The following is a 114,780-nucleotide window of genomic DNA, read 5'->3' on the forward strand; positions in this document are numbered from 1 at the left end:
TCTTTCAATTTTACACAGCCCGGTTCGGGCTCGGCCTGGCATCCGGTAACGCTGAATTTGACCAATTGTCCAATAGGCACTTCGAGAGTCACGGCCAAGTTCACGGGGACAACGGACAGCACGGGATATTACAAAAACCAGGGTGGGGCAACCAATCTTCAATTGGAGCTGCAGGACACCAGTGGCAATAACCTGAACAACGGCAAAACCAAGGCGGTTCAGGTTGATGATTCCACACAGTCAGCGAGTCTGCCATTACAGGTTCGTGCGTTATCAGTTAAAGGTAACCCGAAACAAGGCAGCATTCAGGCCGTGATTAATGTCACGTACACCTACGCCTAAATTGAGGAGTCATGTCATGACACTGGTTTCAAAACTAAAGAAAGTGTTGAAGAAAAAAGAAGTTGCTGCCCTCGTGGCTTCTGTATGCCTAATGGCATACTCATCCGGCGCTGATGCATTTACTTGTAGAGATTCACGCGGAAACACTTTGAACAGTGCAGCGGGAACTGGCTCGCTAAACGTTTACGCTAATCTAACGCCCAGCGTACAACCTGGGCAAGTTCTGGTAGTAGATCTTTCTCAATCTATCACCTGCAGAAATGACCAACCTAATATCAGAAACGATTTGGTTAGCTTATTATCAGGTTCTGCTTATGGTGGGGTTTTGCAGAATTTTAATGGCACAGTTAAGTATTATGGAAGTAGTTATCCTTTTCCTACAACATATGAAACAAAACAAGTAAACAATAGGTCTGGTTCATTTGTTCCATGGGATACGCAATTATTTCTCTCCCCCGTATCTACAGCGGGTGGGGTCGTGGTGAATCAGGGAACCCTTATAGCAAGGTTAGTTATGAGACAAGTCGGTTCAAATATTTCTAATGGAGGGAATGTCCATACAGCAACTTTCACATGGAATGTTTATGCTAATAACACAGTGGTGGTTCCCACTGGTGGTTGCGACGTGTCATCGCGCAATGTGACGGTTACCTTGCCGGACTACCCCGGCACGGCTGCTGTGCCGCTGACTGTCCATTGCGGACAAAACCAACAGCTGTCTTATTATCTGACCGGCACAACTGCTGATACGGCAAGCACCATATTTACCAATACGTCATCTTCAAACCCGGCTACTGGCGTTGGCGTACAACTGTCTAACCGTAATGGCATTGTAGCCACCAATAAGAATGTCTCTCTCGGTACGGTCGGTACCAGCCCCCAAAGCTTGGGACTAACGGCTTCCTATGCACGAACCACTGGGCAGGTTGTGGCAGGCAATGTACAGTCTATCATCGGAGTGACGTTCGTTTACGAGTAGTGCCATCCGTTCCACGGTTGGTGAATTATCCAAATACGTGTTTACCCTTTCCATCATGCAGTGCCCAATTAATCCGATGGGCTTTGCGTGATGGTCATTAGCGCCTGTTATTACCTGGACATTACAATCTTGAAAAAATATAAAAAAAAGATAGACGTTGTAGTGATGGATCCGGTGATGCTTCATCGAGAAAGCATGGTTCACATTTTGCGAGAGAGCCTGGCCGACAGAGTCAACATAACTGATGCTGTCTCCAGCCTTTCCGAGATAATTCGCCTGATTGTGCTGAAAGGCCCCGCCGATATTTATATAATGGAAGCCTATGGCCCGACTGAAAATTATAAAAGCTGGAATGACTTCACACATTTTATGGCCACGCATTACCCGTCCGTCACCTGCCTGGTTTGGTCTTCAAAACCAACCATGTTTTTAAGAAAACTCAACGCTTTTGAGGGAGGGCAGCCATGTTGGCAGATCCCCAAAAGAATAGACATTGATTCATTTGTACACTTTTTCACGCGAATTTTAGATGGCGAGATGCCTTCACCCAGCACTCGCACTTGCATAGGTCCCCCGATGTCTAACCTCACGCTCAGTGAAATCGTCATCATTACCGGTATTATAGAGGGGCACAGCATCAAGAGCCTGGCCAGAAAATATGATGTTGCATATAAAACAGTTAGCACTCACAAGCGAAACGCCATGATCAAGATGCGTATATCATCGACCGCGCAGCTACGCAGTCTTTTCATCGAGGGGTACATTTTGCGGGGTGATAAGGCTCGATGCCTTCCAATTGAAACAAACGCCAATCAACCCTTTTTATTATAAGCAAGGTAGGGTGATGACAGCGGTTGTTTAGAATAACGCCATGAGAAGGTGAACAGGTTACGGTGCCCATGATGACTTATACTGACTAACGAGGGAATGATGACGAAAAGCGAACGTCGATGGAGAGCATTCTCTATCGTTATACTGTCTGTAGCGATAGTGTTGTTATACCTAATGATTGAGTACGCCTGATTATCGGTTTTCCTTTGACGCGAGAGGTCGCAGGCCGGCCGTAGGCAATACCTGAACTGTCACGTTCACGTCACGCGTGATTACAGAATAGAGTGGCGTTCAATGTTCACTGTATATCAGGGATTAATTTAATGAACAGACGTAAATTTATTTTCTCTTCAGTGTGCCTGGGGGCGGGGATGGGCATGACCCGTGCAAGTTTTTCCCAGGAAAGCACTCAGCCAATGCCGCCTGTTAACTACCGGCCTCAGGTCCACTATGCACCGATAACGGGCTTCATGAACGATCCGAACGGCCTGGTTTTCTATCGCGGAGAGTATCATCTTTTTTATCAGCATAATCCCGTTGCAGCAGCCATGGGCAACGTCCACTGGGGACACGCAGTCAGCAATGACCTGCTGAATTGGCGCACGTTGCCGACAGCCCTGGTGAACTCCGCTGCCGGGCAGGCATTCAGTGGCAGTGCCGTCAATGACGCGCAAAATTCAAGCGGGCTCTTTGATAACCTTTCTGGCGGCTTGGTACTGGTCTATACACGTGCGGGTGCAACGGTTCAGACACAGGAAATTGCGTTTAGCCATGACGAGGGTAAAACATTTACCGGTTACAGCCGTAATCCGGTTTTGGATATCGATTCCGATCAGTTCCGTGACCCGAAAGTCTTTTGGTACTCTGCAGAGAAGTGCTGGATCATGACGGTCGTTGATGCACGAAAACATCGCGTGCTTTTTTATCGTTCGGATGATCTAAAAGCGTGGATAAAACTGAGTGAATTCGCTGATGCAGGGCTGCTGGGTGTGGATTATGAGTGCCCGGATCTTCTTTGCGTGCCTGTTGAGGGTGGCGGCGAAAAATGGGTTTTATTCCTGTCCATCAATCCAGGAGCGCCTCAGGGGGGAAGCACGGTCCAGTATTTTGTGGGAGACTTTGATGGCCAGCGATTCATACCCGTCGACAGGGCGACTCGACTGATGGACTTCGGGAAGGATTACTATGCTTTCCAGAGTTTTTCCGGTACGAGCGGTGTTCCTATCGGGCTGGCCTGGCTCTCCAACTGGCAATATGCCAATTTCGTTCCGTTTACCTCGTCGCGTGGAATGATGACGCTCCCCAGGAGGATTGGGCTTCGGCAAATCAAGGGTGATTGGCGTATCACTCAGCAGTTTGTTGATCTGTCCCCCCTTGTGCAACGTGTTCTGGTTGAGAAACCGCATCTGACAGGAAGTGATATCTTGTTGAGCCATCCCGTCCCCGCAGGAGAGGCTCTTGATATTGAACTGGATATTAATCTTTCGGCGGGTGCCGTATTCACCCTGAGATTTTCCAACTCGCAGGGAGAATCCCTGGACGTCGGATTTGATGGTGGAGACTTTGGCGGATTGTTTATTGAACGAGGCAAGACAGCTGGATTCTCGCACCGGTACTTTGTGAACAGTTTTTCGTACGCACTGGCACCGGGAACCCGCAACACAGATATGCGACTGATTTTGGACCGTACATCATTAGAGCTTCTGGGTGATAAGGGCGCCGCGTCGGGGACCGCATTGTATTTCAGTACGTGTCATTTCGACCGGTTGACGTTACTGGTTGAAGGCGGAGAAGCAACCGTTAATCAGCTGAAAGTGCGAACATTACGCGCCATAACAAGTGAAAGTGAGGCTGCTCAAGGGAACTTATAGCGGGCCTGGCAGACACCAATCTAGCCCTGGCGCATTAAAAACACAGGCCGGTTTACGGGTGTATCAATATTGCTGACTTAAAATGATGAGTAGACAATTATGGAGAAGTTATTCGCAAAGATAATGTTTTCAGCCAGATGGATCATGGCACCGGTCTATCTGGGGTTGGCTGCCGGCCTGTTCATTCTGGCATACAAGTTTTTCCTGGAGTTTATGGTGCTCTTTAAAGAGGCGCCATATATCAACAATGAGCAGCTTATTCTCCATCTTCTATCACTGGTTGATTTTGTTCTGATAGGGGGGCTGCTTGTTATGGTTGTTTTCTCTGGCTATGAGAACTTCGTTTCCCGTTTGAACGTGGAGGGCGCAAGCAGCGAGCTGTCATGGATAGGCAGGATGGACGTTGAGTCACTCAAGAACAAGGTGTTTGTCTCGGTGGTCTCCATATCAACCATACATTTACTCGGTGTGTTCATGGAATCAAAGAGCATCCCCGATGGCAAAATTTTGATGTATATGGGCTTACACCTGTGCTTTGTCTTCACGGCGCTACTGATGCAAGTACTTGAGAAAATTTCTAAGAAGAGCGATGACGCCGACTGACCTTGTACATGGTCAGTGGCGGGAGGTTTTCAGGATAACCTCCCTGTTGATGTAAACGCGTGAGCCACTGTACTCATTGCGCAATCGCGTAAGGCGGATGTTTGTGTTTGTACAAAAGATTTAAGTCTTTCACCGTGGCCAGCCGAACTGATATTTGGTTGGCTTGTTGTCGGTTGGCGGTTGTCTAGATGTACAACCCGTATTGGAGGTTATGATGGATGCGCCTGAAGTATCGCGTACAACAGCATGGATGCGAGTGGGGATCCTCACGCTATCAGCCTTTATATTCAACACCACTGAATTTGCACCTATCGGTTTACTGAGCGATATTGCCAATAGTTTTTCCATTCCGAGTGAACGGGTCGGCCTGATCATCACGCTCTATGCATGGATTGTCACGATTGCTTCGCTGACGTGCATATTTGCGATAGGCCAGGTTGAACGTCGTAGGTTACTCACAGGTATTTTTATCCTGTTCATCGCGAGCCATGTTCTCACTGCAATCGCATGGAACTTTAGCCTTCTGGTGCTTTCACGTGCGGGCGTTGCACTTTCCCATGCCATTTTTTGGTCGATAACGGCGTCATTGGCGATAAGGGTAGCACCGCCAGGTAAAAGGGCACAGGCATTAAGCTTACTGGCAGGGGGAACCGCTTTAGCCATGGTGCTTGGCCTCCCAGTGGGGCGCATCATTGGCCAATGGTTTGGTTGGCGAATGACTTTTGCCGGGATCGCGGCGAGCGCTGCCTTTGCATTAATCATGGTACTGAAGTTTATGCCGGAACTAAAGAGCGAGAATGCGGGATCACTCACTATGGTGCCTGAGCTGCTTAGGCGATGGCCTCTGGTATTTGTTTATATTATCACTGTCATTGTTGTTACGGCCCACTTCTCGACGTACAGCTATATTGAGCCGTTTATACAAAATTTGGCGGGCATGTCCGAGAATGTCACGACGTTAATATTACTAATCTTCGGTGTATCAGGAATTGCAGGCAGTTTACTGTTTGGTCGATATGGCGAACGCTACCCCATAGCATTTTTGAATGCTGCGCTGACGTTGTTACTGATAAGTCTCGTTTTTCTTTTCCCTTCATCGAATAGCCAGGTTAGCCTGACTCTGTTATGTGCGTTATGGGGTATGGCCATAATGGCGTTTGGGCTCTCGATGCAGGCAAAAGTCTTGAATCTCGCGCCCGATGCGACAGATGTTGCAATGGGTTTTTTTTCCGGGCTTTATAATTTTGGTATAGGTAGCGGTGCCTTATTGGGTAACCTGGTTATTCAAGGGTGGGGAATTGGCGCTATAGGCTTTGTCGCTGCATCAATCGTCTTTTTGGCCATGAGCCTTAGCTTTTTGCTAAGACGTTTTCATTGATGAAGAATCTGTTCACGAAAATAGACACTATAGGAGGAAGTCGTAATGGAATATTACATGTTAGTCTTGGTGAAATTTCTTATCGGATTTCTTATCGTGATGACGCACTTTAATCTTTCGGGAAAAACTCAACTTTCGCAAATGACTCCCATAGATTTTATCGGAAACTTCGTTATTGGCGGGATCATTGGCGGTGTTATCTACAGTGATGCGATCCCATTGTATCAGTACATTGCCGTACTCATTATGGGGGTCATCTTGATATCAATGCTTAACTCTGTAAGCAAGCGGATACAGTTTTTTAGATCAATTACGATTGGTGAGCCGATTACAATCATTAAGGATCATCGATTTTTGATGGAAAATATACGTAACAAAAGAAACAAAATAGATATATTAGGGGTGTTATCACACATACATGCACAGGGTATACACTCGTTGCTGGCCATCAAGTATGCTCAGATCGAACCGGGTGGCCAGATAACTCTGGCTTGTGATGAGGATAAGGTGCCATCGTGTATTGTTATGAAAGAAGGCGAGGTGCAGGAGGAAGCCCTTGAAAAAATCGGAAAGACTCCAGAGTGGTTACTGCATAAGATAACAACATGTCAGGTAGCAGTTGAAGACATTTACCTGGCTGAGTATTGGGAAGGAAATGTGAGCTTTATTCTTATGGATGGTGAGGTGGTGAATAATGTTTGATTTACGCTTGCAGGGATGCCTGTACCAAGCTCGACATTATCTCTGATCATAATAGGAAAAACCAATGATATCTCATTGTAAATTTTAGCGATTTAGGGTTACACTCTTTTCACTGTGGTGAAACCCCCTGTGCGGTGGGGCGTATCAGCTATTTAGGTTATGGGCTTGGGCGGTTTGCGCGAATTGTGGTGCTGATACACAATTCTCCGGGAGGCACCCGGCACCGCAGTTTTTAAATCAGACAGTGGGCAAAAATAGTGGTTTGATAGATTTTTTGGAACATCTTGCTAATATGTTGGTCAACAGTGCTTTAAATTTCAATAAAGATTATGTGTTATTTTCGGTAATAAGAACTAGCGCATCCATCAATTGGAATTAACGCTGCTTACTATTGCATTTTTAACAGAATGCCTATACTCTATCCTTTAGGGGCGGTAGAGGTATTCAATTAATGTTAAGGTTGTGTTTTGCATTGAGTAAGGCGTTCTCTATCGTCCCTGCATGATTTAAAAAAACGAAAAAAAGCCGGCTATATTCCGGCTTTTTCTGTTACATCTTATAGCTTAAAGTTATTTGTGTGCGTCTATCGGTATGATTTGGCGCTGATGATGGGGGAGAGGAGTTCCAGGTCATCATGTATCCTGCTTTCAATGCAAATCTTTCGCTAATAGCAACTTCCAGGGCAGTTTCAGAGTTAACGGTAGTATCTTTGCTCCCAAGAGCAGACAGGCCTTGAATGAACTTGGCATTTTCGGTGAGTTGCCAGTTGTAAGTTGCAGATACATAACCCAGTGCGTTAGTCTTGCTACCTCCACCTGTATACACATCATGACGTATACCGGGACCTGCCTCGACGCGTAAGCTGTGAACAGGCCCATTCAGTAATTGGCGTCCATAGCCAGTGGTGAATGTATCGCGTGCTCGGTAGCCGTTATATCTGTCGCTTAACCAGCCGGCTTGGCCGAAAATATAGTCGCGATCGGTTAAGTTGTAGCGGCTTCGTCCGCCAGCAGAGTACTTTTCTGAGGAGCGAACGTCATTGGAAGAGGCGTTACTGGCATTACCCCAAATGGACCAGGCAGTTGAAGAATCGTACCAGGTCATATTACTGCTCATCGTCAGGTTGGTACTTTTCGAATTACCAGATTGCGCAAGATAACCTGCATTGATATTGCCTTCGAAAGGTTTTTTTGCAGATGTTGGGTCATCCATAATTGTAAATATGGAATCATCTGAAATGGCGCGTTTGCTAAAAAGCGCGCCAGTAGCGATAAGAAGAATGACGGGTACTATATTGCGATATTTCATGATTTTTGCCAAAATTGTCTTAGTCTGTTTATGGGGATCTCATTGGTAATGAGATAGCTGTCTTAGCAAGACAGTTTTTAATTGTAAAAAATATAACTCAATATGGCAATACACAAGGCTTACCTTTTGCCTATCCTCCAAGCTCGTCGAGTTGAATGGCAAAGTTTGTAAACAGCTTATTGCTGCTTATCAAGCCATGGTATCAAAGTAGACTAATTGAGGGTGGGGTGAAATTATGGGCCTGTGACGGCCCGTGTGAAATGAATACCATAAAGCTAGGTGAGTTGCGTATGATTGAAAGAGTAAGATGACCTGCTACATGTTATATACGCACGCATAAACAGAACTGTGAAAAAGCTAGCTTCATTCGGACTGTTACTGACGGGCTGGATTTGCCGATAATTTATGCTATCATTAATGAGTAAAATGACGTTTATTTAACATAAGTACATGTCATATTTATAGTAAACATAATAAAAATTAGTTAGATGTAATTCCTGCGCGGCATGTTCACCAACCATGTCGCTTTTTTTATTGCTTATTGTCAAACTCAATTGACCCTTGGGAGGGGAGCTCGGGGTTAACTTTAGTTCATGACTGCTACTTGTTAAATAGACTCTAATAGTGCTGGTTGATTTACTATTAATTATTTAAAATCGATGGTGATATCGAGAATCATCCAATGAATAAACAAAAATAAAAGCAGCCCCAATAGCATCGAGATTACGATAAAGGGAATTGGTGAAGTCGTAAATACACTTTTTATTTTGCTTAACATTTCATAACTTCTCAAAAGTCGAACTCATCACTAACTATTGTAACTCATTGAAATGAATTTGTGAAAAATTTTCTTTGGGTGGTCGTGGCTGGCGACTATCTCTGTCGTTTCTGAGCCCTCATGGATAATCTAAGCTGTGCTGCCTCTTTAATTACGTAATCTTTTGTAAACAGTAGGGGGGAACCCAGCCTTGCCATCGCTAGATAATAAGTCGCCGTTTTGTCGTAAAGTGTGTCGATGCGATAATATTCTTTTAGGCGACCAAGGAAATGTTCAAAAACGTTGCGATTGTGTTAGGCATCACGATCGAGCTTTAAACGACCATGCGACGCCATTTCCTCATTTGATTTAGTGGAATGACGTTTTTCATACTTTTTTCAGCTGGTTACTTAACGCATGTCTTGAGTAAGCTTTATCAGCCCGTACGGCTTGATTACACCGCTTCATGCTGCCGTTATGACGAGTCACACCAATGACGTCCAGCAGACGTTGTACGAACTAGCTTTAATGGGCTTGTCCGGGACTCAGCAGAATGTTCAACGGCAGACGCTTCGTACTGTCGCCATAAAGTCATCTGATATTTGTTATTCTTGGCACTAGGGAAAACCTGAAAAATAGATTGTTAGCATTGGGTTGCCTTCGGAGGTATAGGCTTCCCCACAGTTTTTGCCCTAATAGACTTCAGGAATGAGGATGTGATAGCCGTCTATCAAACTGAAAACTGCTGACTATGGGAATCTATTTCTTTTGGGAAAAGGTTTTTCTATGGTGGTAGCCATACTGCTCTGCGCAGGATAAATGCCGGTCAAGTTTTACGGAGCGCTGCTTATGTCTCATTGTAATACACCTGAACAAACCGCAATCATTGGTTGGTCCGGCCATCGCCTGGTGTTCACGGCGTTAGCCGGCCCCGGTAAAACGTCAACATTGTTCCGTTTTGCGCAGGCAAGCTCGAACTGCACAATGCTTTATCTCGCCTGTAACCGTGCAGTCAGGGATGAGGCTGAGGGAAAATTCCCGTTTATCGTCGAATGTAGGCCGCTGGCTCGCACATCTATCACGACCTTTAACGGTTTATTCTGTAATGGGGATAGCGAATTGGGTCTGCAACACTTTCTTGATAAAGATTCACGCTGTGGTTTGTCGCCCGACAAAATCCTGGTATTGGCGCAATTGCTCTGGTGCGAGTCTGCACGCCAGGGCGCTACTTCTCTTGTGTCCCATGACGTTTACCTCAATCTGTATCAGCTCTCTCGGCCTGACCTTTTCAAACGCTGGAAGACGCTCATGTTTAACGAGGAACAAGGCGCGAGCGCGGTGACTCAGTCACTGGTACTGGCGCAGTGCTGTGATGTGGTGTTGGTCGACGATGGCCATCAACAAATCTACCAGTTTAGTGGCGAGGAAAATGTCCTCGATGCTCCCGAGTTGGTCGATGCGGTTCAACTTTATCTGAATCACAGTTTCCGTTTTGATCCTACTATAACTCAGGTGGTCAATATGCTGCTTTCCCGGCAAGAAGAAACGATACAGCTGGTCGGGGAAGGGAGAAATGCCAAGGTTATGACGTGTACACCTGATGACGTGAAGGGACAGCCTGTTGCCATATTGAGCCAAACGGTGGCCGGAGTCATCGGCGCTGCGCTGGATGCCAGTCTGGCTGGCAAGACGGTGTATTGGGTCGGCGGTATCGCCGGCTACAAGACCAAGGAGCTGGAAGACCTCTACTGGTTTTCGGCTGACATGACTGAGCGGATGCAGTCCCCGCGGCTGGCGCGAGAATACCGCAACTTTGAGGAATTTGAGTCGGTTGCCAGAGCAACCAGGGATGTTGAGATGAACCAGGGGCTTCGGTTGCTTGAGCAGTACTTCCCGCTGCCACAAAAGCTGCAGGTGATGCGTGAACATGCTGTTACTGACGAAAGCCAGGCGCAGGTGATTGTGTCGACGGCGCACCGCAGCAAGGGACTGGAGTGGCCGGTGGTTATACTGAACGAGGATTTTGCCGATATTACGGATTCCCTGATGGCCGAAAGCGAACGTACTGATGAAACCAATCTGCTGTATGTCGCGGTGACTCGTGCCCGGCAAATGTTAATACTGAATGAATTGCTCCAGATGTTGATGGACAGCGAGAGTAATGACCTCGCCGGAGGTCTGGCATGCTGAAGGCTATCAAAGAACTGCTGGTTGGAACCCGGGCTATGTCGGCAAATCCAACGACAAGCATTCCAGGCTCTCAATGTCCTGTAGGTTATTTTATGCCGGCATCCGCAGAGCAGCTTTTGAGCACGGCCTCTCGTCAGCAGTGTTTACAACAGCTGTGGGAGAACAGCGCGCTGCCCAAAGATCTCTATGAACATTTCTATCTGCAACCCTTGAAGCAGCTTGTTAAGCTGATGCAGGTACTTCCGGCCGCGTCCCAAGGGGAGCATGCCAGGGAAGGAGGGCTGGTCGATGTTACCCTGCAGACGATGACTTATGCGGTTCGACTGGCCAAGGGGCACATGTTGCCCCCGGGGGCCGCGCCCGAAGAACAATCCGCCCAGAATGTGCAGTGGAATGTCGTGGTGTTTTATGCAGCGCTATGGCACTACCTGCCGCTGTTGAGTCAGATGCAAGGCGAGTTCCAAAGTGGCCGCACCTGGTTACCTGGCTTGACGGTGCCGGGTGAACCTTACCGTTTCCGCTTCAGGGTAGCCCCGTCAGCCCCGACCCTGGCCACAAGTCAGAGCGCAATGATTGCGGCACGGCTGCTGCCTGAAGAGCTTATCGAATGGCTGTCAACACTACCAGCAGCGATACATTCGTTGATGACGATAGCGTCCAGGCAACCGAGCACATTACCTGCAATTGACGATATTATTCTGGAGGCGACCAAACTGGCTCGTGGCGATGGTTTGGCCGTATCGCTTTTGCCGATATCCAACTCCGACACATTGGCAACAGTCTTACCATCCTTGGCGCCAACGACAGAAAATACCACTACTTCAGTACCCGAGACTGATTTGCAAAGCGCAGTCAGCAGTACCCATCCTCCTCTTGCTCAGGAGCAACTGCCGGCAGAGACATTAGATCAGCTTAACGAAAATACACCGTTAGTCACAGAAGTGTTACTTAGCTCGGCCCTGGATGCGCCGGTCAACGATAAGCCTTTGGCTGAGATGGTCCTGGCACCAGAAACGGTGGGGGGTGTAGAAGAAGATACGCAGGCTTTGTTGTCATTAATGGCGGTAGAGGTGTCAGTACCGACTTGCCTGGATAACCAAGAAGAGGGAAACGCCCCTCAGAAAGAGAGCCTCCTTCCTGAAGAAAAGCAGGGGTCGGTACATGACATAACTACTGTAATTGAAGATGACTGTGTTTTACCAGGCGTAATAGAACCTGAGCTACTAAAGAGCACGGACACAAAGGCTATTTTAGAGACTCAACATTTATCAAAGGTTCCACGGTTAGAAGAGAATAATGTGGAAGGTATTTTGAATGCAGAGAGCAATGTTGGGAGCGAATTTCTACAGTGGTTGAGTTTTGGGGTAAAAAAAGGGGACATATCCGTTAATACCATAGGTTCCAGAGCACATATTGTCAGTGGGTTCGTGTTTCTCTGCGTTCCAGATATTTTTCATCTGTATATCAAAGAAAATAATTTCGAGCGTACTGACCGAAATGCTATCCAAAAAGCGTTTGAAAAACTAGGAAGACATCGGATCCGTAAGGGGCAGCGATTCTTTATTGGCCATCTTTATGAAAAGCCTGAGGGGGTGGGCACATATCGTCGTATCAATGGTTACCTGATTAAGGCAAATAGTTTGTACGGCGGGACACGCGTGCCAGAGGACAGTCAGTTACTCGTGATCCCGTAGTCTTTTGATGCAGGGAGAATCTCATAAATGTTAGGTAAATCTGACGGATTGTGAGTGGATAAATAAACCTATTCGAGGTTATGAAATGAAAAGTGAAGAAAAAATGCACGATGAGTGGGAGTTCTTGCTCGAGGAATATTTTTTCACCAAACAACTACGTGCAGCAACGGAATGGAGTTATAGGAAAGTAACACTAACATTTACGCGTTTTATTGGCGGAACTATAACACCCGCTATGGTGACGCAAAGGGATGTGTTGCTTTGGCGTCGGCATCTGTTAAAGGAGAAAAACCTTTCGGTACATACCTGGAACAATAAGGTGGCCCATCTGCGGGCAATATTTAATTTGGGTATTAAAAAAGCGTTGGTTCAGCACGGTGAGAACCCTTTTAATGGAACGGTAGTTCGATCTGACACTAAGAAAAAACGAATATTGACGAAGTCTCAATTGACCCGTCTTTACCTCGTGATGCAACAGTATGAACAGCGGGAGAAGGAGAGAAAACCAGTGAAGGGTGGAAAGTGTGCACTCTATCCTACCTGGTTCTGGATGACGGTATTAGACACATTTCGATATACCGGTATGCGTAACAATCAGATGATCCACATCCGCCTGAGAGATGTGAACATTGAGCAAGGTTGGATCGAACTTCGACTTGAAGGCAGCAAAACACATCGGGAGTGGAAAGTACCGGTGGTTCGTCAATTAAGGGAGCGAATAGAGCTGCTCATGATGCGTGCAATCGAGCGAGGTGCGGATCAGCATGACCTGCTTTTTGATGTCAAACGGTTCACCAGTCCACGGAATACTCATTACATCTATGACGAGAAAAACGTTCTGCAGTCATTTCGTAGCTTCTATCGTCGGTTGTCCAGGGAGAGTGGCTTCGATATTTCCTCACACCGTTTCCGTCACACACTTGCCACGGAGTTGATGAAATCCCCGGACAGAAATCTAAAACTGGTGAAGGATCTACTGGGTCACCGTAATGTCAGTACCACAATGGAGTATATCGAATTGGATATGGAAGTCGCAGGAAAAGCACTTGAACAGGAGCTTGTTTTACATACGGATATCACTGCTACGAGAAGCTTACAAAGCTTGACACAGGTATGATTTGCTGTGAATATCACCAGTGATCGAGAAAAGGACGCCTGTGCTGTCACACAGGCACCCTTCTTGAGGAATTCAACTTACAACGTCGCGGTAGTAAACAGTTACTCTGTTATCACTTTGACAAGTCGATTCCGTATTAATCACCCGTTAAAGTTATCATCTTTTAACCAGTGTGCATTGATGCAGAATTAGTGGTGCCCGGACTCGGAATCGAACCAAGGACACGGGGATTTTCAATCCCCTGCTCTACCGACTGAGCTATCCGGGCAACGGGGCGCATTAAACCGTATTGGCCGGGTGGCGTCAATCGCTTTCTGTCACAAAGCCGATCGGTTGCTCTATTTTCAGGCAGCCAACCCGGAGGAGTGGGGGATGGGAGGGTATTGCCACTCAATAAATATGCATATAAAACGTGTATTTATACCGCTGCTTAGATGGGTTTTTATTATTTTTTAATTAAATAACAATGCGTTATTGTAAAATCAATGCGCGTTAAACCAAGACGATTCTTGCTTGAACCCCGTAACGAATCATGCAATCATTGCGCAAATTTTAGCACTCTCCGTTCCCTGACGGTGTTCCCGCTTCTTATAAGCCAGAGGGTTATTGGCATGACTGGTTTTGTTGCTCAAGCGCTGCTGCGCACCAGACATCTGACGCCGCCACCGTTCCGCCGTTGTCTCCTTCGCACGTCATCCGCCCGAATACGCCTGCCGGCCATGCGGTAAGGCCGCCGATGCTCGCTGTTAGGCATGCGTAAAGCCAGCGCTGCGGCCCTGATTTTACTGATGCCTGTCGGACGCTGCCAAGACCAGTTCCCCCGATAGCCGCCTGATGATCCCCGATCATGAGCCGGTCACGCACGCCGCTTATGCTGCCGTGCCCGGGTATCGCTTTACCGGGATAACCGCGTTATCTCATTACCGTGCCGGTGGCACACCCTCATCCTTCACCGTTTGAGAGTCAGCATGATGAAAGAATTGAAAATCGCGACCAGCGCCAGCCTGGTCGCCACCATTGAGACGCTGCGCCAAATCGTGCGCGTAGAGCAGACGGACTACACCGACGTGGCGGCGGTGGTGGTGTCGGTCGCCGACGTTAACGCCGGCATTCTGGCGCGCTTGCAGGCGACGGGGTTCGACATTCCGACCTTCGTGGCGGTGGAAGGGGATGAGCATCTCTCGCCGGACTATCTGCCGTTCGTCAGTGGGGTTTTCGCGCTGCTGGCCGGCGCCAGCAAGCCGTTCTACATGGCGCAGCTGGAGGCCGCCGCCGATGCCTACGAGCAGGCGCTGCTGCCGCCGTTCTTCAAAACGCTGAAGACCTACGTCGAGATGGAAAATTCGACCTTCGCCTGCCCGGGGCATCAGGGCGGCGAGTTCTTCCGCAAACACCCGGCCGGCCGGCAGTTCTTCGATTTCTACGGTGAGACCCTGTTCCGTTCCGATATGTGCAACGCCGACGTCAAGCTGGGCGATCTGCTGATCCACGAAGGGTCAGCCAAGGATGCGCAAAAGCACGCGGCGCGGGTGTTCAACGCCGATAAAACCTACTTCGTGCTCAACGGCACCTCGGCGGCCAACAAAGTGGTGACCAACGCGCTGCTGACCCGTGGCGATCTGGTGCTGTTCGATCGCAACAACCATAAATCCAACCACCACGGGGCGCTGATCCAGGCCGGGGCCACGCCGGTCTATCTGGAAACCGCCCGTAACCCGTTCGGCTTTATCGGCGGCATCGATGCGCACTGCTTCGACGAACGCTACCTGCGTGAGCAGATCCGCGAAGTGGCGCCGGAGAAAGCCGCGGCGGCGCGGCCGTTCCGGCTGGCGATCATCCAGCTCGGCACCTACGACGGCACGATTTACAATGCTCGCCAGGTGATCGACACCATCGGTCATCTGTGCGACTACATCCTGTTCGACTCCGCCTGGGTGGGCTACGAAGGTTTTATTCCGATGCTGAAAGAGTGTTCGCCGTTGCTGCTGGAGCTGGACGAGCACGATCCGGGCATTTTCGTCACCCAGTCGGTGCATAAACAGCAAGCGGGGTTCTCGCAGACCTCGCAGATCCACAAGAAAGACGACCATATCAAAGGGCAAAAGCGCCACTGTAACCACAAGCACCTGAACAACGCGTTCATGCTGCATGCGTCGACCAGCCCGTTCTATCCGCTGTTCGCCGCGCTGGACGTCAACGCCAAGATGCACGCCGGCCCGGCCGGGCGCCGCATGTGGATGGACTGCGTCAAGCTGGGCATCGAGACCCGCAAACAGCTGCTCAAGTGCTGCTCGCAGCTGAAGCCGTTTATTCCGCAGCAGGTGGCGGGCAAAGACTGGCAGGATCACGATACTGACCTTATCGCCAACGACGCGCGCTTCTTCACCTTCGTGCCGGGGGAAACGTGGCACGGCTTCGAAGGCTATGCCCAGGATCAGTATTTGGTGGATCCGTGCAAGCTGCTGCTGACCACGCCGGGCATCGACGCCGCGACCGGGCAATACACCGAGTTCGGCGTGCCGGCCACCATTTTGGCCAACTTCCTGCGCGAGAACGGCATCGTGCCGGAGAAGTGCGATCTCAACTCGATCCTGTTCCTGCTGACCCCGGCGGAAAACCCGGCCAAGATGGAGCACCTGGTGGAGATGCTGGCGCAGTTCGAGCGCTATGTTGCAGAGGACGCACCGCTGAGCGTGGTGCTGCCGACGGTATACCGCAAGAACGAGCAGCGTTACCGCGGCTACAGCATTCGCCGGCTGTGCCAGGAGATGCACGATCTGTACGTCAGCTTCGACGTCAAACAGCTGCAAAAGGAGATGTTCCGCCAAGATCATTTCCCGCCGGTGGTGATGAACCCGCAGGACGCCAACGTGGAGTTTATCCGCGATAACGTCGAGCTGGTGCCCATCGGCCAGGCGGAAGGGCGCATCGCGGCGGAAGGGGCCTTGCCGTACCCGCCGGGCGTGCTGTGCGTGGTGCCGGGCGAAGTGTGGGGCGGCGCGGTGCAGCGCTACTTCCTGGCGCTGGAAGAGGGCATCAATCGCCTGCCGGGCTTCTCGCCGGAGCTGCAGGGGGTCTACATCGAGAAAAAAGATCACGGCTGGAAGCGCATCTTCGGCTATATGATCAAGCCATAGAAAAAGGGCCGGTTCGCACCGGCCCTTCTCATTTATCCACGCGGAACGCGTTACTTTCTGCGGTAGCTCTTCTGCGCGGTATTCACTTTCACCAGATAGCGGCGCGACTCGGCGGCCGGGTGCTTGGTGGTCAGCGTCTGGTACACGTCGCCCGGCTGCATGCCGTTGATGATGCCCACCGCGCGCGTTCTGTCGCTGGAGAACACCCGCAGCACGCTGCCTGCGCCGCCGTTGTAGGCGGTGATCACCGCATAGCGGCGCGAGGTCGGGTTCTGAATGCCGCCCAGGTAGTTGTTCTGCAAGATAGCCAGGTAGGCGGTGCCGGTGTCGATGTTGTTCTCCGGATCGAACAGGTAGCTGCGGCTCGGGGTGCCCCATTTGCCGCGCATCTGGAACACATCCTTACCGGCGGTATGCTGCACCACCTGCATCAGGCCCAGTGCGTCCGAACCGCTCACCGCATACGGGTTGAAGCTCGATTCGGTCTGCATGATCGCCAGGATCAGCGACTCGTCCACGCCGTATTTTTCCGACGCCTTGCGCACCATCGGCAGGTATTTGTGCGCACGTTTGTCCAGGTGGTTCGGCACCAGCTGGATGGTGACCGAGTAGATCACGTGCAGGCCGGAGGTGCGTTTTTGCAGCTTGGTCTGCAGCAGGTAATCGGCGAAGTGCGCCGCGCGCCATTCCCAGCGGATCGGCGCGCCCTTGTTATCCAGCACCTGGCCGTACAGGAACGGTTCTTTGCTGATCTGGATATCGTTGGCGTCGGAATAGAGATCGATGGACCCCGGATCGTCACCCATCAGCAGCGTGCTGATGATCGCCTGGCGCAGGTGTGCGGCCGGATCGGTGGTGGCGATGGTCTCGATGGTAATGGCGCCGGTGTCGAAGTTGATGTGGCTGCGGGTTTGGTATTGGTCGGTATATTTGACGTAGTCTTTCGGCCCGGCGATCAGAACTTCGTTCAGACCCCAGATGTTCTCGATGTTGTGGGCGAATTGGCCCATCAGAATGTCGAAGCCGTTGGTATCTTTAATCCAGGCTTCGTTGATTTCTTCACTTTTTTTGCCGGAACAGGAGATCAGCAAAGGCGCTATTACGAGCAAAGCTAAAATTTTCTTCATCTTAAAGCCGTTTGGAAGAAGTATAAGAGGATTGAAGCGGGCCAGCGCCTGGCCCCAACAGCGTTATTCGCTCGGCGGCGTATAGCCTTCGATGTGCACGTCGTGCCCTTCGAACAGGAACTTGATCATTTCCTCTTCCAGCAGCTTGCGGTCGTCCACGTTCATCATGTTCAGCTTCTTCTCGTTGATCAGCATGGTCTGCTTCTTCATCCACTCGCCCCAGGCTTCCTTGGAGATCTCGTTGTAGATGCGCTTGCCGACGTCACCGGGATAAAGCTGGAAGTCCTGGCCTTCGGCGTCGCGCTGCAGGAAAGTACAAAAAATGGTGCGGCTCATGCTAATTCCTCATCGATGGCGCTATCGCCATATAAGTTTTGTTGGATCGGGGGCTGCTTCGCCAGCTGTTGCAACAGGCGATCCACCGGCGCTGCCAGCCCGACCGACGGCGGCTGCGCTAAGTTATACCAGAGACCTGCGCCCTCATCCATGCCGCTGCCCGCCGCGTCGAGCGACAGCCACATCGGCACGATATCGAGATGGAAATGGCTGAACGTGTGGCGAAACGCGGTCAGCTGCTCCAGGCACTTGCCTTTCAGACCGCGCTGCTGCAGCCAGAGTTCCAAATCCACGCGCGCGCTGAACTGCGGGAAGCAGAACAGGCCGCCCCACAGGCCCACCGCCGGGCGCTGCTCCAGCCACACCCGGTCGCCGTGCTGCAGCAATAAGAAGTAGGCGGTTTTTTCCGGCAGGGTCTGCTTGGGTTTCTTGCCGGGGTAGTTGGCCCAGCTGTGGTTGGCGTAAGACAGGCAGCCGACGTTGAGCGGGCAGAGTTCGCACTTGGGCTTGGAGCGGGTGCAGACCATGGCGCCCAGATCCATCATTGCCTGGTTGAACTGGCCGACGCCCTGCGCCGGGGTGACCTCTTCGCTGATTTTCCACAGCCGGTTTTCGACTTCTTTCTTGCCCGGCCAACCCTCCACCGCGTAGCAGCGGGCCAGCACGCGCTTCACGTTGCCGTCGAGGATCGGATAGTGTTGGCCCAGCGCCAACGACAGCACCGCGCCGGCGGTAGAGCGGCCGACGCCCGGTAAATCGGCGATTTCTGCGAAGGTTGTCGGGAACTCGCCGCCGTGCTGTGCGACAATGGTCTGCGCCGCCTTGTGCAGGTTACGGGCGCGGGCGTAATAGCCGAGGCCGGTCCACAGATGCAGCACTTCATCGAGTGGGGCTTCCGCCAGCGCGCGCACGTTGGGAAAACGGGCCATAAAGCGCTGAAAATAAGGAATGACGGTGGCAACCTGGGTCTGTTGCAACATCACCTCGGAGAGCCATACTTGATAGGCGGTTTTTTCCAGCTGCCACGGCAGGGTCTTGCGACCGTAGCGCTGATACCAGTCAAGCACCACCTGTGCGAATTGTTGTGCTTGCATCATGAGCAGCGTCGTTATCCGGCAGAAAATGAAGCGAGATTGCAGCATAGAGTCATGGTGCTGTAAACCGGAACTTTCCGACGCCGCACGGCGGGTACAGAAGATGAACACTTGCTAAACCAATGTATCTTTGCATAATGCGCGTTTCCCTAATTGGCAGCCAAACAGACAGAAAGCACTATGATTAATGACGTCATCTCCCCGGAATTTGATGAGAACGGCCGCGCGATGCGCCGTATCCGCAGTTTTGTCCGCCGCCAGGGGCGGCTGACCAAAGGCCAGCAGCACGCGCTGGAGAACTATTGGCCGGTGATGGGCGTGGAGTATCAGGCTGACGCTGTCGATCTCGCCGCGCTGTTCGGCCGCGACGCGCCGACGGTGCTGGAGATCGGTTTTGGCATGGGCGCCTCGCTGGTGACCATGGCGGGCAACAACCCGCAGCAGAACTTTTTAGGGATCGAAGTGCACTCGCCGGGCGTGGGCGCCTGCCTGGCCGACGCCCACGAGGCGAAGCTGAGCAACCTGCGCGTGATGTGCCACGACGCGGTTGAGGTGTTGGAAAACATGATCCCGGACGGCTCGCTGGATATGGTGCAGCTGTTCTTCCCCGATCCGTGGCACAAGGCGCGGCATAACAAGCGCCGCATCGTGCAAACGCCGTTTGTCGAACTGGTGCTGCGCAAGCTGAAGACCGGCGGCGTCTTCCACATGGCCACCGATTGGCAACCTTATGCGGAACATATGTTAGAGGTTATGAACGGGGTCGCAGGCTACCGTAATCTTTCCAGCGATAATGATTACGTGCCGCGTCCGGATTCGCGCCCACTGACGAAATTTGAATTACGCGGCCAGCGCCTGGGACATGGCGTTTGGGACTTGATGTTTGAGAGGAAAGAATAATGGCTAAGAACCGCAGTCGTCGTTTACGTAAAAAGTTGCACATTGAAGAATTTCAGGAGCTGGGTTTCTCCGTAGCCTGGCGCTTCGCCGAAGGCACGTCGGTGGAAGACATCGACAGCACGCTGGATACCTTCATCGATGAAGTGATCGAGCCGAACGGCCTGGCGTTTGACGGCAGCGGCTACCTGCAGTGGGAAGGTCTGATCTGCCTGCAGAAGATCGGCCACTGCACCGACGAGCAGCGCGAGCTGGTGAAAAACTGGCTGGAAGCGCGCAAACTGACCGACGTTAAGGTCAGCGATCTGTTCGATATCTGGTGGGATTGATCGCGCTTGCCCGATGAGCGCGGCTTCGCGCCGCGCCGTTTTATTGATCTAAGGTGCCTTAACGGCGCCTTTGTTTTGCCCGGAGTGTGACCGAGGTGGTAACAACATTGGATAACGCGTTGCTGGAGGAGATCCTGCAACAGGTGCGCCCGCTGATTGGTCAGGGGAAAGTGGCCGATTACATCCCGGCGTTGGCGGAAGTGCCCGCCGATCGGCTGGCGATCGCCGTCTGCACGGTGGACGGCGAACTGTTCCAGGCCGGCGACGCCGCGGAGCGCTTCTCCATTCAGTCGATCTCCAAAGTGCTGAGCCTGACGCTGGCGCTGACGCGCTATCAGGAGCCTGAGATCTGGCGGCGCGTCGGCAAAGAGCCTTCCGGCCTGCCGTTCAACTCGCTGCTGCAGCTGGAGATGGAGCAGGGCAAACCGCGCAATCCGTTTATCAACCCCGGCGCGCTGGTGGTGTGCGACATGCTGCAAACCCGGCTCAGCGCCCCCAAACAGCGCATGCTGGAGGTGGTGCGCCAGCTGGCCGGCGAAGACGACCTGGCCTATGACCTGCGGGTGGCGCGCTCCGAGTTCGAACACTCCGATCGCAATGCGGCCATCGCCTATCTGATGAAGTCGTTCGGCAACTTCGAGAACGACGTGATCACCGTGCTGCAAACCTATTTCCACTACTGTGCGCTGCGCATGAGCTGCGTGGAGCTGGCGCGCAGCTTCGTCTATCTGGCCAATCACGGCCGCGATCTCAACGGCGAGACGGTGATCAGCCCGCTGCAGGCCCGGCAGATCAACGCCCTGATGATGACCAGCGGCATGTACGACGGCGCCGGCGAATTCGCCTATCGGGTGGGGATGCCGGGCAAGTCCGGCGTGGGCGGCGGCATCGTGGCCATTGTGCCGGGCGAGCTGTCGATCGTCGTCTGGTCGCCGGAGCTGGATGCTTCCGGCAACTCGCTGGCGGGAACTGCGGCGCTGGAACTGTTGTCTCAACGTATCGGTCGTTCGATTTTTTAATCCCAATCTGGATGGGAGTCAGGAGAAGCTATGTTGAAGAAAACCGGGTTAGCCTTACTGCTGCTGGCGGCGACTGCCGCGCAGGCCCACGCCGAGTACCAATGCAGCGTTAAACCCCAGGACGATGTGATCATCAGCCCGCAGAGCGTGCAGGTGAAAGGCGCCAGCGGCGACCTGCAAATTTCGCCGGATGGCGACGTTATCCGCAACGGTCAGGCGCTGAGCCTGAACGACAGCCAGCGGCAGAAAGCCTTCAGTTACCAGAGCGCGCTGCGCAAGCAGCTGCCGTGGATCGACGACGGCGCGCAGAAACACCTGGAGAAAGCCCGCTCGGCGCTGGATAAGGTGATCGTCAAAGAGCTGGGCAGCAACAGCAACGTGCGCAACCGGCTGACCACCCTCAACGGCCAGCTGAAACAGCAGATGAACCGCATCATCGAGCACCGCAGCGACGGCCTGACCTTCCACCACAAGGCGATTGACCAGGTGGAACAGGATGGCCGCAACATCGTGCAGCAGAGCATGGGCGGCGTGCTGCAGGACAGCCTGAACGAGATGGGCGTCAAACAGGCTGCCAACAGCGGCGGCAACCCGCTGCAGGCGATCATGGGCAACCTGGGCGGCTTGCAGAAGGCGATCCAGAACGAGTGGAACAACCAGGAGCAGGACTTCCAGAACTTCGGTCACGACGTTTGCAACCGCGTCACCGCACTGGAAACCCAGCGCAAGGATCTGCTGAAGGCGTTGAAGTGATTTAAGAATCTTCTCGGCAGTATGTTTTTTGACCTTCTTAAGCTTATCTGACAGACTGGTCAAACTACGTACAGATTTATGGATGTTTACGGAGGACGCTATGAGCCATACACGTTACGAAACCGATGTTGTTGCCTGGGCAAATGAACAGGCCGCTCTTTTGCGCTCCGGAAAATTGTCTGAGATCGATATTGAAAAGATCGCCGAGGAGATTGAGGACGTGGGGAAGAGCGAGCAAAGGGAACTTGCTAGCCGGATGACGGTGCTGATTGCACATTTGCTTAAATGGAAATATCAGCCGGCCAGGCGCGGAACAAGTTGGGAGAGAACGATTAAAGCGCAGCGCAAAGAGGTGCTTTACAGCTTGAAAGAGTCTCCCAGCCTAAAAGGTAAACTGGGCGATGCTGATTGGCTGGATGTCGTCTGGTCGAAGGCCGTTGCGCTCGCCACGGCCGAAACTGGGCTGGATGTGTATCCGGAAAACGGCATCTGGGAAACTCGGCAGATTCTGTCTCAGACGTTTTACCCAGATTAACACCAATAAAAAAGCGCTGATTATTCAGCGCTTTTTTTTACTCGTCGTCCGCCAGGAACAGTTCCAGCAGCGAGTTGAGGAACAGTTTGCCCTTCTCGGTGATTTGCCAGTGCTCCGCGGTTTCTTCCAGATAGCCTTTGGCCAGCGCTTCGTCCAGCTGCGGGCGAATGACGCTTTCCGCCAGCCCGGTGTAGTTGACGAAGTCGGCGCGCGGCGCAGCTTCCAGCAGGCGGAAGCGGTTCATGAAGAATTCGAACGGCCGATCCGCCGCCGCCACCTCATGCTGCCTGTCCATGTAGTCGCCGCGCATAAAGCCGCGCGGGTGCTTGGTCTTGGCGGTGCGCAGGATGCGCCCGTCGCTGAAGGTCACCTTGCCGTGCGCGCCGCAGCCGATCCCCAGATAGTCGCCGAAGCGCCAGTAGTTGAGGTTGTGCTGGCATTGGTAGCCCGGTTTGGCATAGGCCGAAGTTTCATACTGCTGATAGCCGGCGGCGCTCAGCAGCTGGTGGCCGCGTTCGAAGATATCCCACAGCGCGTCGTCGTCCGGCAAAACCGGCGGGCGCGAGCTGAACAGGGTGTTCGGCTCGATGGTCAGCTGATACCACGACAGGTGCGGCGGGTTCAGGGCGATAGCCTGGCGCAGATCGTCCAGCGCCTCTTCCAGCGACTGATCCGGCAGGCCGTGCATCAGATCGAGGTTGAAGCTGCGCAGGCCGAGGCCGGTCGCCAGCGTTGCCGCGCGCTTGGCCTCTTCCGGGCCGTGGATGCGCCCTAAGCGGGTCAGCTTCTCGGCGCTGAAGCTTTGCACCCCGATGGAGATGCGGTTGACGCCGGCGCGCTGGTAGCCGCTGAAGCGATCGGCCTCCACGGTGCCGGGGTTGGCCTCCATGGTGATTTCGGCGTCGTCGGCGACGCGAATGCGCGCCCGCACGCCGTCCAGCAAGGCTTGCATCGCCTCTGCGCTCAGCAGGCTGGGGGTGCCGCCGCCGATGAAGATGGTGCTTATCTCCCGGCCGCCGGCCAGCGGCAGATCGGCATCCAGATCCGCCAACAGATGATCGACGTACTCCTGATGCGGCACGTCACCCTTCAGCGCATGGGAGTTGAAGTCGCAGTACGGGCATTTCTGCACGCACCACGGGATGTGAATGTAGAGACTCAGCGGGGGCAGCTTAAGCATTGCGCATGGCTTCCAACATCAGCGTCAGCGCCTTGCCGCGGTGCGAAATCGCCCGCTTCTCGTCGCGGCTCAGCTCGGCGGCGGTGCGGCCCAGCTCCGGCACGTAGAAGACAGGATCGTAACCGAAGCCGCCTTCGCCGGCGGCCTGCTCGGTGATCTCACCGGCCCAGCTGCCGTGGAACACCAGCGGCGTCGGATCTTCTGCATGGCGCAGATAGACCAGCACGCAGTGGAATTGCGCGCCGCGCCGGCCCGGCGCTACGTCTTTCAGCGCCGCCAGCAGCTTATCGAGGTTCTGCCGATCGTCGGCATCTTCACCGGCATAGCGTGCGGAGTAGATGCCCGGCGCGCCGCCCAGCGCGTCGACTGCCAGGCCGGAGTCGTCGGCGATCGCCGGCAGGCCGGTGACCTGTGCCGCATGGCGCGCTTTCAGAATGGCGTTTTCGATAAACGTCAGCCCGGTCTCTTCGGCGGATTCCACGCCGAGATCGGTTTGCGCGACCACGTCCAGGCCGAAATCGGCCAACAGGTCGGCAAGTTCGCGCACTTTGCCCGGGTTACCGGTGGCAAGAACGACTTTTTGCATAATGACTACCTTGAAAATTATTCGATGAGCGCCGCGACCACGGCGGGGATCTGTTGCGGATTCACGATGCGTAACTGTTTATGCCGCCCCAGTTCGCCTTTCTCGATGGTGACGCTGCTTTTCGCCACTTTGAACTGCTTGGCGATAAACTTGATCAAATGGGCGTTGGCTTGGCCGTCGACCGGCGGGGCGGTGATGGCGACTTTCAGTTCGTCGCCATGCAAGCCGATAATTTGGTCGCGGCTGGCTTTCGGCTGAATATATAGCCTGATCGCCAGCCCGTCCAGCACCGGAGTGACTGCACTCACAGCAGGAACCAAAGTTGGGGGAACAGATCCATGCCCAGGTAGTTGAGCAGATAGAGGATCAGGATTACCACCATGGCGGAAAAGTCGATGCCGCCCATCGCCGGGATGATGCGACGGATCGGCGCCATCAAGGGTTCGGTCAGCTGGTACATCACGTAGTCGATCGGGCTGCGGCCCTGGCTTACCCAGCTCATCAGCGCACGAATGATCATTACCCAGAAGATCAGGTAGCCGACGGACTTCACCAGCGAGATCAGGCCGAACAGCAGGTTATAGGGGCTGAGCGATATCGCGCCGTCCTGGATCAGCAGCAGCAACGGGTACTTGATAGTCATCAGCAGGAACGCCAGCAGCAGCGAAGCGCTGTCGATAGGCCCCAGCGACGGGAGGATGCGGCGCAGCGGGCCGACCACGGGTTGGGTGATCTTCACCACAAACTGCGAGAACGGGTTGTAAAAATCGGTGCGCGCCCACTGCATCCAAATGCGCAGCAACAGCACCATCACGTACAGATCAACAACGGTCTTGACCAGGAAAGTCAGCGTTAGCATGAAGTGGTCCTTCTCCTTAACTCGCGGTTATTTAAAATAATTTTTCCATCTCTTGCGCACGGGAAACGGCGGCCTGCATCGCTTGCGCCACGGTTTCCGGCAGTTGGCGTTCGTTGAACACCCGCAGCGCTTCGGCGGTGGTGCCGCCTTTGGAGGTCACCTGCTCGCGCAGCGTGCCCAGCGGCGTATCCGGGTTGGCTTCAACCAGCGCGGCGGCGCCGGAAGCGGCCTGTTGCACCAGATCGCGCGCGGTCTGGCTGTCGAAGCCCATGCGTTCGGCCTCTTTCTGCATCGCCTCCATAAACAGGAAGAAATAGGCCGGGGCGCTGCCCGCGGCGGCGATCACGCCGTTGATGCCATTTTCGTCATCGACCCAGCAAACTTTACCGACCGACGCCATTAAATCGCCGGTGTAGTCGCGATCCTGCCGGCTGACCTGCTCCGGTGCGTACAACCCGCTCATGCCCTTGCCGACCAGCGACGGGGTGTTGGGCATGATGCGCACGATGTTCAGCTTGTCGCCGAGCAGCTGATAGAAACGGCTGACCTGAATACCGGCGGCGATCGACAGCACCAGCTTGCCGCTGAAATCGACCTGCTCGCGCAGCGGCTGGCAAACGTCGGCCATCAGCTGCGGTTTGACCGCCAGCACCACCACGTCGGCCGCGCGCGCACAGGCGACGTTGTCGCCGCTGCTGACGATGCCGTAGTCCGCCGCCAGCGCGTCACGGTTTTTCGCCGAAGGGGCGCAGACGCTGATGGATTTGGCTGGATAGCCGCCCGCCACCAGGCCGGCGATGATTGCACGCGCCATGTTGCCGGCGCCGATAAAGGTAATCTTGCGATGTTGCATCAAATCCCTCGTCTGTTTGTCAGGCCTGCGAGTAGTCGCGGGCGCCAAAAATTGCGGTGCCGATGCGCACCAGGGTGCTGCCAGCGGCGATCGCCGCCGCCATGTCGTCCGTCATGCCCATCGACAGCGTATCGGCCTGCGGATAACGCTGACGCAGGGCGAGAAAGGCATCGTTCATCCGGCTGAATACCGCCAGCTGCCGCTGATAATCCGCTTCCGGCGCCGGGATGGCCATCAGGCCGCGCAGCGTCAGGTTCGGCAGTGCGGCGATCGCTTCGGCCAACGCCGGCAGCTCGGCCAGCGCGATGCCGGATTTACTCTGCTCATCGCTGATGTTGATTTGAATCAGCACGTTGAGTGGCGGCATACCGGCCGGGCGCTGATCGCTCAGGCGCTGGGCGATACGCAGCCGATCCACGGTATGACACCAGGCGAAGTGTTCCGCCACCAGCCGACTCTTATTGGATTGCAGCGGGCCGATAAAGTGCCACACCAACTCGCCGCTCTGCGGCGACTCGGCGAAATGCCGGATCTTGTCTACCCCTTCCTGCACGTAGTTCTCGCCGAAGGCGCGCTGGCCGGCGGCGATGGCTTCTTCGATCGCCGCCACAGGTTTGGTTTTGCTGACTGCAAGCAGAGCAACTTCTTCTGGCGCCCGCGCGCAGTTTTGCGCGGCGGCCGCGATGCGGTTTCTGACATCCTGCAGGTTCTGTTGGATAGTGCTCATTATTGACCCGGGAGAGTGATATGGATATCGATGAATTCGTGGCCCTTAGTGTAAAGCATAATGCTTCCGATCTGCACCTTTGTGCCGGTCATCCGCCGATGTTGCGCATCGACGGTGAACTGCAGCCGCTGGCGGCGGCGCCAACGCTGACGGCGCAAGGCGTGCAGGCCCTCTGCGACGGATTGCTGAATGCGCAGCAGCGCGAGAGCCTGCGGCGGCTGGGGCAGATCGATCTGGCGCTGCACAGGCCGGGTGGGGAGCGGCTGCGGGCCAACGTTTTTCAGCAACGCGCGGGGATGTCTCTCGCATTGCGGCGCATCGCCGGGCAGGCGCCTTCGCTTGCCGAGCTGGCGGCCCCGGCCATCGTCCCGGCACTGCTGCGGCGCGACGACGGGCTTCTCCTGGTCACCGGCGCCACCGGCAGCGGCAAGTCCACCACGCTGGCGGCGATGATCGACGAGATCAACCGGCACCAGCCGCGGCACATTTTAACGCTGGAGGATCCGATCGAATTCCTGCACCGCAGCCGGCGATCGCTGATTCAGCAGCGAGAGATCGGCCGCGACAGTCACAGCTTCGATACGGCGTTGCGCGCTGCGCTGCGCGAAGATCCGGATGTGATCCTGCTGGGCGAGCTGCGCGATGTCGCCACCATTCGGCTGGCGCTCACCGCGGCGGAGACCGGCCATCTGGTGCTGGCGACGCTGCACACCCGCAGCGCGCCGCAGGCGGTGGAACGGCTGGTGGACGTGTTTCCGGCGGAAGAGAAACCCTATGTGCGCGCCCAGCTGGCCGGCAGCCTGCAGGCGGTGATCGCGCAAAAGCTGATTCGGCGGCCCGGCGGCGGGCGAGTGGCGATCTTTGAGGTGCTGACGGCGACGGCGGCGGTCAGCAACCTGATCCGCGAAGGGAAAACCCATCAGTTGGCGAGCGTGTTGCAAACCGGCGCGCAGTCCGGCATGCAAACCTTTGAGCAAGGTTTGCAGCAGCGGATCGACGCCGGCGTGTTGGGGGATTGTGTTGGCGAAGGGGCGGGGAGTTAACCCAGCTGCCGTTCGAACCAGCTTTCGAGGATCACCACCGCAGAGGCGGAATCCACGCTGCCTTTGTCGAGCGCGCGGAAGCCGCCGCGATCGAACAGGTTGGCGCGCGCTTCCACGGTGCTCAGGCGCTCGTCATGCAGATCGATCTGGATGCCGAAGCGGCCGTGCAGGCGGTTGGCGAACTTGCGCGCCTGGGCGGTCACCGGTTGTTCGGTGCCATCCATGTTCAGAGGCAGGCCGACCACCACCAGATCCGGCTGCCACTCCTTCAGCAGCTTTTCGATTTTCAGCCAGTCCGGCGAGCCGTCCTGCGCTTTGAAGGCCGGCAGGGCGCGGGCGCTGCCGGTCAACTCCTGGCCGACGGCCGCGCCGATGCTTTTGGTGCCGAAGTCGAAGGCGATAATGGTGCGGTTGCTCATCAGGCGTGTCCTGCGTGGTTGGCGATGCTGCGAATGTCGATACCCAGAAGGTTCCCCGCCTCGCGCCAACGGCTGGCGATCGGCGTGCGGAACAGAATGTCGGTGTTGGCCTCGATGGTCAGCCAGGCATTTTCCAACACCTCCTGCTCCAGCTGGCCCTTTTCCCAACCCGCATAACCCAGCGCCACCAGCACGTCGTCCGGCTGTTCTGGGGTGCCGAGCGTTTCCAGCACGTCTTTCGAGGTGGTGATCATGGTGTTGGGGGAAATTTGAATGCTGGCACCGAAGCCGTGGCGCGGCGTATGCAGGATAAACCCGCGATCGTCCGCCAGCGGGCCGCCGGCGAACACCGGCTTGTCCAGGCTGATGGCCGGATCGCGCGCAGGCGGCATGATCTTCAGCTTGCTCAGTACCGTGGCTACCGTGAACTGCTCCACCGGTTTATTGATCACCAAACCCATGGCGCCTTCTTCGTTGTGCTCGCAGACGTAAATCACCGAGCGCTTGAAGCGAGGATCCTGCAGGGTGGGCATGGCGATCAGAAAATGGTGCTGTAAATTCATGGCGTTAGTATAAGGTAATCAATGGGTGAGAAAATAAACAGCCGCCAGTATGCGGCTATACCCGCCGCCTTTCAAGCCGCGTACAAAGGCGTGCTTTGGCGGGCGCGATGCAGGATAGCGGGCGGCAGGCCGCCCGCATGACGCATTACTTCGCCGCCAGGCGCTTTTCAATCGCGTCCATCAGCATGCCGGTAATCGAGATCGGGAATGCCGCCTCAATTTCGCGCGCGCAGGTTGGGCTGGTCACGTTGATTTCGGTCAGGCGATCGCCGATCACGTCCAGGCCGACGAAGATCAGCCCTTTCTCTTTCAGCGTCGGCGCGACAGCGCGGGCGATTTTCCAGTCGCTCTCGCTCAGCGGACGCGCTTCGCCGCGGCCGCCGGCCGCCAGGTTGCCACGGGTTTCGCCCTGCGCCGGAATGCGCGCCAGGCAGTAAGGCACCGGCTCGCCGTCGACGACCAGAATGCGTTTGTCGCCGTCCTTGATCGCCGGCAGGAAGTTCTGCGCCATGCAGAAACGGCTGCCGTGTTCGGTCAGGGTTTCGATGATCACCGACAGGTTAGGATCGTCCTGCTTCACGCGGAAGATAGACGCGCCGCCCATGCCGTCCAGCGGCTTCAGGATGACGTCGCCGTGCTGCTGGTGGAATTTGCGGATGTGCGCGGCGCTGCGGCTGACCAGCGTGTCCGGCGTCAGTTCCGGGAACCAGGCGGTGAACAGCTTCTCGTTGCAGTCGCGCAGGCTTTGCGGCTTGTTGACCACCAGCGTGCCTTTGACTTCGGCGCGCTCCAGAATGTAGGTCGCGTAGATGTATTCGGTATCGAACGGCGGATCCTTGCGCATCAGGATCACGTCCAGATCGTGCAGCGCCAGATCCTGCTCGCTGCCGAAGCTGAACCAGTTCTCCTTGTCTTCCTTCACGCTCAGCAGGCGGGTGCGGGCGCGCCCGTCACCGGCGTGCAGATAGAGATCGTTCATCTCCATGTAGTGCAATTCGTAACCGCGGCGCTGCGCTTCGAGCAGCATGGCGAAGCTGGTGTCTTTCTTGATGTTGATGGAGTCGATAGGGTCCATCACGATGCCGAGCTTAATCATCTTTTCTCCTTTAACCCAGGTCGCCGAAGCGGACCTGCAGAGCGGTAATGGCGGTGAGCGCTGTGGTTTCGGTACGCAGCACGCGTGGCCCCAGCAGAATATCAGTAAATCCGTGGTTGGTGGTCATGGCGATTTCGTCGGCGGACAAACCGCCTTCCGGGCCGATCAGCAGGCGGACGCGGTCTACCGGCTGCGGCAGCGTGTTGATGCTGTGGCTGGCGCGCGGATGCAGGTTGAGCTTCAGGCTGCCGTCCTGCTCGGCGCACCAGGCTTCCAGCGACATCGCCTCGCGGATTTCGGGAATGCGGTTACGGCCACACTGTTCGCAGGCGGCGATGGCGATCTTTTGCCATTGCTGGATTTTCTTCGCCAGACGCTCGCCGTCCAGTTTGACGCCGCAGCGCTCGGAAAACAGCGGGGTAATGACGTTGACGCCCAGCTCGATGGACTTCTGAATGGTGAACTCCATCTTCTCGCCGCGCGAGATCACCTGGCCCAGATGCAGGTTGAGCGGCGATTCGATGTCATCCACGCGGCCGTCGCCGAGGCGCACCAGCACGCTCTTTTTGTCCACCCGAACTATCTCGGCGTCGAACACCTGGTTGCTGCCGTCGAACAGTTGCAGCGCCTGGCCGGCGCTCATGCGCAGCACGCGGCCGACGTGGTTGGCGGCGTCCTCGCTCAGGGCGATCTCCGCCCGATCGGTCAACGGCTGCGGATGGTAAATGCGGGGTATGCGCATGGGTAGTCTGATCCTGACGAAACGGCGCCGCGGGTTGGCGGCGCCATGAAAGATAAAGGCTATAGTAGGTTAGCTTTTCCGCTGCTGACAAGCCTGTTGAATATAGGGGTTGTGGTTGCCCTGCACCTTGGCGATACGTGCTTCACGCTGACATTCCCATTGGCTCACCGGATATTGCCGGTTCCACACCTCGAACAGCTGGGTTTGCTGGCGTGACAGCCGCAGCTGGTAGCGATCGCGCATGTAGAAGTAGGTGCGGGCAATGGCGCCGCGGGCGCGGGCGGGCGGCTCCGCCTGTTTATTCTTGAAGTCCACCTTCATCGGGCATTGCCCGTATTGGCCTTCACCGCCGTTCCATTGGCTGTACATGAAGTTATTGCGGTCGCCGTTCACTTCGCCGATCGCCGGCTGCAGGTTGTGCAGATCGGTTTCTATCTGGCGATAGGTGGCGTCTTTGTTGCAGTTCTTGCGCCCGCCGTCCTGCCAGCACTGCAGCTGGTGGCCGAACTGCCAGGCCGGCACCACGTGTTCCCACTCGATGCGCTGCGCGCGTTGGGCGTTTTTACGCACCTGATAGCCGCAACCGGCGAGATCCGGGATGCCCTTCTTGCCTTGCCAGTCGATGCGGCAGCCGCAGTAAAAACTGCCCGGCGCATCCTGGTTAATCTTGGCCGCCGCCGCCTTGGCCTGAGAAAAATTATTGATGCCGTGCGCCTGTACGGCGCCTGCGGCGAAAACCGCCATAAACAAAATTCTGCGAAGCATATTCCAAAACAGCTCAAAATTGGAAAAGCAGGCAGGGTAACGGAACTTTCCGGCAGTGGCAAATGGCGATATTTGCTTGTTTTAACGTATAAATCGTTTAACTAAAGGTTCTCGCTAGCAAGAAATTTCAGTTTTTCGCCGCACCGGCGGCAGCGGTATTCGCTTTCGCCGCGCAGCACGCGGTTATGGCGGCGAATGGTGAGCTGGTGCTGTCCGCAGCCGCAGCGGTAGGGGAAGGTTTTGCTTTGCACCGAGGCGGTTTCGAAACGGTGAGTGCGGCTGGCGGGGGTCAGCAGTACGCTTTCCATCATCCAGCGCCATTCGCGGCCGTGCGGCGCCACCCGGCCGAATTGGCGAAACACCAGCAGGTGCGCCAGCTCGTGCGGCACCACTTCATCGATAAACGGCTGTTGGTTTTCCAGCAACAGCACCGGGTTCAGACGGATTTCCCAGCTTTGCAGCCAGGCGGTGCCCGCGCTGGTGCCGCGTTGCTGATAGACGATGCTGGGTTCGGGGAACTCGACGGCAAAATGCCGGCGTGCCAACTGCAGCTTTTCTCGCAGGCAGCGCATCACCGCTTGTTGCAGCGCGATGGGGATTCTTGGTTTGTTCATTGCGGCCTAGCTTAAGCAATGGCGCGGCGGCTGACAATATGTCCCGGCCTAAATCCGCATCCGACGCTTTCTTGGCGCTGCGCGCCGGTTTTTCGCCACATTGATAAGACGATCGCCGCCGATGGATTGTAATCAATGTGTTAACTGCGGGATAATAAAGCGTGCATGATGAGCCTGTACCCGCAGTTCTCACCGAGCAAGGTTGAAACGCCGCCTGTGGTAATCCCTTACGCAAAGAGCGGTTATTTTGCGATTTGGCGCAATAACTGACTGATTAAAAATACGTAAGGTGGAGGCAGTTTTTTGACAAGGCGCCGAGCCGTGCGCCGCAAGTGTGAATTTAACGCAGCTGATGTTGCAAGTGAGAGATCAATGTCGAATAAACCGTTCCACTATCAAGATCCGTTCCCGCTGAAGAAAGACGATACCGAATACTACCTGCTGAGCCGCGACCACGTTTCCGTGAGCGAATTTGAAGGCCAGGAAATTCTGAAAGTTGCCCCTGAAGCGTTAACCCTGCTTGCCCAGCATGCGTTCCACGACGCCTCGTTCATGCTGCGCCCGGCGCACCAGCAGCAGGTGGCCGATATCCTCGACGATCCGGACGCCAGCGAAAACGACAAGTACGTTGCGCTGCAATTTCTGCGTAACTCAGAAATCGCCGCCAAGGGTATTTTACCGACCTGCCAGGACACCGGCACGGCGATCATCGTCGGCAAAAAGGGCCAGCGCGTCTGGACCGGCGGCGGCGATGAAGCGGCGTTGTCGCGCGGGGTGTACAACACCTACATCGAAGAGAACCTGCGCTATTCGCAGAACGCCGCGCTGGATATGTATAAAGAGGTCAATACCGGCAGCAACCTGCCGGCGCAGATCGATCTCTACAGCGTGGACGGCGAAGAGTACAAGTTCCTGTGCATCGCCAAGGGCGGCGGTTCCGCCAACAAAACCTATCTGTATCAGGAAACCAAGGCGCTGCTGTCGCCGGGCAAACTGAAAAACTACCTGGTCGACAAGATGCGCACGTTAGGCACCGCGGCTTGCCCGCCGTACCACGTGGCGTTCGTCATCGGCGGCACCTCGGCGGAAGCGACGCTGAAAACCGTCAAGCTGGCCTCGACCAAGTATTACGATGGCCTGCCGACCGAAGGCAACGAGCATGGCCAGGCGTTCCGCGATCTGGAACTCGAAGCGGAACTGCTGCAAGAAGCGCAGAACCTGGGTCTGGGCGCGCAGTTCGGCGGCAAATACTTCGCGCACGATATCCGCGTGGTGCGCCTGCCGCGCCACGGAGCGTCCTGCCCGGTCGGCATGGGCGTCTCCTGCTCGGCGGACCGCAACATCAAAGGCAAGATCAACCGCGACGGCATCTGGCTGGAAAAACTGGAGCACAATCCGGGTAAATTCATTCCTCAGGAACTGCGTCAGGCCGGGGAAGGCGAGGCGATCAAAGTCGATCTCAACCGCCCGATGGCCGAGATCCTTAAACAGCTGTCGCAGTACCCGGTTTCCACCCGCCTGTCGCTGAGCGGCACCATCATCGTCGGCCGCGATATCGCGCACGCCAAGCTGAAAGAGCGTCTGGATCGCGGTGAAGGCCTGCCGCAGTACGTCAAGGATCACCCGATCTACTACGCCGGCCCGGCCAAAACGCCGGAGGGCTACGCGTCCGGTTCGTTGGGGCCAACCACCGCCGGGCGTATGGACTCTTACGTCGATCTGCTGCAATCCCACGGCGGCAGCATGATCATGCTGGCGAAAGGCAACCGCAGCCAGCAGGTGACGGATGCCTGCCACAAGCACGGCGGCTTCTACCTCGGCAGCATCGGCGGCCCGGCGGCGGTGCTGGCGCAGCAGAGCATCAAGAGCCTGGAGTGCGTGGAGTATCCTGAGCTGGGTATGGAAGCGATCTGGAAAATCGAAGTGGAGGATTTCCCGGCGTTTATCCTGGTGGATGACAAAGGCAATGACTTCTTCCAGAAGATCCAGGCCGGTCAGTGCTCCAGCTGCCTGAAATAAGCGCGGCCCCCTTCGCCGCCTGCGGGCGGTGAAGGGGAGTGTGTAAAGTCCTGTAGCTTGCTGGACGTCGAGTTTTAACCTGTATACCCTACGCGGATAGCACTAAAATTCGACTAATGGAATATCGGCAACAGAAGGTTCGGCAAGCACATGGGTACGCAGGAAAGTCATATCAAGGAATTGCTGGTCTGGATTGAAGATAACCTGACCAATCCGCTGTCGTTGGATATCGTTTCCGCCAAGTCAGGCTATACGAAATGGTACCTGCAGCGCATGTTCAAGAAGCAGACCGGATTGTCGTTAGCCTCGTACATCCGCGCTCGCCGCCTCTACCTCGCCGCTTTCGCCTTGCGTTTCACGCAGAAGAGCATTCTCGATATCTCGGTCGAATACCAATTCGATAACCAGCAGACGTTCTCGCGCTGTTTCAAGAAACACTTCGCCGAATCGCCCAGCGTGTATCGCCATGCCCGCAAGCAGGACTTCAGCAATCTGGTGCGTTCGCTGGCGGCCAGCCAGCCCGGCGATATTCAGGTTGAACGCGTCAGCATCGCCCGGGGGCAATACGCCTTTCACGGCAAGCGGTACGCTTATCACCTGGATATCGAGAAGCTGGACAAGTCGCACCTGCCGCAGCGCAGCGCGCTGCGGGGGCAGTTCTACACCTTGTTGGGCGAGCGCCCGACGCAAACCTATTCGTTTACCCAGCTGGTGCCGGACGGCGAGCGGGTCAGGGTCGATTATACCCTGGGCGTGACGACGGAATACCCGCTGCGCGAAGGCGTGGTGCTGGAGCCGCTGCCGGAGATCCACGGCGAGTTTTGCCGTTTTCGCTATTCCGGCAAGCCGGTGGCGCTCAACGACCACATCATTCAGATCTACACGCAGGTATTGCCCGAAATGGGGCTGGCCCGCGGTGACGGGCCGGACATTACGGTGTTCAGCTATTCGCTGAGCGGGAAAGAGGAACTGCATCTGGAGCTGCAGCATCTGGTGCCGGTGGTGCCGCTGCATTGATCCCGTCGGCGGCCGGCAGCCGGTTTTTTTGCTGCACGATCGCCGCCATCACCGCCAGGGCGATCTCCGCCGGGGTTTTGCTGCCCAGCGGCAGGCCGATCGGCGCATGGATGCGTTCCAGCTCCTGCGGCGTGAATTCGGCAATCTGCTGCAAACGCTGGCGCCGCCGCGCGCTGTTTCTGAGCGATCCCATGGCCCCGATGTAAAACGCCGGGGTGTGGATCGCTTCCATCAGCGTCAGGTCGTCCATGCGCGGATCGTGGGTCAGCGCCACGACGGCGGTATTGGCGTGGCATCCCCCCTCTTCAATAAATTTGGCCGGAAACTGGCGCAGCAACGTCACGCCCGGTTTCAGCTCGGCGGCAAAGTTATCCAGCACCTCCGGGCGGCTCTCGCACACCAGCACCTCAAACCCCAGCGCCACGGCGAAATCGGCGCAGTACAGCGCCACGCTGGACAGCCCGGCGATCAGCAGGCGCGGCGCGGCCGCGATGTGCAGGGTGATCTGCTCGAGCCGGCGTTCGACCTGCGTGGCGCTGGTGAAGTGGCTTTGCTCGAGGCTGTGGCAGGCGTTGGGCAGCGTCAGGCGTTTGATCAACGCGTGATGCCCTTCCAGCGCGCCGGCGATGCGTCGCAGGTAAGCGATGCTGTCTTCACCCGCCGGCAGGTATTCGATCAGCACGTCCAGCACGCCGCCGCAGGGCAGCGCCACGTTGGGCGTCATGCCGCCTTCGCCGTAACGGATCACCTGGCTGGCCGCCTGATACTCCCCGGCGGCCACGCGGCGCAAAAAATCCTCCTCAACGCAGCCGCCCGACAGCGAACCGCTGTAGCGGCCGTCGCGGGTCGCCGCCATCAGCGCGCCCGGCGACCGCGGCGAAGAGCCGTAGGTACTGAGCACGGTGCATAACCAGACCGGCTGTTGCTGCAGCCAGCTTATCGCCTGGCTGACCACGGTGACATCAAGATGTTGCATAGGTGAATTTACTCGCTGGCCGGGAGTTGCGATGGAAGATCAATATCCTGCACGACGCCGGGGTGCTCAAGCGACAGCAGGTGCACTGCCGCGCCTTGCAGCAGTTCACGCGCGCCATTATCGCCGCGCAGTTGGCAAAGCGGTTTGCGCAATCGGGCGGAAAAGCCAACCGGGTGACCGGGCTGTTGCGCATAGCAGGGGCGCACGATCGGGTGCTGCCGTAAGGCATCCGCCACCTGCCGGAAAACATCGGCGCCGACGAATGGCATATCGGCCAGGTGGATCAGCCAGCCCTGCCAGTGGGGCGTGGCGGCAACGCCCGCGGCGATCGAGTCGCCGAGGCCCGAACTGGCGAGCAGGGTGACCGGCAACTGATTGGCGGCGCAGGCTGCCAGCACCGGCAGATTATCCGGCCGGGTCACCACCTGTACCGGCAGGCCAGAGGCCAGTGCCTGGCGCAGGGTGTGTTCGAACAGCGATCGCCGCTCGCCCGCCGCGTCGGCAAACCCGGCGTTCAATTTGTTGCCCTGGCCGCCGGCCTGAATAAAGCGCTCCCCGCGTCCGGCGGCGGTAATGACAATGCCCGTGGTCATGGTTGAAGTCCGCGTTTGCGCAAATTATTTATTAGCCTACAAACTACCTGTGTTTTGCAAATGTTTTTTTGTTGAAAACAGCCTGTTAATCATCACATAATTTTAGTTATAAGCATATGCTTATGACGTCTACGGCAAGGTCGTCAGCGTTTGCGCAACAACACCGCGAACAAAAACCAATTACAAGAAAGACGTGAAGGACTTATTTATGAGCAATTTCAACCCGTCGCGGCGCCGCTTTATCAAAAGCGCCGTGATTGCGGGGGTGTCTGTGTATCTCGCACCCCTGTACAGCCGCGCCTATGCCGCGCTGTTCGAGCAAAAAATCCTCCAGTCACCCAACTGGGATCCGCAGACCAAACGCGTCCGTTTCCGTATCGATGGCCGCGCCAAGGTCATGGGGCAGAAGGTGTTCGCGCGCGATATCCGCGCGGTGGACATGCCGCACTGGCCGCAGAAACAGGCGCACGCCTTCATTCTGCGCGTCACCAAAGCCGACCGACTGTTCGAAGGGGTCGATCTGTCGCTGTTGGGGGACGACCTGCAGCCGGATCGTCTGGTGACGGCGGAAGATCTGGCGCGCGATGGCCTGGCCTTCCCGGCGTTTTACGGTGACGACATGCTGCTGCCGAGCGGCAAAACCCCGGCCTACCTCGGCCAGGCGGTGGCGATCCTGATCTATCACGACTTCGCCCGGTTCCGCTTCGCCAAGGACAAGCTGAAATTTCGTGAAGAAACCATCAAATACGGCGCGGTCACCGGCCCGCTGGAGCGCGATCCCTGGGGCAGCTTCCGCTATGTGCGGGTGGGGGGCGATCAACCGTTCGACGACGATCGCTTCTCCAGCCTGAAGGACACGCCAATCTTCCCGGTATCGATGAAAAAACACCTGCCGGTGTGGCCGGAAGGGCGCGAGGGCGGCAAGCTGGATCAGGAAGGCATGCGCTATGCGGGCCTGATCGCCGACGAGATGGCCAATCCGCCGGCCGATTGGCTGGTGATGTCACGCCGCTACACCACGCAGTCGATCGATACCTCGGCGCTGGAGCCGGACAACGCCAACGGCTGGTTCGACGCCGAGACGCAAACCCTGCATCTGGTGGTGCCGACCCAGTCGCCGCAGGAAGTGGCAGACGAGATGCCGCGCATGCTGGCCAAGCGCAACCCGCCGGTGAAACAGCTGATCCTGCACCCGTGCTACACCGTGGGCTACGGCTCGAAAGATCACTACAACTTCCCCTATTACGGCGCAGTGGCGGCGATGTACGGCGACGGCCACCCGGTGCGCCTGGCCAATGACCGCTTCGAGCAGTTCCAGACGGCGCTGAAGCGCCACGCGTTCGACATGAACTATCGCATCGCGGTGAATCGCCAGACCGGCGTTATGCAGTCGTTCCTCGGTGACATGACGGCGGACGGCGGCGGCCGCAGCAACTTTACCCCTTCGGTAGTGATGGTCGGCGCGACCGCCGCCCAGTCGATTTACTACTTCCCGAAAAGCGATCTGTCGTCGGTCGGGCTGGCCTCACGCGCCATCGACGCCGGTTCGGCGCGCGGTTACGGCACGCTGCAGAGCATGGCCGCCACCGAGATGATGGTGGATGAGCTGGCCGCCGAGCTGAAGATCGACCCGATCGAATTCCGCCTGCGCAACGTGTTGAAATCCGGCATGAAAAACACCCAGGGGGCGATCCCGGCCGGTGCGATCCGCGCCGATGAAGTGCTGGAGAAGGCGGCGAAGCATGAGATGTGGCTCAAGCGCGCCGAACGCAAGGCCGAGTTTGAGAGCCGCCATCCCGGCAAGCGCTATGGCGTTGGCATCGGCTGCGTGCAGAAAGACTTCGGCACCGGGGCGGAAACCTCGTTCGCCCGGGTGGAGCTGAGTGAAGACGGCCGCATCACGCTGCATCACAGCGGCGCGGAGATGGGCACCGGCATGTCGACCTCGCAGTCGGTGCTGTGTGCGCAGTGGCTGGGCAAGCCGGCCGACGAAGCGCACTTCTCGGTCACCGACTGGTCGGTACTGCCGATGGTCACCAGCGGCGATCCTTACCTGATGTCGCAAGAAGAGCAGGACAAGCTGCAAACCAACCCCAACTGGACGCCGAGCTACTGTTCGCCGTCCAGCGCCAGCAACTCGGCCTATTACTTCTCGCACAGCACCCGCGAAGCGGCGCGCCTGATCTTCGATCGCGGCCTGTGGCCGGCGGCGATGGCGCTGTGGCAGGCCGGTATCGGCGGCGGCCAGGCGGCGCCGCTGGTGGTGCGGCGTGAAGATGCGCGTTGGGTCGAAGGCGGCCTGACGGCGGCGGGCATGTCGGTGCTGAGCCTCGAGCTGCTGGCCAAGACGGCCTATCAGATGGGCGGCGTCACCGGCGCGGCGGTGCACGTGTTCAACCGCTGGCAGTGGGCGGAGGCCGATTTCACGCTGAACGGCAAAAGCGAACGCCTGCCGGTCGACGGCATGGCGCTGCGCAACGCCAGCGGCGAATTCAAACCGCTGGCGCGCGGGCAGGTCTACTACCCGCCAACCCAGCGCAACAATGCGGCGGTGACCTACTACAGCGCCGTTGGCACGCTGGTGGAAGTGGCGGTGGATATCGCCACCGGCCAGGTGGAATTGCTGAATCACCATTCGATCATGGAGTGCGGCAACCTGATCGTGCCGGAACTGGTTTCCGGCCAGCTGCAGGGCGGGCTGGCGATGGGGATCGGCCATGCGCTGCACGAATATTTACCGCTGTACGAAGACGGCCCGGGCAACGGCACCTGGAACTTCAACCGTTACCACCTGCCGCGCGCCAGCGACGTGGCGGTGTGGAAACAGAGCGGCGACATCCTGCCGGCGCTGTCGGAAACCGATCCGCCGAAAGGCATGGCGGAGGTGGTGATGATCCCGATCGTGGCCGCGCTGGTCAACGCCATCGCCGACGCCACCGGCCACCGTTTCCGTGATTTGCCCGTTCGTGCAGAAAATATTCGTGAGGTATTACAATGAGCATTAAAACCCAGCCGATCTCCCTGACCATCAACGAGAAGCAGTACGGCCCGATCGAGGTGCCGGAAGGCTTGATGATGATCGATTTCCTGCACGAGTACCTTGACCTGACCGGTTCGCGCCTCGGCTGCGGGCAGGGCATTTGCCACGCCTGCGTGGCGATCGTCGATCACCCGAGCGGCACCAGCGAAGAGGTGCGCACCTGCATCACCGGCGCGCATTTCTTCAACGGCAAGAAAGTGCGTACCGTCGAAGGCCACGCCAAGGTGGACGAACAGGGCGAGGTGGTTGAGCTGTCGCCGATCCAGCAGGCGTTTCTGGAGCACTACAGCTTCCAGTGTGGTTATTGCACGCCGGGCTTCGTCAATGCCGCTACCATTTTCGTGGAAAAGCTCAAGCGTGAACCTATCGCTCGCGAGCAGCTGGAAAGCGCCATCGAGCAGGCGCTGGACAGCCACATCTGCCGCTGTACCGGCTATGTGCGTTACTACGAAGCGGTGCGCGACGTGGTGCTGAAAACGCCGGGCCTGCTGAAGGAGACGGCGCAATGAAAAAACGTCTCGCAGTATTGATTTTGCTGGTGGCGATCGTGGTGATTGCGCTGCTGTGGTGGCGGGAAAACCGCCGTTACGACGGCCCGGTGCAGCAGGTGACCGCCGGCGCCGAACAGATCGCCCGCGGCCGCTATCTGGCGCAGGCCGCCGACTGCGCCGCCTGCCATACCGCCAGCGGCGGGGCGCCGTTGGCCGGCGGCTATCCGCTGGAAACGCCGTTCGGCACGATTTACGGCAGCAATCTGACGCCGTCGGCCGACCACGGCATCGGGCGCTGGACCAAGGACGACTTCTTCCTGGCGCTGACGCAGGGCGTGGCGCCGGGCGGGCGACACCTGTACCCGGCGATGCCTTACACCTCGTACAAGGGCATGTCGCGTCAGGATGCCGACGACATCTACGCTTACCTGATGACGCGCCCGGCGGTGGACGTGGCCATTCCGGCCAACGAGATGCCGTTCCCGTTCAACCAGCGCATGGCGCTGATCGGCTGGAACCTGCTGTTCCGCAGCCAGGATCCGCTGCCGGCCAGTTCGCAGGGCAGTTCGCCGCAATGGCAGCGCGGCCGCTATCTGGCCGACGTGCTGGGGCACTGTGGCGAATGCCACACGCCGCGCGGCGCGCTGGGGCAGATGGATCTCGCTAAGCCGATGCAGGGCGGCGATCTCGGCCGCTTCATGGCGCCGGACATTACGCCGCACGGCCTGGCGCAGCGCGGCTGGACGCCGCAGGACGTCAGCCGCTTCCTCAGCACCGGCCTCGCGCCGCAGGGTTCCGCCTTCAGCGAGATGCACATGGTGGTGGATCTCAGCACCCGTCATTTAACGCCGGAAGACCACCAGGCGCTGGCGCTGTATCTGATGGGCGAGCAGCCGCCGGCGGCGGTGCCGGTGAAAATGGGCCAGGGCAGCGATGCCGGGCGCATGGCCTATCTGGATCAGTGCGCCGGCTGTCACGCGCGTGAAGGCGAGGGCAAACCGCACGTCGCACCGGCGATGCGCGATAATGCCACACTGCGCCAGGCAGACGGCAAGAACCTGATCGTGTCGGTGCTGGACGGCCTGCCGGCCCAGCAGTTCCCGAACGATGAAAGCATGCAGAGCATGCCGGGCTTCGGTGAGCGGCTGAGCGATGCCGAAGTGGCGGAGCTGGTGAATTACCTGCGCGTGACCTGGGGCGGCTTGCCGGCGGATATCACCGCAGAGCAGGTGAAAGCGCTGCGCAAGTAAGCGGCGTTCAGGAGAAAAAAATGGCCCGCATCTGCGGGCCATTTTATTTATTGTGCGGTCACGGGATTCAACGGCTGGTGACGCCGTCTACGCGTTGGCTGCGCTGTTTGATGGCGTAACCGACGGCCAGGATCGCCACCCATACCGGGATCAGCAGCACCGAGATTTGAATGCCCGGCGTCAGGTACATGATCACCAGGATGCCGGCCATGAACAGCAGGCATAGGTAGTTGCTGAACGGGTACCAGAAGGCTTTGAACTTCGGCACCACGCCTTCGCGGTTTTTGGCGGCGCGGAACTTCAGGTGCGCCAGGCTGATCATCGCCCAGTTGATCACCAGCGCCGATACCACCAACGCCATCAGCAGTTCGAAGGCCCGCCCCGGGATCAGGTAGTTAATCAGCACGCACAGCGCGGTGGCGAGGGCGGAAATGCCGATGGCTACCACCGGCACGCCGCGGCCGTCGACCTTCAGCAGGCTTTTCGGGCCGTTGCCCTGCTGCGCCAGGCCGTACAGCATGCGGCTGTTGCAGTAGACGCAGCTGTTGTACACCGACAGCGCGGCGGTGAGCACCACGATGTTCAGCACTGTCGCCACCAGGTTGCTGTTCAGCGCGTGGAAGATCAGCACGAACGGGCTGCCGCCTTCGACCACTTTGCCCCACGGGTACAGCGACAGCAGAATGGCCAGCGAACCGATATAGAAGATCAGGATGCGGTAGATCACCTGATTGGTGGCTTTCGGAATGCTTTTTTGCGGGTTGTCGGCTTCGGCGGCGGTGATGCCGACCAGCTCGAGGCCGCCGAAGGAGAACATGATCACCGCCATCGCCATCACCAGGCCCATGACGCCGTTCGGGAAGAACCCGCCCTGCGCCCACAGGTTGGTGACGGTGGCCTCCGGGCCGCCCATGCCGCTGAACAGCAGGTAGGCGCCGAACACGATCATGCCGATAATCGCCACCACCTTGATGATGGCGAACCAGAACTCCATCTCGCCGTAAACTTTAACGTTGGCCAGGTTGATGGCGTTGATCGCCAGGAAGAACACCGCAGCGGAGACCCAGGTGGGGATCTCCGGCCACCAGTACTGCACGTAGATGCCGACCGCGGTCAGCTCCGCCATCGCCACCAGGACATACAGCACCCAGTAGTTCCAGCCGGAAGCGAAGCCGGCGAAGTTGCCCCAGTATTTGTAGGCGAAGTGGCTGAAGGAACCGGCAACCGGCTCTTCCACCACCATTTCCCCCAGCTGGCGCATGATCAGAAACGCGATGAAGCCGCCGATGGCGTAGCCGAGAAGCACTGACGGGCCGGCCATTTTTATTGTTTGAGCGATACCGAGAAATAACCCGGTGCCGATTGCGCCACCTAAGGCGATGAGCTGAATATGGCGGTTTTTCAGGCCGCGTTTCAGCTGGTCACCATGCTGTTGACCATCCATCAATCTAACCCTCTGTCGTTGCGAATGACCACATACCTGTAAAGCAGTGGTTACGATGTGTGTTTTATTTTATTTACGGCGTTATAGCTATTAATTCCACGGCGCCGCTACCGTTTGGCAGAGAATAATGTTATGCGCGTCTGTTTGCACCTGCTTTGTCGTGTGAGTGATTAAGATTGCAGCAGTTTAGGAAACAAAATGCGGGTTGTGTGACGGCGGGGGGGATTCAGTGCATGAAATAAGTAACAAATCACATAATGCGCAAAAATAACGTAGATCCGAACGGCGGCGCGCGTTCAAATAATGAACGAACTCCCGTTGCGCTGCTCGCCAAATAGCCATTCATTAAAGCGTCATAACCATGCAATAAAACTCGGGCAAAAAGTTTGCACTCTGCCTTGCGTAAGGTTTGGTAAAAGTTAAATCCCCAACCCGGCGCGTAAATGGTAATACCATCACGGCGTTACCGGTTTGCAGCGGGGTTTTCAGCGGGGTGTTAAAATGTGCGGGTAACCTGATTTCGATCAAGGCCCGTATGGACAGGAGGTGAATACTTTGTTACTTTACCGTCACGTTTTTGAAATTGGTATTACCAATTGACTCCGCGCCATTCGCAGAGAAGAATTCACTCATGGCCTACAGCAAAATCCGCCAACCCAAGTTGTCAGATGTTATCGAGCAACAGCTCGAATACCTGATCCTCGAGGGGACACTGCGCCCAGGCGAAAAACTGCCTCCGGAGCGCGAGCTGGCGAAACAATTTGATGTCTCCCGTCCTTCTCTGAGAGAGGCCATTCAGCGCCTGGAAGCGAAAGGGCTGCTCCTGCGCCGTCAGGGCGGCGGCACCTTCGTGCAAACTAATCTGTGGCAGAGCTTCAGCGATCCGCTGGCCGAGCTGCTGGCCGACCATCCCGAATCACAGTTCGATCTGCTGGAAACCCGTCACGCGCTGGAAGGCATTGCCGCCTATTACGCGGCGCTGCGCGGCACCGATGAAGATCTGGCGCGCATCCGCGACTGCCATATCGTGATTCAACAGGCTCAAGACAGCGGCGATCTCGACGCCGAAGCCGATGCGGTCATGCAGTATCAAATCGCCGTGACCGAAGCTGCCCACAACGTTGTGTTACTTCACCTGCTACGCTGCATGGGGCCGATGCTGGAACAGAACGTGCGTCAGAACTTTGAATTGCTCTACTCGCGCCGTGAGATGTTGGCAAAAGTGAGCAGCCACCGCGCCGGAATTTTTGAGGCGATTGTGGCACGCGAGCCGGAAAAGGCCCGTGAAGCCTCGCATCGCCACTTGGCGTTTATCGAGGAAATCTTGCTGGATCTCAGCCGGGAGCATACTCGGCGCGAGAGATCGCTACGGCGTCTCCAGCAACGCAAGGATTAAGAGCTGTCCTCTTCAGGGTACACCAGCCTGCGGGGGTTAAGTTCGAGGTACTTAGTTAAGTACTTAAGCGGCAACTAAACTGATGGGCCTGTCTTCGTGTGTTTTTGCACAGAGCACAGGAAGACAGGCTCCAAACAAACCATTAGACAGATAAGGAATACCACCATGTCAGAACGTTTAAACAATGACGTGGATCCGATCGAAACCCGCGACTGGCTGCAGGCGATCGAATCGGTCATCCGTGAAGAGGGTGTTGAGCGAGCTCAGTTTCTGATTGATCAGGTATTGGGAGAAGCCCGCAAAGGCGGCGTTAACGTTGCGGCCGGTGCTGCAGCGCACAACTACGTCAACACCATCGCGGTAGAAGACGAACCGGCCTACCCAGGCAACCTGGATCTGGAACGCCGCATTCGCTCAGCGATCCGTTGGAACGCGATCATGACCGTTCTGCGCGCATCCAAAAAAGACCTGGAGCTGGGCGGCCACATGGCTTCCTTCCAGTCTTCCGCGACCTTCTATGAAGTCTGCTTTAACCACTTCTTCCGCGCACGCAACGAGAAAGACGGCGGCGACCTGGTGTACTTCCAGGGCCACATCTCTCCGGGCGTTTACGCGCGTGCCTTCCTTGAAGGCCGCCTGACCGAAGAACAAATGAACAACTTCCGTCAGGAAGTGCACGGCAATGGCCTGTCCTCTTACCCGCATCCTAAGCTGATGCCGGAATTCTGGCAGTTCCCGACCGTTTCCATGGGCCTGGGGCCAATCAGCGCCATCTATCAGGCGAAGTTCCTGAAATACCTGGAACACCGTGGCCTGAAAGACACCTCTGAGCAGACCGTTTACGCCTTCCTGGGCGACGGTGAGATGGATGAGCCGGAATCCAAAGGCGCCATCACCATCGCGACCCGCGAGAAGCTGGACAACCTGGTGTTCGTCATCAACTGCAACCTGCAGCGCCTGGACGGCCCGGTTACCGGCAACGGCAAGATCATCAACGAACTGGAAGGCATCTTCTCCGGCGCAGGCTGGCAGGTGCTGAAAGTGATTTGGGGCGGCCGTTGGGACGAACTGCTGCGTAAAGACACCAGCGGTAAACTGGTTCAGCTGATGAACGAGACCCTGGACGGCGACTACCAGACCTTCAAATCCAAAGACGGCGCTTACGTGCGCGAGCACTTCTTCGGCCGTTACCCAGAAACCGCGGCGCTGGTCAAAGACATGACCGACGACGAAATCTGGGCGCTGAACCGTGGTGGTCACGATCCGAAGAAAATCTTCGCTGCACTGAAAAAAGCGCAGGACACCAAAGGCAAACCGACCGTTATCCTGGCCCACACCATCAAAGGTTACGGCATGGGTGAAACCGCGGAAGGTAAAAACATCGCTCACCAGGTGAAGAAAATGAACATGGAAGGGGTTCACCACTTCCGCGATCGTTTCAACGTGCCGGTTGCCGATGCTGACATCGAAAAACTGCCGTACATCACCTTCGAGAAAGATTCCGAAGAGTACAAATACCTGCACGAACGTCGCCAGGCGCTGAAAGGCTACGTGCCGACGCGTCTGCCGGAGTTCACTCAGAAGCTGGAAATGCCGGCGCTGGAAGATTTCAGCTCGCTGCTGGAAGAGCAGAACAAAGAGATCTCCACCACTATCGCCTTCGTGCGTGCCCTGAACGTGATGCTGAAGAACAAGTCGATCAAAGATCGCCTGGTGCCAATCATCGCCGACGAAGCGCGTACCTTCGGTATGGAAGGTCTGTTCCGTCAGATCGGTATCTACAGCCCGAACGGCCAGCAGTACACTCCGCAGGACCGTGAGCAGGTGGCTTACTACAAAGAAGACGAGAAAGGCCAAATCCTGCAGGAAGGCATCAACGAACTGGGCGCAGCCTCTTCCTGGCTGGCCGCAGCGACTTCCTACAGCACCAACGATCTGCCGATGATTCCGTTCTACATCTACTACTCGATGTTCGGTTTCCAACGTATCGGCGACCTGTGCTGGGCAGCGGGCGACCAACAGGCGCGCGGCTTCCTGATCGGCGGCACCTCGGGCCGTACTACCCTGAACGGCGAAGGTCTGCAGCACGAAGATGGCCACAGCCACATTCAGTCTCTGACCATCCCTAACTGCATCTCTTACGATCCGGCTTACGCGTACGAAGTGGCGGTGATCATGCACGACGGTCTGGTGCGCATGTATGGCGACAACCCGGAAAACGTGTATTACTACCTGACCACGCTGAACGAAAACTACCACATGCCTGCGATGCCGCAGGGTGCGGAAGAAGGTATCCGCAAGGGTATCTACAAGCTGGAAACGCTGGAAGGCAGCAAAGGCAAGGTACAGCTACTGGGCTCCGGCGCTATCCTGCGCCACGTGCGCGAAGCTGCGCAGATCCTGGCGAAGGACTACGGCGTGGGTTCCGACACCTACAGCGTGACCTCGTTCACCGAACTGGCGCGCGACGGCCAGGACTGCGAGCGCTGGAACATGCTGCACCCAACCGAAACGCCACGCGTGCCTTACATCGCTCAGGTGATGAGCGACGCGCCGGCGGTAGCTTCTACCGACTACATGAAACTGTTCGCCGAACAGGTTCGTACTTATGTGCCGGCCAGCGATTATCGCGTACTGGGCACCGACGGCTTCGGTCGTTCGGACAGCCGCGAAAACCTGCGTCACCACTTCGAAGTCGATGCATCCTACGTGGTGGTTGCTGCTCTGGGTGAACTGGCTAAACGCGGTGAGATCGAAGCTTCTGTGGTTGCCGATGCAATCAAGAAATTCGACATCAACCCGGAAAAAGTTAACCCGCGTCTGGCCTAAGAGGTACTGAATAATGTCTATCGAAATCAACGTACCGGACATCGGTGCAGATGAAGTCGAAATCACCGAGATTCTGGTGAAGGTCGGCGATAAAGTTGAAGCGGAACAATCGCTGATCACCGTGGAAGGCGACAAGGCTTCCATGGAAGTGCCCTCCCCGCAGGCGGGCGTGGTGAAAGAGATCAAAGTGGCGGTCGGCGATAAAACCGAAACCGGCAAACTGATCATGATCTTCGAAGCGGCAGGCGCAGCGGAAGCTGCACCGGCGGCGAAAGCGGAAGAAAAACCGGCGGCAGCAGCAGCTGCCCCGGCCGCCGCTGCGGCCAAAGACGTTGCCGTGCCGGACATCGGCGCTGACGAAGTCGAAGTGACCGAGATCCTGGTGAAAGTGGGCGACAAGGTGGAAGCCGAGCAGTCCCTGATCACCGTTGAAGGCGACAAGGCTTCCATGGAAGTCCCTGCGCCGTTCGCGGGCACCGTGAAAGAGATCAAGATCGCGACCGGCGACAAAGTGAAAACCGGTTCCCTGATCATGGTGTTCGAAGTGGCCGGCGCCGTTTCCGCTGCGGCCCCGGCTGCGGCGCAAGCCCCTGCTGCCGCTGCAGCACCTGCGGCCTCTGCAGCCAAAGACGTCGCCGTGCCGGATATCGGCGGTGACGAAGTCGAAGTGACCGAAGTGATGGTTAAGGTGGGCGATAAGGTTGCCGCCGAGCAGTCTCTGATCACCGTGGAAGGCGACAAGGCCTCCATGGAAGTGCCTGCGCCGTTCGCGGGTACCGTGAAAGAGATCAAGATCGCGACCGGCGACAAAGTGAAAACCGGCTCCCTGATCATGGTGTTCGAAGTGGAAGGCGCTGCGCCTGCCGCTGCCGCCGCTCCAGCCGCTAAAGCGGACGCTGCGCCGGCGCCGGCCGCCGCTAAAGCCGCCGCACCGGCTGCGAAAGCGGATGACAAAGGCGAGTTCGCCGAGAACGCGGCATACGTGCACGCGACCCCGGTCATTCGTCGTCTGGCGCGTGAATTCGGCGTTAACCTGGCGAAAGTGAAGGGCACCGGTCGTAAAGGCCGCATCCTGCGCGAAGACGTTCAGACTTACGTGAAAGACGCGGTGAAACGCGCTGAAGCGGCTCCGGCGGCTGCCGGCGGCGGTCTGCCAGGCATGCTGCCATGGCCGAAAGTGGACTTCAGCAAGTTCGGCGAGATCGAAGAAGTCGAAATGGGCCGCATCCAGAAGATCTCTGGCGCGAACCTGAGCCGCAACTGGGTGATGATCCCGCACGTGACTCACTTCGACAAAACCGACATCACCGATCTGGAAGCGTTCCGCAAGCAGCAGAACGAAGAAGCGGCCAAGCGCAAGCTGGACGTGAAGTTCACGCCTGTCGTGTTCATCATGAAAGCCGTCGCTGCCGCTCTGGAGCAGATGCCGCGCTTCAACAGCTCGCTGTCCGAAGACGGTCAGAAGCTGACGCTGAAGAAATACATCAACATCGGCGTGGCGGTAGATACCCCGAACGGCCTGGTGGTTCCGGTGTTCAAGGACGTGAACAAGAAGAGCATCACCGAGCTGTCTCGCGAACTGATGGCCATCTCCAAGAAAGCGCGCGACGGCAAGCTGACCGCGGGCGAGATGCAGGGCGGCTGCTTCACCATCTCCAGCCTGGGCGGCATCGGGACGACCCACTTCGCGCCGATCGTCAACGCGCCGGAAGTGGCTATCCTGGGCGTCTCCAAGTCTGCGATGGAGCCGGTCTGGAACGGTAAAGAGTTCATGCCGCGCCTGATGATGCCGATGTCGCTGTCCTTCGACCACCGCGTTATCGACGGTGCCGATGGTGCGCGCTTCATCACCATCATCAACAACATGTTGTCCGACATTCGCCGTCTGGTGATGTAATGCAAAAGGGGCGCAGCATGCTGCGCCCCTGACGATTCTGTAGCAGTTTTGTCGGATTTTGCACAACTCGACAAAATTGTTGAGACACGGGTCACTCGAACACGCTTTGCAGATTATTAACAATTCTGTAAACTGCTCGCGGTGTAAGCGTCCCGGTGGATGAAGGGCGTTATGAGATCGATTAGCAATAAAAATGACGTCTGACCCGCCGGACAATCAATTAAGAGGTCATGATGAGTACTGAAATTAAAACTCAGGTCGTGGTACTTGGGGCGGGCCCGGCAGGTTACTCTGCAGCCTTTCGTTGCGCTGACTTAGGTCTTGAAACCGTTCTGGTTGAACGTTATTCCACTCTGGGCGGGGTTTGCCTGAACGTGGGATGTATCCCTTCCAAAGCACTGCTGCACGTTGCCAAAGTGATCGAAGAAGCCAAAGCGTTGGCCGAACACGGCATCGTTTTCGGCGAGCCGAAAACCGACATCGACAAAGTGCGCGTCTGGAAAGAAAAAGTCATCACTCAGCTGACCGGCGGTCTGGCTGGCATGGCGAAAGGCCGTAAAGTGAAAGTGGTCAACGGCCTGGGCAAGTTCACCGGCGCTAACACCCTGGTTGTGGAAGGCGAAAACGGCCCAACCACCATCAACTTCGACAACGCCATCATCGCTGCAGGTTCTCGTCCGATCCAACTGCCATTCATTCCTCATGAAGATCCACGCGTGTGGGATTCTACCGATGCGCTGGAACTGAAAACCGTCCCAGAGCGTCTGCTGGTTATGGGCGGCGGCATCATCGGCCTGGAAATGGGCACCGTATACCATGCGTTGGGTTCACAGATCGACGTCGTTGAGATGTTCGATCAGGTTATCCCGGCGGCAGATAAAGACGTGGTGAAAGTCTTCACCAAACGTATCAGCAAGCAGTTCAACCTGATGCTGGAAACCAAAGTGACCGCGGTAGAAGCCAAAGAAGACGGCATCTACGTCACGATGGAAGGTAAAAAAGCGCCGGCAGAACCACAGCGTTACGACGCGGTGCTGGTGGCGATCGGCCGCGTGCCGAACGGCAAACTGCTGGATGCCGGCAAAGCCGGTGTTGAAGTTGACGAGCGTGGCTTCATCAACGTCGACAAACAGCTGCGCACCAACGTGCCGCACATCTTCGCTATCGGCGACATCGTCGGTCAGCCGATGCTGGCGCACAAAGGCGTGCACGAAGGCCACGTTGCCGCGGAAGTTATCGCCGGCATGAAGCACTACTTCGATCCGAAAGTGATCCCATCCATCGCTTACACCGAGCCGGAAGTGGCATGGGTGGGTCTGACCGAGAAAGAAGCGAAAGAGAAAGGCATCAGCTACGAAACCTCCACCTTCCCGTGGGCGGCTTCCGGCCGTGCGATCGCTTCCGACTGTGCAGACGGCATGACCAAACTGATCTTCGACAAAGAAACTCATCGCATCATCGGTGGCGCGATTGTCGGCACCAACGGCGGCGAGCTGCTGGGTGAAATCGGTCTGGCTATCGAGATGGGTTGCGACGCGGAAGACATCGCGCTGACCATCCACGCTCACCCGACCCTGCACGAATCCGTGGGCCTGGCGGCGGAAATCTACGAAGGCAGCATCACCGACCTGCCTAACCCGAAAGCCAAGAAGAAGTAATTCTGCTGGCTTGACCGGTTAACAAGCGGCTCCTGAAAAGGGGCCGTTTTTTTTTTGCTCAAACTCAGAAAGCGGTATTTTTGTGGCCGCTGCGCCAAATTCCGATCCCCCTGCTTATATCCACTCTAATTATATGGATATAATGCCCTGCTAGTCCGGCAGCCGATTACGCTGCGCTCAACGATTCAGCAAAGATTTAATGTTGCTTTTATGTGAACGAATTAACAACCGTTTCAAATCCTGATATGCTGGCTGAGCGGAACCGGGCACTGTACCTTACAGTCCAGGACATCGACAGCAGTGCCCCGTCAGGATAGATGGCATCTATATCGCCGTGCGCTCTACCCATCAGTCTTTCATGCTGTAACGCTGTTTGACCGTGCTTGTTTGCCCCAATCACCGTTTCGGGGCCTTTACGGGCCGATCGCCTAGCCACAGAGTGAAACCCCAAGGGTATAAACCCGGTTTGCATATACGCCAGGCACAATAAATGACAATGAGAGCGAGGAGAACGTCGTGCTAGAAGAATACCGTAAGCACGTAGCCGAGCGTGCTGCTGAGGGCATCGCCCCTAAGCCGCTAGACGCCACCCAAATGGCCGCGCTGGTCGAACTACTGAAGAATCCGCCAAAAGGCGAAGAAGAATTCCTGTTAGACCTGCTGATTAACCGTGTTCCACCGGGCGTCGACGAAGCCGCCTACGTCAAAGCAGGTTTCCTGGCGGCCATCGCCAAAGGCGAAGCGACATCCCCCCTGGTTACCCCCGAGAAAGCCATTGAACTGTTAGGCACCATGCAGGGCGGCTATAACATTCACCCGCTGATCGAAGCGCTGGACAACGAAACGCTGGCGCCTATCGCCGCGAAAGCGCTGTCCCACACGCTGCTGATGTTCGACAACTTCTACGACGTGGAAGAGAAGGCCAAGGCCGGTAACCCACACGCCAAGCAGATCATGCAGTCCTGGGCCGACGCCGAATGGTACCTGTCGCGCCCTGAGCTGGCGGAAAAGATCACCGTCACCGTGTTCAAAGTCACCGGCGAAACCAACACCGACGACCTTTCCCCGGCGCCGGACGCCTGGTCGCGCCCGGACATCCCGCTGCACGCGCTGGCGATGCTGAAAAACGAACGTGAAGGCATCGTGCCGGATCAGCCGGGCAGCGTCGGCCCGATCAAACAGATCGAGCTGCTGAACAAGAAAGGCTTCCCGCTGGCCTACGTCGGCGACGTGGTCGGCACCGGTTCTTCCCGTAAATCCGCTACCAACTCCGTGCTGTGGTTTATGGGCGACGACATCCCGCACGTGCCGAACAAGCGCGGCGGCGGCGTGGTGCTGGGCGGCAAGATTGCGCCTATCTTCTTCAACACCATGGAAGATGCCGGCGCCTTGCCGATCGAAGTGGACGTGTCCGAGCTGAACATGGGCGACGTGATCGACGTTTACCCGTACAAAGGTGAAGTGCGCAACCACGAAACCGGCGCGCTGATCGCCAACTTCGAGCTGAAAACCGACGTGCTGCTGGATGAAGTGCGCGCCGGCGGCCGTATCCCGCTGATCATCGGCCGCGGCCTGACCACCAAGGCGCGCGAAGCGCTGGGTCTGCCGCACAGCGAGGTGTTCCGTATCGCCAAGCCGGTTGCCGCCAGCAGCAAAGGCTTCTCGCTGGCGCAGAAAATGGTCGGTCGCGCCTGCGGCGTCGCCGGCATTCGCCCTGGCGAGTACTGTGAACCGAAGATGACCTCCGTCGGTTCTCAGGACACCACCGGCCCGATGACCCGCGATGAGCTGAAAGACCTGGCCTGCCTCGGCTTCTCCGCCGATCTGGTCATGCAGTCGTTCTGCCACACCGCCGCGTACCCGAAACCGGTCGACGTGACCACGCACCACACGCTGCCTGACTTCATCATGAACCGCGGCGGCGTCTCGCTGCGTCCGGGCGACGGCGTGATCCACTCCTGGCTGAACCGCATGCTGCTGCCTGACACCGTCGGCACCGGCGGCGATTCCCACACCCGCTTCCCGATCGGCATCTCCTTCCCGGCCGGTTCCGGCCTGGTGGCGTTTGCCGCCGCGACCGGCGTGATGCCGCTGGATATGCCTGAGTCGGTGCTGGTGCGCTTCAAAGGCAAAATGCAGCCGGGCATCACCCTGCGCGATCTGGTGCACGCCATCCCTTACTACGCGATCCAGCAAGGCTTGCTGACCGTCGAGAAGAAGGGCAAGAAAAACATCTTCTCCGGCCGTATTCTGGAGATCGAAGGCCTGCCGGATCTGAAGGTTGAGCAGGCGTTTGAGCTGACCGATGCGTCCGCCGAACGTTCCGCCGCCGGTTGTACCATCAAGCTGGACAAGGCGCCGATCGAAGAGTACCTGAACTCCAACATCGTGCTGCTGAAGTGGATGATCTCCGAAGGCTACGGCGATCGCCGTACGCTGGAGCGCCGTATTCAGGGCATGGAAAAATGGCTGGCGGATCCGCAGCTGCTGGAAGGCGATGCGGATGCGGAATACGCGGCGGTGATCGACATCGATCTGAACGAGATCAAAGAGCCGATCCTGTGCGCGCCGAACGATCCTGACGATGCGCGCCTGCTGTCTGACGTGGCCAACAGCAAAATCGATGAAGTGTTCATCGGTTCTTGCATGACCAACATCGGCCACTTCCGCGCGGCCGGCAAGCTGCTGGATCAGCACAAGGGCCAGCTGCCGACCCGTCTGTGGGTGGCGCCGCCAACCAAGATGGACGCGGCTCAGCTGACCGAAGAAGGCTACTACAGCGTCTTCGGCAAGAGCGGGGCGCGCATCGAGATCCCGGGCTGTTCGCTGTGTATGGGCAACCAGGCTCGCGTGGCGGACGGTGCGACGGTGGTCTCCACCTCGACCCGTAACTTCCCGAACCGTCTGGGCACCGGTGCCAACGTCTATCTGGCGTCTGCCGAACTGGCTGCGGTTGCGTCCCTGCTGGGCCGCCTGCCGACGCCGGACGAGTACCAGACCTATATGGCGCAGGTCGACAAGACGGCGGCGGATACCTACCGCTATCTGAACTTTGACCAACTGGGGCAGTACACCGAAAAAGCCGACGGCGTGATCTTCCAGACCGCGGTTTAATTCAGCGTCAATCCCAAGCAGCGGGGCCCTTTCCAGGGCCCCGTTTTTTTTATTTTACGTTCAAAGCCTGCCCGCTATTTTTTGAATATTTCCACGTGGATATCTTTGTGATCGCTCTCTTGCCCGGTGGCGGAGATGATGCGATAGAAGCAGTCCTTCCCATCCAGCCCGCTGAGTTCATTACATTTCTTATCAACCTCTGAGGAAATATATTTATGGCCGACGGTAGGCACGCCGGTCTGTTGAATGGAGAGATCGCCGAGTTTGGTGTAGTTGGCGGATTCTTCAAGGGTGATTTGTTTGGCGGCGAACGCCGATGCAGAGAACATCATGCTCAGTGCGATAATGGAGGTTATGTATTTCATGGCAAACATCCTGATCGTGGTGATAGGTATGAATGAGGTGAGAACACCTCTGGCCGCTGGTGAACATAATTAGAGCTCCTTTATTTAAAAGCTAATCGATATTGAGGGGATGTCAATAAAGTCGCGTCGCGCCAGGAATTAGTAACTTATTTATTTTAAAGGGAAATCATAATCCCGATAAAATCGTGACATACATCTCCACGGTATCTACATGATTCAAATAAATAACCGGCGATCGGCGGATTGTCGGCCGACTTTTCGCATGGCGGGCATGCGCCGCGCGGCGATGAGGCACCGCTTCGCTTTCCTTGAGGGATCGCGGCCGGCGTCTTCCCATCGCCGCCGCAAGCCGCTATATTGCGCGCCGCCAAGGTTTTATTTTGCCGAGTTGCCAACTTTGCGAGCGCTCACTGAGTTAGCAATCAATTTATGTTTACACTAAGAAAAAGGGCTCAGGAGGGCATGCTATGGATTACGAATTTCTGCGTGACGTTACCGGTCAGGTGATCGTCAGATTTTCGATGGGGCATGAAGCGATTGGCCACTGGATCAACGAAGAAGTCAAAGGCGATTTCAACCTGCTGGACCGCATAGAAGCCGGTGCGGCCGAGGTCAAAGGCAGCGAACGTCAATGGCAGTTGGAAGGCCATGAATATACGCTGTTGATGGATGGTGAAGAAGTGATGATCCGCGCCAATCAGCTGGAGTTCGAAGGCGATGAAATGGAAGAGGGGATGAACTACTACGACGAAGAAAGCCTCTCATTCTGCGGCGTTGAGGATTTCCTGCTGGTGTTGAAGGCCTACCGTTCTTTCATGCTGAAATACTAAGCATCAGGGCGCGGCGTGCCGCGCCCTTTCCATTACAGATGCGGGATATTGCGGCCGTAATAGATTTCCTGCATCTCTTTCCATAACAGATCGGTGATCTGTTTGCGCTCGACGGCGCTCAGCGCTTCCGGTGCCGCATTGAACAGGTAATGCTTCAGATCGAAATCCTTCAGCAACATCTTGGTATGGAAGATATTTTCCTGGTAAACGTTCACGTCCATCATGTGGTACAGCGCCTTGATGTCTTCCGACATAAAGTTCTGGATCGAATTGATCTCATGATCGATGTAATGTTTCACGCCGTTCACGTCGCGGGTGAAACCGCGCACGCGGTAGTCCATGGTGACGATGTCGGATTCCAGCTGGTGAATTAAGTAGTTCAGCGCCTTGAGGGGCGAAATGACGCCGCAGGTCGAGACTTCGATATCGGCGCGAAAGGTGCACAGCCCGCCTTCCGGATGGCTTTCCGGGTAGGTGTGTACGCAGATGTGGCTCTTGTCCAGGTGCGCAACGACCGTGTTCGGCAGCGGGCCGGGGTGTTCCGACGTATCGACGTCTTTCGGATCGATCGGCTCTTCGCTGACCAGGATGGTGACGCTGGCGCCCTGCGGCTCGTAGTTCTGACGTGCGATGTTCAGAATATTGGCGCCGATGATTGAGCAGGTCTCGCTCAGGATCTCGGTCAGCCGGTTGGCATTATATTGTTCGTCAATGTAGGCGATATAGCCGTCGCGATCGTCCGCGGTCTTGGCGTAACAAATATCGTAAATACAAAAACTCAGGCTCTTGGTCAGGTTGTTGAAGCCGTGCAGTTTTAGCTTATGCAATTTGGGTCACCTCCTTTATCTTCTCGCTTAACGTGTTACGTTCAGGGCATTGAGCAAATATTGCGGCAGGGCAAAGCTGCCGATGTGAATTGCCGGGTTGTAATAACGGCAGTGTAGACCGCTTTGGTTAAAGCGCTGTTGCAGAGTAGGCAGATCGAGCTGGCGCAGCGCCGGGTTCTGGCTCGCCCAGGCAAAGGTCATGATGCCGCCGTAATAGGTTGGGATCGCTGCCTGATAGAAGCTGACGTCGCTAAAGTAGCCGCTCAGTTTGGTGTGGCTGTTGACCGCTTCGTCCTGCTGCAGGAAACAGACGCCGTTTTGCGCGACGAAAATGCCGCCCTCATTCAGGCAGCGGGCGCAGCCTTCATAAAACGCCGAGGTGAACAGGCTTTCGCCGGGGCCGATCGGATCGGTGCAGTCGGAGATGATCACATCGAAGGTTTCGTCGGTTTGGTTCACGAAGTTGACGCCGTCGTCGATCACCAGCTTGAAGCGCGGATCGTCATAGGCGCCGGCGCTGTGGTTGGGCAGGTATTGGCGGCAGAACTCGACGACGCCGGCGTCGATTTCGACCATGGTGATCTGCTCCACGCCAGGGTGCCGGCTGACTTCGCGCAGCATGCCGCCGTCGCCGCCACCGATGATCAGCACTTTCTTCGCCGCGCCGTGCGCCAGCAGCGGCACGTGGGTCAGCATTTCGTGATAGATGAACTCGTCACGCTCGGTGGTTTGCACCACGCCGTCGAGCGCCATCACGCGCCCCAGCACCGGGTTCTCGAAGATCACCAGATCCTGATGATCGGTCTTCTCGCGGTACAGCACTTTCTCTACCGAGAAGTACTGGCCGAAGCCCGTATGCAGCGTTTCGTACCAAATTTCTTTCTGGGTCATGTGCGGGATACTCCGTAATAACAGCCATGAAAAATCGGCGCAACATCATAGCTAACTCTGCCTGGCGATGCACGGTTGAATTTCAGACAGAGAGAGCGTTAGGCGGGCGGGAGAAGGGGGGAAATTAGTTGGCGTAGGCCAGCAGGCTCAAGGAATCGCGCGCCAGCGATTTGCACTTTTTAGGCGTTGGAATGGCGATGCCGCTGAGATCGCGATAGCTGTCTTCGCCCAGCGCCTTCATATTGAAGCTGTTGTAGTTGCTCAAATCCCAGCGGTTTTGTTGCGCGAAATAGACGATGGCGCGTTTGATTTGCGCATTTGGCAAATCGTTGTAGCCGCAATCATTTTTCAAATAAATAAATACCGCCGTCAGATCGGCCAGATCTTCCGCCTCGGATTCATTCAGCGCCAGACTGGCGTTGGAGAAGCCCAGCATCGCCAGCAACAGCATCGATAACGTTGTTTTTTTCATCATGAAATAGGCCTGTTTGTCGTTTGCAGACGTTACCACACTTGCCTGTAAAGGCACCAAATTTTATTGCCGCTGGGCGCGGCCTCGCGTTCGTCAATGGCGTTTTCTTGATTGTGAGGCATAGCTTAAAATACCGCCAGGAAAGGCTTGACCTTCCGCCAGGGGGAAGGTTTAGGCTGGCGGCATTGAGTTATGTCACTGAGAAAAGGGAGTCAGCGATGTTACGCCGTGATTTTATTAAATTAACCGCCGCGCTGGGCGCCGCGAGCGCATTGCCGTTATGGAGCCGGGCCGCCTGGGCGGCCGATCGGCCGGCCCTGCCGGTACCGCCGCTGTTGACGCCGGACGCGCAGGGAAAGATTGCGCTGGCGCTGCAGGCGGGGGAAACCCGCTGGTTGCCCGGCGCCGCCACCAAAACCTGGGGATTCAACGGCGCGCTGCTCGGGCCGGCGGTGAAGCTGCAGCGTGGCCAGCCGGTAACGGTTGATATCAAAAACAGCCTGGCGGAGGCCAGCACCGTCCACTGGCACGGCCTGGAGATTCCCGGCGACGTCGATGGCGGCCCGCAGGCATTGATTCATCCCGGCGCGACGCGCACGGTGAATTTCACCGTCGATCAACCGGCGGCCACCTGCTGGTTCCACCCGCATACGCACGGTAAAACCGGCAGCCAGGTCATGATGGGGCTGGCGGGGCTGGTGCTGCTGGAAGACGAAGAGAGCGCCAAACTGCCGCTGCCGAAAACCTGGGGACAGGATGATATTCCGGTGATCCTGCAGGATAAGCGGCTGGGCAAAGACGCGCAGATCGAATACCGCCTAGACGTGATGAGTGCGGCGGTGGGCTGGTTTGGCGATCGCATGTTCACCAACGGCGCGCAGTATCCACAACATTTGACGCCGCGCGGTTGGCTGCGCCTGCGTTTCCTCAACGGCTGCAACGCCCGCTCGCTGAATCTGGCGGCCAGTGACAACCGCCCGCTGTATGTCATCGCCAGCGACGGCGGTTTCCTGGCGGAGCCGGTGAAACTGACCGAGCTGCCGATGCTGATGGGCGAACGCTTTGAAGTGCTGGTCGATGCCTCGGATGGGAAAGCGTTCGATATCGTGACGCTGCCGGTGAAGCAGATGGGCATGACGCTGGCGCCGTTCGATCAAGCGCTGCCGGTGTTGCGCATTCAGCCGTCGCTGGCGCAGGGCATCAAAACCATGCCGGACAGCCTGGTGAAGCTGCCGACGTTGCCTGCCACCACCGGCATCCAGGAGCGTTGGCTGCAGCTGATGATGGATCCGCAGCTGGATATGCTCGGTATGCAGGCGCTGATGGATCGCTATGGTCACCAGGCGATGGCCGGCATGAGCATGAATCATGGCGCGACGGGCGGCGCAGATATGAAAGGCATGGAGAAGGGCGGCATGCAGAGCATGGACCATGGCAACATGAAAGGCATGGAGAAGGGCGGCATGCAGGGCATGGACCATGGCAACATGGGCAACATGAAGGGCATGGATCATGGCAATATGGCCGGGATGGATCACGGTGGCGCGCAGGGCAAAGCCAAATCGTTCGATTTCAGCCACGGCAATATGATCAACGGCAAGGCCTTCGATATGACCAAGCCGATGTTCGCTGCCAAACGGGGCCAGTATGAAAAGTGGACCATTTCCGGCGAGGGCGACATGATGTTGCACCCGTTCCACATTCACGGCACCCAGTTCCGCATCTTGTCGGAAAACGGCAAACCGCCGGCGGCGCATCGCAGTGGCTGGAAGGACACGGTGCGCGTCGAAGGATGGCGCAGTGAAGTGCTGGTGCGTTTTGACCATCCGGCCAGCAGCGAACATGCGTACATGGCCCACTGCCACCTGTTGGAACATGAAGATACCGGCATGATGATGGGCTTCACCGTCGCCGATTGATGGCGGCCCGGTGCTCCGGTGGTGGCGCGCTCGCGTCGCCACCGCTTGGTTCAATGAAAGGAAGCCGTTATACTGATTAAAATATCAGCTGTTGAGGAGTGCGTCATGCCGACAAAATTGGATCCCATCGTTTCTGAGTTTGAGACTCAAGAGCAGGCTGATAGCTACGATCGTTGGTTCAAAAGCACCGTGGAATCTTCCATCAATAGCGACTCCCCCCGTATTCCCCATGACGAAGTCATGGCCGGCGCTCGTCACATTATCGAGCAGGCGAAAGCCAAAAGAAAATCGGCCTGACCCTTATGTTAACCGTCAAATGGACTGACGAAGCAAAAACGGGTTTATATACGCTGCTGGCTTTTATCGCTGAGCGAAGTCCACTTGCCGCAGAGGCTTTGTTGCAACGCATTGAAGAGTCGGTTATCCCGTTAGCGGAACATCCTTATCTATTCAGGCCAGGCAGGGTGAACGGGACTCGTGAAATGGTTGTTCATCCTAATTACATTGTGGTTTACCGCGTGCTGGCTGCACATATTGAAATAGTGAGTGTCCTGCACGCTCGTCAGGAATACCCTTAATAAAGAAAACTCCCCTGTCCGGGAGAGAGGCAAGTCGTAACGGCCTATGCTAAACTCTGCGCCTTTCTTCCGGCAACTGACCTGAATACTATGAAACACACTGTAGACGTAATGATTTCCGAGCAGGAAGTTAAGACCCGTATCGCCGAACTTGGCCGCCAGATCACCGAACATTACCGCGACAGCGGCAGCGACATGGTGCTGGTTGGGCTGCTGCGCGGCTCCTTCATGTTCATGGCCGATCTCTGCCGCGCGATCGACGTGCCGCACGAAGTCGACTTTATGACTGCCTCCAGCTACGGCAGCGGCATGTCCACCACCCGCGACGTGAAGATCCTCAAGGATCTGGACGAAGACATTCGCGGCAAAGACGTACTGATCGTGGAAGACATCATCGATTCCGGCAACACGCTGAACAAAGTGCGCGAGATTTTGGCGCTGCGCGGGCCGAAATCGCTGGCGATTTGCACCTTGCTGGACAAGCCTGAGCGCCGTGAAGTGCAGGTGCCGGTCGAATATGTCGGCTTCTCGATCCCGGATGAGTTCGTGGTGGGGTATGGCATCGACTACGCTCAGCGCTACCGTCACCTGCCGTACGTCGGCAAAGTGGTGCTGCTGGACGAGTAATTGATGTGGGGCGCGGCCTGCCGCGCCCGCGGCGGGGTTAGATGCCTTTATCCTGCTTCAGTTTGGCTATCGCTTTGCGGTAGCCCATCTCCAGGCTCTCGCGGCTGGTCGCCAGCACTTCCATATCGCGCAGACGGCCGTCCTGAATGCCGTACACCCAACCGTGGATCATCACCTTCTGGCCGCGCTTCCAGGCGGACTGCATGATGGTGGAGTGGCCCAGGTTGTACACCTGCTCAATGACGTTGATCTTGCACAGCATGTCGAAACGCTGCTCCGGCGGCAGCTCGCCCAGCAGCGAGCTGTGCTTGTACCACAGATCGCGAATGTGCAGCAGCCAGTTGTCGATCAACCCCAGCTCCGGGTTTTCCACCGCCGCCTGCACGCCGCCGCAGCCCAGGTGGCCGCAGATGATGATGTGTTCGACTTCCAGCACATCTACCGCATACTGCACCACCGACAGGCAGTTAAGATCGGTATGGATAACGAGGTTCGCCACGTTGCGATGGACGAACAGTTCACCCGGCTCGAGGCCGGTCAAGCGTTCGGCGGGAACGCGGCTGTCAGAGCAACCAATCCATAAGAAACGGGGCTTTTGCGCCTGGGCTAAACGTTCAAAAAATTCCGGGTCTTCCTGACTGATATTGGCCGACCAGGCATGGTTGTTGGCGATAAGCTCTTCGATTTCTTTCATGGAGGTTATTGACTCGTAACGAACAGATTGCGTTGGGGTAATATAGGGTAAGCGTCACAATTTGGAAATCGGAACAGTGGTGCAACCTCATTTTCCGCACGGATTCGACTCAGTGGAAACGTCGCCGATGCTAGGATTATCGTTATTGTTTCAAGCCTCGCAGACAGGGGCGCGGCGGCATACTCATCGTCATAAGGTACTATTTTACATATGAATTATGCACTGGAATTAGCGCAGCTGACCAAGACTTACGCCGGTGGCGTCAAGGCGCTGCGCGGCATCGACCTGAGCGTCGAGGCGGGGGACTTTTATGCCCTTTTGGGGCCAAACGGCGCCGGTAAATCCACCACCATCGGCATCATCAGCTCGCTGGTGAACAAAACCGCCGGCAGCGTGCGGGTGTTCGGTTACGACATCGATAAAGACATCGTCAACGCCAAGCGCCAGCTCGGCCTGGTGCCGCAGGAGTTCAACTTCAATCCGTTCGAGACCGTGTTGCAGATCGTGGTGAACCAGGCGGGTTACTACGGCGTCACGCGGCGTGAAGCGATGGCGCGCGCCGAAAAATACCTCAACCAGCTGGATCTGTGGGGCAAGCGCAACGAGCGCGCCCGCATGCTGTCCGGCGGCATGAAGCGCCGCCTGATGATCGCCCGCGCGTTGATGCATCAGCCGAAGCTGCTGATCCTCGATGAGCCGACCGCCGGGGTGGATATCGAGCTGCGCCGTTCGATGTGGGGCTTCCTGAAAGAGCTGAATGCCCAGGGCACCACCATTATCCTTACCACCCACTATCTGGAAGAGGCGGAGATGCTGTGCCGCAACATCGGTATCATCCAGAACGGGGAGCTGGTGGAAAACACCTCGATGAAGGGGCTGCTGGCCAAGCTGAAGTCGGAAACCTTTATTCTCGATCTGGCGGCGAAGAGCCCGCTGCCGAAGCTGGACGGTTATCGCAGCCGCCTGACGGATACCTCCACGCTGGAAGTGGAGGTGATGCGCGAGCAGGGGCTGAACGGTTTATTCGCCCAGCTGAGCGCACAGGGCGTGCAGGTGCTGAGCATGCGCAATAAGGCGAACCGCCTGGAAGAGCTGTTTGTCACCCTGGTTAACGGCAATGGAGAAAAAGCATGACGCGTTTGTATTGGGTGGCCTTGCAGAGCATCTGGGCCAAAGAGGTGAACCGCTTCGCGCGCATCTGGATCCAGACCCTGGTGCCGCCGGTGATCACCATGACGCTGTATTTCATCATCTTCGGCAATCTGATCGGCTCGCGCATCGGCGATATGCACGGCTTCAGCTACATGCAGTTCATCGTGCCCGGCCTTATCATGATGGCGGTGATCACCAACTCTTACGCCAACGTCGCCTCGTCGTTCTTCAGCGCCAAGTTCCAGCGCAACATTGAAGAACTGCTGGTGGCGCCGGTGCCGACCCACGTGGTGATCGCCGGCTATGTCGGCGGCGGCGTGGCGCGCGGCATCTGCGTCGGCGTGCTGGTAACCATCATCTCGCTGTTCTTCGTACCGCTGCAGGTACACGCCTGGTGGGTGATTGCGCTGACGCTGTTGTTGACGGCGATCCTGTTCTCGCTGGCGGGGCTGATCAACGCGGTGTTCGCCACCACCTTCGACGACATCAGCCTGATCCCGACCTTCGTCCTGACGCCGCTGACCTACCTGGGCGGGGTGTTTTACTCGCTGTCGCTGCTGCCGCCATTCTGGCAGGCGGTGTCCAAGCTGAACCCCATCGTCTATATGATCAGCGGGTTCCGCTACGGTTTCCTCGGCATCAACGATGTGCCGCTGGCGTTCACCATGGCGGTGCTGGTGGCGTTTATCGCGGTGTTTTACCTGCTGTCCTGGTACCTGATCGAGCGCGGCCGCGGCCTGCGCAGCTGATCGTATCGTGCCCCCGCTTTCCCGGCGGGGGCGCTTTTCTTGATTTGGCGCAGGCGGCGCGTAAATCAATAGAATTGCTCAGATAACCGCTAGTTCCCCGCTGTTCAAATCGTGCTATGCTGGCGCTCCACATTTCCTTCACTTTTGTCATTACGCACTCGTAAGCAGAACATCATCATGCGGCCTCAATACAAGTTAGCGGCTGGGTTACTCGGCATTCTGATGTCGTTGGTTTCCCCTGTGAGCCTGGCGAATCTGCTGTCGGAAGACAGCGCGGTTAAATCTGAATACATGGAAGCGCAGCGCGACAGCGAAGTCTATGCGTTGGTGGGCGAGCATGTGATCCCGGTCGGGGAAGTGAAGCGCGGGCAGCTGATCCAGGTGTTCCCGGCGGATGCGGAGTACTACGAATTCAAATTCGGGCACGGTACCGGCTTTATCGATAAAGACGACGTGCGTGAGCTGAAGAAGTCGCGCAAGGTGCAAGACGATCTGGGCGAGCTGAATAAACCGCTGACCAACCAGAACCTGATCACCCAAAAAACGATCGACGTTTACACCGCGGCGGACAAGGACAGCGAGGTCTTCGGCACGCTGGAAGGCAACCTGCGCTATCCGATCATCGGCAAGCTGAAGGACCGGCTGAACAACACCTGGTACGAGGTCAACATCGGCGATCGGCTGGGGTTCGTCAGTGAGTTGGACTGCGAAATCGATAACGGCATCCCGGTGCTGACTTACCACCACCTGCTGAAAAACGAAGAGAACAAACGCTTCCGCCACACCTCGACCACCACCTCTGACGTGGCGTTCAGCAACCAGATGACCTACCTGAAGCAGGCGGGTTACGACACCATTTCGCTGTATCAGCTGGAAGCCTACCTGAAGAACCAGATCAACCTGCCGGGCAAGGCGATCGTGCTGACCTTCGACGACGGGCTGAAGTCGGTTTATCGCTACGCTTACCCGGTGCTGAAGGATTACGGTTTCCGCGCGACGGCGTTCATCATCTCTTCGCGCATCAAGCGCCACCCGCAGAAATGGAACCCGGACTCGCTGCAGTTTATGAGCGTCTCGGAGCTGAAGCAGATTCAGGACGTGTTCGACGTGCAGTCGCACACCCACTTCCTGCACCGCACCGACGGCAATCGTCAGCCGATTTTGCTGAGCCGTTCGCTGCACAATATCGAGTTCGATTTTGAGCGTTCGCGCCGCGCGCTGTCGCAGTTCAACCCGCACGTGCTGTATCTGTCGTACCCGTTCGGCGGCTATAACCAGCGGGCGATCCAGGCGGCGCAGGATGCCGGTTTCCATCTGGCGGTGACCACGGTGCAGGGCAAGGTGAAACCGGGGGATAACCCCTATACGCTGAAGCGGCTATATATTCTGCGCACCGACTCGATCCAGACCATGGCGGATCGGATAGCCAACAAGCCGGGCACGGTGGTGGTGCAGTAAGGAAGAACGGGCGCGTAAGGCGCCCGTTTTAGTGTCAGGCGACCTGAACCGGCACGGCTTTCGCCTTGCGCTGCAGGTTGTTGTCACCTTCGAAATAGGCGACTTTCGGGTGGTGTTGGCGGGCGTCGGCGTCGGTCATTTGCACATAGGAGCAGATGATCAGCTTGTCGCCCACGCAGGCGCAGCGCGCGGCGGCGCCGTTGACCGAAATGATGCGCGAACCGCGCTCGGCGGCGATGGCGTAGGTGGAGAAGCGCTGGCCGTTATCCACGTTGTAAATATCGATCGCTTCATATTCCAGAATGCCGGCGGCCTCCAGGAAATCCTGGTCGATGGCGCAGGACCCTTCATAGTGCAAGTCAGCCTGAGTGACTTTGACGCGATGCAGCTTGCCTTGCAGCATAGTACGTATCATAGCTTTACCTAACTGAATATCGGCCTTCACAGGCGCTGGGGTTGAACATCTCTCCTGCATCCCTGCAATCTCTATCGTCACCGATTGCCCCGCCGTTGTCTACCAATGGCCTTGGTTTCAGGGTGACGATAGTATAAAAAATGGCTTACAGCGTCAGGTCGACCTGCTGATTGTCGATAAGACGCGCCTTGCCCAGCCAGGCGGCCATCAGCACCACCGCCCGCTGGCTGTCCACCGTCAGCGGCTGCAGGCTGTCGGCGTCGCGAATAAACAGCTCATCCGGCGTAAAGCCGGCGGCGCGCAACTGCTCGGCGGTCTGCTCCAGCAGCTCTTCGACATGGCGTTCGCCATTGGCCAACTGCTGCGCCAGCGCGTTCATGATCTTGCTCAGCTGCGGAGCGATCTTGCGCTCTTCGGCGGTCAGGTAGCCGTTGCGCGAGCTGAGGGCCAGGCCGTCTTTGGCGCGCACGGTCGGCACGCCGACGATGTCGATGTCGTAACCCATGTCTGCCACCATTTTGCGGATCAGCGCCAGCTGTTGGTAATCCTTCTCGCCGAAGCAGGCTAAATCAGGCTGCACCAGGTTGAACAGCTTGCTGACGATGGTGGAAACGCCGCGGAAGTGGCCCGGCCGGCTTGCGCCTTCCAGGATGCTGGAGATGCCCGGTACGTCGACGTAAGTCTGCTGCTCCAGCCCCTGCGGATAGACCGCGGCCGGGGCAGGCGCGAACACCAGATCGACGCCGCGGCGGGTCAGCTTCTCGCTGTCTTCCTGCAGCGTGCGCGGGTAGCGCGCCAGATCGTCCGGCCGCTCGAACTGCATCGGGTTGACGAAGATGCTCACCACCACCACGTCGGCGCGGGCGCGCGCTTCATCGACCAGCGTCATATGGCCGTCGTGCAGGTTGCCCATGGTCGGCACCAGCGCGATGCGTTTGCCTTCCTGGCGCCAGCGGCGGATCTGCTGACGCAGCATCGGCAGGGTTTCGATAATAATCATTGGGTGACTCCTGGAACCATCGCTTAGTTAAAAGAGTGTTCAGCCGCCGGGTAGAGGCCTTGCTCCACTTCCTGAATGTAGTGCTGCACCGCCGTGCGGATATCGCCGCTCTGCGCCAGGAAGTTCTTGGCGAACTTCGGCGTATGTCCGCCGGTGATGCCGAAGGCGTCGTGCATCACCAGGATCTGGCCGTCGGTGCCGTTGCCGGCGCCGATGCCGATGACCGGAATGGACAACGCTTCGGTGATCTGGCGCGCCAGCTCGGTCGGCACGCATTCCAGCACCAGCAGCTGAATGCCGGCCAGTTCCAGATTCTGTGCGTCCTGCAACAGCTGTTTGGCGGCCAGTTCGTCGCGTCCTTGTACCTTATAGCCGCCGAACACGTTGACCGACTGCGGCGTCAGGCCCAGGTGGCCGCACACCGGTACCGCGCGCTCGGCGAGCATTTTCACCGTGTCGCACAGCCAGCTGCCGCCTTCCAGTTTCACCATGTTGGCGCCGGCGCGCATCAGCTCGGCGGCGTTGGCGAAGGTCTGTTCCGGGGTGGCGTAACTCATGAACGGCAGATCGGCCAACAGCAGGCAGGCCGGCGCGCCGCGGCGCACAGCGCGAGTGTGGTAGGCCACGTCGGCGACGGTGACCGGCAGAGTGGAGTCGTGGCCCTGCAGCGTCATGCCCAGCGAATCGCCCACCAACAGGACTTTGATGCCTTGCTCTTCAAACAGTTTGGCAAAGCTGGCATCGTAGGCGGTAAGGGTAGCAAACTTGCGCTGCTCCTGTTTCCACTGGCGCAAGTGGGTCACGGTGGTGGGTTTCATCACAACGTCTCCTGAAACGGGCCGTGCGGCGTACGCAGGCCCAGGCTGCAAAAAAGTGCAGTCATTCTACTGTAACCCGATCGGGGTGGGTAGCGCGGATCGCCATGCTTAAGCGGTTCTTAAGAACCTTGTGGTGCAATGGCGCCAAGACTCAAAAGGGATACTCATGCGAATTTTGCTGATCGAAGATGACAAACTGATCGGGGACGGCATCAAGGCCGGGCTGACCAAACTCGGCTTCAATCTGGACTGGTTCACCGACGGCGCCGTCGGCAAAAATGCGCTGGACAGTGCGCCGTACGACGCGGTGATCCTCGACCTCAGCCTGCCGGGCCTCGACGGCCTGGATCTGCTGCGCCAGTGGCGCCAGGCCGGGCAGGACGTGCCGGTCCTGATCCTCACCGCCCGAGACGCGCTGGAGCAGCGGGTCAGCGGGCTGCAAAGCGGTGCCGACGATTATCTGTGCAAGCCTTTCGCGCTGGCCGAAGTGGCGGCGCGCCTGCAGGCGCTGATCCGCCGCCGCCACGGCCAACTGATGCCGCAGCTGACGCACGGCAACGTGGTGTTCGACAGCGCCACCCGCAGCGTGAGCTGCAACGGCGAGCCGGTGACGCTGACGCCGCGCGAATTGGCGGTGCTGGAACTGTTTCTGCACAACAAGGGGCGGGTGCTGGCGCGGCCGTTGATTCAGGAGAAGCTGTACAACTGGGATGACGAGGTGAGCAGCAACGCGGTGGAGGTACATATTCACCACCTGCGGCGCAAGCTGGGCAACGGCTTCATCCGTACCATCCACGGCGTGGGTTACACGCTGGGGGATGCGCCGTGAAGCGTCTCAGCCTGCGGCTGCGCCTGATCCTGATCTTCAGCCTGCTGGCGCTGCTGACTTGGAGCACCGCCAGCGTGGTGGCCTGGGTGATGTCGCGCAACACCATCAACGAAGTGTTCGACACCCAACAGATGCTGTTCGCCAAACGGCTGGCGACCGCCAACCTCGGCGATCTGCTGGCCGATGAAAGTGCGCGCAGCCTGCCGAAAACCAAGAAGCTGGTGCATCACGGCAAGCGCGGCGAGCAGGACGACGACGCGCTGGCGTTCGCCATCTTCGATCGCCAAGGCAAGATGCTGCTCAACGACGGGGAGAACGGCACCGACTTCCTGTTTGACGGGGAGCGTGAAGGTTTTACCGACGGCGAGCGCAAAGGCGATGACGACAGTTGGCGCCTGGTATGGTTGACCAGCCCGGACGGGCGCTACCGCATCGTGGTCGGCCAGGAGTGGGATTACCGGCGCGATATGGCGCTGGGCATGGTGACCGGCCAACTGGTGCCCTGGCTGGCGACGCTGCCGGTGCTGATGCTGCTGATCGCGCTGATGGTCGGGCGCGAGCTGCGGCCGCTGCGCACTGTGGCCGCCGGTTTGCGCCGGCGCGCACCCGATGACGCGACGCCGCTGGACGCGCGCCAGGTGCCGACCGAGGTGCGCCCGCTGGTGGATGCGCTCAATGCGCTGTTCACCCGCATCAACGCTCTGCTGGTGCGGGAGCGGCGTTTCACCTCCGATGCCGCGCACGAGTTGCGCAGCCCGCTGGCGGCGCTGCGGGTGCAGACCGAAGTGGTGCAACTGGCGGGGGACGATGCGCCGATGCGCGAGCACGCGCTGGACAATCTGACGCTCGGCATCGATCGCGCCACCCGGCTGGTGGATCAGCTGCTGACGCTGTCGCGGCTGGATTCGCTGTCGGATCTGGCCGAACTGGCGCCGATCGACTGGAACGATCTGGTGACGATGACCCTGGCGGAGCAGGATCGGCAGGCCCATGCGGCGGGCGTGACGCTGCGCTATGAACATCGGGGAACGCCGCCGCCGCGTCAGGGGGAAACCTTGCTGCTGTCGCTTCTATTGCGCAACCTGCTGGATAACGCGGTGCGCTACACCCCGCAGGACGGCGTCGTCACCGTGACGCTGAGCGAACGCTCGCTGACGGTGGAGGACGACGGTCCGGGGGTCACCACGGAACATCTGGCGCGGCTCGGAGAACGCTTCTATCGCCCGCCGGGGCAGGAGCAAACCGGCAGCGGGCTGGGGCTCTCGATCGTGCAGCGTATCGCCGGCTTGCATGGCCTACAGGTCAGTTTCGCCAATCGCCCGGCGGGCGGGTTCGTTGCGCGGCTGGCGCTGTAGGTGGGTCAGGACTTGGGTTTTGGCTGATGCCACAGCGCCATGCCGTTTTCCGGCACGCGCTTGAGGCAGCTGGCGAGTGGTTCGCCATCGGGGAAAATCAGGTCGGGGGCGATTTCCGCCAGCGGGTAGAGCATGAATTCGCGCTCTTTCAGGCCGTAATGCGGCACCGTCAGGCGCTCGGTATGGATCACCTTGTCGCCGTACAGCATGATGTCCAGATCGAGCGTGCGCGGCCCCCAGCGTTCATCCTTGCGCACGCGCCCCTGATTGCGTTCTATCGACTGGGTATGGTCGAGCAGCTGTTCGGGCGGCAACAGGGTATCCAGCGCCACCACCGCGTTGAGAAAGTCCGGCTGGTTTTGCGGCCCCAGCGGCTTGGTGCGGTAAAACGAAGAACAGGTGACCAGCCGGGTGCGCGGGAGATGCTCCAGCGCCTCCAGTGCGGCTTTAACCTGTTGCAGCGGCTGCGCCAGGTTGCTGCCCAGCGCGATATAAACGCGGATCATTATGCCCCTTCTTTACGCGGTGCCCGGCGGCGAGGGCGGCGTTGACGCGCGCGGCGCGGCGCCGGATCGTCCCCCAGGGTGCTCAGCATGGCTTTCTGCCGCGCCGGCGTGGCGTCCTGGAATTCGCCCCACCACTCGGCCAGACGCAGCATCTCCTGATTGTCTTCCACTTCCGCACGCAGCGCCAGCAGATCATAGGCGGCGCGGAATTTCGGGTGCTCCATCAGCTTGTGCGCGCGTTTGCCCTGGCGGCGGGACAGGCGCAGCTGCAGCTGCCAGATATCGCGCACCAGCGTGGTGATGCGTTTCGGGATGGCCAGCGAACGGCACTGCTCGTCGAGTACGTCGTTCATCGCCAGCGCGAAGGCGTCGTAGTAGGCCAGGCCGCTTTCCTGCGCCAGCTTCTGCGCATGCTCCAGCAGCGGGTACCACAGCATGGCGGCAAACAGGAAAGCCTGGTTGACGCGCATGTCGTTCTGCAGACGGTGATCGGTGTTCTTCAGCACCTGCACCAGAATGCGCTCCATCGGCGTATCGTGGTTCGGCGTGAAGTTGCGGGCGATCAGCGGGAACAGCGGTTGGAACAGCTGGTATTCGCACAGCTTCAGGTAGGTCTGGAAACCGTAACCCGCCTGCAGCAGCTTGAGGGATTCTTCGAACAGGCGCGCCGGCGGGATCTCATGCAGCAGCGAGGCAAGGCGCGGGATCGGCTCGGCGGTTTCTTCGCTGATGCGCATATCCAGCTTGGCGGCGAAGCGCACCGCGCGCAGCATGCGCACCGGATCTTCGCGGTAGCGGGTTTCCGGATCGCCGATCAGGCGAATCACGCCCTGTTTCAGGTCGTTCAGGCCGCCGACGTAATCGCGCAGGGTGAAATCCGCCACGCCGTAGTACAGGCTGTTGATGGTGAAATCACGGCGCTGGGCGTCTTCCTCGATCGAGCCGAAGATGTTGTCGCGCAGCAGCATGCCGTTTTGCGCCTGCTGGGACGAGTTCTTGTCGGATTCCTGATTCTGTTCGTGGTGGCCGCGGAAAGTGGCCACTTCGATGATCTCCGGCCCGAACATCACGTGCGCCAAGCGGAAGCGGCGGCCGACCAGGCGGCAGTTGCGGAACAGCTTGCGCACTTGCTCCGGCGTGGCGTTAGTGGTGATGTCGAAGTCTTTCGGCTTTTTGCCGAGCAACAGATCGCGCACGCCGCCGCCGACCAGATAGGCTTCGTAGCCGGACTTGTTCAGGCGGTAAAGCACTTTCAGCGCATTTTCGCTGATGTCTTTGCGGGAGATCGAGTGCTGTTCGCGCGGGATTACGGTCATCGAGTCGTTGCTCTCGGCGATAGGAAAAGGCGGACGCTTGCGCGGCGTTGAGCGGCGGGCAGGGGCGTTGCTGCCGTTATCGGCGGCGCGCGGCTGCGGCGCAGGGCGGCTTGGCGCCGCGGCACGCTCTTCGCGGACTACGTTTTTATCGCCGGCCGCCGCGTCGTCGCTGGGCAGCTTGTCATCGCGGGTCAGTACCTTACGACAGAAGTTGGCTACTCGGGTAAAAATGGTACACCTCGATAGTGACTGATAAAAATGGAGCTAACAAAAAATAGCGGCTAATCATAGCTCACCATGGCTCCTTTGAGAATGCCGGCGTGTTTTCATCCAGAGGGATAGCCTCCTGACGCGGCACGTTTTCCAACCGCCAATGTGCGACCGCCCAGCTCAATAATAATGGCAGGTCAAGATCTTGCCAGCTTTCCGGCAGCGGTTGGCGCAGAAATTTCAGCGCGGCGATCAGCACCGGGCGCGGATCGCCGGCGGGCAACGCCGGCGCATGGTTTTGCTTCGACAGCTTAATGCCGTTGGCGCCCAGCGCCAGCGGCAGATGCACATAGGCGGGCACCGGCGCCTGCAGCTGGCGGTAGAGGGCGATTTGGCGCACCGTCGGCTCGATCAGATCGGCACCGCGTACAATCTCGGTCACGCCCTGAAAATGGTCGTCGATCACCACCGCCAGGTTGTAGGCGAACAGCCCGTCGCGGCGGCGAATGATAAAGTCTTCCCCCGCCAGCGCCGGATCGGCGTGCAATTCTCCCTGCAGGCGATCGTGGAACCCGTAAACGGGCGCGGTCTGGCGTAAGCGGATGGCGGCACCCTGTGGGCCGAGCTGCAAATCGCGGCAGTGGCCGTCGTACAACCCGCCGATCTGCTGGATGCGGCTGCGGGTGCAGGTGCAGTAATAGCTGAGCCCCTGGCGCTGCAACAGATCCAGCGCGGCGCGATAGGCGTCGTGACGTTGGGATTGATAGATGACCTGGCCGTCCCAGTGGAGACCATAATGTTCCAGCGCGGACAGGATGCGAGCGGCGGCGCCGGGGACTTCGCGCGGCGGGTCGATATCTTCGATGCGAACCAGCCACTGCCCGCGTTGGGCGCGAGCCTGAAGGTAGCTTCCCAGAGCGGCAATCAGCGAACCGAAATGCAGATCCCCGGAAGGCGATGGGGCAAAGCGCCCCACATAATGACTTTCTTGCATATCAGAGGGGGGAGGTTCCCTTTTCTCTGTGCGGCGCACGCAGGTGCGCACGCCGCAGCGGTAACAACGGTATTAGCCGGCCATCTGCTTTTCGCGGATCTCAGCCAGCGTCTTGCAGTCGATGCACAGATCGGCGGTCGGACGCGCTTCGAGGCGACGAATGCCGATCTCCACGCCGCAAGATTCGCAGTAGCCGAAATCATCGTCTTCCACTTTCTTCAGCGTTTTCTCGATCTTTTTGATCAGTTTGCGTTCACGGTCACGGTTACGCAGTTCAAGGCTGAACTCTTCTTCCTGGGTAGCACGGTCGGCCGGATCAGGGAAGTTGGCTGCCTCTTCTTGCATATGCGATACAGTACGGTCCACTTCGTCCCTGAGCTGGTTGCGCCACGCTTCAAGAATGCGCTTGAAATGCGACAACTGGGCGTCGTTCATGTACTCTTCGCCCGGCTTCTCTTGGTACGGCTCCACCCCAGCGATGGCGAGAATGCTCAAGGACGAGGTTTTACGGTTTTGCCCTTCTTGCATGTTGCTTCTCCTACATACACACGCACTATCGAATCCCCAATGCGGGGGAAAAACAGGCCGCTATAAATAACAGAAGGAAGGTAGGTTGGCAATTATTCCTGTCGCCCGCTTGACAATCGTGTGAAGGAGGGCGTATTTGGCGATCGTGCTGGCCGGTTGTCTATTTATAGGGACCCGACTGCGCTAATCGATAAAAAACGGCAGCTTATCGCAGAGATAAATACCGTCAGGTGATAACTTTGCCCCGTAACAAACCACTTCCACTCCCAACTGCCGGACCTGTGCCAACAGCGCCGCATAGCGCTCATCTATATGATGTGCCGGTGCGACCTGCTCAATACCGCTGTGTAACACGGCAAAGAACAACACCGCCCGTTGCCCGCTTTCAACCACGCTGAGCAACTCACGCAGGTGCTTTTGCCCTCTGAGCGTTACCGCATCAGGAAAGTAACCACGTTGTTGTTGCAGTAATGTGACTGACTTAACTTCAATATAGCAGTTAACCCGATTTTCTGCCTGTAATAACAAATCGATACGGCTGTTTTCACCGCCGTATTTCACTTCGCCGCTGATTTTACTGTAACCGGATAATTCATTGATTAAATTGTGTTCAATTGCCTCGCGCACCAGCGCGTTGGCGCGCAGGGTATTGACGCAGATCCAGTGCCCCTGTTGGGTATGGGTCAACTCCCAGCTGTGGGCGTATTTGCGCTTGGGGTTATCCGAGGTGGAGTACCAAACGGTATCGCCGGGCGTGGCGCAGCCGGTCATGGCGCCGGTATTGGCGCAGTGCAGCGTAAAGGTTTCCCCTTCCGGGGTGATCACGTCCGCCAGAAAGCGTTTGTAACGTTTGATCAGCGTGGCGGAACGCAGCGGTGGAGAGAAAATCATGCGGATGCCTGCTTGGCCAACGGCCACTGTTCGAGGTGTTGATAGCGGGTGCGGCCGTTTTCGAACACCGACTCATATAAGGAAAAGGCGTCGGCGCTGAACGCCCAGCCCGGCGTCGCCGGCGGGATCGCCACCGGCTGGGTGGCGGCGCGCAACAGCGTGATGTGCGGATGGAACGGCAGCGCGCTTTGATGGCAGCCGTTGCGGGCGGCCTGCGAACGCAGCAGCTCGGCCAGCTGCAGCAGCCCGCGCGGCGCGCGGCGGGTGCCGAGCCAGACCACGCCGGGGCGCGGCCAATGGCCGAGGTCGTCGAGCCGCATGCTGAAGCCGGGTTGCACGATGTGCCCGGCCAGTTTGCGCAGCGCCAGCTCTTTCTGCGCGGTGACCTCGCCGAGAAACGCCAGCGTCAGGTGCAAATTAGCCGCCGCCACCGGTCGGCCGGCCTCCGGCGCAAACGCCTCGGCGCGCCAGCGGATCACCTGCTGTTGCAGGGCATCAGGCAAGGACAGGGCGAAAAACAGGCGGCGCGAATTGGACATGGGGGCTCGGTAAATAATGACAAATCCGTCGGGACAGACATGGATGCGGCTTGCAACGGTCTCGCGCGAAGCGGGACGCATGGACGAGGTCCGTACTATAGCTAACGCCGCCGCAGTTTGAAAGGCTACGGGGACAAAGCTAATGCTACACTGTACGCCGTTTAACGTTAACCACCACGGAGAGTTCAGTGTCTTCATTGCCCGTCAGCGCGGTGCTTGATGAGTTGCTGGCTGCGTTGCAGTCCGCTCCTCAGGTGCTGTTGCACGCCCCGACCGGCGCCGGTAAATCCACCTGGCTGCCGCTGCAGATCCTGGCTAAGGCCGGGTTGCCGGGGCGCATTATCATGCTGGAGCCGCGGCGGCTGGCGGCGAAAAATGTCGCCTATCGCCTGGCGCAGCAACTGGGGGAGGAGCCCGGCCAGACCGTGGGCTACCGCATGCGCGCCGAAAGTCAAAGCGGGCCGCAAACCCGGCTGGAAGTGGTGACGGAAGGCATTCTCACCCGCATGCTGCAGCAGGACGCCGAACTGCAGGGCGTGTCGCTGGTGATCCTCGATGAGTTCCACGAACGCAGCCTGCAGGCCGATCTGGCGCTGGCGCTGCTGCTCGACGTGCAGCAAGGGCTGCGCGACGATCTGAAACTGCTGATCATGTCGGCCACCCTGGACAACGCTCGCCTGTCGCAGCTGCTGCCGGAAGCGCCGGTGGTGGTGTCCGAGGGGCGCAGCTTCCCGGTTGAGCGTCTGTATCAGCCGTTGGCCAGCCATCAGCGGCTGGAAGATGGCGTAGCGGCGGCGGTGAAGCGGTTGCTGGCCGAACAGCCGGGATCTTTGCTGCTGTTCCTGCCGGGCGTAGCGGAGATCAATCGGGTGCTGGAGCGATTGACCGGCGAGGTGGCGAGCGATACCGATCTTTGCCCGCTGTATGGGGCGCTGCCTCTGGCGCAGCAGCAAAAGGCGATCCAACCGGCAGCGTCTGGCCGCCGCAAGGTGGTGCTGGCGACCAACATCGCCGAAACCAGCCTGACGATCGAGGGCATTCGGCTGGTGGTGGACAGCGGCCTGGAGCGCGTGGCGCGCTACGACGTGCGCAACGGTTTGACGCGGCTGGCGACGCAGCGCATCAGTCAGGCGTCGATGGTGCAGCGCGCCGGACGCGCCGGGCGCCTGGAGCCGGGCATTTGCTGGCATCTGTTCGCCAAAGAACAGGCGGAGCGCGCGGCGGAACACGCCGAACCGGACATTTTACAGAGCGATCTCACCGGCTTCTGGCTCGAACTGCTGCAGTGGGGATGCCATGATCCGGCGCAGCTGACCTGGCTGGATGTGCCTCCGGCGGCGGCATTGGCGGCGGCCAGGGCGTTGCTGCACCGGCTGGGAGCCACGGATGACGGCGGCAAACTTACCGCCCCGGGGCGCCAGATGGCCGCGCTGGGGTGCGAGCCGCGGCTGGCGGCGATGCTGGTCGCCGGCGCGGCGTTGAGTGCCGACGGCCTGGCGACGGCGGCGTTGCTGGCGGCATTGCTGGAAGAACCGCCGCGCGGCGGGCAGATGGATATCGGCTACTGGCTGAGCCGCCCGCAACCGAACTGGCGGCCGCGCGCCTCGCAGTTGGCCAAACGCCTGCCGCAACGTGCGGGGCAAATCGACGTCGATCTGGCGCCGCGCCTGTTGGCGCAGGCATTTACCGATCGTATCGCCCAGCGCCGAGGCCAGGACGGCCGCTACCTGCTGGCCAACGGTCTGGGGGCGGCGATGAACCAGGACGAGGCGCTGTCGCGCGCACCCTGGCTCATCGTCCCCAGCCTGTTGCAGGGCCACAACAGCCCCGATGCGCGTATCCTGTTGGCGTTGCCGGTGGATATCGACGCGCTGGCGGCGCAGCTGCCGGCGATCGTCACACAGCGCACGGCGGTGGAGTGGGATGACGAGAAGGGCACGCTGCGCGCCTGGAAGCGCCAGCAGATCGGCCGTCTGACGCTGCGCGTCCAGCCGCTGGCCAAACCGGCGGATGAAGAGCTGCAGCAGGCGCTGCTCGATTGGGTGCGCGCACAGGGGCTGGCGGTGCTCAACTGGGAGGGCGCCGCCGAACAATTGCGGGTGCGCCTGCAGTGCGCGCAAGCCTGGCTGCCGGAGGCGGAATGGCCGGCGGTGGACGAAGAACCCCTGCTGGCGGCGCTGGAGCAGTGGCTGTTGCCGTCGCTGAACGGCGTGCGCGATCTGCGCGGTTTGAAGCAGGTCAACATCGCCGAGGCGCTGTCCCGTCTGCTGGATTGGCAGCAAAAGCAGCGGCTGGATAATGCGCTACCCACTCATTACACTGTGCCGACCGGCAGCCGCCTGCCGATCCGTTATGAGGCCGGCAAACCGCCGGCGCTGGCGGTGCGTTTACAGGAAGTGTTCGGCGAGCAGCGCAGCCCGATGTTGGCGGAGGGTCGCATCCCGGTGGTGCTTGAGTTACTCTCACCGGCGCACCGGCCGTTGCAAATCACCGGCGATCTGGCGGCCTTCTGGCAAGGCGCCTATCGCGAGGTGCAAAAAGAGATGAAGGGCCGCTACCCGAAACACGTTTGGCCGGACGATCCGGCCACGGCGGTACCGACGCGCCGAACGAAGAAATATCAGTAGGTCGCGATCATTTAAGGTTTGGAATTCAGATGTTTCTTCTGGTCAGCGCTGCGGCGTAGGCACAGATTAAGCGACTAATCATGGCCGGCAGTGTCGGCAAGCTCGGAGAACAACAGCCATGGCTGGGGATGACCGCGAGCCCATCGGGCGCAAAGGAAAACAACCAAAAAGCACCGCGTCGCGCAAGCCGCCGCGCCGTCGCCGAGACGACGATTATGACGATTACGAAGAAGACGAGTATGACGATGATGAGTATGAAGAGGAGGAGGAACGCATGCCGCGTAAGGTAAAAGCGACTCCGCCGCGTAAAAAACGCCGCTGGCTCGGCCTGTTTATCAAACTGATCCTGGTGATCGCCGTCCTGTTGGCGATCTATGGCGTCTACCTGGATTCCCAGATCCGCAGCCGTATCGACGGTAAAGTCTGGCAGCTGCCGGCGGCGGTGTACGGCCGCATGGTCAACCTGGAACCGGGTATGCCGTACAGTAAGAAGGAGATGGTCAACCTGCTGGAAGGCATGCAGTATCGCCAGGTCAGCCGCATGACGCGTCCGGGCGAGTTTACCGTGCAGGCCAACAGCATCGAGATGCTGCGCCGCCCGTTCGACTTCCCGGATGGTAAAGAGGGGCAGATCCGCGCCCGTCTCGACTTCCAGAACAACCGTCTGGCGAAGATCGAAAACCTGGACAGCGGCCGCAGCTTCGGCTTCTTCCGCCTCGATCCGCGTCTTATCACCATGCTGCAGTCGCCGAACGGTGAACTGCGTCTGTTCGTGCCGCGCTCCGGTTTCCCGGATCTGCTGGTGGATACGTTGATCGCCACGGAAGACCGCCACTTCTATGAGCATGACGGCATCAGCCCCTACTCCATCGGCCGTGCGGTGCTGGCCAACCTGACCGCCGGGCGTGCGGTGCAGGGCGGCAGTACGCTGACGCAGCAGCTGGTGAAGAACCTGTTCCTGAGCAACGAACGTTCGCTGTGGCGTAAGGCTAACGAAGCCTATATGGCGCTGCTGGTGGATTACCGTTACAGCAAGGACCGCATTCTGGAGCTGTATCTGAACGAGGTGTACCTCGGCCAGAGCGGCAGCGACCAGATCCGCGGTTTCCCGCTGGCCAGCCTGTACTACTTTGGCCGTCCGGTGGACGAGCTGAGCCTCGATCAGCAGGCGCTGCTGGTCGGCATGGTCAAGGGCGCGTCGCTGTACAACCCGTGGCGTAACCCGAAACTGGCGCTGGAGCGCCGCAACCTGGTGCTCAAGCTGCTGCAGAACCAGGGCGTGATCGACGGCGAGCTGTATGACATGCTGAGCGCGCGTCCGCTGGGCGTGCAGCCGAAAGGCGGCGTCATTACGCCACAGCCGGCGTTTATGCAGATGGTGCGTCAGGAACTGCAGACCAAGCTGGGCGATAAGGTCAATGACCTGTCCGGCGTGAAGATCTTCACCACGCTGGATCCGGTGTCGCAAGACGCGGCGGAAAAAGCGGTCGAAGACGGCATCCCGGCGCTGCGCGCCGCGCGTCACCTGCAGGATCTGGAAGCGGCGATGGTGATCGTCGATCGCTTCAGCGGTGAAGTGCGCGCCATGGTCGGCGGCGCCAACCCGCAGTTCGCCGGCTTCAACCGCGCGATGCAGGCGCGCCGCCTGGTCGGCTCGCTGGCCAAGCCGCCGACGTACCTGACCGCGCTGTCCGAACCGGATAAATACCGCCTCAACACCTGGCTGGCGGATGCGCCGCTGTCGCTGAAACAGCCGAACGGCGCCGTCTGGCAGCCGAACAACTATGACCGTAAATTCCGCGGTCAGGTGATGCTGGTGGATGCGTTGGCCAACTCGCTGAACGTGCCGACGGTGAACCTCGGCCTGTCGGTCGGGCTGGATCAGATCAGCGCTACGCTGCAACGCCTGGGTATCCCGAAAGCGGAGATCAACCCGGTGCCATCGATGCTGCTGGGGGCGATCGGCCTGACGCCGATGGAAGTCGCGCAGGAGTACCAGACCATCGCCAGCGGCGGTAACCGTGCGCCGCTGTCGGCGGTGCGTTCGGTGATCGCCGAAGACGGCACGGTGCTGTACCAGAGTTTCCCGCAGGCGGAACGCATGGTGCCGGCGCAGGCCGCTTACCTGACGCTGTACGCGATGCAGCAGGGCGTGGCGCGCGGGACTTCCCGCTCGCTGTCGGTGAAGTTCCCGAACTACAACCTGGCGGCGAAAACCGGTACCACCAACGATCTGCGCGACAGCTGGTTCGCCGGCATCGACGGCAAGGAAGTGGCGATCGCCTGGGTCGGGCGCGACAACAACGGCCCGGCCAAGCTGACCGGCGCCAACGGCGCGTTGACCCTGTATCGCCGTTATCTGGAAAACCAGACGCCGCTGCCGCTGATGCTGCAGCCGCCGGAAGGCATTAACCAGATGAACATCGACTCTGCCGGCAACTTTATCTGCGGCGGCGGCAGCTGGCGCACCATCCCGGTCTGGACCGACAATCCGCAGGGATTGTGCCAGGCCAGCCAGGCAGCGGTGCAGCAACAGCAGCAACCGGCGGCGGGTGAGCAAAAAGATGGCGATGGCGTCGCCGGCTGGATCAAGGATATGTTCGGCCAGTAATCGCTACCGGGGCGTCGGCCCCGGTGAAAATTTTTTCTTTGTTATTAAGCCCGTAACCTTGGTTGCGGGCTTTTTTATTTTTCCGCTCGTTTTATTTCCCTGTTAACCGCATGGCTAAGCGCCTAATCCTTAACCTATTTGCCTTATGAATTCGGCTTGCAGTTTAATTTGGCTTCTGCATAAAATGCGACGCTTATAATAATTATTATCGTTTACATTCGTCATTTAATTATTCATCAGAGAAATCAACTATGCCGACCAAGCGTCTTTCATCATCCGCGGCCAAGCAGGGCCGCACCCCCGTCAGCGCGTTAGCGATCACCGTCGCTGCGGCGTTGGGCACGCTGGCGATGCCGGCTTTTTCCGCCGACGCCAAGCCGGCCGCCAAGGAAGACACGATTACCGTTGTAGGCGGTAGCAATACCGCCCAGCAGGAAAGCGCCTGGGGGCCGGTCGGCACCTATGTCGCCAAACGCAGCGCCACCGGCACCAAAACCGATACGCCGATCGAGAAGAACCCGCAGTCCGTTTCCGTGGTGACGCGTGAAGAGATGGACATGCGTCAGCCGGATACGGTGAAGGGCGCGCTGGCCTATGCGCCGGGCGTATTTGCCAGCCGCGGCAGCTCCACGACCTATGATGCGGTGGCGATCCGCGGCTTCCCGGCCACCAACACCACCCAGTATCTGGATGGGTTGCGGTTGCTGGGCGACAACTACAGCGAAGCGTCCATCGATCCTTATTTCCTCGAGCGCGCCGAGCTGCTGCGCGGCCCGGTCTCGGTGCTGTACGGCAAAAGCAACCCGGGTGGTTTGGTCTCGATGGTCAGCAAGCGGCCAACCACCGAGCCGCTGCGCGAAATCCAGTTCAAAATGGGCACCGATAACCTGTTCCAGACCGGTTTCGATTTCAGCGACGCGCTGGACGATCAGGGTATCTATTCTTACCGCCTGACCGGCCTGGCGAAAGACAGCGATTCGCAGCAGAACATGAGCAAAGAGAAGCGCTATGCGATCGCGCCGTCCTTTAGCTGGCGTCCGGATGACAAAACCAACTTCACGCTGTTGGCCAACATTCAAAACGATCCCTATACCGGTTATTACGGCTGGCTGCCGAAGCAGGGCACGCTGATTCCGCTGCCGAACGGCGGTAAGCTGCCGACCGATTTCAACGAAGGCGAAGCCAGCAACTACACCTCCCGCAAACAGCGGATGATCGGCTACAGCTTCGAACATGCCTTCAACGATACCTGGGCGGTGCGCCAGAATCTGCGCTATATGCAGCTGGAAACCGACATGAAGAGCATCTATGGCAGCGGCGTTTCTGCGGCGACGCCGACGACGATTAATCGCGCCTATGTCCAGTCGAAAGAACACCTGAACAATTTCTCTGTGGATACCCAGGCGCAGGCGAAGGTGAAAACCGGCGATATCGACCACACGCTGTTGTTCGGCGTGGACTACATGCGCATGCGTAACGATATCAATGCCGCATTTGGCTCTGCGGACGGTCTGAGCATGACCAATCCGCAATACGGGAATGACGCGGTCAATATCAACTTCCCCTACCATTACCTGAACCGTCAGGAACAAACCGGCCTGTATGTGCAGGAGCAAGGGGAGTGGAACCAGTGGCTGTTGACGCTGGGCGGGCGCTATGACTGGGCGAAGACTTCCGCTTATAACCGCGATGTGAGTTCGACGAGCCAGCAGACCGATCGCCAGTTCACCTGGCGCGGCGGCCTCAACTACTTGTTCGACAACGGCGTGACGCCGTATTTCAGCTACAGCGAATCGTTTGAACCGAATCTGGGCACGACGCAAGGGGGTAGCACCTTCAAGCCGTCGATCGGCAAGCAGTATGAAGCCGGCGTGAAATACGTGCCGAAGGATCGCCCAATCGTGCTGACCGGCGCCCTGTATCAGCTGACCAAGAACAACAACCTGACGCCGGACCCGAGCAATGCGCAGTTCAGCGTGCAGAGCGGCGAAATCCGTTCACGCGGCGTGGAGCTGGAAGCCAAGGCGGCGTTGAATGCCAACGTCAACCTGATCGCCTCCTATACCTATACCGATGCGAAGTACACCAAGGACAACACCTATCAGGGCAAACCGACCGTAGAAGTGCCGAAACACATGGCTTCGCTGTGGGCGGATTACACCTTCCACGAAACGGCGGTGAGTGGCCTGACGCTGGGTTCCGGCGTGCGTTACGTCGGCTCCAGCTCGAGCTTCAACAGCGATAATTCCGCCTTCAAGGTGCCGGACTACACGCTGGTGGACGCTACCATTAAATACGATCTGGCGCGCTTTGGCCTGCCGGGCTCGTCCGTGGGCGTCAACATCAACAACCTGTTCGACAAGACCTACGTGTCGAGCTGCTACCGCGACTACGCCTGCTACTGGGGCGCAGAACGCCAGGTGGTCGCCACCGCAACCTTCCGTTTCTAACCGGATAGCCGGGGCGGCGCAGCGTCGCCCCGGACAAAGCAGGATCTATGCAGGACAAACTTCTTAATCCCGGCGCGACCTTCGCGCTGGATAACGCCAGCTTCGCCGTCCCCGGCCGGGTGCTGTTGCAACCGCTGTCGCTCAGTTTTCCCCAAGGCAAAGTCTGCGGCCTGATCGGCCATAACGGTTCCGGTAAATCCACTCTGTTGAAACTGCTCGGGCGGCATCAAGCCCCCAGCGGTGGCCAAGTACTGCTCAATCGGCAGCCGTTGGCGCAGTGGGACAGCAAATCCTTCGCCCGCCAGGTGGCCTACCTGCCGCAGCAGCTGCCGGCGGCGGAAGGCATGACGGTGCGCGAGCTGGTGGCCGTCGGCCGCTATCCGTGGCACGGCGCGCTGGGGCGTTTTGGCGCCAACGATCGCCAATTGGTCGAAGAGGCCATTTCACTGGTGGGGCTCAAGCCGTTCGCCAACCGCCTGGTGGACAGCCTGTCCGGCGGCGAGCGCCAACGCGCCTGGCTGGCGATGATGGTGGCGCAGGACAGCCGCTGCCTGCTGCTTGACGAACCGACGTCGGCGCTGGACATCGCGCACCAGGTCGAGGTGCTGGCGCTGATCCAGCGCTTGAGCCGCGAACGCGATCTCACGGTGATCGCCGTGCTGCACGACATCAACATGGCGGCGCGCTACTGCGATCATCTGGTGGCGCTGCGCGGCGGTGAAATGATCGCTCAGGGCGGCCCGCTGGAACTGATGCAGGGGCCGGTGCTGGAGCAAATTTACGGTATTCCTATGGGCACGTTGCCGCACCCGAGCGGCGGCGCGCCGGTGAGTTTTGTCTACTGATGTCTTCTGCATTCACTTCTTCTCACGATCCGCTGCGCCGCCGTTTGTTGATGGCGCTGGCACTGTCACCGCTGTTGGGCTCGTTGCCCGGCCGGGCGGCGGATGCGCCGCCGGATATCGCGCGCGTTGCGGCGCTGGAATGGCTGCCGATCGAACTGCTGTTGGCATTGGGCGTGACGCCGCTGGCGGTGGCCGATGTGCATAACTACAACCTGTGGGTGGCGGAGCCGAAGCTGCCGGCGACGGTGGTCGACGTCGGTCAGCGCACCGAACCTAACCTCGAACTGCTGCAGCAGCTCCAGCCTTCGCTGGTGTTGCTGTCGCAAGGCTATGGCCCGACGCCGCGAAAAATCCAACCCATCGCGCCAACCATGAGCTTCGGCTTCAACGACGGCAGCGGCAAACCGCTGACCGTCGCCCGCCAGTCGCTGCTGGCGCTGGGCCAGCGGTTGGGCATAGAAAGCCGGGCGGTAAACCACCTGGCGCAGTTCGACGGCTTTATGCAGGACGCGCGTCAGCGCCTGCAAAGCTATACCCGGCAACCGCTGCTGTTGTTTTCGCTGATCGACACGCGCCATGCGTTGATCATCGGCCAGAAAAGCCTGTTCCAGGAAGCGATGGACCAACTGGGCATCCGCAATGCCTGGCAGGAGCAAACCGACTTTTGGGGCACGGCGGTGGTGGGGATTGAACGGTTGGCTACGGTGCGTAATGCCCGGGTCATCTATCTCGATCACGGCAATCAGGCGATGATGGACAAGGTCAGCGCGACGCCGCTGTGGCAGTCGTTGCCCTTTGTGCGGCAAAACCAGCTGCGGCAGGTGCCGGCGGTGTGGTTCTACGGCGCCACGCTGTCGACGATGCGGTTTTGCCGCCTGTTGGCGCAGGCCCAGGAGAGTGCGGCATGAATGCAGGCATCCGGAGATTACCGCTGACGCTGATCCTGCTGTTGCTGGCGGCGGCAGGCGGCCTGACGATATACAACCTGGCACAGCAGCTGCCGCCGGCGCAATGGGTGCGGGCGTTCAGCGCGCCGGACATCGACGACGTGCGGCAAATGCTGTTCCATTACAGCCTGCTGCCGCGGTTGACGGTGTCGCTGTTGGCCGGCGCCGGCCTGGGGTTGGTCGGAGTGCTGTTCCAGCAGGTGTTGCGAAATCCGTTGGCGGAGCCGTCGACGCTCGGCGTTGCCGCCGGCGCGCAGCTCGGCCTGACCATCGCCACGCTGTGGGTGCTGCCGGGGGGCGAATTCACTCGCCAGCTGGCCGCTATGGTGGGCGCGATTGTGGTGGGCGGGCTGGTGTTCGGCGTCGCCTGGGGCAAGCGGATGTCGCCGGTCACGCTGATTCTGGCCGGGTTGGTGCTGGGGCTGTACTGCGGCGCGGTTAACAGCCTGTTGGCGCTGTTTCATTACGATCAGCTGCAGGGCATGTTCCTGTGGGGCACTGGCGCGTTGAACCAACAGGACTGGAGCGCCGTGCAGTTCATTCTGCCGCGTTTGCTGGTGGCCGGCGCGCTGGCGGCGCTGTTGCTGCGCCCGCTGACGCTGCTGGGGCTGGACGACGGCGTGGCGCGCAACCTGGGGCTGGGGCTGTCGATGGCGCGCTTCTGCACCCTGGGGCTGGCCATTATCTTCAGCGCCATGTTGGTGAGTGCGGTGGGCGTTATCGGCTTTATCGGCCTGTTTGCACCGCTGATGGCGAAGATGTTGGGCGCGCGCCGCCTGGCGCACCGCATGATGCTGGCGCCGTTGCTGGGGGCGCTGCTGCTGTGGTTGACCGATCAGGTGATGATCGGGGTGACGCAGGTGTGGCGTGAGATCCCGACCGGCGCGGCCACCGCGCTGTTCGGCGCACCGCTGCTGCTGTGGCTGCTGCCGCGTTTGCGCAGCGCCGCCGCGCCGCCGCCGATGAACCTCGGCGACAAGGTGCCTGCCGAACGCGGGAATCTGCCTGCCTGGATCCTGGTGGGGGGCCTTGTACTGCTGATCGGCCTGACGCTGGCGCTGATGCTGGGCAAAAATGCCGGCGGCTGGCACTGGAGCCTGGGGGCGGAACTGGACTCCTTGCTGCCGTGGCGCTGGCCGCGAGTGCTGTCGGCGCTCGCGGCGGGCATGATGCTGGCGGTCGCCGGCACGCTGATTCAGAAGCTGACCGGCAACCCGATGGCCAGCCCGGAAGTGTTGGGCATCAGCTCCGGCGCCGCTTTTGGCGTCGTGATGATGCTGTTTATGGTGCCGGGCGACGCCTTCGTTTGGCTGCTGCCCGCCGGCAGCCTGGGGGCGGCCGCGACGCTACTTATCATCATGATCGCCGCAGGCCGCGGCGGTTTCTCGACGGAACGTATGCTGCTCGCCGGTATCGCGCTCAGCACCGCCTTTACCACTGTCATCTTCCTGCTGTTGGCCAGCGGCGATCCGCGTATGGGGGGCTTGCTGACCTGGCTCTCCGGCTCGACCTATTCGGTGGAGCCGGCGCAGGCGCTGCGTACCGCGCTGGTGGCCGCCGGCCTGATGGTATTGGCGCCGCTGTGCCGCCGTTGGTTGACCATCCTGCCGCTCGGCGGCGCCACCGCCCGTTCGGTGGGCATTGCGCTGACGCCGGCGCGGTTGACCATTCTTTTATTGGCCGCCGTGCTGACCGCCATGGCGACCCTGACCGTAGGGCCGTTGAGCTTTGTCGGGCTGATGGCACCGCATATGGCGCGCATGCTGGGCTTCCGCCGTGCGCTGCCGCAGATGGTGATCGCCGCGCTGCTGGGCGGCTTGCTGATGGTGTTTGCCGACTGGTGCGGGCGGATGCTGCTGTTCCCGTACCAGATCCCCGCCGGGTTGTTGGCGACCTTTATCGGTGCGCCGTACTTCGTTTATCTGTTGCGTAAGCAGACGTCGTAATCGGCGTCTCGCCGTGCTTTTTCTGCCCTCAAAGGCTCAGCGTCGCTGAGCCTTTTTTTATTTTTCAGGGTGTTGCAAGGCACTGCGAGCGGTTGCGCAAAAACGCTATTGCGTGCGAAAAGGAACACGTGGCGTGGTGGTGAGATGAATATACTGCGGGCGGGTGCTCTGGATCTTTGTCTCTGGAGCCCGTGCGAAAGAGATAAAGAGAAAAGCCCCGAGTCGATATCCATCAACCCGAGGCCTACTCTAACGCGTGACAACGTTAAGTTAGCCTCTTACCCGCCGCGAGGCAAGGAGAAGAAGGCATGATGCCGAACAAACGGAGCCTGTTAAAATTGGTGGTTATTTGTGCCACGGTAATATCACTGGCATGGATAACTCGCAGCACGCTGTGTGAGCTGCGGATCCGATCGGGCACTACGGAGGTTGCGGCCATTTTGGCTTACGAATCCGAACGGTAAGGCAACCCGGCAGCGGGGGCCTGGCCTCCGCTTGCCGGCAAGTCGATGCGTTGATCCGGGAGCACCCATCCGCTCAAAAAAACGGCGAGCCTAAGCTCGCCGTTTTCATGTTGATGTCGGGGCTTATTTCAGGCCGGCGGCATCGCGCAGCAGCGCGGCTTTATCGGTCGCTTCCCACGGGAAGTGCTCGCGGCCGAAGTGGCCGTAGGCAGCGGTTTCGCGGTAGATCGGCTGCAGCAGATCCATCATCTGGATCAGGCCGTATGGGCGCAGATCGAAGAATTCGCGCACCAGCAGCGTCAGCTGTTCGGTTGGCACTTTCTCGGTACCGAAGGTTTCCACCATGATGGAGGTCGGTTCCGCTACGCCGATAGCGTAAGACACCTGGATCTCGCAGCGATCGGCCAGGCCGGCGGCGACGATGTTTTTCGCCACGTAGCGCGCCGCGTAAGCCGCGGAACGGTCAACCTTGGACGGATCCTTACCGGAGAAGGCGCCGCCGCCGTGGCGCGCCATGCCGCCGTAGGTGTCGACGATGATCTTACGGCCGGTCAGGCCGCAGTCGCCCATCGGGCCGCCGATAACGAAACGGCCGGTCGGGTTGATGTGGTATTTGGTGCCCGCCGTCAGCCATTCCGCCGGCAGGACCGGTTTGATGATCTCTTCCATCACCGCTTCTTGCAGATCTTTCAGCGCGATGTCTTCGGAATGCTGAGTGGACAGCACCACGGCGTCGATACCGACGATTTTGCCGTCGTCGTATTGGAAGGTCACCTGACTCTTCGCGTCCGGACGCAGCCACGGCAGGGTGCCGTTTTTGCGCACTTCGGACTGGCGCTGCACCAGACGGTGCGCGTAGGTCACCGGAGCCGGCATCAGCACGTCGGTTTCGTTGGTGGCGTAGCCAAACATCAAGCCCTGATCGCCGGCGCCCTGCTCGAGAGGATCGGTACGGTCAACGCCCTGATTGATATCCGGGGATTGTTTGCCGATGGCGCTCAATACTGCGCAGGAGTTGGCGTCAAAGCCCATGTCCGAATGAACGTAGCCGATTTCGCGTACGGTTTTGCGGGTGATCTCTTCGATATCGACCCAGGCGCTGGTGGTGATTTCACCGCCGACCAGCACCATGCCGGTTTTCACGTAGGTTTCGCAGGCGACGCGCGCTTTCGGATCCTGTTCCAGGATGGCGTCGAGGACGGCATCGGAGATCTGATCGGCGATTTTATCGGGATGTCCTTCGGAGACGGATTCGGACGTGAAGAGGTGTTTAGCCATTGTGTTCTTTACCTTGCATAAGACGGGTTAGAAATTACTGCACAGCGCTGGAGATCCGGCATCAAAGCGAAGGGTCTTCCGCTGATGGCGCGAGATGCATCCTGCAACGCCCCTCAGGCAAAGCCGTTAAGCAGTTTATCAGTTAACCAGTATAGATGGATTAACATCTGGACGTCTATTTTAGGTCAGGGTTTAGCCAGATTGCCAGTAATTTTTTGCGCTTTCGCTCTTTTGCGCAAACGGGTTGGCGCCATTTTCATCGCTTGAAACAGTTTTCGGCGAATTTTCATTTTGCTTTTTCACCTGCTTACCGGTATAAACTGCGCGCGCGGTTCATTTGCTGCACAGTACGGCGATTGGCGGTGGGGAAGGTGCGATAAACTTCCGCTTTGCATTCGCCGGCGTTGCGCTATTATCCGTCGCAGGCGTTCGCCGTGAGCGCCGCCGCTTCATCGAACGGTCACGTTCTTACACTATTTTAGAGGCTGGGTCGTTCACTCCGAACGGCGCGCGTGGAGGTGGTTGGATTAATGATCCGTTGTCTACCGGTTGTTGGCTCCCAACAGCAGTGCCGTTCTGGCGCACATTCTTCTGCTATTTCCCGTCTTGTCTCTCTGTCACTTACCAGGTGCGATAAACACTTGGCCGCTACTCAGGATTCTCGGGCCGGCTAACGGTCGTCTGAAGAACTGAACAAGGGTAGCCTGCAGCCTTCCTGTGGGATGTTTCTTGGCCCGATTCACGAGGTTTGAACAGGGTGTCTTACAATTATATGAGTGATAAACCGATCGCTGACCGCGAACGGCAGTTCTCTTCGCTGCCGCCAGCGCGGCTTGTTGGGTTGTTCTCGCGGGTTGTAGCTGCGATAGTGGCTGACGGTTTCGTCAGTGCGGAATGTGAGGCGAACCATGTCTGATGATCTGTTGATTCACCGCCCGCCGGTTGCGGGCGAGTCTTTATCTTTGCGCTCCATGCAGGAGGTTGCCATGAATGATCGTAATGCCAGCAAGATGCTGCGCACTTATAACGTCGCCTACTGGGGCAACAATTACTATGACGTCAACGAGCTGGGCCATATCAGCGTGTGCCCGGACCCGGATGTCCCGCAGGCGCGCGTCGATCTGGCAGAACTGGTGAAAACGCGCCAGCAAGACGGGCAGCGTTTGCCTGCGCTGTTCTGCTTCCCGCAGATCCTCCAGCATCGCCTGCGTTCGATCAACGCCGCGTTCAAACGCGCGCGTGAGTCCTTCGGTTACCAGGGCGGCTATTTCCTGGTGTATCCGATCAAGGTGAACCAACATCGCCGCGTGATTGAGTCGCTGGTGAACTCCGGGGAACCGCTGGGGCTGGAAGCCGGCTCCAAGGCCGAGCTGATGGCGGTGCTGGCGCATGCCGGCATGACCCGCTCGGTGATCGTCTGTAACGGCTATAAAGATCGTGAATACATTCGCCTGGCGCTGATCGGGGAAAAACTGGGGCACAAGGTGTACCTGGTGATCGAGAAGATGTCCGAGATCAACCTGGTGCTGGAAGAAGCCGAACGGTTGAACGTCATACCACGCCTGGGCGTGCGTGCGCGTCTGGCTTCGCAGGGCTCCGGCAAATGGCAGTCGAGCGGCGGCGAAAAATCCAAGTTCGGTCTGGCGGCGGTGCAGGTGCTGAAGCTGGTAGAGACCCTGCGCGAAGCGGGCCGTCTCGACAGCCTGCAACTGCTGCACTTCCATCTGGGTTCGCAGCTGGCCAACATTCGCGATATCGCCACCGGCGTGCGCGAATCGGCGCGTTTCTACGTTGAACTGCACAAGCTGGGCGTCAACATTCAGTGCTTCGACGTGGGCGGTGGCTTGGGCGTCGACTACGAAGGCACCCGCTCGCAGTCCGACTGCTCGGTGAACTACGGCCTGAACGAATATGCCAACAACGTGATTTGGGGCATCGGCGATGCCTGTAACGAACACGGCCTGCCGCACCCGACGGTGATCACCGAGTCCGGCCGCGCCGTGACCGCGCACCACACGGTGCTGGTCTCCAACGTGATCGGCGTAGAGCGCAACGAGTTCAGCGAACCGCTGCCGCCGGAAGCCGACGCGCCGCGCGCGCTGGAAAGCATGTGGGAAACCTGGCTGGAAATGAACGAGCCGGAGAACCGCCGCTCGCTGCGCGAATGGCTGCACGACAGCCAGATGGATCTGCACGACGTGCATACCCAATACGCGCACGGCATGTTGGATCTGACCAAGCGCGCCTGGGCCGAGCAGCTGTATCTGAACATCTGCAACAAGATCCAGCAGCAGCTCGATCCGAGCAACCGCGCGCACCGTCCGATCATTGACGAACTGCAAGAACGCATGGCGGACAAGTTCTACGTCAACTTCTCGCTGTTCCAGTCGATGCCGGATGCCTGGGGCATCGATCAGCTGTTCCCGGTGCTGCCGCTGGAAGGGCTGGATAAGCCGCCGGAAGGCCGCGCGGTGCTGCTCGACATCACCTGCGACTCCGACGGCACCATCGACCACTATGTCGACGGCGACGGCGTGGCGACCACCATGCCGATGCCGCCGTACGATCCGGAGAACCCGCCGGCGCTGGGCTTCTTCATGGTCGGTGCGTACCAGGAGATCCTCGGCAACATGCACAACCTGTTCGGCGATACCGCCTCGGTTGACGTGTATGTGTTCCCGGACGGCAGCGTCGAGACCGAGCTGTCCGATGAGGGCGACACCGTGGCGGACATGTTGGAGTACGTGCAGCTCGATCCGAGTGCGCTGCTGGCCAAATTCCGCGATCAGGTCAAAGAAACCGATCTGGACAGCGAGCTGCAGGCGCAGTTCCTGGAAGAGTTTGAGGCCGGCCTGTACGGCTACACGTATCTGGAAGACGAGTAACCGCCCTCTTCAGGGGGCGATATCGGCCCCCTTGAAGCATGGATAAAATGCGGCCATAATCTGCCGTATCGGTAGCACCGAAACAAACATCGAATTACCCGTCATACTTGAATTTGCCTCTGTGTTGGCTGCGTGCGTTCACTCCAGTTACTTACTTGAGTAAGCTCCTGGGGATTCCCGCTCTGGCCGTCTTGATGCAACTCCAATTATCTAGGGTATCAATCCCTTTCTCGTCGGGCTAACGACGCGGGAGGGATTTTTTTTTGTAACGGCCCGGCGTCTGCGCCCGGCAACTTGTTGAACTACGAGGGTTTACTATGAGCACCTTAGGCCATCAGTCCGATAATTCATTAGTGTCCAACGCCTTTGGTTTCCTGCGCTTTCCGCTGAACTTCATGCCTTACGACAGCGATGCAGAGTGGGTCATCACCGGCATTCCGTTTGACATGGCGACCTCCGGTCGCGCCGGTGGCCGTCACGGCCCGGCGGCTATTCGTCAGGTATCTACCAACCTGGCCTGGGAAGGCAACCGTTGGCCGTGGAGCTTCGATCTGCGCGATCGGCTGAACGTGGTTGACTGCGGCGACATCGTGTTCAATTTCGGCGATGCGCAGGACATGAGCGACAAGCTGCAGGCGCACGCGGAGAAACTGCTGAAGGCCGGTAAGCGTATGCTCTCGTTCGGCGGCGACCACTTCGTGACCCTGCCGCTGCTGCGCGCGCACGCCAAGCATTTCGGCAAGCTGGCGCTGGTACACTTCGACGCCCATACCGATACCTACGCCAACGGCAGCAAGTTCGACCACGGCACCATGTTCTACCATGCCCCGAACGAAGGCCTGATCGATCCGCACCACTCAGTGCAGATCGGTATTCGCACCGAGTTCGATCATGACAACGGCTTTACCGTGCTGGATGCCGCGCAGGTGAACGATCGCAGCGTGGACGACCTGCTGACCCAGATCAAAGGCATCGTCGGCGATATGCCGGTGTACCTGACCTTCGACATCGACTGCTTGGATCCGGCGTTCGCACCGGGCACCGGCACGCCGGTGATCGGCGGTCTGACTTCCGATCGTGCGCTGAAACTGGTGCGCGGCATGCAGTCGCTGAACATCGTCGGCATGGACGTGGTAGAAGTGGCGCCGGCCTATGACCAGTCCGAGATCACCGCGCTGGCCGCGGCGACCCTGGGCTTGGAGATGCTGTACCTGCAGGCGGCGAAGAAACACGCCTGACGCCAGGCCACGCCTCGCTGAAAAAGCGGCTCCCATCGTATGGGGCCGCTTTTTTTATTTCATTTGTCGCCATCCGCGCTGCGATTTTCAGCCTGTTGCAACGCCTTTGCGCAATCCTGCGCAGACATGAAACTGAGTCAGAGAATAAGGACACGGGACAACGGAGAGGATGAATATACTGCGCGCGGGTGCTCTGGATCTTTGTATCTGGAGCCTGCGTGAAAGGTACAAAGAGAAAAGCCCCGAGTCGATATCCATCAACCCGCGGCCAACTCTAACGCCAGACAACGTTAAGTTAGCCTCTTACCCGCCGCGAGGCAAGGAGAAGAAGGCATGATGCCGAACAAACGGAGCCTGTTAAAATTGGTGGTTATTTGTGCCACGGTAATATCACTGGCATGGATAACTCGCAGCACGCTGTGTGAGCTGCGGATCCGATCGGGCAACACGGAGGTTGCGGCCATTTTGGCTTACGAATCCGAACGGTAAGGCAGCCCGGCGACGGGGGATGTCCCCCGTCTGCTGATTGTTGGCGTCCAGATCCATGAGCACCCTCTCAACGCTGTCGGTTTTCCGCCGCACGGGACAGGGAAACGGGTCTATGCCCGTTTCACCTGCCGCGCCAGCAACATGCGGCCAAACAGTGCGCCGCCCGCCAGCAATGTCAGCAGCTGCGAGGCGATCAGCACCGCAAAGCCTGAAGACACCTTACCTTGGCTGGCCATCACCATGCCCATCGCCATCGGCACAAACGCCGAAAACAGATTGCCGATGCCGTTGATCAGCCCATAGGCGCTGCCGACCGCCTCCGGCCGCGCATAATGTTGCAGCAGGGTAGGGATCGCCGCGCCCTGCGCGCCCCAACAGGCATTGGCCGCCAGCAGGAAGAAGGCGATCCAGCCAAGCTGATGGCTGTTCATCACGCCATAGATACACAGCGCGGTCGCTGCGCCGCCGCAGACGAAGATCAGCGGCGCTTGATAAGGGCGGATACGATCGAGCAACACGCCGCCGAGGTATTTGGAGGCGATGCTGACGATGAAAGGCAGCGCGGCCATCCAGCCCATATGCTTGATGGAGAACCCCTTTTCATCGGTCAGATACGCCGGCAACCAGGAGCTGGAGCCCCACAGATAGCTGAGCGTAGCGATCTCGATCAGCAGGATCCAGCCAAGCATCGGCGTGCGCCAGGCCAGCGTAAAGGTGTGCCAGACGCGGCTCAGCACCGGTTGTGGATCGGCAGAGCGCGAGGGTGAAGACAGGGCGAGGGGATGAACGAACAGCCGTACTAGCGCGAGCCCCAGCAGCAGGTTGAGCAGCGCCAGCAGGTGAAACGACATCGCCCAGCCGAAGTGCGCCATCAGAAAACTCACCAGCGGAAAGCCGAGCACCAGCCCCAATGAAACGCCCAGCGCGCTGATCGCGTTGGGCTTGCCGCGCTCGTCGGCGGCGAAATGATCGCTGATGTACATGGTCTTCAGCGAGAACAGCGGCCCCTCGCTGACGCCAAGCAGCGCGCGCACCACGCACAGCAGCATCAGCGATCCCGCCAGCGGCGAGGCGGCGGTGAGCAGCGCCCACAGCACCACGCTCAGCGTCAGTGCGCGGCGGTAACCCATCAGCGTTTCCAGAAACGGCGTCAGCAACATGGCGGACAGGCCGTAGCCGAGCAAAAACACCGTCATCAGCGTGCCCTGGTGGGCGCGGTCGCCGCCGAGTTGGAAGTGTTGCAGGAAGTCGGGATTGACCAACATCACGGCGATATTGACCCGATCCGCATAGGCGATAACGATCAGAAACAGCAGGGCGATCACCCCAAACCAGCGTTGACGTTGTTGCACGTTGCGTTCCTCAATGCGAGCGGTTGACGAATTCAGGCAGCAGCAAACTCACCCGCGGATGCCATGGCGCGCAAACGCGGGGGATGAGGCTGATTGATGTAAATTTATTGTTATCAAATAGGGTGTGAAAGACAGTGAGAAAACACTTTTACGCGCAATGCGTCGTCGGAATCAACGCATTTTTTGCCATAAATTAGCGGGAGAGCGCACAACTGACATAGGTTTTTCATATCGGTGCATGATTTCGTGATCCTTCCCGCATTTGTCATTTTTAAACAACCTTTCATTAACATTTGCCGTTCCGCTCGCTTGACGAAAGTTTCGCCAGACCTATAGTGGCTGTATTAAATAAGAAACTGAGTTTCATATATGAAACAATCAGATAGAGGACAAAAGCAATGAGCTGGAAGAATGTGTGCGAAGTGTCTCAGGTGAAAGAAGATTTTCCTTTCTCCGGCAAAGTGGAAGGAAAAGAGATCGGGGTGTACCTGCTCGACGGTAACTACTACGCGCTGGAAGACGTTTGCCCGCATGCTTATGCCTTGCTCAGCCAGGGGTTTGTAGACGACGGCAAGGTTGAGTGCCCGCTGCACGAAGCGCTGTTTGACGTGCGCACCGGCCAGTGTCTGCGCGAGCCGGGCGGCCGCGATCTGCAAACCTATCCCACCCGGGTGGTCGACAACCAAATCCAGATCACCTTTATCGCGGAGGAGTAATCATGCAGCACATCACCGATTTCAATCCCTGGCTGCCGGACACCCAACAGGTGACGCCGGCCCGCGAAGGCGGCAACGGTCAAATCCATCAGCCGGGCCAGTTCCGCAATGTCATCTGGCAAAACCGCGCCCGTGTGCCGGACGGTTTCGAAACCGCCCTGGTGGCGGCGCTGGAAACGATCTTCGATCAGGGCGCGGAAGAGCTGGAGCAGATCGTCAGCGCGCTGAATCAGCGCCGCCTGTTCGATCGCAGCGGCCAACCGTGGAATGAGGCGACGTTCCGCGAATTCCTTCACGTTAACGGTTTCTGAGCCACCTCCGGGAGAAGACAATGACAGCAAACACAACATCCTCCGAACAGAGCCTGCAGGACTATCTTGACCAGGGGTTGCGCGGCATGTGGTATCCGGTGCTGGCCAGCTGGGAAGTGGGCAACAACCCGGTCGGCATCACCCGCCTGGAGCAGCAAATCGTGGTGTGGCGCGACGGCGAAGGCCAGATCCACGCGCTGGAAGACCGCTGCCCGCACCGCGGCGCGCGGCTTTCCATGGGGTGGAACCTCGGCGATCGCATCGCCTGCTGGTACCACGGGGTAGAGGTCGGCGGCGACGGGACGGTGAAAGATGTGCCGGCAGTGGATCGCTGCCCGCTGGTGGGGCAAAAATGCCTGCGGTCTTACCCGGCCAAAGAAGCCTATGGCGCGGTGTTCCTCTATTTCGGCGTGACGGCGGATGAAGCGCCGGCGGCGCTGACTTTCCCGCAAGAACTGGCGGACGAAGCCTCGTACAGCAACTTCCTGTGCACCGCCAGCTGGAACTGCAACTACCAATACGCATTGGAAAACGTGATGGATCCGATGCACGGCACCTACCTGCACTCTTCCTCTCACTCGATGGCGGAAGGGGATCGCAAGGCGGATATGGGGCTGGAACCGACCGACAGCGGGTTTATCTTCAAGAAGAACGGCCAGATCGGCGTCAACTTCGACTGGGTGGAGTTCGGCAGCAGCGGCGCCTATTGGATGCGCCTGTCGATCCCATACAAGAAGCGCTTCGGGCCAGGTGGCCACTTCTGGATCATCGGCATGGTGGTGCCGGAAGACAAGGATCACTGCCGGGTCTTCTTCTGGCGCATCCGTAAGGTCAAAGACTGGCAGCGTGACATGTGGCGCTTCATGTACCGCAACCGCCTGGAATCATTGCATTGGGACGTGCTCGAGCAGGATCGCATCGTGCTTGAGAACATGGCGCCTAACGCCCGCGGCCGCGAATACCTGTACCAGCACGACGTCGGTCTTTCTCGCCTGCGCCGGATGATGCAGAAAGAGGCGCAGAAACAGCTGGCGACGTTGCGCGAGCGGGAGGCGGCGCAGTGAACGGCCTGCTGAACGGTAAACGCATCGTGGTCACCGGGGCGGCGCGCGGCCTGGGTTACAGCTTCGCTGCCGCCATCGCCGCTGCCGGCGCGCAGGTGGTGATGTGCGACATTCTGGCGGATGAGCTGGCGGCGAGCGGTGCCGCGCTGCGCGAGCAGGGCGCTCAGGTGGAAACGCAGACGATCGATCTGGCGTCACCGGATTCGATCCGCTCGGCGTTCGAAAAGATCGCCGCAGGCGGCGGGATCGACGGCCTCGTGAACAACGCGGCGCTGGCGACCGGCGTCGGCGGCAAAACCATGATGGAATACGATATCGACCTGTGGGATCGGGTGATGCAGGTCAACGTGCGCGGCACCTGGCTGGTGAGCCAGGCGGCGGTGCCGCTGCTGGCACGCAACCCGCACGCCAAGATCGTCAACGTGGCGTCGGATACCGCGCTGTGGGGCGCGCCGCGCCTGATGGCCTATGTCGCCAGCAAAGGCGCGTTGATCGCGATGACCCGATCGATGGCGCGCGAACTGGGCCCGCAGGGGATCTGCGTCAACGCCATCGCACCGGGCCTGACGCGGGTGGAAGCCACCGAGTATGTGCCCGCCGAGCGCCATCAGCTGTACGAGCAGGGGCGCGCGCTGGCCGGGGCGCAGCATCCGGACGATGTGAACGGTACGGTGCTTTATCTGCTGTCGTCGCTGGCGGATTTCGTCACCGGCCAACTGCTGCCGGTCAACGGCGGCTTCGTATTCAACTGAGGCCCGCAGGGCAGGCGCACAGCGCAGGAGCGAGAGATGGCGGACGAGCAAGCATGTAAATATCTGATCCCGGGACTGGATCGCGGGTTGCAGTTGCTGCTGGCGTTTGGCGAGCAGCATAAGGAAATGACTTTCGCCGAGTTGCATCGCCTGGTCGATATGCCGAAGGCCACCGCTTACCGGGTGGTGCAGACGCTCGAGCACCTGGGCTTTTTGGAGCGCAATCCGCGCACCAACACCTTTGCGCTCGGCATCAAGGTGCTGCGCCTCGGCTTCGAATACATCGCGTCGCTGGACGTGGCGCAGGCCGGCCAGCCGGTGATTGAGCAGCTGCGCGATCGCAGCCAGTGCAGCAGCCATCTGGCGATCCGAGACGGGCGCGACGTTATTTACATCGCCCGCGTCAGCGCCGCCGGTTCGCAGATCAATCAGGTCAGCGTCGGCACCCGTTTGCCGGTGCACCAAACCTCTCTGGGTCGCATGCTGTTGACCAGCGCCACCCGCAGCGAGTTCGAACAACTTTATCCGGACGCGCAGCTGCCGGGCAATGCGCCGGGCACCCCGGCGGATCGCGAAACGCTGTGGCAGATGGTGCAACAAGACAAAGCGCGCGGCTATGTGATCGGCGAATCGTTCTTCCGCCACGGCATCTCCTCGATCGTCTACCCGATCTTCAACCGCGAGCAGCGGGTCGAGGCGGTGGTCAGCATCATGGTGCCGTCCGATGAGATCCCGAAAGCGGATCGCGAGCGGCTGCGCATGGAAGTGCGCGACGCGGCGGAGAAAATTTCCGGCTTCCTCGGCGCGCCGCCGCAGGCCAACGTCGGCTAACCGACAGGACCGACTCTTTTACTCAGGCAGGGATAAGGCCCGTAGCAAACAGGGGCCGGGGTTCACTCATGCCTGAAAACCGTATGCAGCGAGAACGTGAGGCTGAACAATGAGCGTAATCGGAATCGAAAAATTGGAATTTGGCGTCGAAGATCTGCCAACCTGCGAAAAATTCATGCAAGACTTCGGCCTGCAGCCCGCCACGCAACATTGGGGCGAACCGCAGCGCGAATTCACTACCCTGAGCGGGGCACGGGTTGTCCTGCACCCGTTGCAAAGCGCGGCGCTGCCTGCGGCGTTTGAGGGCGGTTCTACCCTGCGCCGCATGACCTGGGGCGTGGCCTCGCCCGCCGATCTGGCGCGCCTGCAGCCGCGTTTGGCGCTGATGCCCGGCTTCCGTCAGGTGGGAGAAGAGCTGGAATGCCTCGATCCCAACGGCATGACGCTGCGCTTCGTCGTCAGCCGCCAGCAGGCGGTCGAGGTGCCGGTCACGCCGATCAACCAATGGGGCGACGTGCGCCGCATCGATCAACCCAGCCCGGTTTATTCGCAGGCGCAGCCGATCAACATTGGCCACGTGGTGTTCTTCGTTGAGGACCTGGCGGCGACCGAGCGTTTCTATCGCGAGCTGTTGGATTTCCAGGTTTCCGATCGCTATATCGATCGCGCCGTCTTCCTGCGCACCCAGGCGCGCGGCGGCCACCATAACCTGTTCCTGCTGAAGCTGCCGAACCGCCCACGGGGCCTGAACCACGTGGCGTTCACCGTGCGCGATATCCACGAAGTGATCGGCGGCGGCATCGCCATGAACAAAGAGAAGTGGAGCACCTTTATCGGCCCCGGCCGCCACCCGATCTCCTCGGCCTATTTCTGGTACGTCAACAGCCCGACCGGCGGCGCGTTCGAGTACTACACCAACGACGATTATCTGACGGAAAACTGGCAGCCGCGCGAGCTGGAGCATTCATTGGTCTCCTTCACCGAATGGGCGGTAGAGGGCGGCATCGATCACGACACGCGCCGCCAGCATAAAAAGGCGGAGGCGTTATGAACCGGCCGGAACACGCGGGCATCGTCATCGTCGGCGGCGGCCAGGCCGGCGGCTGGGCGGCCAAGACGCTGCGCGATCGCGGTTACAGCGGCCGGCTGACGGTTGTCAGCGACGAACCCTACGATTTTTACGAGCGGCCGCCGCTGTCGAAAGCGGCGCTGCTGGATGCCGCGGCTCCCCTCAGCCGGCTGTTCAGCGAACAGGCGGTGGCGGAGCTGAATATCGACTGGCGTCGCCCGCTGCGCGCCGAGTCCATCGATGCAGAACAGCAAATCGTCACGCTCAGCGACGGGCAACGGCTGCAGTTCGAGCAGTTGCTGATCGCCACCGGCGGGCGGCCGCGTGTGCCGAGCGCCGCCTGGGCGCAGCACCCGCGCGTGATGACGCTGCGTTCCTGGGACGATGCGGCCCGGTTGCGGCAGGGCCTGCAGGGCTGCCGTCGCCTGGCGATCGTCGGCGGCGGTTGGATCGGGCTGGAGATCGCCGCTTCCGCGCGCCGTCTCGGCGCCGAGGTGACGGTGTTTGAACGCCAGCCTGCGCTGTGCATGCGCAGCGTCGGCGCCGACGTCTCACAGGCGTTGCTCGAACTGCATCGCCAGCAGGGCGTCACGGTGCTGTGCGGCTGCGGCGAGATCTCGCTGGAAGATCGCGACGGCACCGCCTGGATCGGCAGCGAAGTCAGCGATCCGCAGGCCTTCGATCTGGTGGTGGTGGGGATCGGCGTTGAGCTGAATCTCGAACTGGCGCGCAGCGCCGGGCTGGCGATCGACTCCGGCATCGTGGTCGACGGCCAGGGGCGCACCAGCCATCCGGCGATCTTCGCCGCCGGCGATGTGGCGCGCCACCCGACGCTTGGCCTGTGCCTGCAGTCCTGGGCCTACGCACAAAATCAGGCCATCAGCACCGCCTGTGCGATGCTCGACGCCTTCGCCGCCCCGTATGACGACGTGGCCTGGCTTTGGTCGGATCAATACGACGCTAATATCCAGATCCTCGGCGTGCCGAGTGGCGGCGTGCACCATGTGGTGCGCCGCACGCCGCAGTCGCAGGTGTTCTTCACGCTGAACGCCGATCGGCAGCTGGTGCAGATGGTGGCGTTCAACGACGCGCGCACCATCAAGCTCGGCAAGCGTTGGTTGGCGAGCGGCCGGGTGCTGGATCCGCAGCAGTTGGCGGATGCGGAGTTTTCTTTGATGGCGTTGAAATAACGCCCGAACCTCGGGAGCGTTTTATGACTACGCAAGACATTGACGCCCGCGCTGGACGGGCGGGGGAAGCCGTTGCCGAAAATCCGCAGCAGCGGGTGCGCTGGTCGGTGCCGATCGCGCTGTTTGCCTGCGTGCTGTTGGCGTTTTTCGACAAGATCAGCATCGCGGCGCTGTTTTCCGATAGCGAGTTCCAGCAGGCGTTAGGGATCGGTTTTGACCCGGCGCGGCTGGGCTTGCTGATGAGCGCGTTTCTGTTCTCCTACGGCATTTCCTCGATGCTGCTCAGCGGCATCGGCGATCGGCTTAATCCGGTCAAGGTATTGATTGGCATGATGGTGGTGTGGGGCGTGCTGATGGTGTTGATGGGGATGGTGCGTTCCTATCACGCCATGATGACGCTGCGCATTCTGCTCGGTATCGCCGAAGGGCCGCTGCTGCCGATGGCCTATGCCATTATTCGTCAGGCCTTCCCGCCGCAGCTGCAGGCGCGCGCCACCATGCTGTGGCTGCTCGGCACGCCGCTGGGCGCCGCGCTTGGCTTCCCGGTCACCCTGTACATCCTCAATACCTTCGACTGGCAGGCCACCTTCTTCTTTATGGCGTTTCTGACGTTGCCGGTGATGTTGCTGGTGCTGTTCGGCATGCGCCACCTGAACGTCGCGCGCCCGGCGGCGGCGACCAAGCCGGCGGTGTCGGAACGCCAACAGCATCGCCGCGAGCTGCTGCGCAGCCCGCACTTTTGGATGATCTGCCTGTTCAACATCGCCTTCCTGACCTACCTGTGGGGCATGAACGGCTGGTTGCCGAGCTACCTGATCAAGGGGAAAGGCATTCATCTGGAGCATGCCGGTTATCTCTCTTCGCTGCCGTTCATCGCCATGCTGCTCGGCGAAGTGCTGGGCGCCTGGCTGTCGGACAAGCTGGATCGGCGCGCGCTGGCCTGCTTCCTGTCGCTGTGCGGTGCCGGCCTCGGTCTGGCGGTGGTGCTGCACCTGCAGGGCACCTACAGCGTGATCGCCGCCATGGCCTTCAGCACCTTTATGTGGGGCGCCGGCGCGCCGAATATTTTCGCGCTGTTGGCGAAGGCGACCAGCAGCAAGGTCAGCGCTACCGCCGGCGGTATCTTCAACGGGTTGGGCAATTTTGCCGGCGCGCTGGCGCCGGTGCTGATGGGGGCGTTGATCGCCGCCACCGGCAATATGGATAACGGCCTGCTGTTCCTGGTGGTGATGGCTTTCGTCGGCTGCCTCATTCTGCTGCCGTTACTGAGAAAGTACTGATTAATCAATCGATTCAACAGAGGAGTGACAACATGTCTCAGGTTGAGAACAAAGCCGGCGTCAAGCCGCAGGATCTGTCGATGGAAAATTGGGTGGAGTCGCGCATCGCCCGTTTCGAAGGCCGTAAATACGACTGGAACGCGCTGAAGTTCCAGGCCGACTTTGACCCGAAATACCGCCGTGCGCAGATGCGCTACATCGGTACCGGCGCTACCGGCGTGGCCAGCGACGCCAACACCATTCCGGCGGGCAATTTCACCTTCTCCACCATGGTGCTGCCGTCGAAGTGCGAGGGCCCGCTGCACCTGCACGACGACGTGGAAGAAGTGTTCTTCATGCTGAAAGGCAGCATCACGCTGATGATTCAGGATGGGGAAGAGTATTACGAAACCCGGCTGAAAGAGCGCGATCTGATCTCGGTGCCGACGGGGGTGTATCGCGGCCTGTTCAACCACGGCGAGGAAGAGGCGCTGATGTGCGTGATGCTCGGCACCGCCAAACCGGAGATCCCGACCTATCCGGCGGATCACCCGCTGTCCAAAGTGAATCGCAACTGATGAACGGCCTGGCGCAACGCCAACGGGCGCGCTGCGGGGCGTATACCCTGAGCTGGCGCGAGGCCGGGCAGGGGCGGCCGGTGGTATTGCTGCACGGCATCAGCTCCGGATCGGCCTCGTGGATCAAGCAGCTCAACGATAGCGGCCTGACGGACGGCCACCGTCTGTTGGCGTGGGATGCGCCGGGCTACGGCGGCAGCCTGCCGTTGGCGGATCCTCAGGCCGATGCTGCCGGTTATGCGGCGGCGTTGGCGGCGCTGATTGATGAGCTGCAGCTGGCGCAGCCGCTGATCGTCGGCCATTCGCTGGGGGCGCTGATCGGCAGCGCCTATGCCGCCGGCTATCCGGACGGGTTATGTGGATTGGTGTTGGCGGATCCGGCGCAGGGCTATGCCACGGCGCCGGAGGAAAAACGTCGGCAGGTGTACGGCCAGCGCCAACAGATGATAGAGACGCTGGGGCCGGTGGGCTACGGCGAGCAGCGGGCGGCGGCCTTGCTGCGTGAAGGGGCGGATCCGCAGGATATCGCCTGGGTGCGCAACGGCATGCAGCAGCTCGATCCCGACGGTTTTCTGAGCGCAGCCTGGATGCTGGCCAACGACGATATCGGCCGCTATCTGGCGCGCTATCGCGGCCCTCTGGAAATCTGGTGCGGTGAACAGGATCGCATTACGCCGCCGGAGAAGGCGGCCGAGCTGGCGCGTGAGCAGGACGCGACGCTGCGTTTGATCGCCGCCGCCGGCCATGCCAGCTACCTCGACGCGCCGGCGTGTTTCAACCGCTATCTGCGGGACTTTACGGGAGCAATCCAACGATGAATTTTCAGCTTGAGAATCGGGTGGCGGTGGTGACCGGCGGCTCGTCGGGCATCGGTTTCGAAACCCTGAAACTGCTGCTGGCCGAAGGGGCGAAGGTGGCGTTCTGCGGCCGCGATCCGGACAAACTGGCCGGCGCAGCAGCCAGCCTGCGTGCGGAGTTTCCGCAGGCGGAGATCCTGGCGCTGCGCTGCGACGTACTGGACGCGCAGCAGGTGGCGCAGTTCGCTGACCAGGTGACGGCGCATTTCGGCGGCGTGGATCTGCTGATCAACAACGCCGGTCAGGGCTTCGTCGCCCATTTTGACCAAACGCCGCGCGAAGCCTGGTTGCATGAGGCCGAGCTGAAGCTGTTCGGCGTGATCAACCCGGTGCAGGCGTTCTTACCGGCGCTGGAACGGTCGACGATCGCGTCGATCACTTGCGTCAACTCGCTGCTGGCGCTGCAGCCGGAAGAACACATGATCGCCACCTCGGCGGCGCGCGCCGCGCTGCTCAACATGACGCTGACGCTGTCGAAAGAGCTGGTGGGCAAAGGCATTCGCGTTAACTCGATCTTGCTGGGGATGGTGGAGTCGGGCCAATGGCGCCGCCGTTTCGACGAGCGCAGCGATAAAGATCAAAGCTGGGAGCAGTGGACGGCGGCGATCGCCGAACGCCGCGGCATCCCGATGAAGCGCCTCGGCAAGCCGCAGGAGCCGGCGCAGGCGCTGCTGTTCCTCGCTTCGCCGCTGGCTTCCTTTACCACCGGCGCGGCGCTGGACGTATCCGGCGGCTTTAACCGCCATGTGTAGCAGGGGCCGATAAAGATGAAGAAGATCATGATGATTGGCTACGGCGCGATGGCGAAGGAAGTGATCGCCCGTTTGCCGGAAGGCGTGGAGGTCGGTTGGATCCTGGCGCGCGCGGCTCATCATGCGGCGATCGCCGAGGCCTTTGGCGGGCGGGTGCAGGCGTTGACCCATCCCGAGCAGTGTTTGCAGCGGCCGGATCTGGTGCTGGAGTGCGCCAGCCAGCAGGCGGTGGCGGAGTTCGGCGAAGCGGTGCTGCAGCGCGGTTGGCCGCTGGCGCTGATCTCGACCGGCGCGCTGGCGGACGCCGCATTGCAACAGCGGCTGCAGCAGGTTTGCCGCCGCCATCACGGGCAGTTGATCGTGTTGTCCGGTGCGGTGGCGGGGATGGATGGGCTGGCGTCGGCGCGCGAAGGCGGGCTGGAGAGCGTGACCTATCAGGCCAGCAAAAGCCCGGCCAGCTGGCGCGGCAGCCCGGCGGAGCAGCTGATCGACCTCGATGCGGTGAGCGAAGCGCAGGTATTTTTTGAAGGGTCGGCGCGCGAAGCGGCGCGTTTGTTCCCGGCCAATGCCAACGTGGCAGCCACCATTGCGCTCAACGGCCTGGGGATGGACGCCACCCGGGTACGCCTGCAGGTCGATCCCGCCACCCGGCGCAATACCCATCGTCTGCAGGTGTGCGGCGACTTTGGCGAATTTCACATCGAGCTGAGCGGCACCCCGCTGGCGAGCAATCCCAAAACATCAACCCTGGCGGCGCTGAGCGCGGTACAAGCCTGTCGCCGTCTGGTGGACGGCGGTTTTATTGCCTGAACGGCAGGAGCGGAGCATGGAACGATTGAATATTTTTGTCGCCGGGCGCTGGCGTGAAGGGCGTGGCGAAGAGATGGCTTCGGTATTCCCGGCCGACGGCAGCGTCAACGCGCGGCTGCGTGCCGCGAACGTCGAGGACGTGAACGAGGCGGTGGAAGCAGCGGAACGCGCCTGGCGCGCGCCGGAATGGCGTGGGCTGGTGCCGCACCAGCGCGCCTCGATCCTCTACCGCGTCAGCAACCTGATTCTGGCGCAGCAGGAACAGTTGGCCGAGCTGCAGACCCGCGACAACGGCAAGCCGCTGGCGGAAACCCGCGGGCTGGTGGCCAGCGCGGCGGCGACCGCGCGCTACTTCGCGGCCGCCTGCGAGGTGTTGGAAGGCGAGCTGCCGACCCCGCGCAGCGCCGAGGTGATGACGCTCAGCCAGTATCAACCGATGGGGGTGATCGCCGCCATTACGCCGTGGAACTCGCCGATCGCCAGCGAAATGCAGAAGGTGGCGCCGGCGCTGGCAGCGGGCAACGCGGTGGTGCTCAAACCGGCCGAAGCCACGCCGCTGATGGCGCTGAAGCTGGCCGAGCTGTTCGAACAGGCGGGCCTGCCGGCTGGGCTGCTCAGCGTGTTGCCGGGCAAAGGTTCGGTGATCGGCGAGGCATTGGCGCGCCATCCGCTGGTGAAAAAGATCTCCTTTACCGGCGGGACCAGCACCGGGCGTCATTTGGCGCACATTGCCGCCGACAAGCTGATCCCCACTTCGCTGGAATTGGGCGGTAAGTCGCCGACCATTGTGCTGGAGGACGCCGATCTGGAGCAGGCGGCGCGCGGCATCTGCTACGGCATTTTCAGCTCCGCCGGCCAGGCGTGCATCGCCGGTTCGCGGCTGTTCGTGCATCGTTCGCTGTATCAGCCGCTGCTGGCGCGCTTGACCGAACTGACGGCGGGGCTGCGCATCGGCAACCCGCTGGTGCCGGGCGTGCATCTCGGCCCGCTGATCAGCGCCAAACATCGGCAAAGCGTGGCGGACTACGTGGCGCTGGCGCGGCAGGAGGGCGGTCGGGTGATCATCGGCGGCGAAGCGCCGGCCGATCCGCAGCTGGCGAGCGGTAGCTATTACCTGCCGACCATTATTGAAGGCTTGAACAACGACGCCCGCGTCTGCCAGGAAGAGATCTTCGGCCCGGTGCTGGTGGCGCTGCCGTTTGACGATGAGCAACAGCTGATCGAACAGGCCAATGACTCGGTGTACGGCCTGGCGGCCGGCATCTGGAGCCGCGACTTCCCTCGCGCGATGGCGCTGGCGGAGCGGCTGGAAACCGGCACCGTCTGGGTCAATACCTACAAAACGTTCTCGATTTCCACGCCGTTCGGCGGTTTCAAGGAAAGCGGGCTGGGCCGCGAAAAGGGCCTGAACGGCATCAAGGCCTACATGCAGCAGAAAAGCGTGTATCTGGCGCTGAGCCATCAGGTGAACCGCTGGAGCGACTAGGCCGACACCTCTACGCATAACCCTAATAACGAATACCCTAAGAAGGCAGATGATGAGCGATAAAATCACGGTTGGCGAGGCGATAGCCCGGACTCTGGAACAGTATGCGGTGTCGGCGATGTACGGCATCATTTCGATTCATAATCTGCCGATCGCCGATGCGGTGGGGCAGCGCGATAAAATTCGCTTCGTGCCGGCGCGCGGCGAAGCGGGGGCGGTCACCATGGCCGACGCGCACGGGCGTTTCTCCGGCCTGGGCGTAGCCTTGACCAGCACCGGCGCCGGCGCCGGCAACGCGGTGGGGGCGATGATTGAGGCGCTCAACGCCAACACGCCGCTGCTGCATATCACCGGCCAGGTGGAAAAAGCCTATCTGGACGCCGACGCCGGTTTTATTCATGAAACTCGCGATCAGCTTGGCTTCCTGCGCGCCTGCTCCAAGCGCGCTTACCGGGTCAATTCGCCGGAGCAGGCGGTGGCGGTGATCCAACGGGCGATCCTGGATGCGCAAACCGTGCCGTGCGGCCCGGTGGCGGTCGAGATCCCGATCGATATTCAAAGCAGCCTGGTTTCCCGTTCGGTGCTGACCGAGCCGTTGGCGCCGGCGCCGCTGCCGAAGGCGGACGATGCGGCGGTGGAACGGCTGCATCAGCGGCTGAAACAGGCCAAGCGTCCGCTGCTGTGGTTGGGCGGCGGCGCCTTGGCCTGCGGCGACGCGGTGCGCAAGCTGGCGGACGCCGGCGTGGCGGTGATCTCCAGCACCCACGGGCGCGGCATTCTGCCGGACAGCCATCCGCGCAGCCTGCGGGCGTTCCATAACTCACCGAGCATCGAAGCGATCCTGACGCAGTGCGATCTGACGCTGGTGGCCGGTTCGCGCCTGCGCAGCAATGAAACCCGTACCTGGACGCTGCCGCTGCCGCGCCCGCTGGTGCAGATTGACATCGATCCGGCGGCGGCCAACCGCAACTATCTGGCCGATGAACAGATCAACGGCGACTGTGCGGCGCTGCTGGCGGCGCTGGCGGCGCGGCTGTCCCCCGGCGAGAAGGTCAACGCCGAGTGGGATGCCGAGATCGCGGGGGCGGTGCAGCAGGCGGAGAGCGCGCTGCGCCAGCAGTCCGGTGAATACGCCAAACTCAACGACGCCATCGACGCCGCGCTGCCGCAGGACGGGCTGTTGGTACGCGATATCACTGTTTCCGGCAGCGTCTGGGGCAGCCGGTTGTTCCGGGCGATCTCGCCGCTGTGCAACATTCACTCGCTGGCGGGTGCCATCGGTATGGGGCTGCCGATGGCCATCGGCACCGCGATTGCCAACCCGCAGCGCAAGGTGGTGGGGCTGGTGGGCGATGGTGGTCTGGCGCTGGGCCTGGGCGAGTTGGCGACCATGGCGCAGGAACAGGTGAATATCACCCTGCTGATCATGAACGACGGCGGTTATGGCGTGATGCGCGGCATTCAGGACAAGTACTTCGCCGGGCGCCAGTATTACAACGAGCTGCATACGCCGGCGTTCACCCAGATTGCCGAAGCGATGGGGCTGAAAGCCTGGAAGGTGGACGCAGCGGCACAGTTCAACGGCGTGCTGGCCGAAGCGATCAACTACCCGGGGCCGTCGGTGGTCGAGGTGGACATGAAACAGGTCGGGCCGCTGACTTTCGCCGGGCCGCCGCAGAAAACGCTGTATTGATACGATAAAAAACGCCCGGCGATTGCCGGGCGTTTTCGTGGTTATTTCTCTGCCGCGATGCGATCGCGAATGTGCTGCGCACGCGCTTGGGAAGAAGGGTGGTCGTCGAACAGGCTGCTCTGGCGGCCGGCTTCCATCTGAGCCAGCTTCTCGAAGCTGGTGGCCAGGCCGTTCGGATCGATGCCGCGCTTTTTCAGCAGATCGAACGAGTAATCATCCGCTTCGCTTTCCTGCTTCTGCGAGAACTGGGCGCTGACCAGCTTCTCGCCGATGTCCGCCAGCTGCGACTGCGACAGCGAGCCGATGACGCCGCCGGCGGAGGACGCCGCGGTGCGCAGCGCCACGGTGCCGTAAGCCACCTGCATCGCCTTGCGGGTGTGGCCCAGCGCCACGTGGCCCATTTCATGGCCCAGCACGCCTTCCACTTCGTTGTCGTTCATCATGTCCATCAGGCCGCTGTAGACGCGGATGCAGCCGTTGGCCATCGCCCAGGCGTTGACGTCTTTGGTCACGTAGACCTTGTAGTTGGCCGGGGTGCCGTTGATGTTGTCGCCCAGCGCCGCGGCGATTTTGTTGAGACGCTTGGCGTAGGTGCTGTCGGCCGGGGCGATTTGTGCCTTGCTGTCCATCTCGGCGCAGGATTTATCACTCAGGGCCTTAACGTCGTTGTTGCTCAGGGTCGCCGCCTGGAACGCCTGGGCGCCGGACTGCATCAAGGTTTCGGTATTCAGGTTTTGACAGCCGGTTGCCAAGGTGGCAATGCCCAACGCAATCAAAGAGGTACGGATCTTCATAACGCCATCTTCCTGTGAAGGTAACAAGGTAAAAGAATCATTTTGCTTGGAGGAAATCTTGTCGCAAGAGCCTAGTGTACGCCAGACGGGGCGAGAATAGTGTTATTCCGAAAAAGCGTCCAATCGTGCTAATAAGTGGTGAACTCGCTCTCATTTGGCATTAGGGATTGCCGTTGTGATGTGGAGTCTGAGAAAATAGGGAACTTGACTGCTTTTTTTATCCGACCTGGAGTAAAACATGTCCTCTCGTAAAGAGCTTGCCAACGCCATCCGCGCACTCAGCATGGACGCCGTACAAAAAGCAAATTCCGGCCACCCGGGTGCCCCTATGGGCATGGCGGACATCGCCGAAGTCCTGTGGCGTGACTACCTCAACCACAACCCGACTAACCCGCACTGGGCTGACCGCGACCGTTTCGTGCTCTCCAACGGCCACGGCTCCATGTTGATTTACAGCCTCCTGCACCTCACCGGCTACGACCTGCCGATGCGCGAGCTGGAAAACTTCCGTCAGCTGCACTCCAAGACCCCAGGGCACCCGGAGTACGGCTACACCCCAGGCGTTGAAACCACCACCGGCCCGCTGGGCCAGGGCATCGCCAACGCCGTCGGCTTCGCCATCGCCGAACGCACCCTGGCGGCGCAGTTCAACCGCCCGGGCCACGATATCGTTGACCACCACACCTACGCCTTCATGGGCGACGGCTGCATGATGGAAGGCATCTCGCACGAAGTTTGCTCTCTGGCCGGTACCCTCAAGCTCGGCAAGCTGACCGCTTTCTACGATGACAACGGCATCTCCATCGACGGCCACGTCGACGGCTGGTTCACCGACGACACCGCCCTGCGTTTCGAAGCCTACGGCTGGCACGTGGTGCGCAACGTCGACGGCCACAACCCGGACGCCATCAAGGCCGCGATTGAAGAAGCCCGCAAGGTGACCGACAAGCCGTCGCTGCTGATGTGCAAGACCGTTATCGGCTTCGGTTCGCCGAACAAGGCCGGCACCCATGACGTGCACGGCGCCGCGCTGGGCGCCGCCGAAGTGGCCGCCACCCGCGAAGCGCTGGGCTGGAAATACGCCGCCTTTGAAATCCCGCAGGACATCTACGCCCAGTGGGACGCCAAAGAAGCCGGCCAGGCCAAAGAAGCGGCCTGGAACGACAAGTTCGCCGCCTACGCCAAGGCCTTCCCGGAGCAGGCTGCCGAGTTCAAGCGCCGCATGAACGGCGAGCTGCCGGCCGACTGGAAAGCCGACGCCAGGGCGTTCGTGGAAAAACTGCAGGCCAACCCGGCCAACATCGCCAGCCGCAAGGCGTCGCAGAACGCGCTGGAAGCGTTCGGCAAGGTGCTGCCGGAGTTCCTGGGCGGCTCTGCCGACCTGGCGCCGAGCAACCTGACCATGTGGTCCGGCTCGAAAGCGCTGAACGTTGACCCGGCGGGCAACTACATTCATTACGGCGTGCGCGAGTTCGGCATGACCGCCATCACCAACGGCATCGCGCTGCACGGCGGCTTCCTGCCGTACTCGGCGACCTTCCTGATGTTCGTGGAATACGCCCGCAACGCGGTGCGCATGGCGGCGCTGATGAAGCTGCGCAACGTGTTCGTCTACACTCACGACTCCATCGGTCTGGGCGAAGACGGCCCGACCCACCAGCCGGTGGAGCAGCTGGCGAGCCTGCGCGTGACCCCGAACATGAGCACCTGGCGCCCGTGCGACCAGGTGGAGTCGGCGGTGGCGTGGCAGTACGGCATCGAGCGCAACGACGGCCCGACCACCCTGGTGTTCTCGCGTCAGAACCTGACCCAGCAGCCGCGCACCGCAGAGCAGCTGGCGAACGTGTACCGCGGCGGCTACGTGCTGAAAGACTGCGCGGGCACGCCGGACGTCATCCTGATTGCCACCGGCTCCGAAGTGGGCATCACGGTGGAAGCGGCGGACAAGCTGACCGCGGCGGGCCGCAAGGTGCGCGTGGTGTCGATGCCGTCGACCGACGCGTTCGACAAGCAGGATGCGGCGTACCGCGAGTCGGTGTTGCCGGCGGCGGTAACGGCGCGCGTGGCGGTGGAAGCGGGTATCGCGGACTACTGGTACAAGTACGTGGGCCTGAACGGCGCCATCGTGGGCATGACCACCTTCGGTGAGTCGGCGCCGGCGGAGCAGCTGTTCGCCGAGTTCGGCTTCACCGTGGACAACGTGGTGGCCAAGGCGCAGGCGCTGCTGAAGTAAGCGGCCTGGCGCAAGCCGATAAAAAAGCCGGTCATCGTGACCGGCTTTTTTTATGGGCGTAACCCGCGCTTACGACGCGACGTTGGCGCTTTCGACGCTGCGCAACCGGTCATAAGCCGCCGCCAGCAACAGCACCAGCAGCGTAGGCTGTAGCCAGACCAGCCCCTGTTCGGCCAGCGGCAGCTTATCGAACCAGGCGGGCAGCAGGCCGCTGAAGCTGGAGGCTTTCAGGCCGTCGGCGAGGCCAAACACCAGGCTGGTGGCGATCACCGGCGCGAAGACGCGCTTGGCGCTGCGCCAGCGGTTCTGGCTGAAGCTGAGCAACACCAGCGCGATGCAGGGCGGATAGATCGCCGTCAGCACCGGTAGCGAGACGCGGATCAGGTTGGCCAGCCCCATGTTGGAGACCAGCATGGCGAAGAGGGCGAGGATAACCACCAGCGTGCGGTAAGAGAGCGGCAGGTAGCGAGAGAAGAAGTCCGCGCAGGCGCAGGTCATGCCGACCGCCGTCACCAGGCAGGCGATGAACATCAGCACTGCCATAAAGACGCTGCCCAGATCGCCGAAGGTGTGTTGCACATAAGCGTGCAGGATTGCCGCGCCATCCTGAGCGCCACTCTCGACCAGGCTGCCGCTGCCGGCGCCGAGTTTGAACATGCAGATATAGACCAGCGTCAGGCCGACGCCGGCGATCAGGCTGGCCCACAGGGTGTAGCGCAGCAGCAGGCCGCTGTCGCTGACGCCGCGCGAGCGGGCGGCGGTGACGATAATCGAGCCAAACATCAGCGCCGACAGCGTGTCCATAGTTTGATAACCCTGCACGAAGCCGGTGGAAAACGCCGATGCCTGATAGCTGCCGACGGCGGAGACCGGTTCACCGGCGGGCCAAACCAGGGCGGCGATGCCGAGCGCGGCCAGTGCCAGGATTTTCAGCGGCGCCAGAATATGGCCGACGTTATCGAGCAACCGGCCGGGATACAGCGAGACGATCATCGCCAGGGTAAAGAACAGCAGGCTGTAGATGAACTGCGGCAGGGCGCCGTCGCCGGTGAAGGGCGCGATGCCGAGGGCGAAAGAGACATTGGCGGTTCGCGGCGTGGCGAACAGCGGGCCGAGCGCCAGATAGCAGACGGTCGCCAACAGCAGGCCGGCGGTGCGGCCGATGGGGCCGGTCAGCAGGCTGATGCTGCCGCCGACGCGCGCCAGCGCGATCACGGCGATCACCGGCAAGGCGACGGCGGTCACCATAAACCCGAGGGCGGCCGGCCACAGATGTTCGCCGGACTGCAGCCCCACCAGCGGGGGGAAAATGATGTTGCCGGCGCCGACAAACAGGGCGAAGGTCATAAAGCCCAGGGCGATAATGTCTTTCGGGGATAAATTCTTGGTCATAACGGTATGGCACTGCCTGTATTCATGAAATAAACGGCCTGCTGCGGAATGGATAACTGCAGAGGGCAGGCGCAGAGGGCAGCGAGCGCCCGCAAAATTTTCGTCTGGCAGGATATAATAATTCGGCGACAAAAACCTGATTAATCCAGCGCTGTTTATCCTGGCGTGAACCGGCCGCACAGAGGGATCATGGCGGCCGGCCCGGCTGCGCGTTAGCTCGCGCGCGCCACCATGTCTATCGACAGCGGGATTTCGATATGCGGTTTGAAAGAGTCATACGCGAAAGAGACGTGGCCGTCTTCGACCGGTTTGCGGGTGAAAAAGATCAGCATATCGCGGGTCGAATGCCGGCGTTTGTCCTGCGCTTCCACCGGTGAGAGGCTATGTTTGCGTTCATGATCGACAATCAGCAGGGTATCGAGGAAATGCCGATGCTGTATTTCGCCCAAAATCCATTCTGGCCGGGCCCGATCGAATTTGATCCCGCTGGTTTCGCGCATATCGTGAATAAAGGTCTTGGCGCTGTCGTCGGTCATGTTGTCGCAGCCGAGGAAGGTCGTCATGGTGTGGTCGACGCCGTCGCTGTGCACGCCTTCCAGCGCCGGTTCGCCCAGCATCTGCGGCGTGGTGACGGTGCGCAGGTTGAACACCGTGCAGACGAATTTGTTGATCTCCTGATTAAGCCGGGCGCGCGGCGTCACGCTCACGCCATCGATCACGTAGGCTTTGAATTTCATCAGCGCCTGGAATGCCGTATTCAACTGCAGATCGTCGTTGATGCCGCGGAAGTGGCGCACCTTTCCCGAATCGTAACGGATGAAGTCTTCCTCGACCGAGAGCACGAAAGGCTGGAACTCCAGCCGCTCAATCTGGGCGCGATCGAAGTCGAAACAGAAGCGGCCGTTTCTGGACTTGCGGAAAGGCAGTGTGGGATCGTCCGCCAGATTGCCGCTGACCTGCTGCAGCTTGGCGAAATCTTCCGGCCGCGCGCCCAGCGCCAGCAGGATCGCTTGCATGGTGGCACCGGGGATAAAGGCTGAACGGTGTTCCTGGTACGCCTTTTTAACTTCATCAAGCAGGGATAACTGTCGCATTTCTCGGGGGCCTCACGAATGATGTGGCGATTATAAAATCTTGCTGCCGATCTCCACGTCGAAATCGGTTTTCAGCAAGACGGTGCCTTGATCCCGGGTGACCGCAGCAAGTACCAGCACTTCGGATTTAAATCCAGCAACCCGCCTGGCGGGGAAATTAACGACGGAGATGACTTTTTTGCCGAGCAGATCATCTTCCTGATAGTTTTCGCATAATTGCGCCGAGCTGTTTTTAATGCCAATTTCTTCGCCGAAATCAATGCGCAGCTTATAGGCGGGCTTTAACGCCTTGTCGTTATATTCCACGGAAATAATTTCACCAATACGCATATCCAGTTTCATAAAATCAGTGATTTCGGCCATAAGTCAGTCCAGTTAATTAAGTGGCTTCAGGAAGGCTAGCAAAGGGGAATTATTCCGACAACGCCGCCAGGAGGGGAATAGTTATACCGGATGTAGCAATTAATTTACATTGTCGTAACGGGGTGGGATTAATTATAAGCTTGGTGAATTATATAAAATTGAAACGTCATGATTTCCCGCAAGTGTGTTCATTACGCAGGCTTGGGGGGGCGGTGTCGGTGCTGTTAAGCCGGTGTTAAATTGGTTAGTATGTTCCGCATTAACTCATCAGCCGCATTTTTCAGGTAGTGATATGGAAATAACCCAGCGCGAAAAACGCGATCGGCGAAAGGCATTTATCGCGCCGTTTTTCCTGATATTAATTTGGTCGACCGGTTTTATTGCCGCGCGGGCGGTGGCGGATCATGCCGATCCCAACCTTTTCCTGACTTTGCGCTTTTTGATCGCCGCTGCGGTATTCGCCCTGCTGGCGCTGCATTGCGCCTGGCCCAAGGGGCGACAGTTCGTGATGCACCTGCTGACCGGCATGCTGATGAACGGCGTTTATCTCGCCGCAAGCTGGTGGGCGGTGGCGAACGGCCTGGCGGCCGGGGTGATGTCGCTCATTGGCGGATTGCAGCCGCTGTTCACCGCGCTGATTTTCGCGCTGGTGCTGCGCAAATCGATAGGATTGCGTTCCTGGGCTGGGCTGGCGGTCGGTTTTATCGGTGTTGCGCTGGTGCTCTCCCCTCGGCTGACCGGTATCGACGTCGGCAATATGGCGCTGTTGCCGATTCTGATGGGGTTTGGCAGCATCGTCGCGCTGACGATCGGCATCATGGTGCAGAAGTCTTCGCTGGCGGCGGCCGATCTGCGGGCGGCAGGCGCCATTCAGCACCTCGGCGCCGCGATCGTAACCGGCGTGCTGGCGGCCGTGATGGGCTCCGGCGCCTGGGACAATTCGCCGACGCTGTGGTTCTCGCTGCTGTGGTCGGCCGGCGTGTTGTCGCTGGGCGGCACCGCGCTGTTTATCTGGATGGTGCGCCACGGCGATTTGACTCGCATTACCGCGCTGATGCTGCTGGTGCCGCCGGCGGCGGCACTGCAGGCGTACGTGCTGTTTGGCGAGGCGCTGTCGCTGCTGCAGCTGGCAGGATTTGTGCTGACGCTGCTGGGGGTCGCCATCGTACAGCGAATTCGCCTGCTGCGGCGCTCTCGTCTGGCCGAATAGTCTGCAACAGGAAGTGCCGTAAAGCCCGCGCTGCCGGGCTTTTTTATTGGCTGAAAAATGGCCAGCATCACAAAACCGAAAGATAACAAAGCAACGCCGTTGCCTCGTCATACTTATTAACTATATGTTAATTTTTGGTTTATTAAATGTGATCAGGGGATGGATGATGATGAAAAAAATCAGCGCTACCGTAGCTGCAATCACCTTACTGGGCTCCGTTTCCGCCTATGCGGCCTTCCCGGCGGGCTACCCCGCCGACTATCAGAAACGGGTCGACGGCGCGAAGAAAGAAGGCAAGGTGGTGATTTACTCGACCACCGACACCAAGGCGGCAGCGCCGCTGATCCAGGGATTCGAGGCGTTGTATCCGGGCATCAAGGTGGAATACAACGACATGAACAGTACCGAACTGTATAACCGCTTCATCAGCGAGCAGGCGGCCGGCGGCACCAGCGGCGACGTGGTGTGGAGCTCGTCGATGGACACCATTTTGAAACTGGCGGGCGATTACGCACAGGAATACGCCTCCCCCGAGCAGGCTCAGCTGCCGAAATGGGCGGTATGGCAAGATAAGGTGTATGGCACCACCTATGAGCCGGTGGTGTTTATCTATAACAAACGCCTGATCCCGCAAGGCGATGTGCCGGATTCGCACGCGGCGCTGGCTAAACTGATCGCCGGCCAGACGGACAAATTCAAGAAGAAAGTCACCACGTACGACATCGAAAAATCCGGCGTCGGCTTCATGCTGTCGGTGCAGGACTTCAAGGCCGATCCTAACTACTTCAAAACGCTGGCCGACGTGGCCAAGGGCGGGCTGGCGGTACAATCCTCCACCGGCACCATGATGGAACGCGTCTCCTCCGGTGAAAACCTGATCGGCTTCAATATCCTCGGTTCGTACGCCGAGGCCCGCGCCAAGAGCGATCCGTCGCTCGGCATCGTCTATCCGAAAGACTATACCCTGGTGCTGTCGCGCGTGAGCTTCATCAGCAAAGAGGCCGGCAACCCTAACGCCGCCAAGCTGTGGTTCGACTACGTGCTGTCGGAAAAAGGGCAAA

At 59.2% G+C, this 114,780-nt stretch carries 103 protein-coding genes, 1 tRNA gene and 1 pseudogene (1 of these 105 only partly in view); 64 read left to right on the forward strand and 41 right to left on the reverse strand.

The genetic code is table 11. From position 1 onward, the window contains the following. The 7 genes from ACUXAC_RS20070 to ACUXAC_RS20100 all read left to right on the forward strand — a co-directional run. Positions 1–342 (forward strand): fimbrial protein (locus ACUXAC_RS20070; protein ID WP_454266854.1); only part of this gene is annotated, 342 nt, incomplete at its 5' end. Positions 343–358: 16 nt separating this feature from the next. Further along, complete coding sequence (locus tag ACUXAC_RS20075; RefSeq protein ID WP_454266855.1) at positions 359–1,321, forward strand: fimbrial protein; 963 nt, start codon at positions 359–361, stop codon at positions 1,319–1,321. A 90-nt stretch (positions 1,322–1,411) separates the two neighbouring features. Further along, complete coding sequence (locus tag ACUXAC_RS20080) at positions 1,412–2,152, forward strand: LuxR C-terminal-related transcriptional regulator (RefSeq protein ID WP_226773046.1); 741 nt, start codon at positions 1,412–1,414, stop codon at positions 2,150–2,152. 323 nt (positions 2,153–2,475) lie between these two features. Continuing rightward, the gene (locus ACUXAC_RS20085) at positions 2,476–4,023 is read left to right on the forward strand and encodes a GH32 C-terminal domain-containing protein (RefSeq protein WP_454266856.1); all 1,548 of its coding nucleotides are present in this window, start codon (positions 2,476–2,478) and stop codon (positions 4,021–4,023) included. A 99-nt stretch (positions 4,024–4,122) separates the two neighbouring features. Continuing rightward, complete coding sequence (locus ACUXAC_RS20090) at positions 4,123–4,626, forward strand: TIGR00645 family protein (protein ID WP_089186765.1); 504 nt, start codon at positions 4,123–4,125, stop codon at positions 4,624–4,626. Between the two features lie 214 nt (positions 4,627–4,840). After that, positions 4,841–6,004, forward strand: coding sequence for a sugar transporter (locus tag ACUXAC_RS20095; protein ID WP_454266877.1), 1,164 nt, complete (start codon positions 4,841–4,843; stop codon positions 6,002–6,004). A 45-nt stretch (positions 6,005–6,049) separates the two neighbouring features. Next, the gene (locus ACUXAC_RS20100) at positions 6,050–6,706 is read left to right on the forward strand and encodes a DUF421 domain-containing protein (protein WP_072628369.1); all 657 of its coding nucleotides are present in this window, start codon (positions 6,050–6,052) and stop codon (positions 6,704–6,706) included. Between the two features lie 549 nt (positions 6,707–7,255). Here the strand turns inward: ACUXAC_RS20100 and ACUXAC_RS20105 are convergent. Beyond that, complete coding sequence (locus ACUXAC_RS20105) at positions 7,256–8,014, reverse strand: DUF481 domain-containing protein (protein WP_089195161.1); 759 nt, start codon at positions 8,012–8,014, stop codon at positions 7,256–7,258. Between the two features lie 873 nt (positions 8,015–8,887). Then, positions 8,888–9,338: pseudogene (locus ACUXAC_RS20110) on the reverse strand (hypothetical protein); the annotation flags it as partial. Between the two features lie 282 nt (positions 9,339–9,620). Here ACUXAC_RS20110 and ACUXAC_RS20115 point away from each other — a divergent pair. From ACUXAC_RS20115 to ACUXAC_RS20125, 3 genes are all read left to right on the forward strand, one after another. After that, positions 9,621–10,961 (forward strand): 3'-5' exonuclease, encoded by a 1,341-nt coding sequence (locus ACUXAC_RS20115; RefSeq protein WP_454266857.1) that lies wholly within the window; start codon positions 9,621–9,623, stop codon positions 10,959–10,961. Further along, positions 10,955–12,655, forward strand: coding sequence for a TraI domain-containing protein (locus ACUXAC_RS20120; protein ID WP_454266858.1), 1,701 nt, complete (start codon positions 10,955–10,957; stop codon positions 12,653–12,655). The genes ACUXAC_RS20115 and ACUXAC_RS20120 overlap by 7 nt, the downstream gene beginning before the upstream one ends. Positions 12,656–12,740: 85 nt before the next feature. Then, on the forward strand, positions 12,741–13,772 hold the full coding sequence (locus ACUXAC_RS20125) for a tyrosine-type recombinase/integrase (RefSeq protein WP_089186769.1): 1,032 nt from the start codon (positions 12,741–12,743) through the stop codon (positions 13,770–13,772). Between the two features lie 192 nt (positions 13,773–13,964). On the opposite strand, the gene ACUXAC_RS20130 is transcribed toward ACUXAC_RS20125, so the two are convergent. After that, positions 13,965–14,040, reverse strand: a tRNA-Phe gene (locus ACUXAC_RS20130). 703 nt (positions 14,041–14,743) lie between these two features. Here ACUXAC_RS20130 and speF point away from each other — a divergent pair. Continuing rightward, positions 14,744–16,909 carry an ornithine decarboxylase SpeF gene (gene speF, locus ACUXAC_RS20135; RefSeq protein ID WP_454266878.1) on the forward strand — a complete coding sequence of 722 codons (2,166 nt, stop codon included), beginning with the start codon at positions 14,744–14,746 and terminating at the stop codon, positions 16,907–16,909. A 50-nt stretch (positions 16,910–16,959) separates the two neighbouring features. Here the strand turns inward: speF and mltC are convergent, their stop codons facing one another. The 3 genes from mltC to mutY form a co-directional block, all read right to left on the reverse strand. After that, a complete protein-coding gene (gene mltC / locus ACUXAC_RS20140) occupies positions 16,960–18,036 on the reverse strand; it encodes a membrane-bound lytic murein transglycosylase MltC (RefSeq protein ID WP_004937402.1) in 1,077 nt (358 codons plus the stop codon). Between the two features lie 63 nt (positions 18,037–18,099). Then, the gene (locus tag ACUXAC_RS20145; RefSeq protein WP_004937404.1) at positions 18,100–18,372 is read right to left on the reverse strand and encodes an oxidative damage protection protein; all 273 of its coding nucleotides are present in this window, start codon (positions 18,370–18,372) and stop codon (positions 18,100–18,102) included. Then, positions 18,369–19,469, reverse strand: a complete 1,101-nt coding sequence (gene mutY, locus ACUXAC_RS20150) for an A/G-specific adenine glycosylase (RefSeq protein ID WP_213588229.1) — start codon at positions 19,467–19,469, stop codon at positions 18,369–18,371. The genes ACUXAC_RS20145 and mutY overlap by 4 nt, the downstream gene beginning before the upstream one ends. 177 nt (positions 19,470–19,646) lie before the next feature. Here mutY and trmB point away from each other — a divergent pair, with 177 nt between their 5' ends. From trmB to ACUXAC_RS20175, 5 genes are all read left to right on the forward strand, one after another. Beyond that, entirely contained in the window at positions 19,647–20,366 is a 720-nt protein-coding gene (gene trmB, locus ACUXAC_RS20155; protein ID WP_033654659.1) for a tRNA (guanosine(46)-N7)-methyltransferase TrmB, read from the forward strand. After that, positions 20,366–20,692, forward strand: a complete 327-nt coding sequence (locus tag ACUXAC_RS20160) for a YggL family protein (RefSeq protein ID WP_019456098.1) — start codon at positions 20,366–20,368, stop codon at positions 20,690–20,692. Before trmB ends, ACUXAC_RS20160 begins: the two co-directional genes overlap by 1 nt. A 95-nt stretch (positions 20,693–20,787) precedes the next feature. Beyond that, on the forward strand, positions 20,788–21,711 hold the full coding sequence (gene glsB, locus ACUXAC_RS20165; protein ID WP_033649631.1) for a glutaminase B: 924 nt from the start codon (positions 20,788–20,790) through the stop codon (positions 21,709–21,711). Between the two features lie 30 nt (positions 21,712–21,741). Further along, on the forward strand, positions 21,742–22,464 hold the full coding sequence (locus tag ACUXAC_RS20170; RefSeq protein ID WP_060441034.1) for a YggN family protein: 723 nt from the start codon (positions 21,742–21,744) through the stop codon (positions 22,462–22,464). 100 nt (positions 22,465–22,564) lie between these two features. Further along, the gene (locus ACUXAC_RS20175) at positions 22,565–22,999 is read left to right on the forward strand and encodes a DUF29 domain-containing protein (RefSeq protein ID WP_141966646.1); all 435 of its coding nucleotides are present in this window, start codon (positions 22,565–22,567) and stop codon (positions 22,997–22,999) included. Between the two features lie 37 nt (positions 23,000–23,036). Here ACUXAC_RS20175 and hemW read toward each other — a convergent pair whose 3' ends face one another. From hemW to ACUXAC_RS20205, 6 genes are read right to left on the reverse strand one after another with little or no spacing between them, the layout of a single operon-like run. Next, complete coding sequence (gene hemW, locus ACUXAC_RS20180) at positions 23,037–24,179, reverse strand: radical SAM family heme chaperone HemW (protein WP_387445357.1); 1,143 nt, start codon at positions 24,177–24,179, stop codon at positions 23,037–23,039. Further along, positions 24,172–24,765, reverse strand: a complete 594-nt coding sequence (locus ACUXAC_RS20185; protein ID WP_060422645.1) for an XTP/dITP diphosphatase — start codon at positions 24,763–24,765, stop codon at positions 24,172–24,174. The genes hemW and ACUXAC_RS20185 overlap by 8 nt, the downstream gene beginning before the upstream one ends. 17 nt (positions 24,766–24,782) lie before the next feature. Beyond that, complete coding sequence (gene yggU, locus ACUXAC_RS20190; RefSeq protein ID WP_033649585.1) at positions 24,783–25,073, reverse strand: DUF167 family protein YggU; 291 nt, start codon at positions 25,071–25,073, stop codon at positions 24,783–24,785. After that, positions 25,070–25,624 carry a YggT family protein gene (locus tag ACUXAC_RS20195; RefSeq protein WP_019456092.1) on the reverse strand — a complete coding sequence of 185 codons (555 nt, stop codon included), beginning with the start codon at positions 25,622–25,624 and terminating at the stop codon, positions 25,070–25,072. The genes yggU and ACUXAC_RS20195 overlap by 4 nt, the downstream gene beginning before the upstream one ends. 31 nt (positions 25,625–25,655) lie before the next feature. Beyond that, positions 25,656–26,477 (reverse strand): pyrroline-5-carboxylate reductase, encoded by an 822-nt coding sequence (gene proC / locus ACUXAC_RS20200; protein WP_087762574.1) that lies wholly within the window; start codon positions 26,475–26,477, stop codon positions 25,656–25,658. 19 nt (positions 26,478–26,496) lie between these two features. Beyond that, positions 26,497–27,204 (reverse strand): YggS family pyridoxal phosphate-dependent enzyme, encoded by a 708-nt coding sequence (locus ACUXAC_RS20205; protein WP_060422654.1) that lies wholly within the window; start codon positions 27,202–27,204, stop codon positions 26,497–26,499. A gap of 20 nt (positions 27,205–27,224) precedes the next feature. On the opposite strand from ACUXAC_RS20205, the gene ACUXAC_RS20210 reads away from it, so the two are divergent. After that, positions 27,225–28,247: a type IV pilus twitching motility protein PilT gene (locus ACUXAC_RS20210; protein WP_060441035.1), complete on the forward strand. Its 1,023-nt coding sequence runs from the start codon at positions 27,225–27,227 to the stop codon at positions 28,245–28,247. On the opposite strand, the gene ruvX is transcribed toward ACUXAC_RS20210, so the two are convergent. The 6 genes from ruvX to ACUXAC_RS20240 all read right to left on the reverse strand — a co-directional run bounded on the left by ruvX (position 28,244) and on the right by ACUXAC_RS20240 (position 32,446). Then, the gene (gene ruvX, locus ACUXAC_RS20215; RefSeq protein ID WP_015379046.1) at positions 28,244–28,666 is read right to left on the reverse strand and encodes a Holliday junction resolvase RuvX; all 423 of its coding nucleotides are present in this window, start codon (positions 28,664–28,666) and stop codon (positions 28,244–28,246) included. The genes ACUXAC_RS20210 and ruvX overlap by 4 nt on opposite strands. Next, on the reverse strand, positions 28,666–29,229 hold the full coding sequence (locus tag ACUXAC_RS20220) for a YqgE/AlgH family protein (protein WP_033635940.1): 564 nt from the start codon (positions 29,227–29,229) through the stop codon (positions 28,666–28,668). The genes ruvX and ACUXAC_RS20220 overlap by 1 nt, the downstream gene beginning before the upstream one ends. A 145-nt stretch (positions 29,230–29,374) precedes the next feature. Continuing rightward, positions 29,375–30,325, reverse strand: coding sequence for a glutathione synthase (gshB, locus tag ACUXAC_RS20225; protein ID WP_047729854.1), 951 nt, complete (start codon positions 30,323–30,325; stop codon positions 29,375–29,377). Between the two features lie 10 nt (positions 30,326–30,335). After that, positions 30,336–31,067 carry a 16S rRNA (uracil(1498)-N(3))-methyltransferase gene (rsmE, locus tag ACUXAC_RS20230; protein ID WP_033635938.1) on the reverse strand — a complete coding sequence of 244 codons (732 nt, stop codon included), beginning with the start codon at positions 31,065–31,067 and terminating at the stop codon, positions 30,336–30,338. A gap of 69 nt (positions 31,068–31,136) precedes the next feature. Further along, positions 31,137–31,832, reverse strand: a complete 696-nt coding sequence (gene endA / locus ACUXAC_RS20235; protein ID WP_038879275.1) for a deoxyribonuclease I — start codon at positions 31,830–31,832, stop codon at positions 31,137–31,139. Between the two features lie 101 nt (positions 31,833–31,933). Next, positions 31,934–32,446 carry a SprT family zinc-dependent metalloprotease gene (locus ACUXAC_RS20240; RefSeq protein ID WP_016930082.1) on the reverse strand — a complete coding sequence of 171 codons (513 nt, stop codon included), beginning with the start codon at positions 32,444–32,446 and terminating at the stop codon, positions 31,934–31,936. A gap of 372 nt (positions 32,447–32,818) precedes the next feature. On the opposite strand from ACUXAC_RS20240, the gene fumA reads away from it, so the two are divergent. Then, the gene (gene fumA, locus ACUXAC_RS20245) at positions 32,819–34,465 is read left to right on the forward strand and encodes a class I fumarate hydratase FumA (protein ID WP_033635936.1); all 1,647 of its coding nucleotides are present in this window, start codon (positions 32,819–32,821) and stop codon (positions 34,463–34,465) included. Positions 34,466–34,615: 150 nt separating this feature from the next. Next, positions 34,616–35,482 (forward strand): helix-turn-helix domain-containing protein, encoded by an 867-nt coding sequence (locus ACUXAC_RS20250; RefSeq protein ID WP_048234664.1) that lies wholly within the window; start codon positions 34,616–34,618, stop codon positions 35,480–35,482. On the opposite strand, the gene ACUXAC_RS20255 is transcribed toward ACUXAC_RS20250, so the two are convergent. Both ACUXAC_RS20255 and ACUXAC_RS20260 read right to left on the reverse strand, forming a co-directional pair. Continuing rightward, the gene (locus ACUXAC_RS20255) at positions 35,406–36,458 is read right to left on the reverse strand and encodes an XdhC family protein (RefSeq protein WP_195873835.1); all 1,053 of its coding nucleotides are present in this window, start codon (positions 36,456–36,458) and stop codon (positions 35,406–35,408) included. The genes ACUXAC_RS20250 and ACUXAC_RS20255 overlap by 77 nt on opposite strands. 8 nt (positions 36,459–36,466) lie before the next feature. Continuing rightward, a complete protein-coding gene (locus tag ACUXAC_RS20260; RefSeq protein ID WP_387445364.1) occupies positions 36,467–37,051 on the reverse strand; it encodes a nucleotidyltransferase family protein in 585 nt (194 codons plus the stop codon). Positions 37,052–37,259: 208 nt separating this feature from the next. Between ACUXAC_RS20260 and ACUXAC_RS20265 the strand changes: the two genes are divergently transcribed. The 3 genes from ACUXAC_RS20265 to ACUXAC_RS20275 are packed head-to-tail and all read left to right on the forward strand — an operon-like array spanning position 37,260 to position 41,832. Next, positions 37,260–40,049, forward strand: a complete 2,790-nt coding sequence (locus ACUXAC_RS20265) for a xanthine dehydrogenase family protein molybdopterin-binding subunit (RefSeq protein WP_387445365.1) — start codon at positions 37,260–37,262, stop codon at positions 40,047–40,049. Then, entirely contained in the window at positions 40,046–40,600 is a 555-nt protein-coding gene (locus tag ACUXAC_RS20270; protein WP_038879260.1) for a (2Fe-2S)-binding protein, read from the forward strand. The genes ACUXAC_RS20265 and ACUXAC_RS20270 overlap by 4 nt, the downstream gene beginning before the upstream one ends. After that, entirely contained in the window at positions 40,597–41,832 is a 1,236-nt protein-coding gene (locus ACUXAC_RS20275; RefSeq protein WP_134267849.1) for a cytochrome c, read from the forward strand. The genes ACUXAC_RS20270 and ACUXAC_RS20275 overlap by 4 nt, the downstream gene beginning before the upstream one ends. Positions 41,833–41,899: 67 nt before the next feature. Here ACUXAC_RS20275 and ACUXAC_RS20280 read toward each other — a convergent pair whose 3' ends face one another. Further along, positions 41,900–43,276, reverse strand: coding sequence for an amino acid permease (locus tag ACUXAC_RS20280; RefSeq protein ID WP_004937488.1), 1,377 nt, complete (start codon positions 43,274–43,276; stop codon positions 41,900–41,902). 631 nt (positions 43,277–43,907) lie between these two features. On the opposite strand from ACUXAC_RS20280, the gene pdhR reads away from it, so the two are divergent. From pdhR to acnB, 5 genes are all read left to right on the forward strand, one after another. Then, positions 43,908–44,672 (forward strand): pyruvate dehydrogenase complex transcriptional repressor PdhR, encoded by a 765-nt coding sequence (gene pdhR / locus ACUXAC_RS20285; protein ID WP_004937490.1) that lies wholly within the window; start codon positions 43,908–43,910, stop codon positions 44,670–44,672. A 165-nt stretch (positions 44,673–44,837) separates the two neighbouring features. Then, the gene (gene aceE / locus ACUXAC_RS20290; RefSeq protein WP_004937495.1) at positions 44,838–47,501 is read left to right on the forward strand and encodes a pyruvate dehydrogenase (acetyl-transferring), homodimeric type; all 2,664 of its coding nucleotides are present in this window, start codon (positions 44,838–44,840) and stop codon (positions 47,499–47,501) included. A gap of 13 nt (positions 47,502–47,514) precedes the next feature. Next, on the forward strand, positions 47,515–49,398 hold the full coding sequence (aceF, locus tag ACUXAC_RS20295) for a pyruvate dehydrogenase complex dihydrolipoyllysine-residue acetyltransferase (protein ID WP_387445370.1): 1,884 nt from the start codon (positions 47,515–47,517) through the stop codon (positions 49,396–49,398). A gap of 233 nt (positions 49,399–49,631) precedes the next feature. Further along, the gene (gene lpdA / locus ACUXAC_RS20300; RefSeq protein WP_004937500.1) at positions 49,632–51,056 is read left to right on the forward strand and encodes a dihydrolipoyl dehydrogenase; all 1,425 of its coding nucleotides are present in this window, start codon (positions 49,632–49,634) and stop codon (positions 51,054–51,056) included. A gap of 516 nt (positions 51,057–51,572) precedes the next feature. After that, the gene (gene acnB / locus ACUXAC_RS20305; protein WP_060422679.1) at positions 51,573–54,170 is read left to right on the forward strand and encodes a bifunctional aconitate hydratase 2/2-methylisocitrate dehydratase; all 2,598 of its coding nucleotides are present in this window, start codon (positions 51,573–51,575) and stop codon (positions 54,168–54,170) included. A gap of 74 nt (positions 54,171–54,244) precedes the next feature. Here the strand turns inward: acnB and ACUXAC_RS20310 are convergent, their stop codons facing one another. After that, on the reverse strand, positions 54,245–54,535 hold the full coding sequence (locus ACUXAC_RS20310; protein ID WP_064291158.1) for a hypothetical protein: 291 nt from the start codon (positions 54,533–54,535) through the stop codon (positions 54,245–54,247). A 467-nt stretch (positions 54,536–55,002) separates the two neighbouring features. Here ACUXAC_RS20310 and yacL point away from each other — a divergent pair, with 467 nt between their 5' ends. Further along, positions 55,003–55,365 (forward strand): protein YacL, encoded by a 363-nt coding sequence (gene yacL, locus ACUXAC_RS20315; RefSeq protein WP_004937507.1) that lies wholly within the window; start codon positions 55,003–55,005, stop codon positions 55,363–55,365. 32 nt (positions 55,366–55,397) lie between these two features. Here the strand turns inward: yacL and speD are convergent, their stop codons facing one another. From speD to ACUXAC_RS20330, 3 genes are all read right to left on the reverse strand, one after another. Beyond that, positions 55,398–56,192 carry an adenosylmethionine decarboxylase gene (gene speD, locus ACUXAC_RS20320; RefSeq protein WP_454266859.1) on the reverse strand — a complete coding sequence of 265 codons (795 nt, stop codon included), beginning with the start codon at positions 56,190–56,192 and terminating at the stop codon, positions 55,398–55,400. 27 nt (positions 56,193–56,219) lie between these two features. Then, positions 56,220–57,083 carry a polyamine aminopropyltransferase gene (gene speE, locus ACUXAC_RS20325; protein ID WP_330113065.1) on the reverse strand — a complete coding sequence of 288 codons (864 nt, stop codon included), beginning with the start codon at positions 57,081–57,083 and terminating at the stop codon, positions 56,220–56,222. Between the two features lie 124 nt (positions 57,084–57,207). Next, a complete protein-coding gene (locus ACUXAC_RS20330) occupies positions 57,208–57,555 on the reverse strand; it encodes a YacC family pilotin-like protein (protein WP_004937515.1) in 348 nt (115 codons plus the stop codon). A 218-nt stretch (positions 57,556–57,773) separates the two neighbouring features. On the opposite strand from ACUXAC_RS20330, the gene cueO reads away from it, so the two are divergent. The 4 genes from cueO (at position 57,774) to hpt (ending at position 60,679) form a co-directional block, all read left to right on the forward strand. Beyond that, positions 57,774–59,474, forward strand: a complete 1,701-nt coding sequence (gene cueO, locus ACUXAC_RS20335) for a multicopper oxidase CueO (RefSeq protein ID WP_387445376.1) — start codon at positions 57,774–57,776, stop codon at positions 59,472–59,474. 105 nt (positions 59,475–59,579) lie between these two features. Continuing rightward, positions 59,580–59,771 (forward strand): type II toxin-antitoxin system RelB family antitoxin, encoded by a 192-nt coding sequence (gene relB / locus ACUXAC_RS20340; protein WP_123892618.1) that lies wholly within the window; start codon positions 59,580–59,582, stop codon positions 59,769–59,771. A gap of 5 nt (positions 59,772–59,776) precedes the next feature. Continuing rightward, positions 59,777–60,052 carry a type II toxin-antitoxin system RelE/ParE family toxin gene (locus tag ACUXAC_RS20345; protein ID WP_387445379.1) on the forward strand — a complete coding sequence of 92 codons (276 nt, stop codon included), beginning with the start codon at positions 59,777–59,779 and terminating at the stop codon, positions 60,050–60,052. A 90-nt stretch (positions 60,053–60,142) separates the two neighbouring features. Beyond that, positions 60,143–60,679 (forward strand): hypoxanthine phosphoribosyltransferase, encoded by a 537-nt coding sequence (gene hpt / locus ACUXAC_RS20350; protein WP_048234659.1) that lies wholly within the window; start codon positions 60,143–60,145, stop codon positions 60,677–60,679. Positions 60,680–60,716: 37 nt separating this feature from the next. Here the strand turns inward: hpt and can are convergent, their stop codons facing one another. Next, on the reverse strand, positions 60,717–61,373 hold the full coding sequence (gene can, locus ACUXAC_RS20355; RefSeq protein WP_049200096.1) for a carbonate dehydratase: 657 nt from the start codon (positions 61,371–61,373) through the stop codon (positions 60,717–60,719). Positions 61,374–61,583: 210 nt separating this feature from the next. Here can and ACUXAC_RS20360 point away from each other — a divergent pair, with 210 nt between their 5' ends. From ACUXAC_RS20360 to ACUXAC_RS20370, 3 genes are all read left to right on the forward strand, one after another. After that, positions 61,584–62,507, forward strand: coding sequence for an ABC transporter ATP-binding protein (locus ACUXAC_RS20360; RefSeq protein ID WP_033644695.1), 924 nt, complete (start codon positions 61,584–61,586; stop codon positions 62,505–62,507). After that, entirely contained in the window at positions 62,504–63,274 is a 771-nt protein-coding gene (locus tag ACUXAC_RS20365) for an ABC transporter permease (protein ID WP_004937535.1), read from the forward strand. The genes ACUXAC_RS20360 and ACUXAC_RS20365 overlap by 4 nt, the downstream gene beginning before the upstream one ends. A gap of 177 nt (positions 63,275–63,451) precedes the next feature. Next, a complete protein-coding gene (locus tag ACUXAC_RS20370; RefSeq protein ID WP_055311947.1) occupies positions 63,452–64,732 on the forward strand; it encodes a polysaccharide deacetylase family protein in 1,281 nt (426 codons plus the stop codon). Between the two features lie 34 nt (positions 64,733–64,766). Here the strand turns inward: ACUXAC_RS20370 and panD are convergent, their stop codons facing one another. The 3 genes from panD to panB form a co-directional block, all read right to left on the reverse strand. Further along, positions 64,767–65,147 carry an aspartate 1-decarboxylase gene (gene panD, locus ACUXAC_RS20375; protein WP_004937544.1) on the reverse strand — a complete coding sequence of 127 codons (381 nt, stop codon included), beginning with the start codon at positions 65,145–65,147 and terminating at the stop codon, positions 64,767–64,769. Between the two features lie 145 nt (positions 65,148–65,292). Beyond that, complete coding sequence (gene panC / locus ACUXAC_RS20380; RefSeq protein ID WP_197830919.1) at positions 65,293–66,147, reverse strand: pantoate--beta-alanine ligase; 855 nt, start codon at positions 66,145–66,147, stop codon at positions 65,293–65,295. Positions 66,148–66,170: 23 nt separating this feature from the next. Beyond that, a complete protein-coding gene (panB, locus tag ACUXAC_RS20385) occupies positions 66,171–66,965 on the reverse strand; it encodes a 3-methyl-2-oxobutanoate hydroxymethyltransferase (protein ID WP_004937548.1) in 795 nt (264 codons plus the stop codon). Between the two features lie 166 nt (positions 66,966–67,131). On the opposite strand from panB, the gene qseB reads away from it, so the two are divergent. After that, entirely contained in the window at positions 67,132–67,794 is a 663-nt protein-coding gene (qseB, locus tag ACUXAC_RS20390) for a quorum sensing response regulator transcription factor QseB (protein WP_004937550.1), read from the forward strand. After that, entirely contained in the window at positions 67,791–69,149 is a 1,359-nt protein-coding gene (gene qseC / locus ACUXAC_RS20395) for a quorum sensing histidine kinase QseC (protein ID WP_387445385.1), read from the forward strand. Before qseB ends, qseC begins: the two co-directional genes overlap by 4 nt. 5 nt (positions 69,150–69,154) lie before the next feature. Here the strand turns inward: qseC and folK are convergent, their stop codons facing one another. The 6 genes from folK to thpR form a co-directional block, all read right to left on the reverse strand. Continuing rightward, positions 69,155–69,655, reverse strand: a complete 501-nt coding sequence (gene folK, locus ACUXAC_RS20400; protein WP_100397100.1) for a 2-amino-4-hydroxy-6-hydroxymethyldihydropteridine diphosphokinase — start codon at positions 69,653–69,655, stop codon at positions 69,155–69,157. Further along, positions 69,655–71,202 (reverse strand): polynucleotide adenylyltransferase PcnB, encoded by a 1,548-nt coding sequence (pcnB, locus tag ACUXAC_RS20405; RefSeq protein ID WP_454266879.1) that lies wholly within the window; start codon positions 71,200–71,202, stop codon positions 69,655–69,657. Before pcnB ends, folK begins: the two co-directional genes overlap by 1 nt. A 61-nt stretch (positions 71,203–71,263) precedes the next feature. Continuing rightward, on the reverse strand, positions 71,264–72,175 hold the full coding sequence (gene gluQRS, locus ACUXAC_RS20410) for a tRNA glutamyl-Q(34) synthetase GluQRS (RefSeq protein ID WP_047729869.1): 912 nt from the start codon (positions 72,173–72,175) through the stop codon (positions 71,264–71,266). A gap of 72 nt (positions 72,176–72,247) precedes the next feature. Next, positions 72,248–72,703 carry an RNA polymerase-binding protein DksA gene (gene dksA / locus ACUXAC_RS20415; RefSeq protein WP_004937569.1) on the reverse strand — a complete coding sequence of 152 codons (456 nt, stop codon included), beginning with the start codon at positions 72,701–72,703 and terminating at the stop codon, positions 72,248–72,250. A gap of 183 nt (positions 72,704–72,886) precedes the next feature. Further along, positions 72,887–73,594: a DNA/RNA nuclease SfsA gene (gene sfsA, locus ACUXAC_RS20420; protein ID WP_004937572.1), complete on the reverse strand. Its 708-nt coding sequence runs from the start codon at positions 73,592–73,594 to the stop codon at positions 72,887–72,889. Continuing rightward, positions 73,591–74,133: an RNA 2',3'-cyclic phosphodiesterase gene (thpR, locus tag ACUXAC_RS20425; protein ID WP_387445389.1), complete on the reverse strand. Its 543-nt coding sequence runs from the start codon at positions 74,131–74,133 to the stop codon at positions 73,591–73,593. The genes sfsA and thpR overlap by 4 nt, the downstream gene beginning before the upstream one ends. A gap of 188 nt (positions 74,134–74,321) precedes the next feature. On the opposite strand from thpR, the gene hrpB reads away from it, so the two are divergent. The 7 genes from hrpB (at position 74,322) to ACUXAC_RS20460 (ending at position 86,023) form a co-directional block, all read left to right on the forward strand. Next, complete coding sequence (gene hrpB / locus ACUXAC_RS20430; protein WP_387445390.1) at positions 74,322–76,760, forward strand: ATP-dependent helicase HrpB; 2,439 nt, start codon at positions 74,322–74,324, stop codon at positions 76,758–76,760. Positions 76,761–76,878: 118 nt separating this feature from the next. Next, positions 76,879–79,371, forward strand: a complete 2,493-nt coding sequence (mrcB, locus tag ACUXAC_RS20435; RefSeq protein ID WP_454266860.1) for a bifunctional glycosyl transferase/transpeptidase — start codon at positions 76,879–76,881, stop codon at positions 79,369–79,371. Between the two features lie 251 nt (positions 79,372–79,622). After that, entirely contained in the window at positions 79,623–81,821 is a 2,199-nt protein-coding gene (fhuA, locus tag ACUXAC_RS20440; RefSeq protein ID WP_060422694.1) for a ferrichrome porin FhuA, read from the forward strand. A 47-nt stretch (positions 81,822–81,868) separates the two neighbouring features. Next, positions 81,869–82,666 carry a Fe3+-hydroxamate ABC transporter ATP-binding protein FhuC gene (gene fhuC, locus ACUXAC_RS20445; protein ID WP_049200086.1) on the forward strand — a complete coding sequence of 266 codons (798 nt, stop codon included), beginning with the start codon at positions 81,869–81,871 and terminating at the stop codon, positions 82,664–82,666. Then, on the forward strand, positions 82,666–83,574 hold the full coding sequence (gene fhuD / locus ACUXAC_RS20450) for a Fe(3+)-hydroxamate ABC transporter substrate-binding protein FhuD (protein ID WP_038872395.1): 909 nt from the start codon (positions 82,666–82,668) through the stop codon (positions 83,572–83,574). Before fhuC ends, fhuD begins: the two co-directional genes overlap by 1 nt. After that, positions 83,571–85,559, forward strand: a complete 1,989-nt coding sequence (fhuB, locus tag ACUXAC_RS20455) for a Fe(3+)-hydroxamate ABC transporter permease FhuB (protein ID WP_070913732.1) — start codon at positions 83,571–83,573, stop codon at positions 85,557–85,559. Before fhuD ends, fhuB begins: the two co-directional genes overlap by 4 nt. Positions 85,560–85,870: 311 nt before the next feature. After that, positions 85,871–86,023: a Hok/Gef family protein gene (locus tag ACUXAC_RS20460; RefSeq protein ID WP_004937610.1), complete on the forward strand. Its 153-nt coding sequence runs from the start codon at positions 85,871–85,873 to the stop codon at positions 86,021–86,023. Positions 86,024–86,146: 123 nt separating this feature from the next. On the opposite strand, the gene metK is transcribed toward ACUXAC_RS20460, so the two are convergent. Then, the gene (gene metK, locus ACUXAC_RS20465) at positions 86,147–87,301 is read right to left on the reverse strand and encodes a methionine adenosyltransferase (protein ID WP_033654692.1); all 1,155 of its coding nucleotides are present in this window, start codon (positions 87,299–87,301) and stop codon (positions 86,147–86,149) included. Positions 87,302–88,209: 908 nt separating this feature from the next. On the opposite strand from metK, the gene speA reads away from it, so the two are divergent. From speA to ACUXAC_RS20480, 3 genes are all read left to right on the forward strand, one after another. Beyond that, positions 88,210–90,186, forward strand: coding sequence for a biosynthetic arginine decarboxylase (gene speA, locus ACUXAC_RS20470; protein ID WP_055311965.1), 1,977 nt, complete (start codon positions 88,210–88,212; stop codon positions 90,184–90,186). Between the two features lie 317 nt (positions 90,187–90,503). Then, entirely contained in the window at positions 90,504–91,424 is a 921-nt protein-coding gene (gene speB / locus ACUXAC_RS20475) for an agmatinase (RefSeq protein WP_004937606.1), read from the forward strand. A gap of 336 nt (positions 91,425–91,760) precedes the next feature. Next, positions 91,761–91,913: a Hok/Gef family protein gene (locus ACUXAC_RS20480; protein WP_033638576.1), complete on the forward strand. Its 153-nt coding sequence runs from the start codon at positions 91,761–91,763 to the stop codon at positions 91,911–91,913. Positions 91,914–92,023: 110 nt separating this feature from the next. On the opposite strand, the gene ACUXAC_RS20485 is transcribed toward ACUXAC_RS20480, so the two are convergent. Continuing rightward, complete coding sequence (locus tag ACUXAC_RS20485) at positions 92,024–93,265, reverse strand: MFS transporter (protein WP_342120530.1); 1,242 nt, start codon at positions 93,263–93,265, stop codon at positions 92,024–92,026. Positions 93,266–93,663: 398 nt separating this feature from the next. Here ACUXAC_RS20485 and ACUXAC_RS20490 point away from each other — a divergent pair, with 398 nt between their 5' ends. The 14 genes from ACUXAC_RS20490 (at position 93,664) to ACUXAC_RS20555 (ending at position 106,633) form a co-directional block, all read left to right on the forward strand. Next, positions 93,664–93,981: a non-heme iron oxygenase ferredoxin subunit gene (locus tag ACUXAC_RS20490; protein WP_004937614.1), complete on the forward strand. Its 318-nt coding sequence runs from the start codon at positions 93,664–93,666 to the stop codon at positions 93,979–93,981. A gap of 2 nt (positions 93,982–93,983) precedes the next feature. Continuing rightward, positions 93,984–94,292 carry a recombinase-like helix-turn-helix domain-containing protein gene (locus ACUXAC_RS20495; RefSeq protein ID WP_004937617.1) on the forward strand — a complete coding sequence of 103 codons (309 nt, stop codon included), beginning with the start codon at positions 93,984–93,986 and terminating at the stop codon, positions 94,290–94,292. A 20-nt stretch (positions 94,293–94,312) separates the two neighbouring features. After that, positions 94,313–95,356, forward strand: coding sequence for an aromatic ring-hydroxylating oxygenase subunit alpha (locus ACUXAC_RS20500; protein ID WP_060422701.1), 1,044 nt, complete (start codon positions 94,313–94,315; stop codon positions 95,354–95,356). Continuing rightward, positions 95,353–96,108: an SDR family oxidoreductase gene (locus tag ACUXAC_RS20505; protein ID WP_047729877.1), complete on the forward strand. Its 756-nt coding sequence runs from the start codon at positions 95,353–95,355 to the stop codon at positions 96,106–96,108. The genes ACUXAC_RS20500 and ACUXAC_RS20505 overlap by 4 nt, the downstream gene beginning before the upstream one ends. 36 nt (positions 96,109–96,144) lie before the next feature. Beyond that, a complete protein-coding gene (locus ACUXAC_RS20510; RefSeq protein ID WP_004937625.1) occupies positions 96,145–96,939 on the forward strand; it encodes an IclR family transcriptional regulator in 795 nt (264 codons plus the stop codon). A 109-nt stretch (positions 96,940–97,048) separates the two neighbouring features. Further along, positions 97,049–97,990 (forward strand): VOC family protein, encoded by a 942-nt coding sequence (locus tag ACUXAC_RS20515; RefSeq protein WP_047729878.1) that lies wholly within the window; start codon positions 97,049–97,051, stop codon positions 97,988–97,990. Beyond that, entirely contained in the window at positions 97,987–99,198 is a 1,212-nt protein-coding gene (locus ACUXAC_RS20520) for an NAD(P)/FAD-dependent oxidoreductase (protein ID WP_060422706.1), read from the forward strand. The genes ACUXAC_RS20515 and ACUXAC_RS20520 overlap by 4 nt, the downstream gene beginning before the upstream one ends. A gap of 23 nt (positions 99,199–99,221) precedes the next feature. Beyond that, entirely contained in the window at positions 99,222–100,478 is a 1,257-nt protein-coding gene (locus tag ACUXAC_RS20525) for an MFS transporter (protein ID WP_038874278.1), read from the forward strand. A gap of 32 nt (positions 100,479–100,510) precedes the next feature. Then, positions 100,511–101,035: a cupin domain-containing protein gene (locus tag ACUXAC_RS20530; protein WP_454266861.1), complete on the forward strand. Its 525-nt coding sequence runs from the start codon at positions 100,511–100,513 to the stop codon at positions 101,033–101,035. Then, positions 101,035–101,853 (forward strand): alpha/beta fold hydrolase, encoded by an 819-nt coding sequence (locus ACUXAC_RS20535; RefSeq protein WP_049274194.1) that lies wholly within the window; start codon positions 101,035–101,037, stop codon positions 101,851–101,853. Before ACUXAC_RS20530 ends, ACUXAC_RS20535 begins: the two co-directional genes overlap by 1 nt. Continuing rightward, a complete protein-coding gene (locus ACUXAC_RS20540) occupies positions 101,850–102,644 on the forward strand; it encodes an SDR family oxidoreductase (protein ID WP_047570596.1) in 795 nt (264 codons plus the stop codon). The genes ACUXAC_RS20535 and ACUXAC_RS20540 overlap by 4 nt, the downstream gene beginning before the upstream one ends. 15 nt (positions 102,645–102,659) lie before the next feature. Next, positions 102,660–103,454, forward strand: a complete 795-nt coding sequence (locus ACUXAC_RS20545; RefSeq protein WP_060441057.1) for an aspartate dehydrogenase — start codon at positions 102,660–102,662, stop codon at positions 103,452–103,454. A 16-nt stretch (positions 103,455–103,470) separates the two neighbouring features. Continuing rightward, a complete protein-coding gene (locus tag ACUXAC_RS20550; RefSeq protein ID WP_089186445.1) occupies positions 103,471–104,940 on the forward strand; it encodes an aldehyde dehydrogenase in 1,470 nt (489 codons plus the stop codon). A gap of 52 nt (positions 104,941–104,992) precedes the next feature. Beyond that, on the forward strand, positions 104,993–106,633 hold the full coding sequence (locus tag ACUXAC_RS20555; protein WP_421115158.1) for a thiamine pyrophosphate-binding protein: 1,641 nt from the start codon (positions 104,993–104,995) through the stop codon (positions 106,631–106,633). 41 nt (positions 106,634–106,674) lie between these two features. Here the strand turns inward: ACUXAC_RS20555 and loiP are convergent, their stop codons facing one another. Next, positions 106,675–107,427 carry a metalloprotease LoiP gene (loiP, locus tag ACUXAC_RS20560; protein ID WP_019456034.1) on the reverse strand — a complete coding sequence of 251 codons (753 nt, stop codon included), beginning with the start codon at positions 107,425–107,427 and terminating at the stop codon, positions 106,675–106,677. A gap of 238 nt (positions 107,428–107,665) precedes the next feature. Here loiP and tkt point away from each other — a divergent pair, with 238 nt between their 5' ends. Beyond that, on the forward strand, positions 107,666–109,660 hold the full coding sequence (tkt, locus tag ACUXAC_RS20565) for a transketolase (RefSeq protein ID WP_149571405.1): 1,995 nt from the start codon (positions 107,666–107,668) through the stop codon (positions 109,658–109,660). A 69-nt stretch (positions 109,661–109,729) separates the two neighbouring features. On the opposite strand, the gene brnQ is transcribed toward tkt, so the two are convergent. The 3 genes from brnQ to ACUXAC_RS20580 all read right to left on the reverse strand — a co-directional run bounded on the left by brnQ (position 109,730) and on the right by ACUXAC_RS20580 (position 112,509). Continuing rightward, entirely contained in the window at positions 109,730–111,052 is a 1,323-nt protein-coding gene (gene brnQ / locus ACUXAC_RS20570; protein ID WP_060441283.1) for a branched-chain amino acid transport system II carrier protein, read from the reverse strand. Between the two features lie 212 nt (positions 111,053–111,264). After that, positions 111,265–112,146: a 2OG-Fe dioxygenase family protein gene (locus ACUXAC_RS20575; protein WP_038871106.1), complete on the reverse strand. Its 882-nt coding sequence runs from the start codon at positions 112,144–112,146 to the stop codon at positions 111,265–111,267. Between the two features lie 30 nt (positions 112,147–112,176). After that, positions 112,177–112,509 (reverse strand): tRNA-binding protein, encoded by a 333-nt coding sequence (locus ACUXAC_RS20580; RefSeq protein WP_048234649.1) that lies wholly within the window; start codon positions 112,507–112,509, stop codon positions 112,177–112,179. A 292-nt stretch (positions 112,510–112,801) separates the two neighbouring features. Between ACUXAC_RS20580 and ACUXAC_RS20585 the strand changes: the two genes are divergently transcribed. Continuing rightward, positions 112,802–113,719 carry a DMT family transporter gene (locus ACUXAC_RS20585; protein WP_084827173.1) on the forward strand — a complete coding sequence of 306 codons (918 nt, stop codon included), beginning with the start codon at positions 112,802–112,804 and terminating at the stop codon, positions 113,717–113,719. 166 nt (positions 113,720–113,885) lie between these two features. Continuing rightward, positions 113,886–114,780, forward strand: partial view of an ABC transporter substrate-binding protein gene (locus ACUXAC_RS20590; protein WP_060441366.1) — the 5' portion only. 194 nt of this gene lie beyond the right edge of the window; 895 of the gene's 1,089 nt are visible here — the first part of the coding sequence; the start codon lies at positions 113,886–113,888; the stop codon falls past the right edge of the window.

It is taken from the genome of Serratia sp. 121840015-1 (assembly GCF_053627655.1).

Bases quoted from the DNA above. Each gene is read 5' to 3' on its own strand.
- ACUXAC_RS20075 (WP_454266855.1), top strand. From the start codon at position 359: ATGACACTGGTTTCAAAACTAAAGAAAGTGTTGAAGAAAAAAGAAGTT.
- ACUXAC_RS20080 (WP_226773046.1), top strand. From the start codon at position 1,412: ATGGTCATTAGCGCCTGTTATTACCTGGACATTACAATCTTGAAAAAA.
- ACUXAC_RS20085 (WP_454266856.1), top strand. From the start codon at position 2,476: ATGAACAGACGTAAATTTATTTTCTCTTCAGTGTGCCTGGGGGCGGGG.
- ACUXAC_RS20090 (WP_089186765.1), top strand. From the start codon at position 4,123: ATGGAGAAGTTATTCGCAAAGATAATGTTTTCAGCCAGATGGATCATG.
- ACUXAC_RS20095 (WP_454266877.1), top strand. From the start codon at position 4,841: ATGGATGCGCCTGAAGTATCGCGTACAACAGCATGGATGCGAGTGGGG.
- ACUXAC_RS20100 (WP_072628369.1), top strand. From the start codon at position 6,050: ATGGAATATTACATGTTAGTCTTGGTGAAATTTCTTATCGGATTTCTT.
- ACUXAC_RS20105 (WP_089195161.1), bottom strand. From the start codon at position 8,014: ATGAAATATCGCAATATAGTACCCGTCATTCTTCTTATCGCTACTGGC.
- ACUXAC_RS20115 (WP_454266857.1), top strand. From the start codon at position 9,621: ATGTCTCATTGTAATACACCTGAACAAACCGCAATCATTGGTTGGTCC.
- ACUXAC_RS20120 (WP_454266858.1), top strand. From the start codon at position 10,955: ATGCTGAAGGCTATCAAAGAACTGCTGGTTGGAACCCGGGCTATGTCG.
- ACUXAC_RS20125 (WP_089186769.1), top strand. From the start codon at position 12,741: ATGAAAAGTGAAGAAAAAATGCACGATGAGTGGGAGTTCTTGCTCGAG.
- speF (WP_454266878.1), top strand. From the start codon at position 14,744: ATGAAAGAATTGAAAATCGCGACCAGCGCCAGCCTGGTCGCCACCATT.
- mltC (WP_004937402.1), bottom strand. From the start codon at position 18,036: ATGAAGAAAATTTTAGCTTTGCTCGTAATAGCGCCTTTGCTGATCTCC.
- ACUXAC_RS20145 (WP_004937404.1), bottom strand. From the start codon at position 18,372: ATGAGCCGCACCATTTTTTGTACTTTCCTGCAGCGCGACGCCGAAGGC.
- mutY (WP_213588229.1), bottom strand. From the start codon at position 19,469: ATGATGCAAGCACAACAATTCGCACAGGTGGTGCTTGACTGGTATCAG.
- trmB (WP_033654659.1), top strand. From the start codon at position 19,647: ATGATTAATGACGTCATCTCCCCGGAATTTGATGAGAACGGCCGCGCG.
- ACUXAC_RS20160 (WP_019456098.1), top strand. From the start codon at position 20,366: ATGGCTAAGAACCGCAGTCGTCGTTTACGTAAAAAGTTGCACATTGAA.
- ACUXAC_RS20170 (WP_060441034.1), top strand. From the start codon at position 21,742: ATGTTGAAGAAAACCGGGTTAGCCTTACTGCTGCTGGCGGCGACTGCC.
- ACUXAC_RS20175 (WP_141966646.1), top strand. From the start codon at position 22,565: ATGAGCCATACACGTTACGAAACCGATGTTGTTGCCTGGGCAAATGAA.
- hemW (WP_387445357.1), bottom strand. From the start codon at position 24,179: ATGCTTAAGCTGCCCCCGCTGAGTCTCTACATTCACATCCCGTGGTGC.
- ACUXAC_RS20185 (WP_060422645.1), bottom strand. From the start codon at position 24,765: ATGCAAAAAGTCGTTCTTGCCACCGGTAACCCGGGCAAAGTGCGCGAA.
- ACUXAC_RS20195 (WP_019456092.1), bottom strand. From the start codon at position 25,624: ATGCTAACGCTGACTTTCCTGGTCAAGACCGTTGTTGATCTGTACGTG.
- proC (WP_087762574.1), bottom strand. From the start codon at position 26,477: ATGCAACATCGCAAGATTACCTTTATCGGCGCCGGCAACATGGCGCGT.
- ACUXAC_RS20205 (WP_060422654.1), bottom strand. From the start codon at position 27,204: ATGAGCACTATCCAACAGAACCTGCAGGATGTCAGAAACCGCATCGCG.
- ACUXAC_RS20210 (WP_060441035.1), top strand. From the start codon at position 27,225: ATGGATATCGATGAATTCGTGGCCCTTAGTGTAAAGCATAATGCTTCC.
- ruvX (WP_015379046.1), bottom strand. From the start codon at position 28,666: ATGAGCAACCGCACCATTATCGCCTTCGACTTCGGCACCAAAAGCATC.
- ACUXAC_RS20220 (WP_033635940.1), bottom strand. From the start codon at position 29,229: ATGAATTTACAGCACCATTTTCTGATCGCCATGCCCACCCTGCAGGAT.
- gshB (WP_047729854.1), bottom strand. From the start codon at position 30,325: ATGATTAAGCTCGGCATCGTGATGGACCCTATCGACTCCATCAACATC.
- rsmE (WP_033635938.1), bottom strand. From the start codon at position 31,067: ATGCGCATACCCCGCATTTACCATCCGCAGCCGTTGACCGATCGGGCG.
- endA (WP_038879275.1), bottom strand. From the start codon at position 31,832: ATGCTTCGCAGAATTTTGTTTATGGCGGTTTTCGCCGCAGGCGCCGTA.
- ACUXAC_RS20240 (WP_016930082.1), bottom strand. From the start codon at position 32,446: ATGAACAAACCAAGAATCCCCATCGCGCTGCAACAAGCGGTGATGCGC.
- fumA (WP_033635936.1), top strand. From the start codon at position 32,819: ATGTCGAATAAACCGTTCCACTATCAAGATCCGTTCCCGCTGAAGAAA.
- ACUXAC_RS20250 (WP_048234664.1), top strand. From the start codon at position 34,616: ATGGGTACGCAGGAAAGTCATATCAAGGAATTGCTGGTCTGGATTGAA.
- ACUXAC_RS20255 (WP_195873835.1), bottom strand. From the start codon at position 36,458: ATGCAACATCTTGATGTCACCGTGGTCAGCCAGGCGATAAGCTGGCTG.
- ACUXAC_RS20260 (WP_387445364.1), bottom strand. From the start codon at position 37,051: ATGACCACGGGCATTGTCATTACCGCCGCCGGACGCGGGGAGCGCTTT.
- ACUXAC_RS20265 (WP_387445365.1), top strand. From the start codon at position 37,260: ATGAGCAATTTCAACCCGTCGCGGCGCCGCTTTATCAAAAGCGCCGTG.
- ACUXAC_RS20270 (WP_038879260.1), top strand. From the start codon at position 40,046: ATGAGCATTAAAACCCAGCCGATCTCCCTGACCATCAACGAGAAGCAG.
- ACUXAC_RS20275 (WP_134267849.1), top strand. From the start codon at position 40,597: ATGAAAAAACGTCTCGCAGTATTGATTTTGCTGGTGGCGATCGTGGTG.
- ACUXAC_RS20280 (WP_004937488.1), bottom strand. From the start codon at position 43,276: ATGGATGGTCAACAGCATGGTGACCAGCTGAAACGCGGCCTGAAAAAC.
- pdhR (WP_004937490.1), top strand. From the start codon at position 43,908: ATGGCCTACAGCAAAATCCGCCAACCCAAGTTGTCAGATGTTATCGAG.
- aceE (WP_004937495.1), top strand. From the start codon at position 44,838: ATGTCAGAACGTTTAAACAATGACGTGGATCCGATCGAAACCCGCGAC.
- aceF (WP_387445370.1), top strand. From the start codon at position 47,515: ATGTCTATCGAAATCAACGTACCGGACATCGGTGCAGATGAAGTCGAA.
- lpdA (WP_004937500.1), top strand. From the start codon at position 49,632: ATGAGTACTGAAATTAAAACTCAGGTCGTGGTACTTGGGGCGGGCCCG.
- ACUXAC_RS20310 (WP_064291158.1), bottom strand. From the start codon at position 54,535: ATGAAATACATAACCTCCATTATCGCACTGAGCATGATGTTCTCTGCA.
- yacL (WP_004937507.1), top strand. From the start codon at position 55,003: ATGGATTACGAATTTCTGCGTGACGTTACCGGTCAGGTGATCGTCAGA.
- speE (WP_330113065.1), bottom strand. From the start codon at position 57,083: ATGACCCAGAAAGAAATTTGGTACGAAACGCTGCATACGGGCTTCGGC.
- ACUXAC_RS20330 (WP_004937515.1), bottom strand. From the start codon at position 57,555: ATGAAAAAAACAACGTTATCGATGCTGTTGCTGGCGATGCTGGGCTTC.
- cueO (WP_387445376.1), top strand. From the start codon at position 57,774: ATGTTACGCCGTGATTTTATTAAATTAACCGCCGCGCTGGGCGCCGCG.
- relB (WP_123892618.1), top strand. From the start codon at position 59,580: ATGCCGACAAAATTGGATCCCATCGTTTCTGAGTTTGAGACTCAAGAG.
- ACUXAC_RS20345 (WP_387445379.1), top strand. From the start codon at position 59,777: ATGTTAACCGTCAAATGGACTGACGAAGCAAAAACGGGTTTATATACG.
- hpt (WP_048234659.1), top strand. From the start codon at position 60,143: ATGAAACACACTGTAGACGTAATGATTTCCGAGCAGGAAGTTAAGACC.
- can (WP_049200096.1), bottom strand. From the start codon at position 61,373: ATGAAAGAAATCGAAGAGCTTATCGCCAACAACCATGCCTGGTCGGCC.
- ACUXAC_RS20360 (WP_033644695.1), top strand. From the start codon at position 61,584: ATGAATTATGCACTGGAATTAGCGCAGCTGACCAAGACTTACGCCGGT.
- ACUXAC_RS20365 (WP_004937535.1), top strand. From the start codon at position 62,504: ATGACGCGTTTGTATTGGGTGGCCTTGCAGAGCATCTGGGCCAAAGAG.
- ACUXAC_RS20370 (WP_055311947.1), top strand. From the start codon at position 63,452: ATGCGGCCTCAATACAAGTTAGCGGCTGGGTTACTCGGCATTCTGATG.
- panD (WP_004937544.1), bottom strand. From the start codon at position 65,147: ATGATACGTACTATGCTGCAAGGCAAGCTGCATCGCGTCAAAGTCACT.
- panC (WP_197830919.1), bottom strand. From the start codon at position 66,147: ATGATTATTATCGAAACCCTGCCGATGCTGCGTCAGCAGATCCGCCGC.
- panB (WP_004937548.1), bottom strand. From the start codon at position 66,965: ATGAAACCCACCACCGTGACCCACTTGCGCCAGTGGAAACAGGAGCAG.
- qseB (WP_004937550.1), top strand. From the start codon at position 67,132: ATGCGAATTTTGCTGATCGAAGATGACAAACTGATCGGGGACGGCATC.
- folK (WP_100397100.1), bottom strand. From the start codon at position 69,655: ATGATCCGCGTTTATATCGCGCTGGGCAGCAACCTGGCGCAGCCGCTG.
- gluQRS (WP_047729869.1), bottom strand. From the start codon at position 72,175: ATGCAAGAAAGTCATTATGTGGGGCGCTTTGCCCCATCGCCTTCCGGG.
- dksA (WP_004937569.1), bottom strand. From the start codon at position 72,703: ATGCAAGAAGGGCAAAACCGTAAAACCTCGTCCTTGAGCATTCTCGCC.
- sfsA (WP_004937572.1), bottom strand. From the start codon at position 73,594: ATGATTTTCTCTCCACCGCTGCGTTCCGCCACGCTGATCAAACGTTAC.
- thpR (WP_387445389.1), bottom strand. From the start codon at position 74,133: ATGTCCAATTCGCGCCGCCTGTTTTTCGCCCTGTCCTTGCCTGATGCC.
- mrcB (WP_454266860.1), top strand. From the start codon at position 76,879: ATGGCTGGGGATGACCGCGAGCCCATCGGGCGCAAAGGAAAACAACCA.
- fhuA (WP_060422694.1), top strand. From the start codon at position 79,623: ATGCCGACCAAGCGTCTTTCATCATCCGCGGCCAAGCAGGGCCGCACC.
- fhuC (WP_049200086.1), top strand. From the start codon at position 81,869: ATGCAGGACAAACTTCTTAATCCCGGCGCGACCTTCGCGCTGGATAAC.
- fhuD (WP_038872395.1), top strand. From the start codon at position 82,666: ATGTCTTCTGCATTCACTTCTTCTCACGATCCGCTGCGCCGCCGTTTG.
- fhuB (WP_070913732.1), top strand. From the start codon at position 83,571: ATGAATGCAGGCATCCGGAGATTACCGCTGACGCTGATCCTGCTGTTG.
- ACUXAC_RS20460 (WP_004937610.1), top strand. From the start codon at position 85,871: ATGCCGAACAAACGGAGCCTGTTAAAATTGGTGGTTATTTGTGCCACG.
- metK (WP_033654692.1), bottom strand. From the start codon at position 87,301: ATGGCTAAACACCTCTTCACGTCCGAATCCGTCTCCGAAGGACATCCC.
- speA (WP_055311965.1), top strand. From the start codon at position 88,210: ATGTCTGATGATCTGTTGATTCACCGCCCGCCGGTTGCGGGCGAGTCT.
- speB (WP_004937606.1), top strand. From the start codon at position 90,504: ATGAGCACCTTAGGCCATCAGTCCGATAATTCATTAGTGTCCAACGCC.
- ACUXAC_RS20480 (WP_033638576.1), top strand. From the start codon at position 91,761: ATGCCGAACAAACGGAGCCTGTTAAAATTGGTGGTTATTTGTGCCACG.
- ACUXAC_RS20490 (WP_004937614.1), top strand. From the start codon at position 93,664: ATGAGCTGGAAGAATGTGTGCGAAGTGTCTCAGGTGAAAGAAGATTTT.
- ACUXAC_RS20495 (WP_004937617.1), top strand. From the start codon at position 93,984: ATGCAGCACATCACCGATTTCAATCCCTGGCTGCCGGACACCCAACAG.
- ACUXAC_RS20500 (WP_060422701.1), top strand. From the start codon at position 94,313: ATGACAGCAAACACAACATCCTCCGAACAGAGCCTGCAGGACTATCTT.
- ACUXAC_RS20510 (WP_004937625.1), top strand. From the start codon at position 96,145: ATGGCGGACGAGCAAGCATGTAAATATCTGATCCCGGGACTGGATCGC.
- ACUXAC_RS20515 (WP_047729878.1), top strand. From the start codon at position 97,049: ATGAGCGTAATCGGAATCGAAAAATTGGAATTTGGCGTCGAAGATCTG.
- ACUXAC_RS20520 (WP_060422706.1), top strand. From the start codon at position 97,987: ATGAACCGGCCGGAACACGCGGGCATCGTCATCGTCGGCGGCGGCCAG.
- ACUXAC_RS20525 (WP_038874278.1), top strand. From the start codon at position 99,222: ATGACTACGCAAGACATTGACGCCCGCGCTGGACGGGCGGGGGAAGCC.
- ACUXAC_RS20530 (WP_454266861.1), top strand. From the start codon at position 100,511: ATGTCTCAGGTTGAGAACAAAGCCGGCGTCAAGCCGCAGGATCTGTCG.
- ACUXAC_RS20535 (WP_049274194.1), top strand. From the start codon at position 101,035: ATGAACGGCCTGGCGCAACGCCAACGGGCGCGCTGCGGGGCGTATACC.
- ACUXAC_RS20540 (WP_047570596.1), top strand. From the start codon at position 101,850: ATGAATTTTCAGCTTGAGAATCGGGTGGCGGTGGTGACCGGCGGCTCG.
- ACUXAC_RS20545 (WP_060441057.1), top strand. From the start codon at position 102,660: ATGAAGAAGATCATGATGATTGGCTACGGCGCGATGGCGAAGGAAGTG.
- ACUXAC_RS20550 (WP_089186445.1), top strand. From the start codon at position 103,471: ATGGAACGATTGAATATTTTTGTCGCCGGGCGCTGGCGTGAAGGGCGT.
- ACUXAC_RS20555 (WP_421115158.1), top strand. From the start codon at position 104,993: ATGAGCGATAAAATCACGGTTGGCGAGGCGATAGCCCGGACTCTGGAA.
- loiP (WP_019456034.1), bottom strand. From the start codon at position 107,427: ATGAAGATCCGTACCTCTTTGATTGCGTTGGGCATTGCCACCTTGGCA.
- tkt (WP_149571405.1), top strand. From the start codon at position 107,666: ATGTCCTCTCGTAAAGAGCTTGCCAACGCCATCCGCGCACTCAGCATG.
- brnQ (WP_060441283.1), bottom strand. From the start codon at position 111,052: ATGACCAAGAATTTATCCCCGAAAGACATTATCGCCCTGGGCTTTATG.
- ACUXAC_RS20575 (WP_038871106.1), bottom strand. From the start codon at position 112,146: ATGCGACAGTTATCCCTGCTTGATGAAGTTAAAAAGGCGTACCAGGAA.
- ACUXAC_RS20580 (WP_048234649.1), bottom strand. From the start codon at position 112,509: ATGGCCGAAATCACTGATTTTATGAAACTGGATATGCGTATTGGTGAA.
- ACUXAC_RS20585 (WP_084827173.1), top strand. From the start codon at position 112,802: ATGGAAATAACCCAGCGCGAAAAACGCGATCGGCGAAAGGCATTTATC.